Here is a 95,241-nt window from a genome sequence, read left to right on the forward strand (position 1 = left end):
GGCTGCTTTTCCCGCCAGTAGCAGCCGAGCATGGGCTCGGCTCTACAGAAGCCGGCTATCGGCCGGCTGACTGCCGGGCGTTGTCGCGCTGGGCAAGATCCTTGCCCAGGTAATAGCCGCCGCAGAACAGCACGAAGGCGGCGCTGAGGCTCCACAGGATGATCCTGAGGGTGCTTTGTGATGTCGGCTTGCTGTCCTGCATGCGGGTTCTCCCAGGGCGGCCCGATACCGCTTGGTCAGCATGCGCCGCGGTCAGTGGGTACGCAAGCCGGCGGTGCGCACACGCCGCTGCGCGGCGCCGGATTGATCCTGCTCAAGGCGCAGCCTGCACATCCGGTGTGTAATGGTGTCGTTCCCATCTGGCAGATCGCCACGGAGCCCCACCATGTACAAGCGCATCCTGATTGCCACCGACGGGTCCGAGCTGGCCGACAAGGGCCTGGCCAAGGGCCTGGAGCTGGCCAAGGACCTCAATGCCGAGGTCGATATCGTGACTGTGTCCGAGCCGTGGGCCGTCGGCATGTACGACGCCATGGGCTGGAGCGTGGGCTACATGAACAGCCCGGAGTACAAGGCCGACCGCGAGGAAGGCGCGCAGAAGGTGCTGCAGCCGGCGCTGGCCAAGGCCGCCGAGCAGGGCATTACCGCCAACCCGGTGCATGTGCTGGACCGCTACGCGGCCGACGGCATCATCGAGACGGCGGGCGAGCGCAACAGTGATTTGATCGTGATGACCTCGCATGGCCGCCGGGGCGTGACCCGGGTACTTCTGGGCAGCCAGACTGCCGAGGTGCTGGCGCGCAGCACGCTGCCGGTGCTGGTCATCCGCTGATTCAAGCGTTCCCGGGGAGGGGACCCGACGCCGGCCGCAGGATGCGCGCCGGCGTTGTTTTTTGTGGGGGCCGGGGGTGAATCACGCATGGCGTGGATCTACTGGATCGCAGGGATCCGTCCCCGGTCAGATCACCAGCTGTACAGCTTCCAGTACACCGGCGACACGCCATCCTTGTCGTTGTCGAAACGGCCGTCGCCGTTCTTGTCGTACATGTAGAACGGGGCACCGCGCGACGGGGTCACCTTGACCATGCGCAGCTGGCCGGACACGCGGTATTCCTCGATGACATCGCCGTTGTCCATGGTGCGCTTGGATACATCCGCGCCCTTGACGTCCACCGGGGGAGCGCCCGCACCACCCATGCTGGCGCAGCCAGCGAGCAGGAGCAGGGAAGCCAGCATCAGGGTCTTCATCGGCGGGGGCCTTTGCCTGGAAAGAGCCTTGATTATGCCCCATCGCCGGGCGCCTGCCGTGTCGCCGCGATGCAGGCACGGGCGCGTAGAATCGACCCATGAGCAGATTAGTCCTGATCGACGGGTCCAGTTACCTGTACCGCGCGTTCCACGCGCTGCCGCCCCTGTCCAATGCACAGGGTGAACCCACCGGCGCGCTGTTCGGCGTGGTCAACATGCTGCGCTCGACGCTGAAGGAACGCCCGGCCTACGTGGCGTTCGTGGTCGATGCGCCCGGCAAGACCTTCCGCGATGACCTCTACGACCAGTACAAGGCCAACCGCCCGCCGATGCCCGATGAGCTGCGCAGCCAGGTCGAGCCGATGTGCCGCATCGTCGAAGCGCTGGGCATCAGCATCCTGCGCATTCCCGGCGTGGAAGCCGACGATGTGATCGGCACGCTGGCCCTGCAGGGCGTGGCGCAGGACCTGAAGGTGACCATCTCCACCGGCGACAAGGACTTTGCCCAGCTGGTGCGCCCGGGCATCGAGCTGGTCAACACCATGACCGGCAGCCGCATGGATTCGGACGCGGCGGTGATGGAGAAGTTCGGCGTGCGCGCCGACCAGATCATCGACCTGCTGGCGCTGATGGGCGATACCGTCGACAACGTGCCGGGCGTAGAGAAGTGCGGGCCGAAGACCGCCGCCAAGTGGCTGGCCGAGTATCAGCACCTGGATGGGGTGATGGCGGCCGCGCCGACCATGAAGGGCAAGATCGGCGAGAACCTGCGCGCCGCGCTGGAGCGGCTGCCGCTGAACCGCGAGCTGGTGACCATCCGCACCGACGTGGAGCTGGACGCCAGCCCGACCATGCTGGCCCTGCGCGAGCAGGACGTGCCGGAGTTGACCGAGCTGTATGCGCGCTACGGCTTCACCCAGGCGCTGAAGGAGCTGGGTGCACCGCTGCCGGCGCCGACGGCCGCCAGCGAAGCAACGCCAAGCCTGCGCGGTACGGCAGCAGGCTTTGCCCGCGGCAGCGCCGAGGCACCGGCAGCGGGCACGCTGGATCCGGCGCTGGCCGCGCCAGGTGAATACGAGACCGTGCTGACCGCCGAGCAGCTGCAGGCCTGGGCCGAGCGCCTGCAGCAGGCGGACCTGATCAGCTTCGATACCGAAACCGATGCGCTGGACGCGATGCGTGCGCGCCTGGTCGGCGTCAGTCTGGCGGTCGAGCCGGGCAAGGCCGCCTACATTCCGGTCGGCCACGATTACCCGGGGGCGCCGGCCCAGCTGCCGATGCAGCAGGTGCTGGATGCGCTGCGCCCGATGCTGCAGGACCCGGCGAAGAAGAAGCTGGGCCAGCACGGCAAGTACGACCTGCACGTGCTGCGCCGTCACGGCGTGGACGTGCAGGGCTACCACGACGACACCATGCTCGAGAGCTTCGTGCTCAATTCCACCGCCACCCGCCACGACATGGATTCGCTGGCCCTGCGCTATCTGGGCTACAACACCATCAAGTTCGAGGACGTGGCCGGCAAGGGCGCCAAGCAGATTCCGTTCTCGCAGGTGGGCATCGACGAAGCCAGCCGCTATGCGGCCGAGGACGCCGACATCACCTTGCGCCTGCACCGCGCGCTGCAGCCGCAGCTGCTGGCCGAACCGGCACTGGACAGCGTGTACCGCGATATCGAGATGCCGCTGGTGCCGGTGCTGACCAGCATCGAAGCCAACGGCGTGCGGGTCGACACCGACGAACTGCGCCGGCAGAGCCAGGACCTGTCCTCGCGCATGCTGGCGGCGCAGCAGAAGGCCACCGAACTGGCTGGACGCAGCTTCAACCTGGATTCGCCCAAGCAGCTGCAGGCGGTGCTGTTCGACGAGCTGAAGCTGCCGGCGGTGGTGAAGACCCCGAAGGGCCAGCCCAGCACCAATGAAGAGGCACTGGAGGCGATTGCCGACCAGCACGAGCTGCCACGCGTGATCCTGGAGTACCGCGGGCTGGCCAAGCTGCGCAGCACCTACACCGACAAGCTGCCGGAGATGGTCAACCCGGACACCGGCCGCGTGCATACCAGCTACCACCAGTCCGGCGCCGCCACCGGCCGCCTGTCCTCGTCGGACCCCAACCTGCAGAACATCCCGATCCGCACCGAAGATGGCCGCCGCATCCGCCGCGCGTTCATCGCCCCGGAGGGCTTCCAGCTGCTGGCCGCCGACTACTCGCAGATCGAGCTGCGGATCATGGCCCACCTGTCCGAGGACCCGGGTCTGGTGCGTGCCTTCGAGCAGGGCGCCGACGTGCACCGTGCCACCGCCGCCGAGGTGTTCGGGCGTACGCTGGAAGAGGTGACCCCGAACGAGCGCCGCGCTGCCAAGGCGATCAACTTCGGCTTGATGTACGGCATGAGCGCCTTCGGCCTGGCCCGCAACCTGGGCATCGACCGCGGCCAGGCGCAGGACTACGTGGCGCTGTACTTCAGCCGCTACCCGGGCGTGCGTGACTTCATGGAGCGGATGCGCCAGCAGGCCCGCGACCAGGGCTATGTGGAGACCCTGTTCGGCCGCCGCCTGTACCTGAACGACATTCATGCACGTAACCAGGGCCTGCGCGCCGGTGCCGAGCGTGCTGCGATCAACGCGCCGATGCAGGGCACCGCCGCCGACATCATCAAGCGCGCGATGGTGGACGTGGACCGGTGGCTGCGCGACAGCGGGGCACCGGCACGGATGATCCTGCAGGTGCACGATGAACTGGTCTTCGAAACCGAAAGTAGTTTCGTTGAAGACTTGCGTTTGCAGGTGGTGGAGCGCATGTCGCAAGCGGCCAAACTGCGCGTGCCGCTGGTGGTCGATACCGGCATCGGCGGCAACTGGGACGAAGCGCACTGAGGGTGTTTCAGGCCGAAAACGACGTGAATTCGTTCATTCGTCAGAGGTTTCTGACTCGATCATGAATGTTGCCCTGATCGAGGTTCATTAAATTGGGCCCCTTCACGAACCGTTAGTGTTCGGAGTGCTTCTATAACTCTCGACAGGCGCAACGCCTGTTGTGGATCTCTCCCATCCCCTGGAGCAGATCTCGGAACGGGGACTCCTCCCCAAGTGCCCGTTCCCCGGCCCCGTTGACCTCCCCCTGGTCAGCGGGGCTTTTTATTTGTGCCGTTGCCAGACGCCATGGCCTGCGCCACGCTGGGCCACCGCTCCGCAGGGGAAGACCATGCCCGACCTGTTCGCACTGGCAATGCCGTGGTGGGAGTTCATCCTGCGCGCGGTGGTGGTCTATGTCGTGGTGCTGGGCATGGTCCGGCTTGGCGGCAAGCGGGCTCTAGGGCAGATCACGCCGTTCGACGTGCTGTTGATCGTGCTGCTGGGCAATGCGGTGCAGAACGCGCTGCTGGGCACCGATACCTCGCTGGGCGGTGGCCTGCTGCTGGCCGCAACCCTGATCCTGCTCAACTATGGGGTAGGCTGGGTGAGTACCCGCAGCCGGCGGATCGAGCGCCTGGTTGAAGGAGAACCCGTGGTGATCGCGCGTGATGGGCGCCTGTTCGACGCCGTTCTGCGTCGCGAGCAGGTCACGTGTGCCGATTTCGAGGCCGCCATGCGCCAGCAGGGCTGCCTGGGCGTGGAGGATGTGGAGCTGGCCCTGCTGGAGATCAACGGGCACATCACCATCATTCCGAGGAAGAGCACCTGACCTTGTAGAGCCGAGCCCATGCTCGGCTGCCTTGCGTCCGGAGCCGAGCGTGGGCTCGGCTCTACAGGTGCATGAGCCTCAGGGCGCGGCTTCGGCCTTCAGTGCCGGCCAGTTGCGGGTGGCGTCCACATCACAGGCCACGTGCGTGCCTTTGCCATCCTTCGCGCAGATCGCAGCCATGGCTTGCGGGATCTTCGGGTCTGCGGTGTGCGAATACACCGCTGCCAATGCCAGGCACCCTTCGCGCACACCCGCGCCGCACAGCGTCTCGAAGTAGGGCAGCGACGCGGCCCATTTTTCGGACTCGAACAGCGCTTCGCCGGCAACCTTGCAGCCCAGCAGCTTGCCATCGGTACAGCAGGCCTTGGCGCCGTCCTTGCGTGCCAGGGTCGGGCAATCCAGCGGCAGCGGGATCTCCACGAAGGCCACCGGCGGCGTGCAGGTGGCATTGCCTGTGGCGGGCTTGCGCTCGTAATAGGCGAAGCGGTTGCCGCCGTCGACGCTGGCCAGGTTTCCGTTCTTCAGCGGCTGCAGTACGAAGTCGCTGCCGACATCGCGACGGATGAGAATGCGGCCGTCATGCAGGCGCGCGCGCATGCGCTGGTCGCGACCCTCGGCCTCAACCAGGCCGCCATCGAGGAAGCGCAGCTGCGAGAGCACGCCGTATTCGGCTTCAAAGCTGCCACAGGGCAGTGCGGTGGCCGGCACCGGGGCCAGTGCAGCGGCTGGTGCGGTGGCCAGGCTGGCAAGTGCCTTGGCGCGGCCGCAGGCCACGCCGTCCGCGCGCTGCGCGCACGACAGCTGCAGTGCTTCGTGGGCCTGTGAAAGGCGTCCACCGCTCCACAGCACCTCGGCAACGTCGGCGCAGAAGGTCTCGCCGTGCTGCTGCCGGCACAGTGCGGCCAGCTCATCGAGCTGCGCCGACGGCAACGCAGGGTCGACCGCATGCTGTAGCCCGAGCAGGGACTTGCCGATCATCTCCAGCCCGATCACCTCGGCGATCGCCCGGCAGCCCTCGGCGTTGAAGGATGCGGAATCCTCCTTGCAGATCTCCGGTTTCGGCGGCTCGGCTCGTGCAGGCGCGGGGGCTGCGTCCTTGGCCCGCTGCTGGTAGGTCTCCAGCAACCGCATGCAGGCTGCGCCCACGCCCTCGGCACACCAGGCGTGCAGTTTCACGGGTGCGGCCTCCGGCAGCGCCTCCAGGCACTCGGAGGTGTTCATCACGCAACCGTCTTCGATGGGCTCCGGCATCGTCTTGCAGGCGGCGGCGTGCTCACGGGTGAACTCGCGATAGGGCGTGCTGATCGTGCGGTCGTTGTCCGAGAAGTACCAATTTTCCAGCTGGCCCGTGGACAGGTTGCCGGTACCCAGCACGTCCTCCTGGCGGGCGATGCGCAGCTCCTCTGTCGCCTGGTAGGGGCCGGACAGGAAGCCGTGGCCTTCGCTCTCGAGGGTCAGCGTGGTGTTGCCGCTGCTGTCCTTGTATGTGCCGCAGGCCATCGACTGCGCGGCGGCCGGCAGGCTGGCCGAGGCCAATGCAAGCAACAGCAGGGAGCGCCAGCCCGCAGCGCGGGGGCGAAGGGAAACAGCAGCAGGCATGGGGTCATCCTTGAAAGAAGTGGGGCAGGGCCTGTCCGGTGCGGGGCGCACCGCAGGCGGGGAAGGCGCCACGCGTCAGGCGTGGCGCCGGAAGATCAGAGCCAGTCGCGCGGCACCAGGTAGTCGGCCAGGCGCGCCTCGGCGCTGCCGGCCTCCGGGCTGAAACCGTACTCCCAACGCACCCGCGGCGGCAGGCTCATCAGGATGCTTTCGCTGCGGCCACCGCTCTGCAGCCCGAACAGGGTGCCGCGATCGTAGACCAGGTTGAATTCCACGTAGCGGCCACGGCGGTACAGCTGGAACTCGCGTTCGCGCTCGCCATGGGCGGTGTCCTTGCGCTGCTGCACGATCGGCAGGTAGGCGTCGAGGAAGCCATCGCCGACCGCGCGCAGGTAATCGAAATCGCGCTCGAAGTCGCCGTGCAGGTCGTCGAAGAACAGGCCGCCAACGCCACGCGTTTCATTGCGGTGGCGCAGGAAGAAATACTCGTCGCACCAGCGCTTGTGCGCGGCATAGCGTTCCTCGCCGAACGGCGCACACAGGTCGCGTGCGACCCGGTGCCAGTGCTGCACGTCTTCGTCGAACGGATAGAACGGCGTCAGGTCGAAGCCGCCACCGAACCAGCTGGCCACCACTTCACCGTCGCGCTGCGCCTGGAAGAAGCGCACATTCGCGTGGGTGGTCGGCACGTAGGGGTTGAGCGGGTGGAATACTAGCGACACGCCGGTGGCGCGCCAGGAGGCGCCGGCCAGTTCCGGGCGGTTGGCCGAGGCCGACGGCGGCAGGCGGCTGCCGGCCACGTCGGAGAAGCCGATGCCGGCCTGCTCGAACACCGCACCGTCGCGCAGCACGCGGGTGCGCCCGCCACCGCCCTCGGCCCGCTGCCACAGGTCTTCCTGGAAGCGGGCCTGGCCATCGACGGCCTCGATCGCCGCACAGATGCGGTCCTGCAGGTCGGTGAGGTAGGCGCGCACGCGCTCGAATTCGTTCATGGCGCGTACTTTACCGCAGGGCCCGCCCGAAGCTGCGGACAGGCCCTGGCCGGCTCAGCGCTTGCGGTTGGGGTTGCGCGGTACCGGAAGGTCGTCCACCGCCGCCTCGTCACCCGCCTTCTGCAGGGCACCGCCCAGCGTGATCAGCTCCCAGTTCTGGGTTTCGAGCACGTCGCAGGCCACATGCAGGCCGCTGCGGTCGGCCTTGCACAGCTGTTCCAGGATTCGACGCGCGTCCACCTCCGCACCGTTGCCTTGTGCGGTGACCAGATTCTCGCAACCCTCGCGGACACCGGCACGGCAGACCGTTGTGTAGTGCTCGACGGCCTGCAGCCAGTGCCCGGACAGCGCAAGACGGTTGCCGAGAATGTTGCAGCCCTGCAGCTTGCCCTGCGCGCAGCAGGCGTCGGCACCGTCCTCGTTGGTCAGTGCCAGCGGGCAATCCTGTGGCAGTGGCAGCACCCTGAACTGCTTCGGCGCACTGCACCGGGTCGGGCCCTCCCCGGTGGGGACGAACACCTGGAAGCGGGTCCAGTTATCCAGGCCCAGCAGCTGCCCGCCGGGCAGCGGGCGCAGCACGAAGTCGCCGTCCCGGTCGTGGCGGATGCGGATGTCGCCCGCTTCGACGCGCGCGCGAAGATGGCTGCTCCAGCCAACGCCGACCAGGCCGTTGTCACCGAAGTCCAGCGTGTCCATCAGGCCGCCGTCGGCCCGGTAGTTGCCACAGGGCAGGGCCGTTGCCGGCTGCGGTCGCAACGATGCACCCACCGCCTGCAGCGCAGGCAGGCGTTCGCAGCTGGCGGTGTCGTTGCCGGGTGTGCAGGCCGCAGCCAGGGCCTGCACCGCCTGCAAGTGGTCTCCTGCCTCCCAGGACAGTTCAGCCACGCGGGTGCAGAAGCCGCCATGGGATACCTCGCGGCACAGCCGCAACAACTGTTGCCGCCGCTCGGCCGGAATGATCACCGGCACGGTCGGCGCCGTCATCGTCACCATGGCTTCGGTCATGGTTGCCGTCATCGCCGCCTTGACCAGCTGCTCCTGCACTACGGAGTCGGCCTCGAGTGCGGCGGCACACGCCGGGGTTCCCTGTTCGAAGCCACCGTCGTCACAGGCGGCGGGGAGTTTGATGCCGGACAGGGCGGCGTCGAGCGCTGCCTTTGCCAGGGCAGGATCGGCCGCGACCGTGGGTTTGGCGTCCTCGTGCCAACGATCAGCCAGTTGCAGGCACATGCCGGGCACGCCTTCCCGGCACCCTGCCTCCAGCGCGGTCGGGCTCGCTTCACGGCGGTTGTCCAGGCACGCCGCCGCATCGGCCAGGCAGCTGCCTTCAGCCGGCGCGGCGGCTGCGGCGCACTGTGCAGGGGCCTGCAGGATGTAGACCGTGCCATCCACCTCGACCGTCCGGCCACGATCGCGCACCTGCAGCGCGCTGGGCAGGCCGTACTCCAGGTTCACCAGTTGCAGCTTTCCGTCGATCTGCTGGAACGCGACCGGAGAGGGCGCACTGCCGAAGTGTTTCTGCTCGCCGCGGTTTGGCGAGCTGATGCGCAGCGTACCGCTGCCTTCGTCGGCCTTGAACATGCCGCATTGCGGTGACTGTGCGGCGGCCATCGGCGCGGCCAGCAGCAGCGCCCAGGCCAGCCAGCGGCGGCGCGGTGCGGGTGAATGCATGTCGTCTCCTTGACGATCGAACGGAAAACTCCAGGCGCTACGGCGAACCACGGCCCTCGCGCGGGGGCGTGCATTGTGCCGTGCCGGGCACCGGCTGGTAACGCTGATATCCCGTCTGCGCATCCATGCCAAGCAGGTCGCCATTGCCGAGCTGACGCAGCACAAGGTTTTCGCCGTTCTGCTGCAGGTGGATCGCGCCGTCATGCAGACGGCCACGCGCGCCATCGCCGAAGTCGAGCCTGTCGATCACGCCACCGTCGGCCTGATAGCGGCCGCACGGCACCCGCTGGGCCGGGACGAGGCGCAGGTCCGCGCCGAGATCGCGCAGCGGTGCGATGCGTTCGCAGGCACTGATGCGGCCTGCATCGCAGACCACCTGCAGGGCCTGCACAGCCAACGCGGGTTCCAGCGCGATCAACTGCTGTTCGGCCACTTCGACGCAGAAGCGACCACTGCGGTGCTGCAGGCACAGCTGCTGCAGACGATCGCGTGCAGCGGCCGGAAGCGGTGAATCCAGTGCGTCTTCGTCTTCCTGTTGCAGGCGTTCACCCACCCGCTGCATCGCGGTGGCCAGCGCATCACCGGTCAGCGCCTCGCAGGCCTGCGGGTCATGCTCGGGCGTGTGTTCGCGGCAGGCGGACGGGCGTTCGAAGAGGGTGGCGCCGGTGTCACCAGCGGCTGCGGCGTTGCCATCTCGCAGTTGTCGCAACAGCGCCGAGCAGCCCGCGCCAACGCCCTCGCGGCACGCGCGCTGGGCCTGGCCGGGAGAGGCGGCGGGCAGCTGCGCAATGCAGTGGCTGCCGGCGGCGCGGCAGCTGCCGTCCGTCGCGCTGGGCTCGGTGGCGCAGGTGCGGGGCTGGCGCGGGGTATAGACCACGACGCCCTCGTCCTCGATGCGCTGGCCATCGGCACTGATCCGGATCGGCTCCGCCACGCCATCGTCGAGCATGACCAGGCGTGTCTGCGCCGCACTGCGATCAACCCACAGCGGCTGCGGCTCGCTGCCGTCATCGTGGTGGTAGCCGCTGCTGGGGGTGGTGAACACCAGCGCCATGCCGCCATCGGCGCTGCGGTATTCGCCACACTGCAACGCGTCGGCGCCGGCTGGCAGCGCGGCGAACAGCAGCAGTGCGGGGAGAAGAGCCTGCAAGCGCATGCGACGGTCCTTGTCGTGCGGAAAAGGGGGGCTCAGTGGAAACGTGAGCGGATGTCCGGCCGCAGCAGGCGCCAGGCCAGCCAGCCCTGCAGGCCGAGGAGCACAAATGACATGGCCACCACGGTCAGCGTGATCAACCAGCGTTTCAGATGGAGTTCCTGCTGCAGGAGGGCGTCGTCGGAGAGAAACGTGATGACGTCACGCATGAACACGTCCAACCAGCCGGCGATCGCAAAATTGGTCAATGCGCTCAGCAGCAGGATCACCACAAAGCTCCACAGGCCCCAGCTGCGCTCGCGCAGCAGGCCCCAGCTGGCCAGGGTCGAGGCCAGGCACAGCAGCGCGACGATCAACGACGCGGCCACCGGATGCGCCAAAAGCCAGATCAGGCTGTGCAGGTGCTGGTCTTGCACTTCCCTCTCAACCAGATGCCAGATCGGAAGGTTGTGCAGCGGCCACAGCAGCAGTCCCTGCATCACGAAGTAGAACGTGAGCAGCAGTGACAGCCAGAACGAGGCCTGTGCGATCGGGCGCACCCAAGCGTGATAGGCCGGCTGGACCAGCGAAGGAATCGGCGGGATCGACATTGACATCCGGTGTCCTTGCAATCGGTGCCCGCGCGGTCAGCGGGCCGTCACCCGGGTGGCGACCGCCGGCAGGATATGGTGTTCGCTCAAGGGTGCCAAGGGCAGGCCATGCGGTGGTTGCAGCGGCACCCAGGCCAGTTCGGCGATCTCGGCGCGCGCCTGCGGCGTGCCGTGCACCTGCACCCACCAGGCCTGTGCCTGTACGCGCTGGCCAGGCTCATTCACCGCCCAGTCCTCGAACGTGCCCAGCGCAACCGCTGAAGCCGTACGCAACTGCACGCCCAGCTCCTCGTCCAGTTCGCGGGCCAGTGCCTGCAGTGGCGTCTCGCCGGGTTCGGGCTTGCCGCCCGGCTGGATGAAGCGGCTGGCGCCCTGCTTGCGCACCACCAGCGCCTGGCCGCGGTCATCCAGGATGACCGCGGCCACGATGTGGATCGTGGCCGCGGCGTTGCTCACTTCAGGTTCTGCTCGAACAGCTTGAGGATGCGCTTGTACTGGTCCAGCCAGGAATCGGCACGGGTGTAGCCGTGGCGTTCCAGCGGGTACGGTGCGATCGACCAGTTGTCCTTGTGCAGTTCGATCAGGCGCTGGGTCAGGTTCACCGAGTCCTGGAAGAACACGTTGTCATCCATCATGCCGTGGGCGATCAGCAGGTTGTCCTGCAGGTTCTGCGCGTACTCGATCGGCGAGGACACGCGGTACGCCTCCGGATCGATGTCCGGGGTGTTGAGGATGTTGCTGGTGTAGCCGTGGTTGTACTGGTGCCAGTCCACCACCGGGCGCAGCGCGGCGCCGGCCTTGAAGGTGCCCGGCGAGCGGAACAGCGCCATGAAGGTCATGAAGCCGCCATAGGAACCACCGTAGATGCCGGCGTGGTCGCGGTCACCCTGCTGGGTGTCGACCAGCCAGTCCAGGCCGTCCTTGTAGTCTTCCAGTTCCGGGTGGCCCATGTTGCGGTAGATCGCCGTGCGCCAGTGGCGGCCGTAGCCCTCGCTGCCGCGGTAATCCATGTCCAGCACGATGTAGCCCTTCTGCACCAGCAGGTTGTGGAACATCTGCTCGCGGAAGTAGGCCGGGTAGCGCTGGTGCACGTTCTGCAGGTAGCCGGCGCCGTGCACGAACATCACGATCGGGTACTTCTTCCCCGGTTCCTTGTTTTCCGGTTCGTAGTACTTGGCCCAGACCACGCCGGCACCATGCTTGGACGGCACTGCCACCAGCTTCGGCTGGATCCACTGGCGCGCCTTGTAGTCGGCGGTGCGGGTGTCGGTCAGCACGCGTGTCTGGCCACCGGCACTGGGCAGCACGGCCAGCTGCGGCGGCAGGTAGGCGCCGGAGTAGCGCACCAGCAGCTGCTGGCCGTCCGGCGACAGCGAGAAGTCTTCCACGCCGTTGAGGCTGGTCAGCTCGCGCACCTGGCGGCTGCTGGTGTCGACCGCGCAGACTTCGTAGTCATGTGGCGCCTGCTGGTTGCACAGGAAGTAGAAGCCCTTGCCATCGGCCGACGGCACCGGCGCCGAGGTTTCCCACTTGCCGCTGGTCAGCGCCTGCGGCTTTGCGGTACCGGCCTGGGTGTACAGGTGCGAGAAGCCCGATTCCTCCGACAGCAGCCACAGCGTGCGGCCATCGGCCATCCAGCCGAAATCGTTGAAGCCCCAGTTGATCCAGGCGTTGTCGGTCAGGCGGTGGCGGTTCTGCACGCGGCCGTCGGCAGCGTTGACGCTGATGATCCAGCGGTCCTTGTTGTCGTTGGCACGCAGCATCACCGCAGCTTGCTGGCCGTCGGCGCTCCAGCGGATGCCACCGCCCATGAAGTCGCTCATCACCTGCAGGCTGCGCTCGCCCTTCAGCGCGTCCTTGCCGGCCTTGCGGCGCAGCTCGGCCAGCGGATCGGTGCCGATGCCCGGCAGGCCAGCCAGCGAAACCTTCTCGGCCTTGCCGGTGCGCACGTCCACGTACCACAGGGTATGCGGTTCGAAGCCGTTGCGGCCGACGCGAGTGCGGGTGTCTTCGGTTTCCTCGTAGCCCGATTCGGTCACGTATAGCGGCATCTTGCCGCCACGGCCGTCATCGAAGTCCTTCGGCTTGGTCACCACGATCAGGTGGGTCAGGTCCGGCGACAGCACGCTGTCGGCGATCTCCACGTCGGCGCCCAGGTACACCGGGCCCGGCGCGCGGGTCGGGTCGGCCTGGCGCCAGCGCTGGTCCTGGTCCTTCAGTGCTTCGCGCTGGTCACGGTCGCGGCGCAGGGTTTCCAGCGTGCGCAGCTGCTGGTCGCGCAGCACGTCGGCCTTCGGTGCCGTACGCGGATCCTTCTCGGCCTTCAGGCTGGCCACCTGCTGCACGCCGCTGGCGGCGGTCCAGTGGAACCAGTTCTGGCCGACGCGCCAGATCACGCCGTTGTCGGCGGCGAAGTTCACGTTGCCCGCGCGCTCGTTACTGCGGGTCAGCTGGGTCAGCGCGCCGCTGCGCAGGTCGCGCACGAACACGTCGCCATTGCGCACGAAGGCGCTGCGGCTGCGGCTGCGGTCGTAGACCGGCTCGGCCACGTCCAGGGTGCCGCGCTGGTCATCGGCCACCTGCGCGGCCACGCCACCGGCCAGCGGCTGGCGGAAGGTATCGCGCACCGGGCTGCCGTTGCGCTTGAGCTGGTACTCCACCTGCTGGCTGTTCCACGACCACCAGGCCTTCTCGACCGGCGGACCGATCCAGTCCGGGTCGGCCATGGCCTGTTCGATGGTGATCGGCGTCGGCGCGGCATGCGCAGCCGGTGCGGCCAGCACGGCCGACAGCAGGAGGGACAGGGGCAGCACTCGGGACATGGGCGGACGGCACCAGAAGAGGAAACCGGCCAAGGGTACCAGCCGCCCCGGCCCAGGGCAGGGGCCACAGGTCATGGCAGCGGGATTGGCAAAGTGGTGCAACCGGTTGCCGTGGTCGCGCATCCATTCTCCTGAACCCGCATCATCCACCGAACAGGAGCCCGACCATGCAGGAACTGATCCCGATCACCCTCTTCATCTGCATCGCCTACGCGATCCATGCCATTGCCGATGCCCGCGCCCGCAGCAAGCTGGTGGCTCCGCACGTGCCGGAGGAAGTGATCCGCTCGCTGGCGGTACTGGAAGAAGAACGCCGCCGCCAGGGCGCGCTGCGCTGGGGCATCAGCCTGGTCAGCCTGGCCGTGGCAATGGGCCTGCTGGAGGCGATCGGTGCACGCGAACTGACCTTCGGCGCCGCCGCCGCGATGGTCGGCAGTGCCGGCCTCGGCCAGCTGCTGGCCTGGCACTTCACCCGTCCTGCCGCACGCAAGGGCTGAGCCGGCCCATGCCATGGGCACAGGGGGCGCTCCATAGATGAGCCTGCTCGGCGAAGCATTGTCGGCACTGCGGGGCCATCGCCGCCACGATACGGCGGCGACGGCGGCACCCATCGAACCGCTGGATGCGGACCAAGCCTTGGTGCGGGCCATCATCGACGGCTCGCAGGCGGCCTTCGCGAAGCTGGTGGAGACCCACCAGCGCACCTGCGCGCATGTGATCGGGCGCATGGTGGGCGACCGTGATCAGGTGGCCGACCTGCTGCAGGAAACCTTCCTGGCCGTGTTCCGCCAGCTGCACCGGTTCCACTTTGAATCCTCGCTGCGCACCTGGGTTTCACGGGTGGCTTACACCACGGCGTTGCAGCACCTGCGCCGGCGACGGCTGGAGGCGCAATGGATGGTGGCGGTGGAAGTACCCGAGGAACTGGGTATCGGCGATGAAGGGCCGGGGCCGGCTGAACTGAGCGAGGCGCTGCAGGCTGGTCGCCATCTTGGAGCGGCGTTGGAACGGCTGAGTGCACCGCAGCGGCTGATCGTCGGCCTGCATTACCTGGAGGATTTCGATCTGGCCGAGATCGAGCAGGTGACTGGACTGGCCCGCGGTACCATCAAGAGCCACCTTCACCGTGCGCGCCAGGTCCTGAAGCAGGAACTGACGCGGCATGCGACCGCCGGAGAACTGCTGTGAACCCACCGACCGACCCTCGCGATGCGGAAAAGCGCGCGCTGGCGCAGGCGTTGCGTGAGCAGGCGAAGCAGGAACAGACACCGGATGTGAGCGAGGCGCTGCAGAAGCGCATCGCCGCTGAGTCGCGTGACAGTGGCGTGGGCTATGTGGTGGTGCAGGTGGTGTTGCTGGGCGCGTTGGTGGCTGCGGCGGTCTGGTACTTCTGGAATTAATCGATTGTCAGTCGTATCCGGCGTGAATTTTCCTCCGTCATTCCCAATGTCGCTGATTCGGAGAATCCCCCGCATCCGACGGATTGCGCCATCTCCAGACGCTACGAAGAGATCCCCGCACTGAGGATAGTTGCAAAGGAATCTGCTGCTATTGATGTCGATGACTCTGCTGGAAAAGTCTAGATCGTCAGCAATCGCTGACGCTGGCCAGGAGCCGCGCAAGCTCACGGCCATATCCAGCAGTATCTACTTCAAAGGAGCTGAATAATGTCGAAGATCTGCAAGTCCGTGCTTCTTCCTCCGGCGCTCATTGCAATGCTTGGTCTATCCGGAGTCGCATCTGCGTCGCAGGGAAGTGCGTCCAATGATCTCACGCAGATCCAGAACGCCTCCGTGCTGGACATCACTCTCGCCAGTGTGGAGGAGTTGCAAGAAGGAACCGGCGACAACGAGATCGCGGGTGTTCAATGTACCAACTACTCAAGCGGTGGTACTCACTGCGGTCACTACTCGTCAGGTGAAGAGCTCCAGCTTGCGCACGTAGTTCCTGACGCCCAGAAGTTCAACGTCTAAGAACGCGGACGGTCGCCCATGGGGGTGGCCGTCCGTCACCAAGGAGAGGGTGATGAGAACTTCCATAGAGGATCTCAGGAGAGCAATTGAAGATCCATGCAGAACGGTTGATGTTTGCTCGGTGCTGCTGGATGCATGGTTCGAAGTAGCTCCGCGTCGTCTGGGGGAGGCTCTTTCAAGATTCAGAGATGAGCGGCTTGAGAATCAAGAGCGTGTTGAGAATTTTGAAAGAACATTCAAGCAGCTGGATGCTGCGGCGAGAAGAAGATTGCTTGGCTCCCCGTGGGTTTCCGGATTCATGGATCATCCAGATGGAGTCTCCCATGAAGATACAGACGGAATGCCTGTCACAACCATCGAGGCGCTTCATCTCGCCGCAATGGCGGAGTGTCCAGTTGCTCCCATCCATGACGAAATGGGCAAATTTCACCAAGGGAGAGGGGTCGAAAGCCCCCTTGGGGAGTGGGTGATCAGGCGGCATGAATCCGGATTTGAGAAGGTCGAGCGCGCAAAGGTGGGTGGTGTGATCACTCTGGACGTGGACAGCGGGCTGGCGCGTCGGAACGAGCCAGAGAGCGGAACGTTCTGCAATCCATACCTGAGCATCTCATCAGAAGAGCTCGCCGTAATCAAAGAAAAGCTGGAAGCGGCCATAAGGCTTGTGGATGAAGTCACTCCACATCTGGGTCTCCTGATTCGAACATTCACAAGGCGTGTGCTCGTGAGGAAGTCGATCGAGTCGGGTGATCAGGCTTCACCTCTGAATCTTGGGTCCGAGTATCGACCGATTCATGCAGGTTGTATCCGAATCCTCAACGTTCACAGGCCGGAAATGACCGTAGATATCTGCGCAGAGGCAATTCTGCATGAGTCCGTCCACTCGTACCTCTCCGCCTATGAAGAGGTGCATGGGAAGTTCATGTCAGGTGCAATCAGAGTTCGCCCGGTTTCACCATGGTCAGGCAACTTCATTCCCAACCATTCACTGGCTCATGCGGTTTTTGTTTACTACGCCATCCACCAGCTTCTCGGGAGGTTGGTTGGTATCGGTGCTGGGATTGGAGAGGAATCCGGGAGGAGAATGAAGCGACGACTGATGCACGTAGCAGGCGGATTCTTCATCGAACGGAAGATATCGACGCTATTCGTACTGGAGTCACCCGCCTCGTTGCAGCTGATGGCGGTCGTGGATGAAATTCAGGAGGAGATCAGGGCCGGGTACAGCCAAAGAGTGCCAGGGGAAATGCTGGAGAGCGCGGCATGAAGATTCCAACCATTGTTATCCACTCCGATCCGGAAGACGTCGTCGCAGCCGTGCTCGGGGATGTTCGGGGTGTGAGTGTGATCCATCTGGACGAGCTGACTCGAAATTGGCGCGTTCAGGAGGCTGAGATCATTGAACCCGTACTGGAGAAATCGGTTCCGAGCGTGTGTTCTGCCTACATCATCAACAGAGTATTCGATCTCTCCTGCACCGAGATTGGCAAGCGTCTTCGTACATTCCGTCTGCATGAGAACTGGGCATACACGGCTTTGGGTTCGGTTCTGTCGCGAGCGCACGCACTGGCACACGGAATTGGTCCTCGCGGAGTGAGTAGATCGCTCCTCCCCTTGAATGTGCAGTGGAAGCTTCTTTCCGAGCGTATCCCAGACATCAAAACGCCACGGTTCGCTTTTGGGTTCGGTCATCGAATGCCTGATATGTCGCATCTGGAAAACTTCGTACAGAAGTCAGTCTGGTCCTACTTCCGGTGGAATGGTGACTCTGATGTCGCAGAAGGGGAGCAGCAGTGGCATCCATTTTTCGTCGAACAGCCGCAAGGCATCCCAATCATATGCAGTTATCACGGAGAAGCGTTCGCACTGAGTTTCCCAAGGGGGCGGCCCAAAGCGGATCTTGGGGATTTTCCAGCCCTTGTTCATGCATGCCGGGAGCTGTTCGACAGCAGGATGGGCGAGATCCTGGTGTACCAAGAGGACGAAAGCCTGACCTTCTGCGCCTGCAGTCCATACATGGCTGGAATAGGTGAGCTGAAAGAAGGAGAGCAACTTCTTTTACGGGGAGTTCCGTCGAGTTGAAGTTGAGGGCTCTGCAAAAGCCAAGGAGGGTACGTGCACGGTTATTACATCAGGATGTCGTTGATCCGTTTCAAGCAACGAATCGGCACTCATCTGGCAATTGCTCTCATGCTGGGTGCGGGGGTAGGGATCACCACCGTGATGCTCTCCATTGTTCTCCAGGCATCGTCGGATCCCGCACCAGGCCGGAGCTCCGCATTGTTCCGCCCGTACCTTGACGCGCGTCCAGATGCCCTGCGCAGTGGTTCCCCGGATCCTGGACAGGCACTGACCTGGCCAGATGCGAAGGCGCTTCTGGGCCAAGGCGGGACGTGGAAACAGGCAGCAATGGCAGGGGGGGCGGTGACGCTCTCCCGGCCGGGAGAGTCCAGCGCAAGGCTGCGTGCGAGGTTCGCTACGTCGGAAGTCTTCAGTGTGCTTGGCATTGCCGTTGTTCAAGGACGGGCATGGACCGCCGAGGAGGGGCATGCTGCGAGTCGAATCGTGGTGCTTTCGCGTGCGCTCGCCTCGCGTGAGTGTGCACAGGACTGTGTTGGTCATCGGTTGGAACTGGGCAGGCGCAGCTATACCGTTGTGGGTGTCGCGGAGGACTGGCATCCGGTGCCGATGTTTCAGGGAGATCTCACACGCCGGTCGTTTGTGGAACCTGACGAGATCTACCTGCCGGTTGAGACCGCAATCGCAGACAGGCTGACTGTTGTGGACGGGACGGCGATCTGGGGGGGGGACCAGGACACGGATCCTGCAGGGGCCAACGTGTCATGGCTTCAACTGTGGGCGTGGCTGCCTACCGCAGATGATGTCGCCGCCTACCGCGCGGGTCTGAACGCCTATGCGCAGGCAAAGGGCCTTCAGACCGCGCCAGGTACCCAACAGGTGGCACTCTGGCCGTTGATGGGGTGGCTGGACAGGCTGGGACTGGTTCCGGAGCGGGCCAGGATGCAGCTTCGGCTGTCACTGATCCTTCTCGGTGTGTGCGTCGTCAATGCGGCGGCACTGCTGAGCTTCAGTCTGGGGCGCCGTAGGCGGGAGCTCGCGATACGACGTGCACTGGGAGCGCGACGCCGGGACGTGTTCATCCAGCTCATGTGGGAATCCATCGCGGCGGGAGTCGCAAGCAGTGCACTCGCTGTCGGCACCTATGCACTGGGAATCCGGGTGGTTGCTGCGGGAGACGTTCTGCCCAGCGCGATCACAGCGATGCATGCTGGGGCAATGCTGATGGCGGCTGCCCTGGGAGTCGTCACGACGTTGCTCTGCTCATTGGTCCCATCGTTTGAAATCTGCAGGGTCAGCTCACTGTCGAGTGCCTTCGCGAAGGGAGCTGCCTGAAATGTTCGAATCGATGAGGGAGACCCGACGACACCTGGGAAGCGCCGCACTGCTTGCAGTGCAGGCAGCGCTTGCAAGCCTGGCATGTGCGTTCGCACTGCAATCTACGCTGGACAGCTTCGCCAGATTGAACACCGGGAGCATCCGGGAGGCAGCATCGATTGGTGTGGTCAGAGTCTCGGATGTCGAAGAAGGCGCGGATGAAGCAGTGCTGCGGGCAGACCTGTCCGCGATCCGGCTACCGGGTGTTCAGGGCGCGGCTGTGAGCGACTCCGTTCCGTTCGGGGGAAGAGCTCATCGATACGGCGTGTGCACCAGCGAGTCGGCCATGGCGCACTCGATGAGCTCCGGCACGACAGACATTGCTGGATGTGATCGCATTCCCGTGGTAACTGCCAGCGCTGGCTTGCTGGCGATGCTGGGCGCGGGAATCGTCCTGGGGCGGGATGCCGCAGAGGACGACATGCTTGAAGGCGCTCCGGTGGTGCTGATAAGTGAAACGCTGGCTGCACATTTGTTCGGAACGGAGAGTGCTGTTGGCCGCCACCTGTACTTCGGCCCCGGCAGCAGCCGGGTCGTCGTGGGCGTATTTGCGTCTGTTGCTGGGCCGGCGCCAGGAGGCAATGAGCGAGACTCGCAGTGGGCGTTGCTTCCGGGCCTTCCCATGGGCGCGAGTCGCTATTATCTGGCGAAGTGGAGGTCTATGGTCGATCGTTCATCGCTTGATCGCATTGTCGATGCGCTGCAACGGCCTTATCGGATCGTGAATCCGACCGGTGTCGAGACGCTGGCGGGATATCGCGACGCCTACGTCAAAGCTGATCGCTTCGCTACGACCGTGCTCGCGGTCATGACGGCCGTTGTTCTCGGTGTGCTGATGGCCGGAATTTCCGGAGTTGTAGGTGCATGGCTTGATCGACGCCGGCACTCCATCGCAATCCGACGCACTTTGGGTGCGCGCGGATCTGTGATCTTTGCCGAAATCATGTTCGAGGTTTCACTGTTCACCACGTTGGGCGCCCTGCTCGGTGCGTTGTCGTTGCAGTGGGTAGGGTCTCCGCAGGACGGCATCACAGGTTCACCGTGGTTCTCGATATCGAGCGCTGTCGTGCTGGTGATGGCGGCCTGCTTGACTGCACTGATACCCCGGGCCCTGCGAATCGCCAAGGAGCCGCCCTTGACCTTGCTGAAGCCTCTGTAGCCCATTCATCCTGTGATTCGGGTCCCCCTGCGACAAAGTGAAGCAGCGCGTCACCCGGTCGCATCCCACCTTAACGAAATCCTCCTAAAGTGGTCCGGTATCCCACCGGTCTCAGGCAGGAGGCGTCCCTTGGACGCGTTGTTGTTGTCCCGGATCCAGTTCGGATTCGTCATCAGTTTCCACGTGCTGTTCCCCGCCTTCACCATCGGTACGGCCAGCTGGCTGGCCTTCATCGAATGGCGTTGGCTGCGCACGAAGCTGCCCGTGTGGCGCGAGCTGTATTTCTTCTGGCAGAAGATCTTCGCGGTGTCGTTCGGCATGGGCGTGGTCAGCGGCATCGTCATGGCCTTCCAGTTCGGCACCAACTGGCCGCGGCTGAGCGAGGTGGCCGGTACCGTCATCGGACCGCTGCTGACCTATGAGGTGCTGACCGCGTTCTTCCTGGAAGCCAGCTTCCTCGGCGTGATGATGTTCGGCTGGGGCCGGGTCTCGCCGCGCCTGCATTTCCTGTCCACCTGCATGGTCGCGCTGGGCACGCTGTTCTCCACGTTCTGGATCCTGTCGTCCAACAGCTGGCTGCATACACCGGCCGGCTACGAGATGGTCAACGGCATCGTGCATCCAGTCGATTGGTGGCAAGTGGTGTTCAACCCCTCGTTCCCCTATCGCCTGGCGCACATGGCGCTGGGCTCGTTCATCACCACCTGTTTCGTGATCGGTGGCGTGGGTGCGTGGTACCTGCGAAAGGGAACGCACGTGGAAGCGGGCCGACGCATGCTGATCGCGGCGGTGGGGTTCGCAGCACTGACCGTGCCGGTGCAGATCTTCGTCGGCGACATGCATGGCCTGAACACGCTCAAGCATCAGCCGATGAAGATCGCGGCGATGGAAGCGCACTGGCATGAAACCAAGGAAGGCGAGGGCGTGCCGCTGGTGGTCTTCGCGTTGCCAAACGAGAAGGAAGAGCGCAACGATTTCGAAGTTGCCATCCCGAAGCTGGGCAGCGTGATCCTCACCCACAGCCTGGACGGTACCTTCGATCCTCTCACCTCGGTACCCGCCAGCGAGCGGCCGCCGGTGACGCCGGTGTTCTTCGCCTTCCGCATCATGGTCGGGCTGGGCACGCTGATGCTGTTGCTGGCCTGGGTATCGGCCTTCCAGTTGTGGCGGAAGAAGCTGCTGGATTCGCCGTGGCTGCTGCGCGGCTGGAACTGGATGCTGCCCAGTGGCTTCATCGCGCTGCTGTCGGGTTGGTTCGTTACCGAGATGGGGCGCCAGCCGTGGGTGGTGTATGGCGTGCTGCGCACCGCTGATGCAGTGGGCCCGCAGAGCGCGTGGATGACCGCGCTGTCGCTGGGCGTCTACGTTGTTGGCTATGCCTTCGTGTTTGGCTGGGGCATCTGGTACCTGGTGAAGATCCTGCGCCATGGGCCGCAGCCGTACGCCGAGGGGCCGTCGCTGGACCACGGCAGCCATACCCCGGCACGCCCGCTGTCGGCCGCCGACGAACCGCTGGAGGAACGCTGACATGGACCTGATGACCTGGCTGCCGGTGGCATGGTTCGCGGTGATCGGCTTCGGCGTGCTGATGTACGTGGTGCTGGACGGCTTCGTGCTCGGCATCGGCATCCTCGCCCCGTTCGCCGAGGACGAGGAACAGCTGGACCTGATGATGAACACCGCCGCGCCGATCTGGGACGGCAACGAGACCTGGTTGGTGCTCGGTGGCGCCGGCCTGCTGGCGGCGTTCCCGAAGGCGTATGCGGTGCTGCTGTCGGCGCTGTACCTGCCGGTGCTGCTGCTGGTGGTGGCGCTGGTGTTCCGCGGCGTGGCGTTCGAGTTCCGCTTCAAGGCGCATCGTTCGCGCAGGCTGTGGAGCGTGGCGTTCGGCCTCGGTTCGCTGCTGGCGACCTTCGCCCAGGGCGTGATCCTCGGCACCCTGGTGCAGGGCATCCCGCTGGTGGACGGTGTCTATCAGGGCGGGCCGTTCGCCTGGTTCAGCCCGCTCGCGATGCTGACCGGCGCTGCGCTGGTCGCCGGCTACGCGCTGCTGGGCAGCACCTGGCTGATCCTGAAGACCGAAGGGCGCGTGCAGGCGCTGGCGCGGCAGATGACCCGGCCGCTGGTGGTGGCGGTGATCGCGGCGATGGGCCTGGTCAGCAGCTGGCTGCCGTTCCTCGATTCGCGGTTGATGGATCGCTGGTTCAGCGACGGCAACTTCTGGTGGCTGTCGCCGGTGCCGCTGCTGACCCTGGCGGTAGCCGCCGCGCTGTGGCGCAGTGCCACCCACCCGCGCCGTGACCTGCCGCCGTTCCTGCTCAGCCTGGCCCTGTTCGTGCTCGGCTTCCTCGGCCTGGTGCTGGGCATGTGGCCTTATCTGCTGCCACCGTCGATGACCCTGTGGCAGGCCGCCGCGCCGGCGTCGTCGCTGGGCTTCACGCTGGTCGGACTGGTCATATTGCTGCCGGTCATCCTCGGCTATACGGCGTGGTCCTACCGGGTATTCCGCGGCAAGGTGCACGCCGACACCGGTTACCACTGATCGATTGAAGACGGGGCCTGCGCTTGCCGGGCCCCGTGTTGGGGAATGTGAAACCTGCACACCCCGCGCGGGACGTGCTAGCGTGCGCTCCTTTCCGGCGGCCAGGGGGGCAGCCGGCGACGTCCTGGACGGACGCACGGCTGCAGGAACGGGGGGCCGCCGCGCGTCGCCGTAATGGCTCGTGCCTATCGTTCTCCCGTTGAAGCACCATCGCCAAATGATCGAATTTTCCATCGTCGACTGGGCCGCCTGGGCGCCCGGCCTGAGTGAGCGCAGCCAGTGGCTGGGCTGGGCCGATACGCCGTACCTGCCGCATGGCGGGGACACGCCGGCGCTGGCCGAAGTGCCGGCGATGCAGCGCCGTCGCATCGAGCGGCTGGGTCGTATGGCGATCCAGGCCGCGTGCTGGTGCGAGGACGGGCAGGGCGCCGACAGTGACGTCCCGCTGGTGTTCGCCAGCCGCCACGGCGACGTGGCCCGTTCGATGGACCTGCTGGGCGCGCTGGTCGGCGACCAGCCGTTGTCGCCGACCGGATTCGGCCTGTCCGTGCACAACGCGATCGCCGCGCTGTATTCGATCGCCCGCGGTCACCGCGGCAACTACCTGGCGCTGGCGGCGGGCCAGGCCACGGTGGAGACGGCGTGCCTGGAGGCCGTCGGCCTGCTGGCCGATGGCGCCCGCGAGGTACGGGTAGTGGTCTACGAGTCGCCACTTCCTGAAATTTACGCGACGTTCGCCGACGAACCCGATCCGTTCTTTGCATGGTGCTGGCGTTTGACCGCTCCGGCAGAGGGCCGGCCGACGCTGTCGCTGCAGTGGCAGCCGGCCGACGGCCAGGCCAGCACTGCGCCCGGCCCGCTGCCGCATGCGCTGGACCTGCACCGGTTCCTGTTGTCCGGCGCGCCGGCACTGGAACACGTGGCCCACGGCCAGCGCTGGTGCTGGAGCCGCCGTGGCTGAGCTGCTGCGCCGCCTCGACCATGCCTGGCGTGTGTTTGGCACCGGCCTCAGCTTCGTCGCGTTTGGCCTGGGCGGGCTGCTGCTCGGCGTTCTGGTGATGCCGGTACTGCTGCTGATGCGTGACCCGGTGGCGCGCCGCCGCCGCGCCCGGCGCGTGGTCCAGGTCGCGTTCGCCAGCCACCTGCGGCTGATGCGCGGGCTGGGGGTGATGACCTACGAGATCGAGGGCGGTGAGCGCCTGCAGCGCGACGGCCTGCTGGTGCTGGCCAACCACCCGACCCTGATCGACGTGGTCTGCCTGATCTCGCTGCTTCCCAACGCCGACTGCGTGGTCAAGCGGGCCGTGGCCTGCAACCCGTTCATGCGCGGTCCGGTACGGGCCGCCGGCTACATCGCCAATGACGATGGTGCCGGCCTGGTCGATGACTGTGTGGCCGCAGTGCGCGCTGGAGGCACCCTGGTCATCTTCCCGGAGGGCACCCGCAGCGTGCCCGGACAGCCGCCGCGGCTGCAGCGGGGCGCGGCCAACATCGCTGTGCGCGGCCGCCTGGACATCACCCCGGTGCGGATCACCTGCAGCCCGCCAACGCTGACCAAGGGGCAGAAGTGGTATCGTGTCCCCTCACGTCGCTTTCACGTTCGGCTGCAGATCGGCGAAGATATCCCGATCGCGCCATTTCTGGCCGACTCGCCAAGGGGGGATGCCTTGGCAGCCCGTCGCGTCACCGAGCACCTTTCTCGTTATTTCGACCTGTCTGGAGATCCGAACCGTGCAAGCACTTGAGCACGAGATCAAGGAATTGATCATTTCCTCCCTTTCGCTGGAGGACATCACGCCGGAGGACATCGATCCGACCGCGCCGCTGTTCGTCGAGGGCCTTGGCCTGGATTCGATCGACGCGCTGGAGCTGGGCCTGGCGCTGCAGAAGAAGTACGGTGTGAGCCTCTCGGCCGATTCGGAAGAAACCCGTCGCCATTTCTCCAGCGTGCGCGCGCTCGGCGAGTTCGTCGCCGCCCGCCAGTCGTAACGGTGCCAGGACCTGCCATGACCAAGAATGAACTGTTCGAACGCATCGTCAGCATCCTGACCGACAGCTTCGAGATCGAAACCGCCCGGATCACGCCCGAGGCCCGCCTGTACGACGACCTGGACATCGACAGCATCGATGCGGTGGACCTGATCGTGCAGCTCAAGCCGCTGCTCGGCCGCAATCTGCAGCCGGAAGCATTCAAGGCCGTGCGTACCGTGCAGGACATCGTTGATGTGGTGCACAGGCTGCTGCCGGACCAGGCAGCCGCCTGACCGCAGCGCCGGCGGCTCCACCATGGCACGCGCACGCACGGTCGTGGTGGCTGCGATCTCGCTGGCCTACCCGGTACTGGTGTACCTGGCGATGGGCCGTTTCGAGCCACGCTGGCTGTCGCTGCTGCTGTTCACCCTGGCCCTGCTGCGCGCGCTGAGTACGCGCCAGCCGCTGTGGTGGGCCGCGGCCGCGGGCACCGGCCTGCTGGCGGTGCTGGCCACGGTACTCAACCAGGCCCTGCCGCTGAAGCTGTACCCGGCGCTGGTCAATGCAGTGATGCTGGCGGTGTTTGGCACCAGCCTGCGTTTCGGCCCGCCGCTGGTGGAACGCCTGGCACGGCTGCAGGAACCGGACCTGCCAGCGTTCGCAGTGGCCTATACCCGCCGCGTCACCCAGGTGTGGTGTGGCTTCTTCGTTCTCAACGGCAGCCTGGCCCTGCTGACCGCGCTGTACGCGTCGGACCGGGTCTGGATGCTCTACAACGGATTGTTGGCGTACGTGATGATGGGCGTGTTGTTCGCAGGTGAGTGGCTGGTGCGGCGGCGGGTGAAGGCGGCGCACGCGCATGGCTGAGTGGATTGCCCTGGACCGGCTGCTGCTGGAGGCGCGGCCGCAGCGCAATGTTGGCGTCTGCGATGGCGAGGTGATCGACCACGCTCGCTTCCGCCAGCGCGTGCTGGCCTGGCGCGCGGCCTTTGCGGCCGCCGAAGGCCGTGACTGGGCCCTGTATTTCGACGATGCCGTGGCCTTTGCTGCGGCGCTGTTCGGCGCCTGGCATGCCGGCAAGCGGGTGTTCCTGGCCGCCGACAACCTGCCGGCCACGCTGCAGGCGCTGCAGCCGCAGGTGAGCGGTTTCGCAGGCGACGTGTCCGTCGATTACCGCCCGCTGGCGGCGCTGGACGCCGCGCTGGACGACGAACTGCAGGCGCTGGACGAGCGCGCCTGCGAACTGTGCGTGTTCACCTCCGGCAGCACCGGCCAGCCGAGCGCGATCAGCAAGCGCATGGACCAGCTGGCGCGCGAGGTGGATGCGCTGCAGGCCGCGTTCGGCGCGCAGCTGGAAGGCGTGCAGGTACATGGCACGGTGTCCCACCAGCACATCTACGGCCTGCTGTTCCGCGTGCTGTGGCCACTGGCCGCCGGCCGCCTGATCCATCCACGCCGGTTCTTCCATGAAGACCTGGTGGGCGCGCTGGCCGGTACCGACACGGTGCTGGTGGCGACCCCGGCTCACCTCAAGCGCCTGCCCGAGCAGCTCGACTGGGCCAGCCTGCATGGCCGCCTGCGTGCGGTGTTCTCCTCCGGTGGCCCACTGCCGGAAGAAGCTGCACGCCAGGTACGGCAGTGGCTGGGCGTGGCACCGACCGAGGTCTATGGCAGCAGCGAGACCGGTGGTATCGCCTGGCGCCGCTGGGACGCCGACCTGCCGCCGTGGCAGCCGCTGCCGGGCGTGCAGTGGTGCATCGAGGATGGCTGCCTGGCCGTCGCCTCGGCGCATCTGGAAACCCTCGACTGGTGGCGCACCCAGGACCGCGTGGAAGCCTTGGCCGACGGCCGCTTCCGCCTGCTGGGCCGTGCCGACCGCATCGTCAAGATCGAAGAGCGCCGCGTTTCGCTGGATGCGCTCGAACGCGCGCTGCGCGAAGACGCCGAAGTGGACGACGTGCGCGTGCTGGTCCTGCCCGGCCAGCGCGAGCAGCTGGCGGCCGTGGTGGTGCCGGCCGACCTGGCGCTGCTGGAGGGCGGTGACGCCGCGCGCCGCGCGCTGGGCCAGCGCCTGGGCGCGCGCCTGGCACAGGCACATGACGCGGTCACCCGGCCGCGCCGCTGGCGGCTGGTGCCGACGCTGCCGATCAACGCACAGGGCAAGGTCACCCAGGCGGCGCTGGCAGCGCTGTTCCAGCCACTGATGCCGGTGCCGGTCTGGGACCGCCGCGACGCCGCCAGCGCCACCCTGCGCATGACCCTCGACCCGGCGCTGCGGCCGTTCCAGGGCCACTTCCCGCAGGCGGCGATCCTGCCCGGCGTGGCGCAGCTGGACTGGGCAGTGCGTTTTGGCCGCCAGATGTTCGCGATGCCGGCAGCGTTCCTGCGCATGGATGCGGTGAAGTTCCAGCATGTGGCCCGCCCGGGCGATGAGCTGACCCTGCAGCTGGACTGGGATGCCGCACGCAACGTGCTGGCCTTCCGCTACACCTCCAGCCACGGTGTGCATGCCAGCGGCAAGGTGGTCTTCGCCGATGCGGACTGATCCGGCCGTTGCCAGTGCCGCGTTCGCGCCACTGGTGGTGATCCCCGTCTACGACCACGAGCACGCCATCGCGGCGGTGGTCGACGGCGTGCAGGCCGCCGGCCTGCCGTGCCTGCTGGTCGATGATGGCTCGCATGAGGCGTGCGCGAATGCACTGCGCTCGCTGGCACAGCGCCAGGGCGTCGACCTGCTGCGCCTGGACATCAACCAGGGCAAGGGCGGGGCAATGCTGGCCGGTTTCGCCGAAGCCGGTGCACGTGGCTACAGCCACGTGCTGCAGATCGACGCCGATGGCCAGCACGACACCGCTGACCTGCCACGCTTCATCGAAGCGGCGCGCGCCCATCCCGAGGCGGTGATCTGCGGCATTCCGGCCTACGACGCCAGTGTTCCGAAGGCGCGCCTGTACGGGCGCTACGCGACCCACATCTGGGTCTGGATCAACACGCTTTCGCTGCACCTGCGCGACACCATGTGCGGCTTCCGCGTGTATCCGCTGCCGGCGGTGCTGCGCCTGATCGATGAAGAGACCATCGGCCGCCGCATGGATTTCGATACCGAGGTGATGGTGCGCCTGTACTGGCGGCAGCTGCCGGTCGAGCACCTGGCCACGCGCGTGACCTATCCCGCCGATGGCGTGTCGCACTTCGATGTGTGGCGCGACAACGTGCGCATCAGCCGCATGCATACCCGCCTGTTCTTCGGCATGCTCTGGCGCGCACCACGCCTGCTGTGGCGCCGCCTGCGGGGGCAGCACTGAGATGGCGACCGCGCAGGGTGCCCCGCACTGGGCCGACATCGGCGAATCGACGTCGGTGGCCGGCGTGCTGTTCCTGTGCTGGGTGCACCGCTGGTTCGGGCGCTGGCCGTTCCGCCTGTGCGTGTGGCCAGTGGTGGCCTGCCATTGGCTGGGCAACCGTGTAGGGCGCCAGGCCTCGATGCAGTACCTGCAGCGGCTGCAGGCGCACAGCGGCGTGCTCGGCCGCACGCCAACGCGGCGTGACAGCCTGCGCCATTTCTTCGCCTTCGCCGACACGATGCTGGACAAGATCCTCGGCCTGGGCGGGCGCTATCCGGCCGAACGCATCCACCTGCATCGTGACCTGGTGCTGGAGAAGATCGCGCGCCGCGAAGGTGGGCTGATCCTTACCGCGCACATCGGCTGCCTGGAACTGTGCCAGGTGCTGGCCGAACAGGTGCCGGGGTTCCGCATCACCGTGCTGGTGCACACCGCGCATGCGCAGCGCTTCAACCGCCTGCTGCAGCGCTTGGACCCGCTGGCGGCGGTGGAACTGGTGCAGGTCACCGAGATGGGCCCGGCCACGGCGGTGATGCTGGCCGAGCGCGTGGCCGCCGGTGGCTTTGTCGCCATCGTCGGCGACCGCACGCCGGTGCAGGGCGGTCGCAGCGTCACCGCCGATTTTCTCGGCCACCGGGCGCCGTTCCCGATCGGCGCCTACGTGCTCGCCGCCGCGCTGGGCTGCCCGGTCTACACCATGGCCTGCCTGCACGAAGGCGACGGCTATCGGGTGGCATTCGAACAGTTCGCCGAACGCATCGTGCTGCCGCGTGGCTCGCGCGACGCCGCGCTGGCCGAACAGGCACAGCGCTTCGCGCGCTGGCTGGAACTCCAGCTCATCCAGTCCCCGTTGGACTGGTTCAATTTCTTCCCCTTCTGGGATCAGGCTCCGCATGACGACTGACGCCGTACCCGTGTGCCGCTTTGGCGATGCACCGTTGACCATCGAAGACGTGGTTGCCCTGGCCCAGCGCCAGTGCGAGGCCGCACTGAGCGACGCGCCGGCATTCCGTGCGCACATCCAGCGTGGTGCCGACTTCCTCGACCGCCTGCTGCGCGAGGACGGCGTGATCTACGGTGTGACCACCGGCTATGGCGACTCGTGCACGGTGAACATCCCGCCGGCGCTGGTGGCCGAGCTGCCGCACCACCTCTACACCTACCATGGTTGTGGCCTGGGTCGTTACCTGGACCCGGTCGAGACCCGTGCGGTGTTGGCTGCGCGCCTGGCGTCGCTGGTGCGCGGCATGTCCGGTGTCAGCGTGCCGCTGCTGGAAGGCCTGGCCACGCTGCTGCAGCACGACGTGCTGCCGATGATTCCGGCCGAAGGCTCGGTCGGTGCCAGTGGCGACCTGACCCCGCTGTCGTACGTGGCGGCAGTGCTGTGCGGCGAACGCGAGGTGCTGCACGAGCGCCGCGTGCAGCCGGCGGCCGAGGTGCTGGCGAAGATCGGCATGACCCCGCTGAAACTGCGGCCGAAGGAAGGCCTGGCGATCATGAACGGCACAGCGGTGATGACCGGCCTGGCCTGCCTGGCCTGGCAGCGCGCCGATTACCTGGCCCGCATGGCCACGCGCCTGACCGCGTTCAACGTGCTGGCCAGCGACGGCAACGCGCACCACTTCGACGAAACCCTGTTCGCGGCCAAGCCGCACCCGGGCCAGGGCCGCATCGCCGCGCGCCTGCGCAGCGACCTGCACAGCGAACGCCCGCCGCGCAATGAACAGCGCCTGCAGGACCGTTACTCATTGCGCTGCGCGCCGCACGTCATCGGCGTGCTGGAAGACAGCCTGCCGTTCCTGCGCCAGCTGATCGAAACCGAGCTGAACAGCGCCAACGACAACCCGCTGATCGATGCCGATGGCGAGCGGATCCTGCACGGCGGCCACTTCTACGGCGGCCACATCGCGCTGGCGATGGACACCCTGAAGAACACCGTGGCCAACGTTGCCGATCTGCTCGACCGGCAGCTGGCGCTGGTGGTCGATGCCCGCTACAACCATGGCCTTCCGGCCAACCTGTCGGCGGCCACCGGCCCGCGCGCGGCCATCAACCATGGCCTGAAGGCGCTGCAGATCAGCGTGTCGGCCTGGACCGCCGAAGCGCTGAAGCAGACCATGCCGGCCAGCGTGTTCTCGCGCTCCACCGAGTGCCACAACCAGGACAAGGTCAGCATGGGCACCATTGCCGCGCGCGACTGCCTGCGGGTGATCGAGCTGACCGAGCAGGTGGTGGCCGCGATGCTGATCGCTGCCCGCCAGGGCCTGGCGCTGCGCGAACGGGTTGGCCTGAATGCGCAGCTGCATGGCAGTCTGGCCGACATGTACGCCGACCTGGGGCAGCGCATCGCCCTGGTCGAAGAAGACCGCGCGCTGGATCGCGAACTGCGGGAACTGCTGGTGGAGATCCGCGCGCAACGTTGGGAGCTGTACGCCGGTGAATGAGGCCATCGAACGGGTTGGCGAAATCGCGTTGACCCCTGCCTTCCATGACTGCGATCCGATGAACGTGGTCTGGCATGGCAACTACTTCAAGTACTTCGAGATCGCGCGCTGCGCGCTGCTCGGGCGCTACGGCTACGACTATCCACAGATGCTCGAATCGGGCTACCTGTGGCCGGTGGTCGATGCGCGGGTGAAGTACGTGCGGCCGCTGCTGTTCAACCAGGCCCTGCGCGTGGTCGCGCGCATCGTGGAATGGGAGAACCGGCTGAAGATCGAGTATGAAATCCTCGATGCGGAAAGCGGCCAGGTGCTGACCCGCGCGATGACCATCCAGGTCGCGGTGGACGCGGCCAGCAAGGAAATGCTGTACCAGTGCCCGCCGGTACTGTGGGAACGCCTGGGAGTGCCTGCACCGTGAACACCCTTGTCCGTCTTTCCAGCGCGCTGCTGTGCGCGCTGATCTTCGTTGCCGCACCGCAGGTGCAGGCGGCCGACCCCGCCATTGATGCGATCACCCAGGCGGTGGCGCGGCCGGACGTGCTGCGTGGCCAGTTCAGCCAGGAAAAGCAGGTCAGCGGCTTCAGGAACCCGCTGCGCTCGCAGGGCCAGTTCGTGGTCGCGCGCCAGCATGGCGTGATCTGGACCACGCTCAAGCCGTTCCCCTCCGAAGTGGTGGTCACCGCCGACCGCATCCTCAGCCGCCAGCGCGATGGCAGCACCCGTGTCGAGCTCGATGCACGGCAGCAGCCGGCGATGCGTTCGGTGAACGCGATCATGTTCGCGCTGATGAGTGGCGACGTGCAGGCGCTGTCCGGCCAGTTCAACGTGGCGGCCAGCCGTGAAGGGCAGGGCTGGCGGCTGCGGCTGACGCCGAAGTCGGCGATGCTGGCCAAGGCCTTCGAGTCGCTGACCCTGCAGGGCGACCGCTACGTGCGCCAGGTCGAGATCGTCGAGGCCAACAAGGACCGCACGCAGATCCAGTTCAGCGCGTTGAGCGAGGCCCCGGCTACGCTCAGCGCCGACGAGGCCCGCCGTTTTGAGTGAGGCCGTGGCATCGAACGCACCGGACCGCCTGCGGCGCTGGTGGCACTGGCTGGGCATCGCCTGGCTGGTGTTGCTGCTGGCGCTGGGCGCACAGCAGTGGCAGCTGTGGAGCCAGCAATCGCGGATCGACACCGACATCCTCGCCCTGCTGCCGCAGGATGCACATGACCGCCTGTTGAGCGATGTCACCCGGCGCATCGCCGATGGCAGTTCGCGGCAGGTGGTGGTGCTGCTCGGCAGCCAGGATGGCACCGCCGCCAAGCGCGCGCAGGCGGCGTTCGCCGCGGCGATGGCTGCCGATGCCGACAGCGCGTTGCTGGTGCCCAGCGGGTCCATCGAGGGCTGGTTCGATGAAGCGCGCGCGTTCTACGCGCCGTACCGCGATCGCCTGCTGACTCCCAGCCAGCGCAACCAGCTGCAGAACAGCGAAACCGGGGTACTGGCCGAGCAGGCGCTGGCTGCACTGTACGGCCCGATGGGCGCGCCGCGCCTGACCGACTGGCGACAGGACCCGCTGTCGCTGTGGCCGCAGTGGTGGCAGCAGCAGGCGCAGGGTTCGGGCCTGCGGTTGGGCGATGATGGCCTGCTGGAAGCAGAAGGCAAGCATTGGGCGGCGCTGCAGTTCGATACGCCGGGTTCGGCGTTCCAGCTCGATGGCGAGCGCCATCTTGATGGCCTGCTGGAGCGGGCCGGAAAGGCGGCCAAGACCGCAGCGCCGGAGCTGGAAATCCTGCATGCCGGCGTGCCGCTGCATGCCGAGGCCGCCGCAGTGCAGGCCAACCAGGAGATCAACACCATCGGGTGGGGTTCGCTGGCGGCGGTGCTGCTGCTGGTGTGGCTGGCATTCCGCTCGCTGCGGCCGATCCTGCTGGTCGCCGCCTCGCTGCTGATCGGTTGTGGCGTGGCGCTGGCGGTGACCGTGCTGGTGTTCGGCAAGGTACACGTGCTGACCCTGGTATTTGGTGCGTCGCTGGTGGGTGTGGCCGAGGATTACGGCATTCACTGGTTCGCCTCGCGCCAGGCCGAACCGGCCGATCGCCGCTGGAAGCTGCTGCGCCACCTGCTGCCGGGCCTGTGGCTGGCCCTGCTGACCAGTGCGCTGGCCTACCTCGCGTTGGGCCTGGCGCCGTTCCCGGGCCTGCGCCAGATGGCGCTGTTCTCGGTGGTGGGCCTGGCCGCTGCGTTCCTCACGGTGATCTTCTGGTTCCCGTGGCTGGATGGTGGCGAGATCCGCCAGACCCGCTTCTCGCAGTGGCTGGGCAACACGCTGGAGCGCTTCCCGCGCCTGCATGGCCGTCGCGCGGTGACGATGTTCGTGGTGATCACGCTGGCACTGTCTGCAATCGGCATCGCACGCCTGCAGAGCAACGACGACCTGCGCAGCCTGCAGTCATCACCGCCAGCGTTGATGGCGCAGCAGATCCGCCTGAGCCAGCTGCTGGGCATGCCCAGCCCGGCGCAGTTCTACCTGGTGCAGGGCGCGGATGCCGCGCAGCTGCTGCAGCGCGAGGAAGCACTGACCGAGCGCCTGCGTGTACTGGCCAACGACAAGCGCATTGGTGGCTATCGCGCGATCAGCGATTGGCTGCCGTCGCCGGCGCGCCAGCAAGCCGATGCCGCGCTGACCGCGAAGGTGGAACCCGGCGTGCTGTCGGCCGTGTCCGAGGCCGTGGGTGAACCGCTGCAGCGACCGCAGTTCGCGGCTGCACCGCTTACCGCCGAGGCCTTCCTCGCTTCGCCGGCGTCGCAGCCGTTCCGCCATCTTTGGGTGGGTGCGGTGGGTGGGCAGATGATCAGCGTGGTGATGGTCGATGACCTGTCACGCGCCGATGCACTGACGACCCTGCGTGGCGCGGCCGAGGGCCTGCCGGGCGTGCGCTGGGTCGACCGCACCGCCGATTTCTCGCAGCTGCTCGGCCACTATCGCAAGCTGATGGGTGGGCTGCTGCTGGTCGGCATTGCACTGGTGTTCGGTGCGCTGTGGCTGCGCTACCGCCGCCAGGCCTGGCGCGTGTTCGCCCCGACCCTGATCGCCGGCGCGCTGACCCTGGGCCTGCTGGGCCTGTTCGGCCAGCCGCTGCAGCTGTTCAACGTGCTGGCGTTGATGCTGCTGCTGGGCATGGGCATCGACTACGGCATCTTCCTGATCGAGCACCGTGGCGATGCCAGCGCCTGGCTGGCGGTGTGCGTGGGTGCGGCCAGTACCTGGCTGTCGTTCGGTCTGCTGGGCCTGTCGCAGACCCCGGCGCTGCGCGCGTTCGGCCTGACCCTGCTGTTCGGCATCGGCCTGGTCTGGTTGATCTCGCCGTTGTTCCGGCCGCCGCCGCATGAGCTGCCGCCAGCCTGAACCTGTCTTCCGACTTCCTTCTTTCCACCTGATCGAGCAACAAGGACGCACCGATGAATACTGCTGTGGATGCTGTCGAACGTACTGAGATCCTGATCATCGGTGCCGGCCCGGCCGGCTCCGTGGCTGCGGCGATGCTGCGCCAGCAGGGCCGCCAGGTGCTGATGCTGGAGCGTCAGCAGTTCCCGCGCTTCTCCATCGGCGAAAGCCTGCTGCCCCAGAGCATGGAATACATTGAAGCCGCCGGGCTGCTGCAGGATGTGGTCGAGGCCGGCTTCCAGTACAAGAACGGCGCCGCTTTCGTGCACGGCGAAGCGCGTACCGCCTTCGACTTCCGGAAGAAGTTCTCGCCAGGCTGGGGCACCACCTACCAGGTGCAGCGCGCCGACTTCGACAACGTGCTGGCACGCGGTGCCGAGCGCATGGGCACCACGCTGCGTTTCGGTGATGAAGTGCTGTCGGTCGAACCCGGTGAACAGCCCACGGTGAACGTGCGCCGCCCGGATGGCAGCGAATACCGCATCGAAGCCGACTTCATCCTCGATGCCTCCGGCTTCGCACGCCTGCTGCCGCGCCTGCTGCAGCTGGAATCGCCATCCAACTTCCCGGTGCGCGGCGCGATCTTCTGCCACGTGCGCGACAACATTCCGGCCGAAGCGGACTTCGATCGCAACAAGATCCTGATCACCACCCACCCCGAGCACGTCGACGTCTGGTACTGGACGATCCCGTTTTCCAACGGCTGCTGCTCGCTGGGCGTGGTCGCCGAGCCGTCGTTCTTCGAGCGCTACGAGGGTGACGACCTGCAGAAGCTGCAGGCCATCGTCGGCGAGGACCCCAACCTGACCCGCCTGCTGGCCAACGCCGAATGGGCGGTGCTGCCGGTTCGCCGCATCACCGGCTACTCGGCCAACGTCAGTTCGCTGTGGGGGCCCGGCTATGCCCTGCTGGGCAACGCCGGCGAGTTCCTCGACCCGGTGTTCTCGTCCGGTGTGACCATTGCCTTCAAGTCCGCGCAGCTGGCCAGCGAATGCCTGGCGCGCCGCTATGCCGGTGAAACCGTCGACTGGGAAGCTGAATTCTCGATCCCGCTGCGCGCCGGCGTGAAGACCTTCCGCCGCTTCGTCGAAAGCTGGTACGAAGGCGGCTTCCAGAAGATCATCTACCACCCGCAGCAGCAGCCCGAAGTGCGCGACATGATCAGCTCCATCCTGGCCGGCTACGCCTGGGACACCAACAACCCGTATGTGGCCGACGAAAGCGGCCGTCGCATGCGCGTGCTGGAGGAATTGTGCAGCGCCTGATCTTCCGTACTGCGGCCCTGCTGCTGTGCCTGCTGCTGGCCGCCTGTGCCGGGCGCATGCCCAAGCCACAGGTGGAACTGCCGCCGCTGCGCCTGTCGCCGGCCAGCCTGCCGGCGCCGCTGGCGCTGCAGCAGCAGCTGCATTTCCGCTTCGGCAGCCATGAGCGCGACCTCGACGCGCTGCTGGAGGCCGACGCGCAGCGGGTGCAGCTGGCGGTGCAGGCGATGGGCCAGACCGGCGTGCGCCTGCAGTGGGACGGCCAGCAGCTGACCCAGCAGCGCGCGCCGTGGCTGCCGCCGCAGGTACGTGCCGAGCGTGTGCTGGATGACCTGCAGTTCGCGCTGTGGCCGACCGCGGCCATCGCCGCCGCGCTGCCGGCCGACTGGCAGGTCAGCGACGACGGCCAGCAGCGCAGCCTGTCGCGCGATGGCACGGTGTGGCTGCTGCTGCAGCGCCTGGACGATGGCAGCGTGCAGCTGGACAACCGTGCCGAAGGCTATGCGCTGCGCATCGAATCGATCGATATGGCCGGACAGGACCGATGAGTGCACCGATCTACCTGAACGACCTGGGCGTGGTCTGCGCGCTCGGCGATGGCCGCACTGCGGTCGCGTCGGCGATGTTCGCCGATGTGCCGGGCGGGCTCAGCGACAACGACAGCCTGCTGCCGGGGCGCACCCTGGCGCTGGGAGAGGTCCGCACGCCGCTGCCGGCGCTGGAAGACCTGCCGGTGGCCCTGCGCGGGCGCAACAACGCCCTGCTGGACGTGGCGCTGGCGCAGATCGCACCGGCGGTGGCCGCGGCGATTGCCCGCCATGGTGCCGAGCGCGTGGCGGTGGTGCTGGGCACCAGCACCTCGGGCATCGGTGAATCCGAGCAGGCCCTGCGCAGCCACGCCGAACAGGGCCAGTGGCCGCAGGGCTTCGATTACGCCCAGCAGGAAATGGGCACCGCTGCGCAGTTCGTCCGCCAGCGCAGCGGCGCACAGGGACCGGCGTGGACCCTGTCCACGGCGTGTTCGTCCAGTGCCAAGGCACTGATGTCAGCCGCGCGCATGCTGCGCGCCGGCATCGTCGATGCGGTGATCGCCGGTGGCGCCGATTCGCTGTGCCGCTTCACCGTGGCTGGCTTCAGCGCGCTGGAATCGGTGTCGGCGGCACGCTGCAACCCGTTCTCGCAGCACCGCGCCGGCATCAACATCGGCGAAGGCGCCGCGCTGTTCCTGCTCACCCGCGAGCCCGGCCCGGTGTGCCTGGCGGGGTGGGGCGAATCGGCCGACGCGCACCACATGTCCGCTCCCGACCCGCAGGGGCTGGGTGCCATCGACGCGCTGCAGCAGGCACTGCTGCGCGCAGGCTGGGGCGCCGACGAAGTGGATTACGTGAACCTGCATGGCACCGCCACCGGCCACAACGATGCGATGGAAAGCCTGGCGGTCTCGCAGGTGCTGGGCAACAGCGTGCCAGCCAGTTCGACCAAGCCGCTGACCGGGCACACGCTGGGTGCCTCGGGCGCGATCGAGGCCGCGCTGTGCTGGATCCTGCTGGCCGAGAACCCGCAGCAGCAGCTGCCGCCGCACTGGTGGGACGGCGTGGCCGACCCAGCGCTGCCGGTGTTGCCGCTGGTCGCACCGGCCACCCGCCTGGCGCAGCCGCCGCGACGGGTGCTGAGCAATTCGTTCGCTTTCGGCGGCAGCAACGCCGTGCTGGCACTGGAGCGTCGATGAACACGCTGTATGCAATCGAAGAGGTGGTGCCGCACCGCCAGGACATGTGCCTGCTGCAGCGCATCACGCATTGGGACCAGGACACCCTCGAGGCCGAACTGGTGGTGCCCGAGGCCGGCCTGTTCGTGGAGAACGGCGAAGTGCCGGCGTGGGTCGGCATCGAATACATGGCGCAGGCCATCGCGGCCTGGGCCGGCTGCCGCGCGCGGGCGGCCGGCAAGCCGCCGCAGCTGGGCTTCCTGCTCGGCAGCCGCCGCTACAGCAGCGCGCGCAGCAGCTTCCCCGCCGGTTCGCGGCTGCGCGTACAGGCGCGCTGCGAGCTGTTGGGTGACAATGGATTGGGGATGTTCGCCTGCCGCATCCTGGCAGGTGAGGACGAATGGGCGACAGCCAACGTGTCGGTGTTCGAACCGGCCGACGCGATGGCCTATCTGGAGAGTGGACAGGCATGACAGGGAATCGAAGCGTGCTGGTGACCGGCGCCAGCCGGGGCATCGGCCGGGCCATCGCGCTGCGCATCGCGCGTGATGGCTTCGACGTGGTGGTGCATTGCCGCAGCCGCCTGGAAGAGGCACAGGCCGTGGTGGCCGAGATCCATGCACTGGGCCAGCAGGCCCGCGTGCTGGCGTTCGACGTGGCTGACCGCGAGGCCGCACGCGCCGCGCTGGAGGCCGATGTCGAGGCGCATGGCGCGTACTACGGCGTGGTCTGCAACGCCGGCATCGCCCGTGATGGTGCTTTCCCGGCACTGTCGGCCGAGGATTGGGACCAGGTCATCCACACCAACCTGGATGGCTTCTACAACGTGCTGCATCCGCTGATCATGCCGATGGTGCGGCGGCGCAAGCCCGGCCGCATCGTCACCCTGTCGTCGGTGTCCGGACTGGCCGGCAACCGCGGCCAGGTCAACTACAGTGCCGCCAAGGCCGGCATCATCGGTGCCACCAAGGCCCTGGCGCTCGAACTGGCCAGCCGCCAGATCACCGTCAACTGCGTGGCTCCGGGCCTGATCGAGACCGAAATGCTCAACGATGAAGTGATCGAACACGCGCTCAAGCTGATTCCCGCTGGCCGTGTCGGCCGCCCCGACGAAGTGGCGGCGACGGTGTCGTTCCTGCTGTCCGAGCCGGCCGGCTACATCACCCGCCAGGTGATCTCGGTGAACGGGGGCATGCTCTGATGGGCGCCGATCGTCGCGTGGTGGTTACCGGTGCTGCGGCCATCAGTCCGCTTGGCCACGACTGGCCCACCATAGAAGCGCATCTGCGCAGCTGCCGCAATGCCGTGCGCACGATGCCCGAATGGGATGTCTATGCCGGCCTGAACACCAAGCTGGCCGCGCCGGCGCAGGACTTCGAGCTGCCGCCGAACTACAACCGCAAGACCACCCGCTCGATGGGCAAGGTCGCGGTCATGTCGGTGCGCGCCACCGAGGTGGCGCTGCGCGAAGCCGGCCTGCACGAGCATCCGGTACTGCGCAGCGGCCGTACCGGCGTGGCCTACGGCTCGTCCTCGGGCAGCCATGAGGCCACCGGCGAATTCGGGCGCATGCTCAACGAATTCACCACCGAAGGCATCAGTGCCACCACCTACCTGAAGATGATGAGCCACACCGCGCCGGTCAACATCGGCGTGTTCTTCGGTTTGTCCGGGCGCGTCTACACCACCTCCAGCGCCTGCACCTCGGGCAGCCAGGGCGTGGGCGCGGCCTATGAAGCGATCCGCAGCGGCAAGCAGACGGTGATGGTGGCCGGCGGTGCCGAGCAGCTCGATGCCACCGCTGCGGCGGTATTCGACACCCTGTTCGCCACCAGCGTGCGCAACGATGCGCCGCAGACCACGCCGCGCCCGTTCGATGCTGGCCGTGATGGCCTGGTGCTGGGCGAGGGTGCCTGTACGCTGATCCTGGAAGACCTGGAGCACGCGCAGGCGCGCGGTGCCACCATTCTTGCCGAGGTGGTCGGCTACGGCACCAACAGCGACGGCCAGCACGTCACCCAGCCCAGCGCCGACACCATGGCCCAGGCCATGCGCCTGGCGCTGGAGGATGCGGGCCTGGAGCCGGCGCAGATCGACTACGTCAACGCCCACGGCACCGCCACCGATCACGGCGACATCGCCGAGACCCAGGCCACCGCGCAGGTGTTCGGCAGCCGCATGCCGATCAGCTCGCTGAAGAGCTATGTCGGCCACATGCTCGGCGCCTGTGGTGCGTTCGAGGCCTGGATGAGCATCGAGATGATGCGTGCTGGCTGGTTCGCGCCGACCCTGAACCTGGCCGAGGTCGACCCGCGCTGTGGCCAGCTCGACTTCATCACCGGTCAAGGCCGCGAACTGCAGGCCGAGTACGTGATGAGCAACAACTTCGCCTTCGGCGGCATCAACACCTCGCTGGTGTTCCGCCGCTGGCGCGAGTGATCCACCGCCCCACCGCCGTTGTTCCCGCAACCTACCCGCACCCTCGACAAGGAGATGTTCCGATGCGCCGCACCCTGATGATCGCCACGGCCACCGCACTGCTGGCCCTGGCCTCCACCGCTTCTGCCCGCGATACCCGCGTGGAGCAGTCCCTGCAGGAACTGGTCAGTTCGCAGGCTGCCAAGGACGCCGGCATCGACGGCAGCGTCCGCTTCTACCTGGCCGGCCAGCCGGTCAGCGTGCAGCAGCGCCTGGGCGAAGACGTGACCAACAAGAAGACCAACGCCGCCAACAAGAGCGATGCCGAAGCCTGCCGCTGGGTCGCACTGTCGGCGCTGCGCGCGCTGCAGGACGGCGCCAAGTCGCGCGGCGCCAACGCCGTGGTCGACATCGTCAGCTACTACAAGAAGAACGAGTTCAAGAGCAGCACCAACTACGAATGCTACGCCGGTGCGATCCTCGCCGGCGTCGCGCTGAAGGGTACCTACGCCAAGGTCAAGTAAGCGCCTGCGTGGTGCCGGCCGTGGCTGAACGCCGCCGCTACATTGCTGAACCCCGCCGGGGAAACGCCGTCGATCACGCCGTCATCGTCGGCTGACGGCTTTCCCCGGTGTCGGCTTTCCGACACAATCATGGCTCTTCCCGGGTTATCGTCCCGCGGACATGCACGCCTACGTCTATAAAAGCCAACTCAAGCCGGACACCTACGTCTACGTTCCCCGTCGCGATGATTTCAGCGCGCTGCCTGCGCCGCTGCTCACCTCGCTGGGGACGCTCGCCTTCGTCCTGGACGTGGCCCTGGATGCCCAGCGCCGCCTGGCCCAGGCCGATCCGGAAAAGGTCCGCAGCGAAATGAGCGAGCGCGGGTTCTACCTGCAGGTGCCGCCGTCGGTGGCCAGCCTGATGCCGCGCCACTATGACTGACACGTCCCGTCCGCGCGCCCTGTCGATCGCCTTCGCTGTGGGCGCCGTGCTGGCGCTGGGCGCCGCCGTGGGCGGCGTTCCAGGCGCCATCCTTGCTGCACTGGCGCAGCCGGCGTTCGCGCTGGGTGTGTCGTGGTGGCGGCGCAGCCGCGCGCTGCTTCCGCTGAAGGTGGTCGCGCGCCAGGACCTGCCGGCGCTGCTGGCGTTGTGGACGGCAGCGCCGTTGTTGCTGGCGCTGCTGCTGGCCTGGCCGTTGGCCGCACTGCGTGACAGCGGCAGCCTTGCGGCGGTGCTGGGCCTGAGCGTGCTGGTCAGTGCCGGCCTGCTGGCGGCCTGGCGCACCTGGCCGCTGTGGAACGATGTCGAACGCCTCGATGGCAGCCTGGCCCAGCACTGGCAGGCGCTGGCCGGGCGCGACCTGACCGCCTGGCGTGGCCTCGGCGTGGCCGCGCTGGTGATCGCGCTGGCCGCGCTGGTGGTGCTGCCGGCCTGGCCGGGCCTGCTGCCGGAAAGCGCACGCTGGCCTGCCGCACTGGCGGTGATGCTGTTGTCTCCAGTGCTGCACCTGCTGCTGCAGCGGGTCGCGCCGGCACCGCTGGTGTCGCTGCGCGCGAGCCCGTTGGCCACCGCCAGCAACGAGCACGAACCGATGTTCGCCACCGCGGCCGAAACCGCGCCGCTGGAGGCGATGGCACCGCAGGAGCTGACCCCGGCGCTGTATGAAGCCGCCCGCCAAGGCCGCATCGAACGGGGCCTGCAACTGCTGCAGGCCGGTGCCGATCCGTATGCGCTGCCGGACCCGAACTGGCGCGACCAGCGCAGCCTGGCGGTGCTGGCAGCGGTGCTGCCGGACCTGCGCCTGCTGCGCGAGCTGATCGCCCGCGGCGTCGATGTGAACGCACCGCACCGGGGCATGACCCCGCTGCTGGCCGCCACCCGTGACAGCTGGCATGGCCGCCCCGAGGCGGTGATGACCCTGCTCGCCAACGGTGCCGACTCGCGTGCCACCGACAGCGATGGCAACACGCCGCTGCACCATGCCGCGCGCAGTTCCGACCCGGGTGTGGCGGCGCTGCTGCGCGATGCCGCCGCCGAAGTCGATGCGTTGAACAACGAGGGCTGGTCGCCGCTGGCCGTGGCCTGCCAGGTCGGCAACTGGCGCCTGGCCCGTTTCCTGCTCGAACGCGGTGCACGCTGCGAACCGGCCGATGGCACCCCGGTGCTGCTGGCCGCCGCCGCCACCGAAGATGACGATCCGGCCGGGGTGCAGCTGCTGCTCAAGCACAAGGCGCGCGCCGACGCCCGCGATCGCCAGCGCCGCAGTGCATTGCATGAGGCGGCGCTGGCCGGCCACGTGGAGATCATCGGCGTGCTGCTCGGCGCCGGTGCCAATCTGGAAGCGCGCGATGCGCTGGGCCGTACGCCATGGCTGGAAGCGGCCCGTGCCGGTCGTGCCGCCGTGGTCGAGCATCTGCTGCCGCACAAGCCGGACCTGGTCGCGGTGGACGGCGAAGGCCGCAACGCGGTGCAGCTGGCGGCGATGGCCGAGGATGTCTCACCGCTGCTGATCAAGCGCCTGGTCGAACTGGGCATCGCCGCCGATGCCGCCGATCCGCTCGGTCGCCGTGCGGTGGACTACGCTGCCGAAGCCGGCCGCTGGGCGATCGTGGCCCTGCTGGACCCGTCCTATCCGTTGCCGGCCGCGGTCAGTGATGGCCTGGCCGAGCGCGGCGAAGCCGCCAGTGCCAGTGGCCTGCTGCCGGACCGTCCGCCGTTGACCCTGCTGCGTGAAGCGCTGGGCTTCGGCAACACCGAAGGCATGGCCGCGCTGGCCAAGCTGTGCCAGCCGGAAGAACTGGGTGGCCTGCTGCTCGATCCGGAACTGGCGCTGGAGCCGCGTGCGGTCGATTGGCTGCTGGCCCACGGTGCCGATCCCTACGTGCGTGACGCCTGTTCCGACACGCCGATGTTCGCGCTGTTGTCGCGCGGCATCGACGCGGTGCCGGCGCTGCAGGTCATGCTGCAGCGTGGCCTGTCGCCGGCCGGACGCGGTGGCCTGGCGCGCTTCCTCGCCGCCTGCGCGCAGCACGACCAGGCCGCCCGTGGCCTGGAACAGCTGGCACTGGAACTGCTGGAACGTGGCGCCGATCCGTTCGCCGCTTCGCCGGCCGGTGATCCGCCGTTGTCGCTCGCGGTGCGCCTGGGCTGGCTGCGCCTGCAGCAGGCCCTGCTCAAGGCCGGTGTCGATCGCGAAGCGCGCGACAGCCATGGCATGACCGCATTGCACCTGGCCACCGCATTGGCCCGCGAAGGTGCGCTGAAGCTGCTGGTGCAGCACGGTGCATCGCCGGAAGCACGTGCCGCCGACGGCCAGACGCCACTGGGCGTGGCGCTGTCGATCGGTCGCCGCGATCTGGCTGACTGGCTGGACTGGCGGGTGTGGCCGTTGCCGCGCCGTACCCTGCGCGAGGCCGATCTGCCGGCCGCCGCGATGGCCGGTGATGTGGACGCCGTGCGCCGCCTGATCGACCTGGGCTTCGCCGTTGATGCGGTCGACGCACAGGGCTGCACCGCGCTGCTGCGCGCCGCCGGTGGTGGCCATCTGGCGGTGACTGACCTGCTGCTGGCGCGTGGCGCCGATCCGCAGCACGCTGCGGCCAGTGGGGCTACGCCGCTGTCGGCGGCGGTCAGCATGCGTCAGGTGGATATCGTTTCGGCCCTGCTCGACGCCGGCGCCAAGCTGGAACACCGCCTGCCGGGCGGCGTGACCGTGCTGATGCTGGCCTCGGCGCTGGGCCTGCCGGACATCGTCGCGCGCCTGCTCACCGCCGGCGCCGACGTGCATGCCGGTGACGCGCAGCAGCTGGGCCCGCTGCACTGTGCCGCGTTGTACGGTTTCAGTGCCCGCGACCGCTCGCGCCTGCTGGCCCTGCTCGACACCCTGCTGCTGGCCGGTGCCGAACCGGACCAGGCCGCCGCCGGTTCAGTCACGCCGCTGCTGCTGCTGCTGGGTGCGCGTGCCGAGCCGGGTACTGCCTGCGACGAGCAGGTGGTGATGGCGGCGGTGGAGCGCCTGCTGGATGAGGATGTCAGCCTGGACGTGCGCGATCCGCGCGGCTTCGGTCCGCTGCACCTGGCCGCGCTGCATGGCCTGCCGTTGCTGGTGCAGCGCCTGCTGCGTGCCGGTGCCGATCCGGAAGTGCGCGACAGCCTCAACCGCAGCCCGCGCGAGATCGCGGTGATGCGCGGCTTCATAGACGTGGCCGGTGAGTTCGAACCGCGCGTGCCGGGCGTTTCGTCGATGGCGCGGTTCCTGCGCGACAACGGCTGATTCCTGGAAAAGGGTCGTGCCGGCCGCTGGCCGGCAACCGCAATCTGTGGTGGGTGCCGACCGTTGGTCGGCCCCCTACTTGCCGTCGCTTTCCGCGTCGGCCTCGAACAGATGCATCAGGTCGTTGCGTGCATCGCGCGAGGTCTGGATCACCGCCGCCTCGTCGTCGTACACCAGATACTGGTCGCGCAGCAGCTGTTCGTCGTGCTCGCGGAAGCGCTGCACATGGCGTTCGGCAACGTCCGGTGCCACGCCCAGCGCGGTCAGCACGCGGCCGCTCATCTCCAGGCTGGTGCCGAACACTTCGCGGAACGGCTCGGCCGACATGTCCATCAGGCGCCACGCATGCTGGCGGTTGCGTGCACGCGCCAGCACCGTCGCGTCCGGGTACAGCCGGCGCACCATACGCACCGCGCGCAGGTTGGTCTCCGGGTCGTCCACGGTGATCACGAACACATCGATGTGTTCGCCGCCCGCCGCACGCAGCATCTCCGGCCGGGTCGGGTCGCCGTAGTACAGCTGGTTGCCGAAGCGGCGCAGGTCGGCCACGGTGTCCGGGTTCGCTTCCAGCGCCACGAACGGCACCTTCTGCGCGGTCAGCAGGCGCGCGATCACCTGGCCGAAACGGCCCATGCCAGCGATCAGCACCTTGGGCCGATTGTCCGGCGCCACCTTGTCGGCCTCGGCGGCCTGGCGCGGTGCGGCCTTCTCCTGGCCGAGCAACTTGAGCAGCGCAATCATCAGCAGTGGCGTGATCGCCATCGACAGGCCGACGATGGCCACCAGCCGGTCATGGTTGGCGTTGCCCAGCAGGTGCGCGCGCTGCGCTTCGTTGAACACCACGAAGGCGAACTCGCCGCCCAGCCACAGCACGCTGCCCAGCAGCAGCGACTGTCGCGAACTGAGTTTGGCGATACGCCCGATCACGTAGAGCAGGCTGAACTTGACCACCAGCAGGATCGCCACGCCGGCAGCGATCAGCCACGGCTCGGCGGCGATGCGGTCGAGGTCGATGCCCATGCCCACCGCGATGAAGAACAGGCCCAGCAGCAGCCCCTTGAACGGCTCGATCTGCGCTTCCAGTTCGTGCCGGAACTCCGAATCGGACAGCAGTACGCCGGCCAGGAACGCGCCCAGGCTGGGGCTGAGGCCGGCCTCCTGCATGAACCAGGCGGTGCCGAGCACCACCAGCAAGGCGGTGGCGGTGAACACTTCCGGGCTGCGGGTGCGCGCGATGATGCTGAACACCTTGCGCAGCACCGGTCGCCCGCACAGGATCACCACGGCCAGCGCACCGAGGGCCACGGCGGCGTCTTCCCAGCGCAGGGTCTCGTTCTTCACCCCGCCCAGCAGCGGGATGGCCGCCAGCAGCGGAATCGCGATCAGGTCCTGGAACAGCAGGATGGCGAACCCGAGCCGGCCATGGTCGCTGTTGATCGCCTTGTGCTCGGACAGCAGCTGCAGGCCGACCGCCGTGGACGACAGCGCCAGTGCCACGCCCACCACCAGCGCGCTTTTCCACTGGAAATGGTCAAGCAGCAGCAGGCCGCCCAGCACCAGCCCGGACAGCGCCACCTGCGCCGCACCTGCGCCGAACACCGAGCGCCGCATCACCTTCAGGCGTGCCGGCGACAGCTCCAGGCCGATCACGAACAGCAGCATCACCACGCCGATCTCGGCGGCGCCAAGGATGCGGTCGGCATCCTGCACGAACCCCAGCCCGTCCGGGCCCAGCACCACACCGGCCGCCAGGTAGCCCAGCACCGCACCGAAGCCGAATTTCTTGAACACCGGCACGGCGATGACCGCCGCCAGCAGCAGCACCAGGGCCAGTTCCAGACCACCGCTATGCATGGGAATACCTGGTCATCGGGGAAGCCCGCAGTGCGTCCATTCGGGTGGGGGAAGGGGTGGCGAGTACCACCGCGTCATTATGCGCGCCGGCCTGTGTATGCACGAGAACAACCTGCCGGGCAGGCGCCCTGCGCACAGCGGCCGGGTTGACCTGCATGGCCCACGGGTCCAGACTGCCCGCCGCTGGCGGCGCGTCCGCCGGCACACGCATCCCGGAGTTCCCAACCCATGTCCAGCGACAGTAGAAGTCGACCTCGTTCGACGCCAGCGATGGCCACCGCCTGACATCGGGACGGTTTGCCTGCGTTGGCGTTGCGCGAGGTCGCACCCCCACAAGGCAAACCCGATGAACCAGAAGCAATTGCTGCGCCCGGTGGCCGATGCCGCCGCACTGGCCGCGCCATTGGCGAACTACAACACCGCCGATGCGGTGGAATTCCTCAACACGCTGGAACTCGTGCGCGCTGCGGAAACGCTGGCCGCGCTGCCGTTGCCGCGTGCGGTGAAGATGCTGGAGGCGCCGGAACTGCACCGCAGCGGCGAACTGGTAGCCGTGCTGCCGCCGGCCCGCGCCGCCGCCCTGCTTGGGCTGATGGCCGATGACCGTGCCACCGACATCGTCCACGAGCTGGACGAGGAAGAACGCGCGCGGCTGATCCCGCTGCTGGGCACCGACGCCCGCCAGGCCATCCAGAAGCTGCTCAGCTACCCGCCCAACACCGCCGGCGCGCTGATGACCACCGAGTACGTGGCGGTACCCGCCAGCTGGACCGTGGCGCAGACCCTGCAGCACATCCGCCAGGTCGAGCGCACCCGCGAGACGGTGTACGCGATCTACGTGCTCGACCCGGCCAGCCAGCAGCTGCAGCAGGTGGTGACCATGCGCCGGCTGATCACCGGCCTGCCGGAGGAGTCGATCCTGGACGTGGCCCAGGTCAATCCGCCGGTGACGGTGGATGCGCTGATGGACCAGGAAGAAGTGGCGCGGCTGATCCGCCGCCACGACCTGCTGGCGATTCCGGTGGTCGATGCGCAGCTGCAGATGCTCGGCATCGTCACCGTCGACGACGTGCTCGATGCACTGATCGAGGAATCCACCGAAGACGCGCACAAGTTCGGTGGCATGGAAGCGCTGGACAAGCCGTACATGCAGATCGGCTTCTTCGAGATGCTGCGCAAGCGCGCCGGATGGCTGAGCGTGCTGTTCCTGGGCGAGATGCTGACCGCCAGCGCGATGCAGCACTACGAGGACGAACTGGCGCGCGCGGTGGTGCTGACCCTGTTCATCCCACTGATCATGAGTTCGGGCGGCAATTCCGGTTCGCAGGCCACCTCGCTGCTGATCCGCAGCCTGGCGCTGCGTGAACTGCGCCTGCGCGACTGGTGGAAGGTGGCCATCCGCGAGATCCCGACCGGCATGGTGCTGGGTGCCATCCTCGGCTGCCTGGCGATCGTGCGCATCGTGATCTGGCAGCTGGGCGGCCTGCATGACTACGGCGAGCACTGGATCCTGCTGGCGATCACCATCGGTGCCGCCCTGGTCGGCATCGTCACCTTCGGCTCGCTGTCCGGCTCGATGCTGCCCTTCATCCTCAAGCGGCTCGGCTTCGACCCGGCCAGCGCCTCGGCGCCGTTCGTGGCCACCCTGGTGGATGTCACCGGCCTGGTGATCTATTTCAGCATCGCCGCGATGATCCTGCACGGCACGCTGCTGTAACAAAAAAGGGGACGGAGGGGATTAAGTCGTTTGTGCACAAACGACTTAATCCCCTCCGTCCCCTTTTTTGGGTACCGTAGGCGCATGAGTACCTACCACCTGCAGTCTGTGTTCCGTCCGCAGTCGGTCGCGGTGATCGGCGGCAGTCCGCGTGAGCGTTCAGCCGGCCGTGCGGTGATGCGCAATCTGCGCGGCACCGGCTTCCCCGGCAAGGTGGCGTGGATCAACCCGCGGCATGCCGAGATCGATGGCATCCGCACGATCAAGCGGCTGAAGGACCTGGACTGGGTGCCCGACCTGGTGGTGATCACCGCACCGGCGGCGATCGTGCCGCAGGTGGTGCGTACCGCTGCCGAGCGTGGCGTGCAGGCGGCGATCATCCTCACTGCGCACCTGGGCGAAGGCCCGGGTTCGTTGTCCGCACAGGTAGAGGCGGTGGCGCGCAAGCATGGCCTGCGCATCCTCGGGCCGCATTGCCTGGGCGTGATCGCGCCGCACGCACGGCTCAATGCCAGCATCGCCGCGCACTTCCCGCAGGCCGGTGATCTTGCGTTGATCTCCGAATCCTCGGCCATCGCCGCCGCACTGGTGGAGTGGGGCGTGGCGCGCTCGGTCGGGTTCTCTGCCGTGGTCTCGCTGGGCGACACGCTGGACGTCGACTTCGGTGACCTGCTCGACTACTTCGCCACCGATTACCGTACGCGCGCCATCCTGCTCTACGTTGAGCAGATCAAGGACGCGCGCAAGTTCATGTCGGCTGCGCGTGCCGCCGCCCGCGCCAAGCCGGTGGTGGTGGTGAAGTCGGGGCGCGCCGAGCGCGTGCAGCCGGGCAGCCGCGATACCCATGTGCAGGCCCTGGCCCGTGCCGATGATGTGTACGGTGCCGCCTTCAACCGCGCCGGCCTGCTGCGCGTGGGCGCGCTGGACGAACTGTTCACGGCCGCCGAATCGCTGGGCCGGTTGGGGACCTTCCCCGGTCGTCGCCTGGCCATTCTCAGCAATGGTGGCGGCGTCGGTCGCCTTGCCGTGGACCAGCTGATCGCGCTGCGTGGCACGCTGGCCACCCTGTCCGACAGCACGGTGCAGAAGCTCGATGCGGTATTGCCACAGGGCTGGTCGCGCAGCAACCCGGTCGACATCGTGGTCGACGCCGATGGTGATCGCTATGCCGCCGCCATCGAGGCGCTGCTGGCCGACAACGAGAATGATGCGGTGATGGTGGTCAACGTGCCGACCGCATTCACTTCATCCGCAGACGCCGCACAGGCGCTTACCCGCACGCTCGGACTGCGCCCGCGCCATCACCGCGACAAGCCGGTGTTCGCGGTGTGGCTGGGCAACGATGACCAGGCCACCGCCACGCTCAACGCGGCGCGGGTGCCGACCTATCCGACCGAGGCCGAAGCCGTACGTGGCTTCCAGCATCTGGTGCGCTACCGCGAAGCGCAGAACGCGTTGATGGAAACGCCGCCCAGCCTGCCGCAGGACTTCAGCGTCGACACGGCCGCCGCGCGCGCACTGGTCGATGCCGCGCTGGCCAACGGCCAGCAGTGGCTGGACCCGCTGGCTACGCATGAACTGCTCAAGGCCTACGGCATTCCCTCCGCGCCGGTGATGCATGCGCGTGACGCGCACGAGGCGATGGATCTGGCACAGCCGCTGCTGGAACGCGGTGCCACGGTCGCGCTGAAGATTCTCTCGCCGGATATTCCGCACAAGTCGGAAGTGGACGGCGTGCGCCTGAACCTGTCCACCCTGCCGGCGGTGCAGAGCGCGGCCAACGCGATCCTGTCGCGCGCACGCCAGCTGCGGCCGGATGCCCGCATCGATGGCCTGCTGGTACAGCCGACCATCGTCCGCCCGAAGGCACGCGAGATCATTGTCGGTATTGCCGATGACGCGACGTTCGGCCCGGTGATCGTGGTCGGCCGCGGCGGCACCGCGGTCGAAGTGATCAACGACAAGGCGCTGGCGCTGCCTCCGCTGGATCTACGCCTGGCCCACGAGCTGATTGGCCAGACCCGTGCCTCGCGCATCCTCAAGGCCTATGGCGATGTGCCCGCCGCCGACGAGCGCGCACTGGCGCTGGCGCTGGTCAAGCTGGCACAACTGGCCGCAGACATTCCCGAAGTGCGCACGCTGGACATCAACCCGCTGCTGGTCGACAGCAAGGGCATTCTTGCCCTCGACGCACGCGTGGCGGTGGCGCCGTCGCGCATTCTGCACAAGGGCCGCGGTCATCCGCGCTTCTCGGTGTTCCCGTACCCGAAGGAGTGGGAGCGCACCATCGAACTGTCCGATGGCGGCCGCGCCTTCGTGCGTCCGGTGCGTCCGGAAGACGATGCGCTGTTCCGCGCATTCTTCGCCCGTGTCAGCGACGAGGACCTGCGCCTGCGCTTCTTCCAGTCGGTGAAGCATTTCAGCCACGAGTTCATCGCGCGCCTGACCCAGCTGGACTATGCGCGCTCGATCGCACTGGTGGCGATCGAGCCACGCAGCGGCGAAATGCTTGGCGCGGTGCGCCTGCACGCCGATGCCGATTACCACCGTGGCGAATACGGCATCCTGATCCGCTCGGACCTGAAGGGCCACGGCATCGGCTGGCGGCTGATGGCGATCATGATCGAGTACGCCAAGTGGCTGGGCCTGGACGTGGTGGAAGGCCAGGTGCTGCGCGAGAACAGCACCATGCTGGCGATGTGCCAGAGCCTGGGCTTCAAGACCAAACTCGATCCGGACGACCCGACGGTGATGGTGGTGACCCTGCCGGTGCAGCAGGTTGAGGTGCCCGAAACCCCGTTGTAGAGCCGAGCCCACGCTCGGCTGCCTTGCATCGCACGGGCGCGCCTGAGCCGAGCATGGACTCGGCTCTACAGTATCAAAGCACCGGCTCCACCACCACTGCCGTGCCATAGCACAGCACCTCGGTCAGCCCGGTCATCACATCGGTGGCGTCGTAGCGCATGCCGATGATCGCGTTGGCGCCCAGCTGCCGCGCGTGCTTGACCATGTCGCGGTAGGTTTCCTCGCGGGCCTGTTCGCACAGTTCGGTGTAGATGGTGATGTTGCCGCCGAACAGGGTCTGGATGCCGCCGAGGAAATTGCCGACGATCGAGCGCGAGCGCACGGTGATGCCGCGTACCACGCCGAGGTTGCGCACCACGCGATGGCCGGGCAGCTCGAAGGCGGTGGTGACCAGCGCATCGTCGAAACGCAGCGCGGGCGGGGACGTGGGGCTGCTGTTGTAGGGGTCTGCCATGGTCGCGTCCGTGTCGTAGAGTCGAGCTTGCTCGACTCTACAGTGCAATCACCCGTTGCGGCATGGTGCCGTCACCCCGCCGGCGCGACAATATCCCCATGACCGACCGTATCCCCCTGTTGCTGCTGCCCGGCCTGCTCAACGATGCCGAGCTGTGGCGCGCGCAGTTGGCCGACCTGGCCGACATTGCCGATTGCACCGTAGGCGACCAGACCCGCGGCGAGACCCTGCAGGCGGTGGCCGAGGACGTGCTCGCACAGGCACCGGAGCGCTTTGCGCTGGCTGGTTTCTCACTGGGCGGCTTCGTTGCCCAGCAGATCCTGCGCATTGCGCCGGAGCGCGTGCTGCAGCTGGCGCTGATCGATACCTCGATCCACGCCGATTCACCGGAACGTGCCGAACAACGCCGCAGCCAGCGCGCCAGCGTGCGCCTGCCGGGCAGGTTCCACGGCTTCGGCGATGCGCTGATGCGCAGCTACATCGACGCCTCGCGGCTGGACGACTACGTGCTGGTGCAGCGCGTGCGCGACATGACCGCCCGCCTGGGGGCGGAGGTATTCCTGCGCCAGAGTGCGCTGGAGCGGCGCGACGGCCATGACGTGCTGGCGGGTTACCGCGATCCGCTGTTGATCGTCTGCGGGGCCAACGACCGCATCACGCCGCTGGCGGTGAGCGAGGAAATGCATGCGTTGGTGCCGCATTCGCAGCTGGTGGTGGTGCCCGATTGCGGTCACCTGGCCCCGATGGAAAAGCCGGACGAGGTCAGTGCGGCGATGCGTGGGTGGCTGTCTGTGGATTGAAGGGGATCGGTGGCATCGGCGGTTCGTTCCACCCCAGTCTGTTGTAGGCGTGGTAACGAAGCACGCCGATGCGTTCGTGCAACATCACCTCGGCCAGCAGCAGGTTGAAGGTCGAGGGAAGCCATCCGGGCGTAGCGCGTAGCCGGTCGCTGGGCAGGCCTTCGGCAATCACGCCGAAATGCTGGAAATAGAGCAGGCTTCGCCTGAGGTGAAGACCCGAGGTCACGATTACCACGCGCGATGGATCGTGGCGGAGCATCGCGCTGCTGTTCCGGGCGTTCTCCCAGGTGTTGGCGCTGGCATCCTCCTGCTCGATGCGATCCATCGGCACACCCAGACGGGCCAGCTCGCGCGCGTAGACGTTGGCCTCGCTGGTCTTACGGTTTCGTGAGGCACCTCCGCTCACGATCACCCTGCAGGTCTCGTGCTTCTGCTGGCAGAGCAGATAGCGCTGCGCCGTAACCAGCAATCGGCTGTACCCCACCAGACCCGGGCTGGAGCCCTCGGCATGGTGCTCGATGCCACCGCCCAGCAGCACGATCGTTGTCTTCGGCCGATCTGCAGGTGTCGTGAATGCAGCGCTGGCCTGGGCCCGGTCGAGCATCCATTGCGTTATCGGGCCCGTTGCGCTGGACAAGGCCATCAGGGGCAGCACCGACAGGAGTGCCGCGGTGCGGAATCGGCGTGTGGCGATCAGTGCAGCACATGCCAGCAGAAGAAGAAGGGTAAACGCCAGCACAGTGCACCTCAGGAAAGTTTGAATGAATTCCGATGGCGCGGGGCCTTCGTTGTGTGGATGCTGGATGCCATGGATCTGAAGCGACTGTCACCCTCCGCAAGAGCGGGCGTCATTCTCGGCGGCGTATGGCTTGGATTAGGGCTGGGATACTTTTTTTCCGAGCGGTTTCCGGGTTTGTTCGCTCTCATTCATGAGCGGATGCAGTAGCGAATCGGGAAGATGCGTTGTCGCGAATGGCCCTGCACGAAATCGTATTTGGCCGGGAGCGACATGCACGAACAGGTCGCATGCGACATATGGCGGAGACGGATGCACGCAATCGATCGACGTGGCATGGCGGGAACGCAGGCGGCAGGCGCCGATCGCCCTGAGCTTGGCGAGCATTCAATGCTGAAGGTGATTGCCGCGGTGTCACCATGCGAGCTGCCGTCCTTTGTTGCTGCGTTGGACGAAGCGATAGCACGGTGGAGGGCGGAGTCTGCGAGTACGCCCAGCAGCGATCTGGATGCAGAACTGGCGCGCCTGCACGCGCTCAAGAGCATCACGTCGGCGCTGGGCAGCAGGCTGATCGCCAGCGCGTGCGACGACCTGGGTGAGTGCCTTCGATCGGGCGCGGCGACAGACCACATACGAAGCCGCTCCCAAGCCGTGGCGGTAGCTGCGCAGCGCCTCCTGCAACGTTCCATCGTTTCTCACAGGTGAAGGAATCCGGCCATGCCCCATGCACCCTCTGGTCTGCTCGATGCTGGCCCCGATGCACTGCTTCAGGCGGCCCGCTCACTGGAAATGAAACGACTTGCGCTGTTGCTGTCCTGGCTGCAGGAACCACGTGCCAGCCTGTCCAGGGTGGTATTGCAGGCACTGACCGTGCTGTGGTGCTGGCTCTGGATGGATGGACCACAACCCGTGCTGGCCAACGAGGCGGCGAAGGTGCTGCCTGCGTCGATTGCGCTGCTTGTTGCGTCCGTGGCATGGGCCGCATGGGTGAACCTCCATAAGGATCGCGGTGTGGCATGGCGCGACGCGGTGGGCCTGCTCCTCAGCCTGGTGATGGTGACGGTGCAGGTCGATGCAGCCTTCATTCTTCTGATGACGCTCAATGCAACGCTGCCCTTCCTGGTGATCGCCGCGACGGCTGCCTACGGGCGGAGGGCGATCGCACCGACCATCGCCGCAACGGCGCTGGGCCTGCTGTGGGCCGCGCCGGAGGGCTATTGGATCTCGCGACCTGCCTACCTGGCCTATGCCCTGGCGCTGACGATCCTGCTGCCGGCCGTGGTTGCCTCCATGGTTGCGGCCATGCGCGATATTGCGCTCCGTGCCGTCGCGTCGCGCGAGGCCCAGGGGCGGTTCATCGGAACGATGAGCCATGAGCTGAGGACGCCGTTGAACGCCATCATCAATGGCATCCAGTTGCTGGACATGGACGCCGCGACGCCGGCGCAGCGCAGTTCGTTTGCGATGGTGGCCCGGCAGGCAAGAGCGCTGCGGCATCGCATTGATGATGTCCTCGATGTGGCCAGCATCGAGGGTGGAACGCTGCGGCTTCGTCCTCAACCCTGTTCATTGGCGTCCGCGCTCGATGCGATGCAGGAAAGCTGCGCACCGGCTGCTGCGGAGAAAGGTGTACTGCTGACGGTGGAGGACTGCGATCCCGCAGTGTGGATGCTGGTTGACGCAGGCCGGGTCGAACAGGTGATCAGCAATCTTGTCTGCAACGGGATCAAGTTCAGCCCGGTGGGGGGCGAGACCCGCGTGTCCATTCACGCCTCCCGCATCGGTGAGCAATGGCAGGTGCGGGTGACCGTTTCCGACTCCGGGTGCGGTATCGACGAGAGCGACCAGGAGGCGATCTTCTCCCCCTTCGTCCAGGTGAGCGAGGGCGATGCCCGTTGCGAGCAGGGGGTTGGGCTTGGGCTCTACATCGTGCGACTGATTTCCGATGCCATGGGCGCGACGATCGAGGTGGGCCGCAGCACGTGGGGTGGCGCCTCGTTCCAGTGGTGCTTCACCGCTCCTGCCGTGATCGGCGAGGCAGCATCACCTTCGCTTGAGGCGGTGTTCAAGGCACATGCGGCGTCGGTACGATCCCTGCATTGCCTGCTGTTCGAGGATGTGGAAACCAACCGGCAGGTGGTCGAGCGGCTGATGGAATGTGCAGGTCATCGACTGAGTTGCCGGCACGACGGGCGCGATGCGCAGGCTGCGGTGGCGTCGCTTGCGCCAGACGTGGTGCTGCTGGACCTTCATATGCCGGGTTGCAGCGGTTGGGACGTACTTGAAGCGGTCGGCTCCAGAACGGACGGTCCGCCCATCCTGGTGATGAGCGCGGACACGCGTCTGCAGGTCATCGAGAGGGCGCGTTCAATGGGCGCCGCCGGCTTCCTGTGCAAACCGTTGGATGTGCACGAGGTGCTGCGGATGCTGCACGAGGTGGCGCCCCGGGGATCCAGTCTGTAGAGCCGAGCCATGCTCGGCTCCAGGGAGACGGCAGCCGAGCGTGGGCTCGGCTCTACAACAACGGGGCCTCAATCCCAGGCCGGCGCAATGCCTTCCGGGTTGGCCAGGCGGTGCCCACGATCCAGCTTGGCGATCTGCGCCATGTCTTCGTCGGTGAGGCGGATTGCTGCCGCTTCCAGGTTGCCCGACAGGTTCTCGCGCTTGGTCGAAGACGGAATGACCGAGTAACCCTGCTGCAGTGCCCAGGCCAGTGCGATCTGCGCGGGCGTGGCCTGGTGACGGCCGGCAATGGCCTGGATCACCGGGTCCTTGATCACCTCGCCATAGGCCAGGCTCATGTAGGCGGTAATGTGGATGCCGTTGTCCTGCAGGAACGTCACCAGCAGGCGGTTCTGCAGGTACGGATGGATCTCGATCTGGTTGGTGGCGATGGCGTCGGCACCGAGGATCTCGATCGCCTTGCGGGTCTGTGCGATGGTGAAGTTGGAGATGCCGATCTCCTTCGTCAGGCCCTGTGCCTTGGCCTCGGCCAGTGCGGTCAGGTACTCCTCCATCGGCACGTCGACCTTGTCGTTCGGCGAGGGCCAATGGATCAGCGCCAGATCGACGCGGTCGGTGCGCAGCTTTTCCAGGCTGGTACGCAGGCTGGCCAGCAGCGCATCATGCTTGAACTCGGAGATCCACACCTTGGTGGTGAGGTACAGGTCATCACGCGGCACGCCGGACTCGGCGATGGCCTGGCCGACTTCGGCTTCGTTGCCATAGATCTGCGCGGTATCAACGGCGCGGTAGCCGACGTCCAGTGCATTGCGCACCGAGTCGATCACGGTCTGGTCCTTCAGGCGGAAGGTACCAAGGCCAAAAGCGGGAACGGTCATGGGAAGCTCCAAGGGGGAGGGAGTCGCAAAGGAAAGAGGGTAGGACAGGTGCCGTATGCATGCCGGCAACGCTGCATTGCATGAATCAATGCGCGGCCATGGCGATGCCATCGGCGCGATCATCGATGCCATCACGACGGTCCAGGCGGCCGCTGAGCACGGTCAGCGCATACGCGCCCACCACCACCAGCGCGCCCAGCCACGGCGTGTGCATCAGGCCGATGTTCTCCACCACCAGGCCGCCGAGCGAGGCGCCCAGCGCGATGCCGATGTTGAAGGCGGCGATGTTCAGCCCCGAGGCCACGTCAGTGGCCTGCGGCGCATAGCGCTGCGCCTGCTTCACCACGTACACCTGCAGGCCCGGTACGTTGCCGAATGCCACCGCGCCCAGCGCCAGCACCGTCAGCAGCATCAGCCAGATGTTGTAGGCGGTGAAGGTGAGCACGAACAGTACGACCGCCAGCAGGGCGAAGATGCGCTTCAGCGCGGGCACCGGGCCCATGCGGTCGGCCATGCGGCCGCCCCACAGGTTGCCGATCGCCACCGACACGCCGTACACCAGCAGCACCAGGCTGACCGCGTTGGCCGAGAAACCGGTGACGTCCTGCAGGATCGGCGCCAGGTAGGTGAAGGCCAGGAAGGTGCCGCCATAACCCAGCGTGGTCATCGCATAGACGAGCAGCAGGCGCGGCTGGGCCAGCACCGCCATCTGCTGGCGGAAGCTGGACGGGGCGCTCTGCGGTACGCTGCGCGGCACGAACAGCAGCGCGCCCAGCAGTGCGATCACGCCGAGCCCGGCCACCGCCAGGAAGGTGGCGCGCCAGCCCAGGTGCTGGCCGATGAAGGTGCCCAGCGGCACGCCGGTCACCAGTGCCACGGTCAGGCCGGTGAACATGATGGCGATGGCACTGGCGGCCTTCTCCTTCGGCACCACCGCGGTGGCGATGATCGAACCGATCGAGAAGAACACGCCGTGGGCCAGGCCGGTGAGGATGCGCGCGGCGATCAGCGACGTGTAGCCCGGCGCCAGGAAGGCGATGACGTTGCCAAGCGTGAACAGCACCATCAGCGCCACCAGCAGGGTCTTGCGCGGCACGCGGCCGGTCAGCGCGGTCAGCACCGGCGCACCGATGGCCACCCCGAGGGCATACAGCGAGACCAGCAGGCCTGCGGAGGGCAGGCTGACCTGCAGATCGGCGGCAATGGTGGGAATCAGGCCGACGATGACGAACTCGGTGGTGCCGATGGCGAAGGCACCGAGGGTCAACGCCAGCAGGGCGAGGGGAATGCCACGGATCATGGCCGGCTCCGGAGGGAAGGAAGGCGCGCAGTGTGCGCGGTGCACCTTTGCCGAAAAACCAGTCTTCACGCCAATCACTATTGCCGCTCAGTCAATAATGGCGGGATGAAGACCACTCTCGATGAAATGCAGGCCTTCCTCGCGGTGATCGACAGCGGGTCGATCAGTGCCGCTGCCGAGCAGCTGGGGCAGACGCCCTCGGGCGTGAGCCGTGCGCTGGGGCGGCTGGAGGACAAGCTGGGGATCACCCTGCTGACCCGCACCACCCGCCGCCTGCACCTGACTGCCGAGGGCGAGGCGTTCCTGCGCCATGCCCGGGCGATCATCGATGCGGTGGAATCGGCCGAAGAACAGATGGCGGCACGCCGCGAGCGCCCGGCAGGGCGCCTGCGCGTGGATGCGGCGATGCCGTTCGTGCTGCACGTGATCGCGCCGCTGGTGAGCGGCTATCGTGCGCGCTACCCGGAAGTGCAGCTGGAGTTGAACAGCTCCGACCGCTACATCGACCTGCTGGAGCGGCGCACCGATCTGGCGATCCGGATCGGGCCACTGGCCGACTCCACGTTGCATGCGCGGCCGCTGGGGCGGTGCCAGCTGCGGCTGGTGGCAAGCCCGGCCTACCTGGCTGCACACGGCGAACCGGCCAGCGTCGCCGCACTGGGCCAGCACACGCTGCTCAGCTTCAACGAGCCGGAGTCACTCAACCGCTGGCCGTTGCCCGGAGAGTCGGATGGGCTGCTGCTGGTGCGGCCGGACATCGCCGTGTCCAGTGGCGAGACACTGCGCCGTCTGGCGGTGGAAGGTGTCGGCATCACCTGCCTGTCCGACTTCGTCACCGATAGCGACCGCGCTGCTGGCACCCTGGTGCCGGTGCTGGCGGCGCAGACGCTGGATGTGTACCAGCCGATCCACGCGGTGTATTACCGCAACACGGCGGTATCGGCGCGGATCAGCTCGTTCCTGGATTACCTGGGTGAAGCAATGGCGCAGAGCGGTTACCTGCGCTGATCGGATTCGGGTGGGTGCGGACCGTTGGTTCGCACTGCACCTGCCATCGCCCGACCAACGGTCGGGCGCTACCCATCTGACGCTGGCCGGCAACCGGACCAATCAGGCCGCGCGCGCCAACCCGCCCTTCGCATCCGCCGTGGTCGACAGGTCGAACACATCCACCGCCTCGATCAACCGGTTCGCCTGCTGTTCCAGGCTGCGTGCCGCGACGCTGGCTTCCTCCACCAGCGCAGCGTTCTGCTGGGTGGTGCCGTCCATCTGGATCACGGTCTGGCTGACCTGTTCGATGCCCGCGCTCTGTTCCTGCGAGGCGGCGGAAATCTCGGCCATGATGTCGGTCACGCGCTGCACCGAGGCCACGATCTCGGCCATGGTGTCACCGGCCTCACGCACGCGCTGTGCACCGTGCCCCACCTGTTCCACCGAGGCTTCGATCAGCGACTTGATCTCCTTCGCCGCCGCCGCCGAACGCTGCGCCAGCGTGCGGACCTCGCTGGCAACCACCGCGAAGCCACGGCCCTGCTCGCCGGCACGCGCGGCTTCCACCGCAGCGTTCAATGCCAGGATGTTGGTCTGGAAGGCGATGCCATCGATCACGCTGATGATCTCGGCGATCTGCCGTGACGAGGTTTCGATCGCGCCCATCGTCGCCACCACCTGGCCGACCACGCTGCCGCCCTGCGAGGCGACCGCGTGCGCGCCGATCGCGAGCTGGTTGGCCTGGCGCGCGTGTTCGGCGTTCTGGCGCACGGTGGAGGTCAGTTCCTCCATCGATGCTGCCGTCTCTTCCAGGTTGGCGGCCTGCTGTTCGGTGCGGCGCGACAGATCATTGTTGCCGGCGGCGATCTCCGCGGCGGCGGTGTGGATGTTGCCGGAGGCGTGCTTGATGTCGGTGACGATGGTCGCCAGCTGCGCGGCGGTGGTATTGGCGTCGCCGGCGATGCGCGCGAACACGCCCTGGAAATCACCGTGCATGCGCGCGCCGAGACGGCCATCGGCAATCGCGCGCAGCATGCTGGAAACCTCGCTCAGGTTCAGTTCGGTGGTCTGCATCAGGCGGTTCAGGCCGTCGACCATCGCGCGGAAATCATGTTCGAAGCGTGCGCTGTCGCCGCGCTGGCTGAAGTCACCGGCGGCAGCGGCTTCGGCCAGGCGGCGGATCTCGCCGTTGATCACGCCGAGATTGGCCTTGGCCGTATCCAATGCATTGGTGATCACGGCCTTTTCGCCGGGCAGGCGTTCCATGTCCTGGCTGAGGTCACCGACGGCGTAACGCCCCATGATCGCGATCGCGCGCATCTTCACCTGGATGTGCGCATCCACCAGCGTGTTGCTGTCGGCCACCATGGTGCCGAACGCGCCGGGGAAGGCGCTGGCGTCCATGCGGTGGCTGATGGTGCCGGCCTCATGCGCCTGCGCCATCGCGGCCTGTGCATCCAGCACGCCGCGCAGTGTCGACTGCACCGCCTGCATGGCCTGCGCGAGGCGACCGATCTCGTCGCGGCTGCGCACCTGCACCACATGCTGCAGGTCACCGGCGGCCACCGCACGTGCGGCGGCTTCCACGGCCAGTACCGGCTGCACCACGGCACGCCGCAGCCACCACGCCAGGCCCATCAGCAACAGCACGGCGGCCAGCACGGTCAACGCCGCGCACACCAACAACGTCTGCCGCGCCTGCTGGGAACGCGCGGCCACCGCCGCTTCTGCCACCTGTGTGGCGTGCGCGCTCAACGTATCCAGTGCGCTCGCCACCGGGCGATCCTTGCCGTGCACGAGGTTGTCGCCGGCAGCGGGATCGTAGCCGGCCTCCGCAAATGCCTGCAGGGCGGCGTGATAGTCCTTCTGCAGCTGCGCATGCAGGCCGATGAAGGCCTGTGCCAGATCACGCGTGCGCGCGTCCGGGCTGGTCACCAGGCCCTTGGCCAGCTGCTCGACCAGTCGGCCCTCGCTGTCGAAGGCATCCAGATGGCGCTGGCGCAGCGCATCGTCGCGGCCGCGCAGCAATACGTTCTTCCATTCCTGCACCTGGCCGCGGAACTCGCGTTGCAGGCGTTCTGCATCGCGGCTGTGCGCGACTTCGGGTGGAACTTCGGTGGACAGCTTCAACCAAGCGGAGGCCAGGCCCGCCAGTGCGCACAGCAGGACCACGGCCAGACCAACAGAAACCGCGCCGAGCAGCTTGGACTGCAGGCGCGGAGCACGGACAGACGCTTTCATGGAAGGGACTCTCGGGAAGGGGCAATGCGGTATCGACCCGTGCCCTGCACGTCTGAAGTGCGACAACGATCACATTCGCGTTCCGTTTAGCGATGTGAAGGAGATGTTTCATAGGACAAATGTGTCCATATGGAACGAATACGGACTCTCGACAGACGGTTTAAATGTAACTATTGTTGTTACATGAAATCAGCAAGCCCGCTTTCCGACGCCCTGCACGTGATGGCACATCTGGTGGGCCACGCTGCCCCGCGTACGTCCGAGCAGCTGGCGTCGTGCCTGCCGACGCATCCGGTGGTGATCCGTCGCCTGCTGGCACAGCTGCACAAGGCCGGCCTGGTGCGCAGCACCCGTGGCCACGGCGGTGGCAGCCTGCTGGCACGCGATCCCGCAACGATCACCCTGCATGACATCTATCTGGCCGTGGGCGCACCACCGCTGGTGCAGGTCGGCGCCCGCGATTCCGGCGGCGGCTGCCCTATCCAGCAGCTGGTCAACAGCGCCCTGCTCGAAGGGGCGCGCGAAGCACAGCGCCTTCTCGAACAGCGGCTGCAGGCGACCACGCTGGACCAGCTCGGCGCCGACTTCGCCCGCCATCTCGCCCATCACCGTTCCCTGGAAGGTCATCATGAATCCTGATGTGCTCATCGTTGGCGGCAGCTATGCCGGCATTGCCGCCGGCCTGATCCTCGCCCGCGCCCGCCGCCCGGTCACGGTCATCGACGCCGGATTCCCGCGCAACCGCTTCGCCAGCCATTCGCATGGCGTGCTGGGGCTGGATGGCACCAGTGGCGCCGAGCTGCTGAAGACCGCGCGCCAGCAACTGCTGGACTACCCCAGCGTACGCTGGCTGCACGCCGAGGCCGTGCAGGCATCCGCCACCGCCGCGGGCGTCGAAGTGCACACCGCTGATGGCCAGGTGCTGGCTGCTCGCAAGCTGCTGCTGGCCAGTGGTATCACCGACCAGCTACCGGAACTGCCGGGGCTGGCCGAGCGCTGGGGCAGCACCGTGCTGCATTGTCCCTACTGCCATGGCTACGAAGTGGGTGGTGGCGCAATCGGTCTGCTTGGTGGGCACCCGATGTCCGCCAGCAAGGCGCCGCTGTTCGCCGATTGGGGAAATGTCACCTTCTTCAGCCAGGGCCTGCCGATCACCGATGAGGAGCGGGCCGCCATGCAGCAGCGCGGCGTGCAGATCGAGACCGCGCCGGTGGTGGGCGTGCAGGGCGACCAGCCGACCTGGCTGGAAGTGGAGTTGGCTGATGGCCGCCGCATCGCGCAACGCGCGCTGTTCGTGCCGGCCACGCAGACGATGGCGACGCCGCTGGTGCAGCAGCTGGGCTGCACCCTGGTGGAAAGCCCGCTGGGCGTGCTGATCGAGGTCGATGCGATGAAGCAGACCTCGGTGCCGAACGTGTATGCCGCAGGCGATGCGACGACGGTCGGCAACATCACCCTGGCCATGGCCGAAGGCGTGCGCGCGGGCATCGGCGTGCACCACGCGCTGGTGGCCGAAGACAGCATCGCGCGCTGAACGTTGCACAGGTAGAGGCCGACCTTGGTCGGCGCTGTTCCATCCACGCATGGCGTGGATCTACTGCAATCGGGTGCGGTGGGTGCCGGCCTTGGCCGGCACCGTTCCATTACCCTTTCACGCACAGCACCTGCCGCAGTGTGTGCACCACGTCCACCAGGTCCAGCTGGGCGGCCATGACATCATCGATCGACTTGTACGCCGCCGGTGACTCGTCCAGCACGCCGCTGTCCTTGCGGCACTCAACGTGTGCGGTGGCCTCGCGGTGCTGGGCCAGCGTGATCTGCTGGCGCGCTGTGCCACGGCTCATCGCCCGGCCGGCACCGTGGCTGCAGCTGTGGAAGCTGTCCGCGCTGCCCTTGCCGCGCACGATGTAGCTGCGCGTGCCCATGCTGCCGGGAATGATGCCCAGTTCGCCCTCGCGCGCGCTGACGGCGCCCTTGCGTGTCACCAGCAGCTCCTGGCCGTGATGCGTTTCCTTCTGCACGTAGTTGTGGTGGCAGTTCACCGCCATCGCCGCCAGCTGGAACTTCGGCAAGCGGTGGCGCATCTCGGCCAGCACGCGCGACATCATCGCCTCGCGGTTCTGCCGCGCGTAGTCCTGCGCCCACGACACCGCTTCAACGTAGTCATCGAACAGCGGCTCGCCTTCCATGAAGAACGCCAGGTCCTTGTCCGGCAGGTGGAAGCCCAGCACGCGCCGTGCCAGCTCCTCGCGCGCCTTCTCGATGAAGTAGGTGCCGATCAGGTTGCCGGTGCCGCGCGAGCCGCTGTGCAGCATCACCCACACCGTATCCGTCTCGTCCAGGCACAGTTCGATGAAGTGGTTGCCGCCGCCCAGCGTACCCAGCTGGCGGTCCAGCTTATCGGTGCGGATCCTGCGGTGCTTGTCCTTGATCTTCTCCAGGCCGTCGGCCAGCCCGGACTGCACCAACCGGGTGTGGATGCTGTCGGGCATGCGGTGATGCTCGCCGCCGCGCCCGTTGCCGACTGGGATGCTGCGCTCGATGCTGTTGCGCAGTTGCCGCAGGTCATCGGGCAGGTCGTTGGCGCGCAGCGTGGTACGCACCGCCGCCATGCCGCAGCCGATGTCGACGCCGACCGCGGCCGGAATGATCGCGCCACGGGTCGGAATCACCGAGCCCACGGTCGCGCCCTTGCCCAGGTGCACGTCCGGCATCACCGCCACCCACGGCCCGACGAACGGGATCGCGGCGATGTTGCGCAGCTGCTCGTGGGCCTGTGCCTCCAGCGGCACACCGTTGACCCAGCCCTTGATCGGCGTGGTGCCCTCGGCGTGCAGCCATTGATAGTTCTGTTGCGTGTCCATTGTCTTGTTGAATGTCCTTGATGGGCCGGCGGCGCGTCCCTGCGCCGCCGCGACCCCCTACCTGATCGTCACCAGCTGCTTCAGCACGCCCTCCAGGCCGCCGAACACGGTGAGCGTGTCGATCTTCTCGGTGACCTTCTCCAGCGCCTCCAGCTCCTTCAAGCGCATCAGCACCGGGTTGTCCTCGATCAGCTTTGCGGTGTTGAGCTGCGAACGCGTGGCGTTGGCCTCCTCGCGGCGGCGGATCACGCTGGCCTGGGCCTGCTTCTCGGCAAGCACCACGCCGTTGAGGATCTCCTTCATCTCGCCCGGCAGGATCACGTCCTTGATGCCCACACCGAGCAGCCGCACGCCATGGCCCTCGATCCCCGCCTGCACATGGGCAGCGATCTCGCCGTCCAGTGCCGCCTTGTCGCCCAGCAGCTCGTCCAGGCTGCGTGCGGCGATCGCCTGGCGCAGGCCGAACTGCAGCTGCCGATAGATGAACTCATCGGCATTGCTCAGCGTGCGGTGTGCACGCACCGGGTCGACTACCTGCACGGTCGCGGCCAGGTTCACCCGCAGGGTCACCTTGTCGCGGCTGAGCAGTTCCTGGCCGGACACGTCCAGCGAACGCGCACGCAGCTCCACGCGCTCCACCGACACGTTGCCGTTGAAGTTCCAGAACGCGTGCAGGCCGGCGTCCAGCGTCTGGCGCAGCGTGCCATCGATGAACAGCAGGCCGACCGACTCGCTCGGCACGGTGCTGATCACCGCCACACGCGGCAGCACGCCCAGCTGGCCCAGCCGCTGCTGCACGTCTGCCGGGACGCGCGGCTCGTCACCCAGTGCCATCACGCGCACCTGGGTGTCGACCGAACCGCGCCAGTACAGACGGCGGCTGCCCGGCGGCAGCACCTCGTCGATGCGGCCGTTGCGCAGCAACAGGCCGACCTCGCCGGCGCCGACGTTGGCCAGCACGAAGTGCGTGTCCAGCTGTGCGCCCAGCGCTTCGATCAGGCTGTCCTGGTCGCTGCCGGTGTAGGCCGCGCCCTTCGATGCGTTGTGGAGGTCCACGTGCGGGCGGCCGCCGAACGGCGACAGGCGGTGCACGCCCGGCAGCAGGATCTGCTGGAAACGACGGTTGCGATACACCAGGCCGCGCTCGCCGTCGCCGATCACGACCTTGATGGTCCAGAACATGGGAGTCTCTCCTTGTATGGCTCTGGTGGTTCGACCCGATGCGGATGAATCACCATGACCCGGGTCGATCAGGTCGTGGCGAGGCCGCCTGCACACCACGTGCAGGCGGCGGAAGAGGGCGGCCATCGGCGGACGGTCCGCGCGCGGAGCCTTCGGTGCACCGGCAGTGCTGCCATCGTCGTTCCCGGCAGGCAGCACCGGTGCGGAACGTGGCTGGCAGTGGCGGCGGGCCGGGGCCCGGCGTGCGGTCCGTTGCCTTCCACGTTCCTGCCCGAAGGCGATGTCCGTGGATGGCGACGATGGCCGCTGGGGCTTGCGCCCCGGGTGTTGCTTCAAGTCATGACGTGACAGGTCATGTGGTTTGGAGTGGGAATCGAACCCACGACAGACGGATTACGGATCCGTTGCTCTGACCAAGCTGAGCTATCCAGTTGGGGACCGCGCGGAATCGAACCGCGTACCGGCGAACCGGCGCCTGCCTCCAGCAGGCGATCTAGGCGATGGCATGTCCGCGACCTCCGGCATACGCCACGGCAACGCCGCGCGCACCAGCCCGTGGTTGAAACGGGACCGTTGGTAGTCGAGGGTGCAGGCCACCGGCATTATCGGCGAGCGATAATGTTTGGGTGCGATGCAGATAATGTCCAGGCGTTGCCATGCACGCGGAGAAACTCCTCCGGTGGGGCAGGAAAAACCTGGGTCAGTGAGCGGCGGGTTGCCGCGCGGGGTGCAGTTCTGGCATCGCGGGTCCTTGTGCCGACGCAAACGAAAACGCCCCCGGGACTTGCGTTCCGAGGGCGTCGTCAGGCCTCGGAGATCGGGGTGGCCGATCTCCGCAGGGCGGGTATCAGGCCGTTGTCAGCTGGTCTTCCTTGCCGAACGCGCGCGCCAGCACGTCCATGCGCAGGCATGGCAGTAGTTTGGCGGTGGCGACGGAATGCGCGTTCAAGGGAGTTTTCCAGTGGTCGTTGAAACGAGGTGCGCACGATAAACCACGATTTAGTCGCGCGCAACTATTTTGTTCAATTATTTTCTTCGCTGTTGTGCAATGCCGGCCAGCGGCCGGCACTACAACTCAGGCTTCCGCGCTGGCGGCATCCAGCTGCGCGACGTCCTGCACGCTCAACGACAGGTTGGCCGCTGCCAGCAGATCGTGCAGCTGTTCGACGCTGGTGGCGCTGACGATCGGCGCAGTGATCGACGGCCGCGCGATCTGCCACGCCAGCGCGATCTGTGCGGCGCTGGCGCCGTGCTTGCTGGCCACGTCATCCAGCGCCTGCAGGATGCGCAGGCCGCGCGGGTTCAGATAGCGCTTCACTACGTTCTCGCCACGCGCCGGGCTCTTGGCTGCATCGGCCGGCGTGCGGTACTTGCCGCTGAGGAAGCCACTGGCCAGCGCGTAGTAGCCGATCACGCCGATCTGCTCGCGCTGCACCAGCGGTTCCAGTTCCTTTTCGTAGCCGGCGCGGTCATACAGGTTGTACTCCGGCTGCAGGGTTTCGTAACGCGGCAGCTTGTAGTCGGTGGACACCTTCAGCGCATCGGCCAGGCGCGTGGCGCTGTAGTTGGAGGCACCGATCGCACGTACCTTGCCGGCTTCGATCAGGCGGCCGAACGCAGCCAGCGTGGCTTCCAGCGGCGTCGACTCGTCATCCTCGTGGGCCTGGTACAGATCGATCACGTCGGTCTGCAGGCGGCGCAGCGAATCCTCGACCGCCGCAGTGATGTTGTCCGGGGTCAGGCCGGGGCGTTCAGCCCACTTGGCCACCTTGGTCGCCAGCACCACCTTGTCACGCTTGCCGCTGCGCGCGAACCACTTGCCGATCAGTGTTTCCGATTCGCCGCCGGCGTTGCCCGGCACCCAGGCCGAGTACACATCGGCGGTGTCGACCAGATTGAAACCGGCGTCGACGAAGGCATCGAGCAGGGCGAAGCTGGCCTTCTCATCGGCGCTCCAGCCGAACACGTTGCCACCGAAGGCGAGCGGACGTACATGCAGGCCGGAACGGCCCAGTTCGCGGGTTGCCGTCATGGGCACGGACTCCTTGGGGGAAGTGCTCCAGAATAGAACGCGATGTGTGACCGTGCTGCGGCGACGACCACAAAACAGTGTTCCGCGGCGCGCACGCAGCTAACGTTTTGTGAACACCTGGGACGCTGTGACTGCTAGTCTCGCCGCATCTTCCGCTGGAGTCGTCTCGATGATGCCTGCTTCGTCCTTGCGTGGTTGCCGACTGCTGCTTGCTTCGGCCCTGCTTGCTGCTGTTCCCGCGTTCGCCGCACCGGCCACGGTCGCGCCGGCAAAGATCGAGGTCTCGCCGGCCATCGACGCGGCGGTGAAGGCGCCCACCCGCGATGCCAACAACGTCAAGCGCGATGGCTTCCGTCATCCGGCGCAGACGCTGTCGTTCTTCAGGGTGGCTCCGGAAAAGACCGTCATCGAGATCACCCCCGGCAACGGCTGGTACTCGGAGATCCTGGCGCCGCTGCTGCATGACAGGGGTCATTACGTCGCCGCCGTGGTCGACCCGATGGCCGTGCCCGAAGGCCGCGGCCGTGACTACCAGCAGCGCAGCCGCGACAGCCTGGAAAAGAAGTACGCCGGCGCACCGGCGCAGTTCGGCAAGACTGCCGTGGTCGCCTACGATCCGGCCAAGCCGGTGTTCGGCCCGGCCAATTCAGCCGACGTGGTGCTGACCTTCCGCAACGTGCACAACTGGCGCAAGGCCGGCCAGGCGCAGGGCATGTTCCAGGGCTTCTTCAACGTGCTCAAGCCGGGCGGGGTGCTGGGCGTGGTCGAGCATCGCGCCAAGACCGATGTGGCCGACGACGATGACACCGGCTATGTCGGCCAGCAGCAGGTGATCGCGATGGCCGAAGCCGCCGGCTTCAAGCTGGATGCGCGCAGCGAGGTCAATGCCAACCCGCGCGACACCAAGGACCACCCGAACGGCGTGTGGACGCTGCCGCCGACCAACCAGCACGACAAGGCCGACGACGCGAAGTACCAGGCGATCGGCGAGAGCGATCGCATGACCCTGCGCTTCATCAAGCCGTAAATCGGCAGGGCCGGGCCACGCCCGGCGAGCGCAGCGGCGTGGCAATCGACGTAATGTGTATCCGCCGGGCATGGCCCGGCGCTACCACCAATGGAGTGGACTGTTGAAGAAGGTGCTGTACTTCGCCTTCGCATTGATGGCGCTGCCGCGGCTGTACGACTTCGTGTTCCATGCGGGTCACGTGCATGACCTGGTGGCGGCGGCAGGTTTTGCGGCGCTGCTCGTTGGTGGCCTCTGGGGCGAACGAGCGCGCAGGGCCTGCCCACCGGTAGCGCGGCTGCGGTACCTTGCCAACGCGGCCGCCACGTGCGGCGTGGTGCTGGTGCTCGTCGCGCTGTTGATGGAAAGGAAGGTCTTCGGCTGAGTAGCCGGTGATCGCGGCGACGATGCGGGGATGGGACAATGCCTTACCCGCCGCCCGCCGTGCCCGCAATGCTGATTGCCTTCAACAAGCCCTTCAACGTGCTCTGCCAGTTCACCGACCGCAGCGTGCCGCCGCGGCCGACCCTGGCCGGGTTTGGCCTGCCGCCGCGCGTGTATGCCGCCGGCCGCCTGGACCATGACAGCGAGGGCCTGCTGCTGCTGACCGACAACGGTACGCTGGCGCACAAGCTGACCGACCCGAAGCACAAGGCCGACAAGACGTACTGGGTGCAGGTGGAAGGCACCCCCAGCGACGAGCAGCTGCAGCGGCTGCGCGACGGCGTTGAGCTGAACGACGGGCCGACCCTGCCGGCGAAGATCGAGCGCCTCGATCCGGCGCCGTCGCTGTGGACACGGGATCCGCCGGTACGTTTCCGCAAGACCGTGCCTGACAGCTGGTTGGCGATCACGATCCGCGAGGGCCGCAACCGCCAGGTGCGGCGGATGACCGCGGCGGTGAACCTGCCGACGCTGCGGCTGGTCCGCGTGTCGATGGGACCCTACCGGCTGGACGACCTGCAGCCGGGCCAGTGGCGGCAGATCGGTTGAAATGAAAAGGCCGGAGCCCTTCCTGCGGAAGGACCCCGGCCCTGGCAGCGGCCGACGATCTCAGGCGTCGCTGCCGATGTCGCTGTGCTCATCCACCACGGTGTCATTGCGGCGGTCACGTGCATTGATGCGCTGCGCCTGCCCATTCACCACGTGGCCATTGGCGGCCTTCTTCTTCTGCTGCTTGCGGTACAGCGCATAGCCGAGCAGGCCCACACCGACCGCAGCTGCGGCCACGGCCACTGCCGGATTGCGGCGCACGAACTTGGTCGCGGCCTTGCCGCCGGTCTTCACTGCGCCGATGGCGGCGCCGGTCTTGATCCAGTCCGCATTGCGCAGGCTGCCACCGGCGCTCTTCAGGCCATCGCCGGCGGTGTGGGCCAGCTCCAGGGCGCGCTCCAGAGCGCGGTCGGTGATTACGGTCAGCTTGCTCATGCGGGGGGTCCTTTGCCTCGGGTCGAAGTCCAGTGTCGCGTGTTGCCCGTAAACGGTATGTCAGTCGAGGCCGCACGTGGCGTGACTTTACCGCAGCCATTCAGGATCAGGCAGGGTCCGCAACCGGTGGTGCCGGCAGGGCCGGTCAGGTCCCGCGTGGCTTGGCCCGGTGCGTGGCCGTGGCCGTCCACGGGTCATCCGGCCACGGATGGCGCGGGTAGCGGCCCTTCATCTCCTTTTTCACTTCGGCGTAGGTGTTTTCCCAGAAGTTGCGCAGGTCCTGGGTGACCTGCAGCGGCCGGCCACCGGGCGACAGCAGGTGCAGGGTCAGCGGCACGCGCCCATCGGCGATGCGCGGCGTATCAGCCAGGCCGAACAGTTCCTGCAGCTTCACCGCCAGCACCGGCGGCAACGGCTCGCCACTTTCGCTGTCCAACGCGTAGGTGATCGGCCGTTCCAAGCCTGAAGGTACGGTGATGCGGGTCGGCGCATGGCGCTCGACCAGCTGCCGCTGCGACCACTCCAGCGGCGACTTCAGCGCCTCGCCGAAGCTGGACTCGTCCAGCGCATCCAGACGGCTCTTGCCGGCGAACGCGGGCTGCAGCCACTGCGCACGGTTGGCCAGCAGGGCCGCGTCGCTGCAGTCGGGCAGATCCAACTCCGGCATCCAGCGCCGCAGTGATTCCACCCGTGCCTGCCACTGGCGCAGGCCTTCGGTCCATGGCAGCGCCTGCAGGCCGAGCTCGGCCACCGCGTCAGTCAGCGCCTGCGCGGCGTGCTGCGGATCGACCCGGCCGGCCGAGCGGCTGTCCAGCACGATGCGGTCGAAACGGGTCTCGCGCAGGGCCACCAGGGCGCGGCGCTCGCTGTCCCAGCGGACCACATCTTCGGTGACGAAGCGCTCCGGCCACGCCTTGCGCAGCTGGCCTTCGTCCACCGGTGCGGCACGCAGCAGCAGCGCATCGCGTGCCTCGAAGCGAAGCTCGCTGGCCACCAGCCACGGTTCGCCACGCAGGTCGCTCAGTTCGTGCAGGCGCGCGCTGCGACCATTGGCCAGCAGGTAGCGCAATGGATCGCTGGGATGCTGGAAACCGATCCGGTCGGGGAAGGCATGTGCGAGCAGGTCACCCAGTTCGTGGGCCTCGATGCTGGCGGGCGGCGCGGCATCACAGCGCAGGCGACGTCGCCACTGCTTGGCGGCCGCATCGATGGCGGCCAGACCGCTGCGGTTGGCGTCACCCGGTGCGCGGCCATTGCGGAACGCGGCCAGTGCGCGCCAGCGTGCCGCCAGCGCGTCACCGCCCTGGCGCAATGGGTCGCGCGCCTCCAGCAGGGCGGCCAGATCAGCGGCCAGCGCCTGCGCACGTGCATCGGGCGCCGCCAGCAGCATCGCCGCCATCCGCGGATGCGTGCCCAACGCCAGCACGCGCCGGCCAAGTGCGGTGATCGCACCGCTGCTGGACAGGGCGCCGAGCCGTTGCAGCAGTTCGCGTGCCGCGCCCATCGGACCGGCCGGCGGCGGGTCGAGGAAGCGCAGGTCGCTGCTGCCCCAGGCCGCCAGTTCCAGTGCCAGTCCTGCCAGTTCCACCTGGTCGATCTCGGCGCGACGCTGTGGCTCCAACCGCTGCGACTGCGGCCACAACCGCCAGGCCACGCCCTCGGCCACGCGTCCGGCGCGGCCGGCGCGCTGGTCGGCCGACGCCTGCGCGATGGCCACCACGTCCAGCCGGGTAAAACCGCTGTTGGGGTCGTAGCGCGGTTCGCGTGCCTGGCCACTGTCGATCACCACGCGCACGCCGGGCAGGGTCACCGAGGATTCGGCGACATTGGTGGCCAGCACCACGCGGCGGCGACCATCGCTGGCCACCTGCAGCACGCGCGCCTGCTGCTCCACCGGCAGTTCACCGTGCAGGGCCAGCACTTCGACGTTGCCGTCCAGCGATTCCTGCAGCCCGGCCTGCACGCGCGCGATTTCGCGCTGGCCGGGCAGGAACACCAGCAGGTCACCGGGGTGTTCGGCCAAGGCCTGCTGCACCGCGCGGCGCACCTGCAGTTCCAGCGCCTCATCGCGGCGCGCCGGGAAATGGCTGATCGCGACCGGGTAGCTGCGGCCCTCGCTGCTCAGCCGCGGCGCGTCGAGGAAGCGTGCCAGGCGCTCGCCATCCAGTGTTGCCGACATCACCACCAGACGCAGGTCGTCACGCAGCTGTGCCTGCACGTCGAGCGCCAGTGCCAGGCCGAGATCACCGTTGAGATGGCGCTCGTGGAACTCATCGAACAGGATCGCACCGACCTCTTCCAGCATCGGGTCGTCCTGCAGCATGCGGGTCAGGATGCCTTCGGTGACGACTTCAATGCGGGTGCGCGCCGAGACCTTGTTCTCGAAGCGGATGCGGTAGCCGACGGTGCCGCCCACCTCTTCACCGAGCTGCCGCGCCATGAACAGCGCCGCGCTGCGTGCGGCCACCCGGCGCGGCTCCAGCAGGATGATCTTCCGGCCCTGCAGCCACGGTGCATCCAGCAGTGCCAGCGGTACCTGGGTGGTCTTGCCGGCGCCGGGCGGGGCTTCCAGCACCAGTCGCGGCTGCGCGGCCAGGTGCTGCTGGATCTGTGGCAGCAGCGGGGAAATCGGGAAGAGCGGGGCGTTCATGTGCAAAGGATAAGGGGCCACGGCGGGCGCAGGTACAATGCGCGGGCACTTTTCCCCCGCGATGACCATGCACCTGATCGATATCGGCGCCAACCTGACCCACGATTCCTTCGACCGCGACCGTGACGCCGTGCTGGACCGCGCGCGCCAGGCCGGCGTGGTGCAGATGGTCATCACCGGCGCCAGCCGCGAGCACTCGCCGTTGGCCCTGCAGTTGGCCCAGCAGCATTCCGGCTTCCTGTACGCCACCGCCGGCGTGCACCCGCACCACGCGGTGGAATACACCGAGGAATGCGATGCCGAAATGCGCGCGCTGCATGCCCACGCGGAAGTAGTGGCGGTGGGGGAGTGCGGGCTGGACTACTTCCGTGATTTCTCGCCGCGCCCGGCTCAGCACCGCGCCTTCGAGCGACAGCTGCAGCTGGCCGCTGAGAATGGAAAGCCGCTGTTCCTGCACCAGCGCGATGCGCATGCCGATTTCATGGCACAGATGAAGAACTTCGAAGGCCGCATCGGCCCGGCGGTGGTGCATTGCTTCACCGGCGAACGCGACGAACTGTTCGACTACCTGGACCAGGACTGGTACATCGGCATCACCGGCTGGCTGTGTGACGAGCGCCGTGGCGCGCACCTGCGCGAACTGGTGAAGAACATCCCGGCCAACCGCCTGATGATCGAGACCGACGCACCGTACCTGCTGCCGCGCACGCTGAAGCCGATGCCGAAGGATCGCCGCAACGAGCCGATGTTCCTCTCGCACATCGTGGAAGAGCTGGCGCGCGACCGTGGCGAGGACGTGGCGGTGACGGCGGCCAATGCCACGGCGGCCACGCGCACTTTCTTCCGGCTGCCCGACGCGGGTTGATCCGTAGAGCCGAGCCCATGCTCGGCTTATCGCGCGCAGCGCGAAAGACGCAAAGAGCAGCCGAGCATGGGCTCGGCTCTACAAAGCGCTGTCCGGTAGCGAAGGGGCATGCCCGGCGAGCGAAGCGGCCAGCGCCTGCAGTCCTTCCCGATACGTCGGAAACCGCGGTGCCCACCCCAGCGCCACACGCGTGCCACGACTGTCGATGCGCTTGTTGCTCTGGTAGAAGCGCTGCAGCGTCGGGCTCAGCGCTGGATCGTCCCAGGCCACGGCCGGCGGCATCGCAAGCCCGGCCAGCTGCGCGGCGAAGGCCAGCACATCCTGTGGTGGTGCCGGTTCGTCGTCGCTGGGCAGGTACAGGCCCTGGTGGGTCGGTCGCTGCATCGCCGCGATGATCACTGCCGCAAGATCCTCTACGTGCAGGCGATTGAACACCAGGCCCGGCCGAATCACATGGCGGGCACGGCCTTCGGCCAATTGCAGCAGTGCGTTGCGTCCGGGACCGTACAGGCCAGGCAGGCGGAACACCGCAGAGGCAATGCCACGTTCTTCTGCAAGCGCACGCCATTGCGCTTCGGCACGCAGGCGCTGCACGCCGGCTGCTTCAGTGGCATCGGCTGCGCTGCGCTCGTCAACCCAGCCGCCGGCCCGGTCGGCATACACCGACGTGGATGACAGATAGCCCACCCAGCGCAGTGCCGGGCTGTCCTGCAGTGCCGGCAGCAGCAGACGCAGTGCCGGGTCGCCCTCGGCATCTGGCGGTACGCTGCACAGCACGAACTCCGCCTGTGCAATCTCATCGAGCAGGGCTGACGAAGGTGGCGCGTCGGCGCGCAGCTGATGCCGCAGCAGGCCATCGTCCGGCGCCGACGAGGGGTCACGCACCGTGCCGACGACGTGCACTCCCCGTGCCTGCAGCTGCGTGGCCAGCACGCATCCGCTCCAGCCCATACCGAGGATCAGCACCCGCGTAGGCAGCGCACTGGCCGGCAACGGGATGCTCACGCGCCGCGCAGTGCCTGGTAGGCCTGCAGGCTGCTGTAGGCGACCTGCAGCAACAGGGCTTCCTGATCGGCCTTGCGTGCACGCGCCAGCATGTCGCCGACGATCTGTTCGGCCTCGACCTGCTGGCCAGCCTCCAGGTCCCGCAGCATCGATGCCTTCAATGCAGAGCCGGCCTGGGTGAGGGTGCCGCGCGCGGTGTCCTGCGCGGCATCGGGAATCGGCTCACCGGCAGCTTCGGCCACGGCCAGGCACTCGTCGTACAGGCCACGCACGATCGCCTCGCCATCATCGGTGGCGACGATGGTGCCGATATCCGCACGCAGCAGGCAGGTCGCGGCGGCCAGCGCGGTCAGGAAGGTGTACTTGATCCACTGTTCCTGGCCGATGTGTTCGCTGGCCAGGTGATCAAGATTGGCCTGCGCGCAGGCGGCGGCGAAGGCACGTACGCGTGCGGACGCCGCGCCGCCATCGCGCTCGCCGAAGGTGAGCTTGGCCGGCTTACCCAGATGCAGCACGGCGCCATCGGGTGCCTTGGTGGCGCTGATGAAGCACAGGCCGCCCAGCACCGCCTCGCGGCCGAAGCGCAGGTCCAGCGCATTGTAGTGATGCAGGCCATTGAGGATGGGCAGCACGGTGGTGTTCGCGCCCACGGCTGGAGCAATGGCGTCGATCGAGCTGTCCAGGTCGTAGGCCTTGCAGCTGAGAATGACCAGATCGAAAGGCTTCTGCGCGGCCAATGTGGGCAGCGCATCGGCGGTCACGTGCTGCACCGGGAAGCGGGCATCGCCGATCGGGCTGCGGATGACCAGGCCATCGCGGTCCAGCTGTGCGGCGCGCGCGGGGCGTACGAGGAAGGTCACGTCCACGCCGGCCTGGGCCAGGCGACCACCGAAGTAACCGCCGGTACCGCCGGCGCCAAGGATCAGGATGCGCATTGCAGGTTCACCGTGTTCTGGGGGAATCATGAGTCCGATTGTGCCGGAGAATGCGGCCAACGGCGGTGCCCCCGTGGTGGTTCGCGGAAAGCACTGTTCATCGGGGGTGGCCGGGCGCGGCCACCACGGGAAGCAGATCAAGAGCGGAAGCGGGTCGTTCGCTGCGCTCGCTCGTGTAGAGCGGTGCTCAGGGCAGCTGTTCGCTGAAGTCCTCGGTGTATCCCAATAGAAGCGTGGTGCGGCTGGCCAGCGTGGCAGCCAGTTGTGACCAGATGTCGTGCGTTCCGGCAGCGTAGACACGCTGCAGGTCAGCAACCAACGCGTTTGCCTCTGCTGGCGATGGCGCGCTGTCGCGCTGGAAGCCCAGCCACGATGCGCCGAGTCCGAACAGGCGGTAGTCGTAGCGCTCCTGCAGGTGCCGTATCAGGGCGTGATTCTGGAAGATGTCCCAGTCCGCGCTGAAGTAGCCGTTGGGCAGGGCGGCGATCAGCAGGTCATCGCGGTCCACCGGCACCTGCTGTACGCAGACCGCTTCGTCGACGATGAGGTCGGGTGCGGCATTGGCCGTGACCAGCGTCTCGATGTGTGCGTCATTGCACAGCAAGGTACCCGGCAGGGTGGTCCATTCCAGCCGATGAGAGGAATGTTCGAGCTGCGCGACGACATGCGCCAGCAACCGCTGGCGTGCCGCCAACGCATCTTCGGGGGTTGCCGGGTCTTCGTCCTCGTACAGTGCGATGCGCGCGTCGTCGGACGCGTGCATGCTGGTGTAACGGCACTGACCGACATCGTCGAGCGTGCACAGATAGCGATGGCGGGGATTGGCCACGTGCAGCGACGCCAGGCAATCCAGTACCTCATCCAGCGTGGACGAATCGCCCAGCAACACATGGCTGAAGGCATCGATGGGGCCGTCCGACACGGCCTTGTCCAATGGAATGGAAGTGATCTTCATCGCCACAGCCTAGCCGCAATCCCAGACGAAAAGCGCCGAGCATCGGCTTGGAACGCTTCATCCACGCATGGCGTGGATCCATCGTGTCGACCAAGGTCGACACCCACCCACAGCAGCGGCAATCTGTCGAAGGCGGGGTGGGTCCGATTGCGGGGGTGTCCGCGGCATGGATGCCGCGGCCAAGCCCCCAGGGATGGGTTTACGGCGTCCCCCGCAACCGGACCCACCCCGCCAACCCACGGAATGCCAGCTTTTGATGTTGCCGTAGAAGTTGACGTTGATTCGGCGGGTGCAGGGCCGCAGGCCCTGCACGCAAAACTCAGCTGCGCATGCCCACGCCACGGCGCAGCAGCCACAGCGCCAGCGCCGTCAGCACCACCACGAAACCGATCATCAGGCCGTAGGCCACCGGCAGCGGCACATCGCTGCTGCCCAGCAGGCCATAGCGGAACGCATTGACCATGTAGAAGATCGGGTTCGCATGCGTGGCTGCTTCGGCCCAGCCCGGCAGCAGCTTCACCGAATAGAACACGCCACCCAGGTAGGTCAGCGGGGTCAAGATGAAGGTCGGCACGATCGCCACGTCGTCGAACTTCTTCGCATACACCGCATTGATGAAACCGGCCAGCGAGAAGATCGTCGCGCCCAGGATCACCGTGGTCAGCATCACCAGCGGGTGCGGGATGCGCACCGGGGTGAAGAACATCGCGATGATCAGCACGATCACGCCCACCATCAGGCCGCGCAGCACGGCGCCGGCCACGTAGCCCCACAGGATCACCCAGTTCGGCATCGGGCTGACCAGCAGTTCTTCCACGTGGCGACCGAACTTGGCGCCGAAGAACGAGGAGCTGATGTTGCCGTAGCTGTTCTGGATCACGCTCATCATCACCAGGCCCGGCACGATGAACTGCATATAGGTGTAGCCACCCATGTCACCCACGCGCGACCCGATCAGGTTGCCGAAGATCAGGAAGTACAGGGTCATGGTGATCGCCGGCGGCACCAGGGTCTGGCCCCAGATGCGCATGATGCGGGCGACTTCGCGGCGCACGATGGTCAGCAGCGCGACGCGGTTGCGCTGGCCGTCGGTCAGCTCGGTGGTGCTCATGCGGAAGTCTCCAGGTTGCCAGTGAGGCGCACGAACAGCTCCTCCAGGCGGTTGCTCTTGGTACGCATCGAACGCACGCGGATGCCGGCCTCGTTGAGCGTGGCGAACACGCGGTTGAGGTCCATTGCGCGTGGCATGTCGATGTCCAGCGTGTGCGGGTCCGGCGCGGTCAGCGTCGCGCCTTCGATCACCGGCAGCTGCGCCGGCAGCTCACCGTCGATGTCCAGCAGGAAGCCTTCCACGTCCAGCTTGGCCAGCAGGGCGCGCATCGGCCCCTGCTCGACGATCTGCCCATGGTTGATGATCGCCAGGTGGCGGCACAGGTACTCGGCTTCTTCCAGGTAATGGGTGGTGAGGATGATCGTGGTGCCGGCCGCATTGATCTCCTTCAGCACCCGCCACATGTCGCGACGGATCTCGATGTCCACGCCGGCGGTTGGCTCGTCCAGGATCAGCAGGCGCGGGCGGGTCATCATCGCGCGGGCGATCATCAGCCGGCGCTTCATGCCGCCGGACAGCGTGCGGCTCATCACCTGGGCCTTTTCCCACAGGTGCGCGCGCTTCAGCTCCTCTTCGGCGCGCTGTTCCGCTTCCTCGCGCGGCACGCCATAGAAGCCGGCGTAGTTCACCAGGATGTCGAAGGGCTTCTCGAACAGGTTGAAGTTGATTTCCTGCGGCACCAGCCCGATCAGGCGCATGGTGGCGCTGCGGTTGCGCACCAGGTCGCTGCCGAACACTTCCACCTGGCCCTCGCTGAGGTTGACCAGGGAGCTGATGATGCCGATCAGGGTCGACTTGCCGGCGCCGTTGGGGCCGAGCAGGGCGAAGAAGTCGCCCGGGGCCACTTCCAGGGAAACCCCCTTCAGGGCCTGGGTGCCGTTGTCATAGGTCTTGCGCAGGTCGCGCACGCGCAGGGCGGGCGCCGTATCGTTCTGGGATGCCAAGCTCGAAGCCTTCGCGCCCATGGGCTGGCGCTGGAGAGGGGCGGGGAGGGGCTATTATAGAAGACCCCGAGGGCTTGCCCCGGCTACACACTGTCCCGAAAAGTCGTGCCTGTTCAATTCCCCCTCAAGCTGGTCGGCTGCCGCATGCTGGCCCCGACCGTCGGCCACTACCAGTTCGTGCGTGACGATGGGCAGCCGCTGGATTTCCAGCCCGGGCAGTTCATCCAGGTCCATTTCAGCTACGCCGACGGCACTGAAACCAAGCGCAGCTACTCGCTGGCGACCATCCACGACCATGCGCTGGGCCCGGGCGAGGCGGTGGATATCGCGGTCAGTTTCGTGCCCGGTGGCGCCGCCACGGCCCTGTTCGAGGCGCTGGAGCCGGGCGGCCAGATCAGTGCGTCCGGCCCCTATGGCCGGTTCTGCCTGAATCCTGGCGACCACAATGCCCGTTACCTGCTGATCGCCACCGGCACCGGCGTCACCCCGTACCGCTCGATGCTGCCGCTGCTGGAAACGGCGATGGCCGAACGGGGCGTGCAGATCGTGCTGCTGCAGGGCGCGCGCAGCCCGGGTGAGCTGCTGTACAGCGAAGATTTCTACAGCTTCGCCGAAAAGCACGCGAACTTCCGTTATGTTCCGTGCCTGTCGCGCGAACTGCCGGCTGATCCTCACCCGGACGTGCAGCACGGCTACGTGCAGCAGGCGCTGGCCGGCTTCACGCCGGACCCGGCCACCGACATCGCCTACCTGTGCGGCAACCCGGACATGGTCGATGCCTGCGCCGAGCTGCTGAAGGCCGCCGGCCTGGGCAACCCGCAGATCCGCCGCGAGAAGTACGTCAGCAGCAAATAGGCCCGGGTAGTGCCGGCCGCTGGCCGGCATTCCCTGAACCGGAGGCGGCATCACGCCGCCCCCGGTGCCCTGCTTCAGTACGCGATCCACGCATCGCGCCAGGCCGCACCCACGCCCGGCCGGTACGCCTCGGCATTGACGTTGCACCACGCACCTTCCGGGAACGGGCGGCAGGCGTAGAGCCTGCCGTCGGTGCCCTTGACCACGGTTTCGCCCGGCTTGTAGCTGCCGATACCGGCCGGATACACGAAGTCGTAGTCGTCGCCCGGCGGCGGATCGATCGGGCCCGGCACACGGGTATCGATCTGGAACAGGTTGCCCGGCTTCAGGTAGACGCGGTTCTCGGTGGCCGAGGCGACCGGTGTGATCACGCCGTTCTTCATCACGCCTACGCGCGCCTGCTGCGCACTGGCGTTGACCTTGCGGGCCAGCGCCAGCGGCCACTGGTTCGCAGCGGTCTGACCTGCGGCCAGGGTGATCTCCGGGCGCTCAAGATCGTTGCCCTGAGCGTTGAACACGCGCAGGGTCACGGTGGTCCCCACGTCCAGCGCACCGCGGGCGGTGACCGGGCCGGCATCCTGCCACTGCGGCGGCGGGGTCACACCACCGCCCCCCTCAAAGCGCACGTCCGCGCAGGTATAGAACGCTTCACCGGAATCCGAGCGCTGCCAGGTGTTGTAGATGATGTGCTGGCCGCTGCGCTTGGGCAGCGGGCAATCCAGCTTGTAGACGTCGCCGGAGACCGGCACGTTGCCCACCGTGCAGAATTCCTGCAGGTCGGCCCAGCGCAATGGGCTGCCCGGCTGCCAGCCGCCGCGGGTGACGTAGAACTTCCACTCGCGGGTGGCATGCGGGGCCGGGGCCTTGAACTCGAAGGTGTAACGCCCGCGCGAATCGGCGTGGATCGGTGAGGTCGGCCAGTCACTGCGGTTCAGATCGAGGCCGCGGTACTTGCTGTTGCCGCCGCTGCACAACTCGCCATCTGGAACCACCGCTTGATGGTTGCCATTGGCGTTGGCCTGATTGACGCCTGCCCAGTCGTAGAACGGCTGGGCGCCACCGATGGCCTTGGCGGCAGCGCAGGCCGGGTTGGTCGGATTTTCGGGATTGCCCTGGTAACAGGAATAGACGCGGCTGGAGGGTTTGGACATGGTGCCGTGGGCGAAAGCGCTGCCAGAGGTGGCAATGCCTGCGATCACAGACAGCGCGATGACAGTCCGATATGACAGATGCATGGAGATCTCCTGTGGGTGGTGAAACCCCGCGAAGTCTCGGCATCCCACCCGCCCGCATCCATCGGATTACTTTGAAAAAAGCACCGCGTGGTTCCGTATGGGAACGGCTTCACACTCACGCGCTGGCGCGTCTCACGCTATGCAGGGAACGGCGCTCTGCCACCGTTCCCTGTACCCGGTCTCAGTACGCGATCCACGCATCGCGCCAGGCCGCACCCACACCCGGCCGGTACGCCTCGGCATTGACGTTGCACCACGCACCTTCCGGGAACGGGCGGCAGGCATACAGCTTGCCGTCGCTGCTCTTCACCACGGTCTGGCCCGGTACATAGCTGCCGATGCCCGCCGGGTACACGTGGTCGAAATCACCGCCCGGCGACGGCGTACCCGGGTCCGGCACCCTGGTATCGAGCTGGAAGCGGTTGCCGTCCTTCAGGTACACGCGATTGTCGGTGGCCGACGCCGACGGCGTGATCACGCCATTGGCAAGCACGCCCACGCGCGCATGTTGTGCACTGCCATTGACCTTGCGCGCCAGCGCCAAGGGCCACTGCGAGGCAGACGTCTGGCCGCTGGCCAAGGTCGTTTCCACACGTTCGACATCGTTGCCGCTGGCGTTGAACACCCGCAGTGCCAGCGTGGTACCCACCGGCAACTCACCGCGTGCGGTCACCGGGCCAGCATCCTGCCATTGCGGTGCCGGCGTCGTACCTCCGCCGCCGCCTTCAAAGCGCACGTCCATGCAGGTGTAGAACGCTTCGGTCGAATCCGAGCGCTGCCAGGTGTTGTAGATCACATGCTGGCCGGTGCGCTGCGGCAGCGTGCACTGCAGCTTGTAGGTGCCATCGGCCGACAGCGGCGTATTGCCCAGGGTGCAGAACTCCTGCAGATCGGCCCAGCCCAGCGGGCTGCCCGGCTGCCAGCCTTCGCGGGTGACGTAGAAGCGCCAGTCACGCGTGGCATGTGGCGCGGTCGCCTTGAACACGAAGGTGAACTTGCCATTGGCATCGGCGTGGATGGGCGTGGTCTGCCAGTCGCTGCGGTTCACGTCCAGGCCGCGGAAGGTGGGATTGTTGCCGCTGCACAGCTTGCCGTCGGGCACCACGGCCTGGTGGTTGCCGTTGGCGTTGGCCTGGTTGATGCCGTTCCAGTCGTAGAACGCCTGCGATCCACCAACCGCCTTGGCGGCGGCACAGGCGGGGTTGGTCGGATTCTCGGGATTGCCCTGGAAACAGGCATAGACGCGGCTGATCGGCGTGGTCATGGTGCCGTGGGCGGATGCATTCCCGGCCAGGCATAGGCCCGCAGCCGCGAACGAGGTGGCCATCAGCAACGGTATGGATCGGAATGACATGGCGCTTCCTTGTGGTCGTCGAATGAGAGCGGTGACCGCAGGAGCTGCGCTGCACGGCGGACTTTCGGCGGCACCACGGCGAGTATCGAGTCGCAGCGCAGGGTGCGGAACCATGGAAATGCCGATCCGTGACTGTGGGTGTGAAGCCCTTCCCGCAGGCTTCACGCGGGACTGAACGGATGCGCTGACGATCACGTCTTTGGCGTGGCAACGATCACGTCGTGGAGATCCTGCTACGTCGGCGCCATACCCATGCGATCCGCCTGGCATGAGAAGCAGCCGTGCGCCGCGTTGTGCAGCTGCACGAAGGCCACGGCAGGATCGGCAAACAGCGCGTCCAGCCGAGCGGAGACGTCCGTGCCCGCGCTGATCTCTGCGGCCAGCATCCATGCAGCCTGGTCATAGGCGCGCAACGAGATCATCCGGCGCTGTACGTACGGCGGTACTTCACCTGGCGGCAGCACGCATCGGGTCACGCCACGCTGCACGAAGATCGGGCCCGAGGCGTGATAGGGCGAATGCAGGGGCAGGTGCACATGGGACAACAGCAGCAGCTCGCTGCCACCGGGTGGATCGCTCAGGCTGATCCGGCAGGGGTGTCCTCCTGCTTCACCGGCCCAGCGACGCTGGATGCCCAGCGCAGCCAACGCGATGTCGCTCTTCTCGAACAGGTGCAGGAATGGGCGGTGGTCGATGCCACCGAGGTACCACGCATGCATGGGCGTCTCCTTGGTTTTCCGCGGATTCTGCGCATGCGCCGGCCGCCATGCTCGCCGTTTTCAGACCCCGCATCGCCATCGGGGCGGGAAGCGCCGGAGGGATCGCACCACAAGGCGCTAAGATGCGCGCGCCCCCCGGCCGATGAGCGCCGCATGTCCCTGGATTTCCCGACCATTACCGTGCTTGGCTTCCTGCTCTGCATCGGCATTGCCGTGGGGTTCTCATTGCTGCTGGTGGTGCTGCGCGGGCAACCGGTGCTGCGCCTGTGGACCGCCAGCCTGTGGCTGCTGACCCTGGGTGTGACCCTGCTGGCGCTGCGACCCTACCTGCCGTTGGCGCCGGCCATACTGGCCGGGAATGGGGCGATGGCCGGCTGCGCGGTGCTGATGCTGCGCGGCGTGGCGCTGCATCTGGAACAGCCGCTGCCGCTGTGGCGTCCATTGTTGATGGCGGCCGCCTTCATGGCCTGCATCTTCGCCTTCCTGGTGCTGTGGCCGGACCTGGGCGTGCGCCTGCAGGTGTTCAGTATGTTCACGCTGCTGGTCGATGGCTGGATCGCGTGGCTGCTGCTGCGGCATGCCCCCGTGCAGCAGCGCACCAGCTGCCGTCTGGCGGCGGCGGTGTTCCTGGCCGAGGCGGCCCTGTACGCGGTGCGCCTGTTCCTGCCGGTGGCACCCGATGCCGGCGAGGACATCATGCGCACCGGTACACCGATGTTCGTCACCTACCTTGCCGGCGTGATGCTGGAACTGGCGCGGTGCTTTGCGATGGTGCTGCTGCTGGTCGAGCGTATGCTGGTCGATCTGCGGCGTGCGGCGCGCACCGATGGGCTGACCGGGCTGCTCAACCGCAGCGCGGTGCTGGCCGATGGACAGGCACAGTTGCAGCGGATGCGTCGGCAGGGCCGGCCACTGGCCCTGTTGCTGGTCGACGTCGATCACTTCAAGCAGATCAACGACCGCTGGGGTCATCTGGCCGGAGACCAGGTACTGTGCCACTTCGCTGCGCTGCTGCAGCACGGTTTGCAGGGCCACGACACGCTGCTGGGCCGCTACGGTGGCGAGGAGTTCGTGCTGGTGCTGGCCGGCAGCACGCAGGGTGAAGCGATGGCGGGGGCTGCGGCGATGCGTACCGCTCTGCAGCAGAAGCCGGCGAGGCTGACCACCGGGCCGGTGACGGTCACCGCCAGCATCGGCCTGGCCATGGACGACGGCCACGGCGACCTGTCCACGCTGCTGGCAGCGGCAGACGCGGCGCTGTACCGGGCCAAGGCCGCCGGCCGCGATCGCCTGGCCTGCGCCACGCCGGCGGAGATTTCGCGTCTGCCCATCGCCGACGACGCCGTGCCCGTGTAAGTTGAGTCACATCTTCCGCGGCAGCCCGTCGTGGTTGCCAGGAACGTCCTCCAGGGGAAACGAGCACGATGCAAAGACACCACCTCGCGCTGGCCGCAGCGTTGGCCAGCCTGATGCTTGCCGGTTGCAGCCAGTCACCGTCACCCGGCGCCGAAGGCGCCAGCGATGCACCCAGCCGCCGCTTCGGCAGCATCGATTTCCAGCCCTGCACGCTGTCCACCGAAGGCGCCAGCGCCAACGTGGAAGCGCAGTGCGCCACCCTGCAGGTGCCTGAGGACCGGGCCCGGCCCGATGGTCGACGCGTCGGCCTGCGCATCGCCTGGCTGGAATCGGGCGATGGCGGCAGCAGCCAGCCCGATCCGGTGTTCTTCCTGGCCGGTGGTCCTGGCCAGGCAGCCAGCGAGGTGGCCGTCATTGTCGATACCGCCCTGCGCCAGGTGCGCAAGCAGCGCGACATCTTCCTCGTCGACCAGCGCGGTACCGGCGGCTCCAACCCGCTCAACTGCCGTGGCGCGGATGGCAAGGAACTGGCCATGGACGAGGATGCCGCACCCACTGAAGCGTCGCTGCGCGATTACGCCGAGCGCTGCGCCGCTTCGCTGCGGGGGCGGGCCGATGCGCGCTTCTACACCACCACCGAGGCCATTGCTGATCTGGATGCGGTGCGTCAGGCGCTGGGCGTCGAGCGTATCAACCTGGTCGGCGGCTCCTACGGTACGCGCGTGGCCCAGCGCTATGCAGGTGCCTATCCACAGCACACGCGCAGCATCGTCATCGATGGCGTAGTGCCGAATGAGCTGGTGGTGGGCGGTGATTTCGCCACGACGTTCGAGGATGCGATCGCCCTGCAATCGGCGCAGTGCCGCAAGGATGCCGCCTGCAGCAAGCGCTTCCCGACCGACACCCGCGCGCAGCTGCGCAGCGTGGTCGAGACCCTGCGCCGTGCGCCGGTCTCGGTGGAGTATCGCGACCCCGGCACCAACCAGACCCGGCAGGATGTACTGAGTCCGGACAGCGTGATCGGCCTGGCGTTCGCCTTCTCCTATGTGCCGCAGTATTCCTCGCTGCTGCCGCTGGTTCTCGATGAAGCCGCGCATGGCCGCTATGCACCGCTGGCGTCGCTGGCACGTGGTGCGAACCGCAGCATGGATTTCCAGATCAATCGTGGCATGCAGTGGTCGGTGATCTGCAGCGAAGATGCGCCGCGCTACCACGCACCGGCCGAAGATCCCGAGCGCCTGTTCGGCAACGACGTGGCCAGTGCCTTCTTCGCCGCCTGCCCGGCATGGCCGCACCGGCCGGCACCGGCAGGCAATGCCGTGCCGCTGCGCAGTGACGTACCGGCGCTGCTGCTGTCCGGTGAGCTGGACCCGGTGACGCCGCCGCGCTATGCCGAGCAGGTGCTCAAGGGCCTGCCCAATGGCCGCGCGCTGGTCGCCCGCGGCCAGGGCCACGGCACCCTGACCGCCGGCTGCATGCCGCGCCTGCTCGGCCAGTTCATCGACAAGACCGATGCCAAGGCGCTGGATGCCGGCTGCCTGGACACGCTGAGCTACGTGCCGGCGTTCACCTCGTTCAACGGATGGGAACCATGATCGTCGCCGACAACCTGCACAAGGCTTTCGACACCCGCACGGGCCGCATCCAGGCGGTCTCCAACGTCGGCTTCCGCGCCGAGGATGGCCGCATCACCGGCCTGCTTGGCCCCAATGGTGCCGGCAAGACCACCACCATGCGCATGCTGTACACGCTGATGACCCCCGACCAGGGCAGCATCAGCGTCGATGGTGTCGATGCTGCGCGCAATCCGGTGGACGTACGCCGCCACCTTGGCGTGCTGCCCGACGCGCGCGGTGTCTACAAGCGCCTGACCGCGCGCGAGAACATCGCCTACTTCGGCGAACTGCATGGTCTCTCGGCCGAGCGCATCCGCGAGCGCATCGAGGTGCTGTCACATGCACTCGACATGGGCGATATCCTCGACCGCCAGACCGATGGCTTCTCGCAGGGCCAGCGCACCAAGACCGCGATTGCCCGCGCGCTGGTGCACGACCCACGCAACGTCATTCTCGATGAGCCGACCAATGGCCTGGACGTGATGACCACGCGCGCACTGCGCCGCTTCCTGCTGGGTCTGCGCGAAGAGGGCCGCTGCGTGATCCTGTCCAGCCACATCATGCAGGAGGTGGCCGCGCTGTGCGATCACATCGTGATCATTGCCAAGGGCACGGTGATGGCTGCCGGCAGCGCCGATGAACTGCGTGCGCAGGCCGGCGAATCCAACCTGGAAGATGCGTTCGTGAAACTGATCGGCAGCGAAGAGGGCCTGCACGCATGAGCATGATGTCGACCCTGATGACGGTGATGCGCAAGGAACTGCGCGACCTTTCCCGTGATCGCCGCACGCTGCTGCTGACCCTGCTGTTCGGGCCGCTGCTGTACCCGGTGCTGCTGCTGGGCATGGGCAAGCTGGCCGAGAGCCGGGTGCGCACCCAGATTGAACAACCGCTGCAGATTCCGACCATCGGTGCGGACAACGCCCCCAATCTGGTGCGTTTCCTCGCCGCGCAGGGGCTGAACGCCGCGCCGGCACCGAAGGACCTGGCCGAGGCCATCCGCAGCCAGCAGATCGACGTGGCACTGCGCATCAGCGATGACTTCGGCAAGGACTGGGCCGATGGCAAGCCGGCGCTGGTGGAGGTGATCAAGGACAGTACCCGTCGCGCCGCAGAAGTGCCCAGCGCACGCCTGGAGGCGGCACTGGCGACCTACAATGGCCAGATCGGTGCGCTGCGCCTGATGGCGCGTGGCATCGACGCACAGGTCGCGCGGCCGCTGGACGTGGCGCGCCAGGACCTGGCCAGTGCCGAAGCCAAGCGCGGCATGATCCTGTCGATGCTGCTGCCGGTGTTGCTGACGCTGACCTCGTTCATCGGTGGCGCCTACCTGGTGATGGACGCCACCGCCGGCGAGCGCGAACGGCAGTCGCTGGAACCACTGCTGGCCACGCCGGGCTCGCGCAGCGCGATCGTCAGCGGCAAGATCGCCGCCGCCTGCGTGGTCGGCTTCGTGTCGCTGCTGCTGACTCTGGTCGCGTTCAAGGTGAGCGCGCAGATCGCGCCCGGCAACATCGGCCGCCAGTTCAACATGAATGTCGGTTCGATGCTGCAGATGCTGCTGGTGATGTTGCCGATGCTGATGATCGGCACCTCGCTGCTGACCTTCCTGTCGGCCGCAGCCAAGAGCATGAAGGAGGCGCAGAGCCACATGACCTGGCTGATGCTGCTGCCGATGATGCCCGGTTACGCGCTGGTGGCCTATCCGTTGAAGAGCGAGCTGTGGCAGTACGCCGTGCCGTTCCTGTCGCAGAACCAGATGCTGCTGAAGGTGATCCGCCACGAGCCGATCACGCCGGCAGTCTGGGCCATCTACCTGGGCGCCAGCCTCGGCCTGGCCGCACTGCTGTGGTTCGCCGCGGTGCGGCGCTACCACAATGAGCGTCTGGCGATCTCCGGCTAAGTGCGGGTGGTAGCGCCGGGCCATGCCCGGCGGATCTGAAACGAGGCCCGGTCATTCCGGGCCTCGTTGATTTCAGGACTGCGTTGCCTGCCAAATGGCGAAACGCTGGGCAATCACCGGTGCCAGTCGATCGAAGTTCTCCCAGGTATCGGCGACGTGGTACAAATCCGGGACATTGGCGCCCAGCTGTCCCTCATAGTCGTCCAGGTACTGGCCATTCTCGAGGTCGTAGTACGCAGCGGTGAACGTGTTGGCTTCATCACTGATCAGATCGTCGACGAATTTGCCGTCGCTGCACTCCAGCAGGAACAGGCCTGGCGTCGTTCTGCGTTCCAGCAGCGCCTGCAGGTCTTCTTCTGCGTCCTCGGCGAGCTCTTCGCTTGCCATGCCCTGTAGCAGCAGCCATGCCAGGTACATACCGATGTGAGTGGCACCGGCCTCTGCAGGAAGATCCGAAGGGAAGTCACCCCCGGAATGCCAGCTGGCGTCGTCGTACTTCATCTGTTGCGCTCCTGAAATCAGCAAGCAGCTTAGGTCGCAAGGAAGGCTAGAGGGAGTGCTGGATACGTCAGTCCTCCCCGTACCGCGCAGGCGTCACTCCCATCTCGCGCTTGAACACGGCGATGAACGCACTGGGCGTGTCGTAGCCCATCGACAGCGCGACGCTGATCACCGGTTCGCCCGCCAGCAGGCGTGGCAGCGACAGCAGCACGCGCAGGCGCTGCCGCCACTGGCTCAAGGTCATGCCTGTTTCGGCCTGCCAACGGCGGGCAAGGCTGCGGCCGGACAGGCCGCTGCTGGCGGCCCAGTCCTCGATGCTGCGGCCGTCTTCGGGTGCGCGCGCCAGTGCGGCGGCGATCTTCTGCAGTCGCCGGTCACGCGGTTGTGCCAGGGCAAGCGGCAGAGGCGTGCTGGCGGCGATCTCATCGGCGATCACACCGACCAGTCGTGCCTGCGCAGCATCCAGTGGCTGGTGGGGCCATCGCAGCGCACGTGTTGTCGCCGCCCGCAGCAGTGCATTGGGCTGGAAAATGCGCGGTGTGGCGGGCAGGCCCAGGCAGGCCTCGGCGTTGAAGTACAGGCTCCAGCCATCGAACCCGTCTGCGCTCAGCAGCGCGTGGGGCAGCAAGGGCGGTATCCAGGCGACGTGACCTGCGGGCAGCAGCCAGTGCAGGTCGTCGGCGGCGATCCGCAGCAGCCCCTGGTGTGCACCCAGCAGCTGCCCACGGGCATGCCGGTGGCGCGCTGTGCGACGCATACCGCGTTGGCGCAGCCCGGCCGCCAGCACCACCGGTCCGTCGGCGGTATCGGCCAACGTGGGGTCGAGTAATCCGGTGGTTGTCTGATCTGCCATATCAATTGGCAGTTATACGGCAGAAACGTCGCGTCCGCGTCCCGACACTGGAGCCTACTTCAACGGAGCGCTTCCCCATGCAGCCACAGGACATTCTTCCCGACCATCAGAACGACGTGCAGGTGAACGGCGTCACCGTGCGCAAGGGCAGCGTAGGTGCTTTCCTGGCCAGCGTTCGTGACTGGCAGGATCCGTCCAGCGATCCCGCCTTCCGCGCCACTGCCGAAGCTGACCTGCGTGCGTTGCTGCCGGGCCTGCATGCGCTGGGCCTGTTCCAGGTGCTGGTCGCGCGCGATCCTGCCCTGCAGCACCTGATTGATGGCGCGGCCTGAAACGGACAAGGCCCGGACGGACCGGGCCTTGGCGTCATGGAGGCGGCAGAAACGACTTGATCCCCTCCGTCCCCTTTTCTGCGGTCAGCCGCCCGGCGCGAACACCAGGGTGCGGCGGGTGGTGACCGGCGCGTTGACCGGCTCGAAGCGCCAGCGCTTGACCGCGTTCAGGGCTTCGCGGTCGAAGGTCCGTCCGGACGTTGCGCGCAGCACGCGGGCGCTGACCACTGAGCCGTCGGTGCCCACGGTGATCTCCACCAGTACTTCCCCCGACGTTCCCGAACGCAGGGCTTCGGCCGGATAGCGCGGCGCTGGCGTACTGACCGGGCGCAGGGTGGGAGCTGCGGCGGCGGCTGCCTGGCGCGCGGCGCTGGCCTGCTGGGCGGCGGCCTGCTGCTGCTTCTGTTCGGCATCGCGACGGGCCGCGGCCTGGCGCTCGGCCTCCTGGCGCTCGTTGTCGCGGCGTGCGGCATCCTGCTGCGCGGCGATCTGCTTGGCCGCGTCGGCTTCCTTGGTGCGCTGTTCGGCCAGGCGCTGCTGTTCGATCTGCTGCTTGCTGCGGTCCTCGGCGTCCTTCTTTGCCTTCTCGGCTTCGGTCTCGGTGCGCTTGGCGGCGTTTTCCACGCCCTTGGCCAGGCCTTCCTTCAGGCGCGGAAGTGCGGGGGCGGAGGCATCCACCTTCTCGATCAGTGCCACCAGGCGCTGCGCCTCGGTGTAGTCCTCGCGGCCCAGGTGCTGCTCGGCGGCGATCAGGGTGTAGGGCAGCAGATCGGTCAGCGCGCTCTTCACCGAGGCGTCGTCCGGCGTCTTGTCACGCAGGGCGAGGTAGTACTCGATGGCGTTGTCGCCGGCCGGTGCATACATGCGGTTCTCGCGCAACGCCTGGCTGGCCGACTCACGCAGCTGCTCGGTACCCATCGACTGCACCTTGGCAGCGACCACCGGTGCGGCGGGTGCAGCAGCGGCAGGCGCCGTGGCGGCAGCAGGCGCTGCGGATTCTTCCTTGCCCGAGCAGGCGGCCAGTGCCAGTGCCAGGGCAACCGGCAGCCACCGGCGCGCGGCGGTGATCGTTGAGACGTGCGACATCCTGCTCCCCTCTAGAAGACGACGTGACGTAAATCATTGATACGCATGGCCGGGACCTGGGGTCCGGGCGCGGCAGGGTGACGTTTCCCGACGCCACCGCCGGCAACGGCGAGGGTGCAATCTAGCATCCCGGCCACCGCCGCGTACAAGGGGTGGTGGCCGGGACGGGCAACGGCGTCATGCCGCTGCTGGCAACGACCTCAGTGGTCGTGCGACTTGTCGTGGGACTTGCTGTGGCTGTTGGACATCAGCTTGTCGGTCCAGGCGATGCCGATCGCCGACAGGATGAACACGCAGTGGATGATGGTCTGCCACAGCACGCCTTCCTGGGTCATGGTCGTGCAGGTATCGACGCCAGCGTTGTAGAAGCTGGTCGAAGCCGACGACACTGCAGCGGCCCATTGTTCCGGTTTGCACAGCGGCAGTCCCTTCAGCGCGCTGGTGGCGATGAAGGTCTTCAGCAGGTGGATCGAGGAGATGCCGATGATCGCCATCGCCAGCTTCACTTTCAGCACGCTGGCGTTGACGTGGCTCAGCCATTCCGGCTGGTCCGGGTGGCCTTCCAGGCGCAGGCGCGAGACGAAGGTCTCGTAGCCGCCGACGATCACCATCACCAGCAGGTTGGAGATCATCACCACGTCGATCAGGCCCAGCACGATCAGCATGATTTGCTGTTCGCCCATCGAGACCGAGTGGGACAGCAGGTGCCAGAGTTCCTTGCCGAACAGGAACACGTAGACGCACTGGGCAAGGATCAGGCCCAGGTACAGCGGCAGCTGCAGCCAGCGCGAGGCGAAGATCAGCGAGGACAACGGGGACAGGGGGCGAGGACTGTGGCTCATGCAGGACAGTGCGTTTCGGGGGAGCCGCGAGGTTACCGGCCCGCCATGACGGTGCCAACCCAACTCACGCACTAGACTTCAGGTTCCTTTCCGCACCCCGAGCCGCCGCCATGATCGACCTGTATTACTGGCCCACCCCGAACGGCCACAAAGTGACCCTGCTGCTGGAAGAAGCCGGCCTGGAGTACCGCATCCACCCGGTCAACATCGGCTCGGGCGACCAGTTCAAGCCGGAATTCCTCGCGATCTCGCCGAACAACAAGATGCCGGCGATTGTCGACCACGCCCCGGCCGATGGCGGCGCCCCGCTGAGCGTGTTCGAGTCCGGCGCGATCCTGCTGTACCTGGCCGAAAAGACCGGCCAGTTCCTGCCCAGCGACCCGCGCGGCCGCGTCACCACCCTGGAATGGCTGTTCTGGCAGATGGCCGGCCTGGGCCCGATGAGCGGCCAGATGGGCCACTTCAACGTGTATGCGCCGGACAAGATCCCGTATGCCATCGAGCGCTACGACAACGAGGTGCGCCGACTGCACGGGGTGATGGACAAGCGCCTGGCCCAGCACGCCTTCCTTGCCGGCGACGCGTACAGCATCGCCGACATGGCCAGCTATCCGTGGATCGGCGCCTACGACAAGCTGCCGGTGGATTTCGCCGCGTTCCCGAACCTCAAGCGCTGGCACGACGCCATCGCCGCACGCCCGGCCACCCAGCGCGCCTATGCCCTGCGCCAGCAGGTGAACCCCAACGCCGGCAAGCCGCTCAGCGACGAAGAGCGCAAGCACCTGTTCGGCCAGCGTTGACCCAGGACGGTGGGTGCCGGCCGTTGGTCGGCACTCGTCAGCATTCCTTATGGGCAAAAGGTCATGCTGCCTTCCTGCACGGGCTTGGTTAGGATGGGGAACGACCGCCCCGTGCTCCGAGCCGGGGTGGACCTGCCGTTTGCCGGGATCCTCCATGCGCCACCTGTTCGCTTCGCTCGCCCTCATGCTCGCCACCACAACCGCCGCCCACGCTGAAAAGCTGACCCTGGAAGCCATCACCGGCCCGTTGCCGTTGTCCGGCCCGACCCTGATGAAGCCGAAGGTGGCGCCGGACGGTTCGCAGGTCAGTTTCCTGCGCGGCAAGGACAGCGACCGCAACCAGCTGGACCTGTGGACCTACGACATCAGCAGCGGCCAGACCCGGCTGCTGGTCGATTCCAAGGTGGTGCTGCCCGGCACCGAAACCCTCAGCGATGAGGAAAAGGCACGCCGCGAACGCCAGCGCATCGCCGCGATGACCGGCATCGTCGATTACCAGTGGTCGCCGGACGCGCAGCGCCTGCTGTTCCCGTTGGGCGGCGAGCTGTACCTGTACGACCTCAAGCAGCAGGGCCAGGCCGCGGTACGCCAGCTGACCCACGGTGAAGGCTTCGCCACCGACGCCAAGCTGTCGCCCAAGGGCGGCTTCGTCAGCTTCATCCGCGGCCGCAACCTGTGGGTGATCGACCTGGCCAGTGGCAAGCAGCTGCAGCTGACCCGTGATGGCAGCACCACCATCGGCAACGGCGTGGCCGAGTTCGTCGCCGATGAGGAGATGGACCGCCACACGGGTTACTGGTGGGCGCCGGATGATTCGGCCATTGCCTTTGCCCGCATCGACGAGGCACCGGTGCCGGTGCAGAAGCGCTACGAGGTCTACGCCGACCGCACCGACGTGATCGAGCAGCGTTATCCGGCCGCCGGCGATGCCAACGTGCGCGTGCAGCTGGGCGTGATCGCACCGGCCGCCGACGCGCAGCCGCGCTGGGTCGACCTCGGCAAGGAACAGGACATCTACCTGGCCCGCGTCGATTGGCGCGATGCGCAGCACCTGAGCTTCCAGCGCCAGTCGCGTGACCAGAGGCAGCTGGACCTGGTGGAAGTGGCGCTCGATTCCAACCGCCAGCGCGTGCTCGCCCACGAGACCAGCCCGACCTGGGTGCCGCTGCACAACAGCCTGCGCTTCCTGGAAGACGGCAGCGTGCTGTGGTCGTCCGAGCGCAGTGGTTTCCAGCACCTGTACCGCATCGACGGCAAGGGCAAGGCCACCGCGCTGACCCACGGCAACTGGCCGGTGGACGAACTGCTGGCGGTCGATGAAAAGGCCGGCAAGGCCTACTTCCGTGCCGGCATCGAGACCTCGCGCGAAAGCCAGATCTACGCGGTGTCGCTGCAGGGCGGCGAGCCGCAGCGCCTGTCGAAGGCACCGGGCATGCACAGCGCCACGTTCGCCCGCAATGCCAGCGTCTACGTTGACAGCTGGTCCAACAGCACTACGCCGCCGCAGATTGAACTGTTCCGCGCCAACGGCGAGAAGATCGCTACGCTGGTGGAGAACGACCTGGCCGATCCCAAGCACCCGTATGCGCGCTACCGCGATGCGCAGCGCCCGGTCGAGTTCGGCACGTTGACCGCGGCCGATGGCAAGACCCCGCTGAACTACAGCCTGATCAAGCCGGCCGGCTTCGATCCGTCCAAGCGCTACCCGGTGGCGGTGTACGTCTACGGCGGCCCGGCCAGCCAGACCGTCACCGACAGCTGGCCCGGCCGTGGCGACCACCTGTTCAACCAGTATCTGGCCCAGCAGGGCTACGTGGTGTTCTCGCTGGACAACCGTGGCACCCCGCGACGTGGCCGTGACTTCGGTGGTGCGCTGTATGGCAAGCAGGGCACGGTGGAAGTGACCGACCAGCTGCGCGGCGTGACCTGGCTGAAGCAGCAACCGTGGGTGGACCCGGCGCGCATCGGCGTGCAGGGCTGGTCCAACGGTGGCTACATGACCCTGATGCTGCTGGCCAAGGCCTCGAACCAGTACGCCTGTGGCGTGGCCGGTGCGCCGGTGACCGACTGGGGCCTGTATGACAGCCATTACACCGAACGCTACATGGATCTGCCGGCGCGCAATGAAGCGGGTTACCGCGAAGCGCGCGTGCTGACCCATATCGACGGCCTGCGCTCGCCGCTGCTGCTGATCCACGGCATGGCCGACGACAACGTGCTGTTCACCAATTCGACCAGCCTGATGAGCGCGTTGCAGAAGCGTGCACAGCCGTTCGAGCTGATGACCTACCCGGGTGCCAAGCATGGCCTGTCCGGCGCCGATGCCCTGCATCGCTACCGCGTGGCCGAAGCCTTCCTGGGACGTTGCCTGAAGCCCTGATCCGCAGCCGGGAAGGAGCCCGCCGATGACCCTGCCACCACCGATTCCCGCCCATCGACAGACGTCCGCCGGTTGGTGGTGCCGCCATTGGCGCTGGGCAATGCCGCTGACGGTGGTGCTGGTGCTGGGCGGCGCAGGTGGCGTGGTGACCTGGAGCGTGCTGCGCTGGAGCGAGGCGGCACGCGAGAGCCCGCCGATGCGCGAAGCGCTGCGTCGCGCGGGCTGCAGCATCGAACTGGTGGAAGCCTTCGGCGAGCCGCTGCATATCGAATCGATGCCGCTGGGCAGCATGCAGACCGCGATCAACGGCCAGCGCGATGTCGGCCTGACCGTTGCGCTGGAAGGACCGCATGCGCACGGGCGGTTGTTCGTGCAGGGCAGCCGTCGCGATGAAGTCTGGGATTACCCGGTGATGTATGTACTGGCCGAAGACAAGCAGACCTTCGATCTGACCGCGCTGGATGACGACGAGGCTGCGGGAGAGTGCGAGTTGCAGGCCTGCCGTGATCGCGGCGAATGCCCGCTGACCGCGGCGTTGTGACCTCCGGCCGATTGTCGCCACCGCGCTGAGCGCGTAGGGTGCGGGCAACCCTGTCCTGGAGTGCACCATGAAGCCGATTGCGTTCGCCGTTGCCCTGGCCCTGACTGCCGCACCGCTGCTGTCCGCACCGCCGGCCCTGGCCGCGCCGGCTGCCAAGGCCACTACTCCGGCCAGCCCGGCCTGGGTTGCCCGCAGCAATGCACTGGCGCAGATCCTGCTTGATGCACAAGGCCCGTTCCAGCCGGAGGAAACCGGCTTCTTCGGCGTTCCCGGCTACGACGACAAGGTCGCAGACCTTGGCCCGGACAACGGCAAGCGCTATCGCGCCGCGATGGCCAAAGCCCGCGATGAACTCAAGGCAAAGCTGGCCACCGAGAAGGATCCCAACGTCCGCCAGGACCTGGAGATCATGATCCACGCCGCCAGCCAGAACATCGAAGGCAGCGAGCTCAACGAGAAATACCTGCTGCCGTGGAGTGATGCGCCGCAGACCGTGTTCAGCGGCCTCAACCTGCTGCTGTCCGACCAGGTGCCGGCCGAGCGCCGGGCCAAGGCGCTTGACCGCCTCAAGGCCTATGCCGGCCTGCAGCCGGGCGGCACCGCGTTCACCACGCTGGCCCGCCAGCGCTACGAAGAACGCCTGAAGGACAGCAGCCTGCTGCAGCCGACCAAGATCGAAGTGCAGCAGTCGCTGGACAACGTCGAGACCTACATCACCGGCATCGAGTCGCTGCTGAAGAAGTACCAGATTGCCGGCGCCGATGAAGCGATGAAGGCGCTGGCCGGGCAGATGAAGGACTACGCCGCCTGGACCCGCAAGGAGGTGCTGCCGAAGGCGCGTACCGACGCGCGCCTGCCGGCACCGTTGTACGCCTACCAGCTCAAGCAGGTCGGTATCGATATCGACCCGAAGCTGCTGATGCAGCGCGCGCAGCTGGAGTTCATGGAAACCCGCTCGGCGATGCAGCAGCTGGCGCCGCTGGTGGTGAAGGACAAGGGCCTGAAGGTGGCCGACCCGAGCGATCCGGTAGCGGTGATCCGCGCACTGAAGGCCGACAAGATCGCCGACGATCACTTGGAAGGCCACTACCGCAAGGTGATCGATGCGATCGATCCGCTGATCCGCGAACACGCCATCGTCGACGTGCCCCAGCGCGCCATGCAGATGCGCCTGGGCTCGGCCGCCGAGAGCGCGGCCAGCCCGGCGCCGCACTTCCTGCCGGCACCGCTGGTCAACAACACCGGGCAGCAGGGCACCTTCGTGCTGCCGCTGGGCAACCCGGCAGCGGGCCCGGGCGCGCAGTACGACGACTTCAACTTCGGTGCGGCGGCATGGACGCTGAGCGCGCATGAAGGCCGCCCCGGTCACGAGCTGCAGTTCACCGCGATGGTCGAGCGTGGCGTGTCGCTGGCACGCACCATGTTCGCGTTCAATTCGGTGAACGTGGAAGGCTGGGCACTGTATGCCGAGGCCGAGATGGTGCCCTACGAACCGCTGGACGGTCAGATGATCGCCCTGCAGTTCCGCCTGCTGCGTGCCGCGCGCGCGATGCTGGACCCGATGCTCAACCTCGGCCTGACCGATCGCGCCAACGGCGAGCGCGTGCTGATGGAGCAGGTCGGCCTGTCCAAGGCGATGGCCACCCAGGAGCTGGACCGCTACATGGTGCGCATGCCGGGCCAGGCCGGCAGCTACTTCTACGGCTACACCCGCATCCTGGAGCTGCGCATGCAGACCGAGCTGGCACTGGGCGCGAAGTTTGACCGCCTGGCGTTCAACAACTTCCTGCTCGACCAAGGCCTGCTGCCGCCGGACCAGCTGGCCGACGCGGTGAACAAGGTGTTCGTGCCGAAGTACCGGCAGAAATAATCGGTAGCGGGGGGGGGGGGGGGGGGGGGGGGGGGGGGGGGGGAGAA

The 95,241-nt window shown here is 67.0% G+C and carries 88 protein-coding genes and 1 tRNA gene; 56 read left to right on the forward strand and 33 right to left on the reverse strand.

The features are described from left to right. Nucleotides 1–55: 55 nt before the first annotated feature. The gene (locus ACTJJM_RS11175; protein WP_021203516.1) at nt 56–202 is read right to left on the reverse strand and encodes a hypothetical protein; all 147 of its coding nucleotides are present in this window, start codon (nt 200–202) and stop codon (nt 56–58) included. 183 nt (nt 203–385) lie between these two features. Between ACTJJM_RS11175 and ACTJJM_RS11180 the strand changes: the two genes are divergently transcribed. Next, on the forward strand, nt 386–832 hold the full coding sequence (locus tag ACTJJM_RS11180) for a universal stress protein (RefSeq protein WP_005411629.1): 447 nt from the start codon (nt 386–388) through the stop codon (nt 830–832). Nucleotides 833–963: 131 nt separating this feature from the next. On the opposite strand, the gene ACTJJM_RS11185 is transcribed toward ACTJJM_RS11180, so the two are convergent. After that, complete coding sequence (locus ACTJJM_RS11185) at nt 964–1,248, reverse strand: DUF2782 domain-containing protein (RefSeq protein WP_005411628.1); 285 nt, start codon at nt 1,246–1,248, stop codon at nt 964–966. 98 nt (nt 1,249–1,346) lie between these two features. Here ACTJJM_RS11185 and polA point away from each other — a divergent pair, with 98 nt between their 5' ends. Both polA and ACTJJM_RS11195 read left to right on the forward strand, forming a co-directional pair. Next, the gene (polA, locus tag ACTJJM_RS11190; RefSeq protein ID WP_440865494.1) at nt 1,347–4,121 is read left to right on the forward strand and encodes a DNA polymerase I; all 2,775 of its coding nucleotides are present in this window, start codon (nt 1,347–1,349) and stop codon (nt 4,119–4,121) included. 328 nt (nt 4,122–4,449) lie between these two features. Next, complete coding sequence (locus ACTJJM_RS11195) at nt 4,450–4,929, forward strand: YetF domain-containing protein (RefSeq protein ID WP_241888684.1); 480 nt, start codon at nt 4,450–4,452, stop codon at nt 4,927–4,929. A 78-nt stretch (nt 4,930–5,007) separates the two neighbouring features. On the opposite strand, the gene ACTJJM_RS11200 is transcribed toward ACTJJM_RS11195, so the two are convergent. From ACTJJM_RS11200 to ACTJJM_RS11230, 7 genes are all read right to left on the reverse strand, one after another. Next, nucleotides 5,008–6,528, reverse strand: a complete 1,521-nt coding sequence (locus ACTJJM_RS11200) for a hypothetical protein (RefSeq protein WP_440865496.1) — start codon at nt 6,526–6,528, stop codon at nt 5,008–5,010. Nucleotides 6,529–6,623: 95 nt separating this feature from the next. Beyond that, complete coding sequence (hemF, locus tag ACTJJM_RS11205) at nt 6,624–7,520, reverse strand: oxygen-dependent coproporphyrinogen oxidase (protein ID WP_241874128.1); 897 nt, start codon at nt 7,518–7,520, stop codon at nt 6,624–6,626. Between the two features lie 54 nt (nt 7,521–7,574). Then, entirely contained in the window at nt 7,575–9,191 is a 1,617-nt protein-coding gene (locus ACTJJM_RS11210) for a hypothetical protein (protein WP_440865499.1), read from the reverse strand. A gap of 37 nt (nt 9,192–9,228) precedes the next feature. After that, nucleotides 9,229–10,347: a hypothetical protein gene (locus tag ACTJJM_RS11215; protein ID WP_043399588.1), complete on the reverse strand. Its 1,119-nt coding sequence runs from the start codon at nt 10,345–10,347 to the stop codon at nt 9,229–9,231. Nucleotides 10,348–10,379: 32 nt separating this feature from the next. Continuing rightward, nucleotides 10,380–10,940: a hypothetical protein gene (locus ACTJJM_RS11220; RefSeq protein WP_440865501.1), complete on the reverse strand. Its 561-nt coding sequence runs from the start codon at nt 10,938–10,940 to the stop codon at nt 10,380–10,382. 30 nt (nt 10,941–10,970) lie between these two features. Beyond that, a complete protein-coding gene (locus tag ACTJJM_RS11225) occupies nt 10,971–11,390 on the reverse strand; it encodes an NUDIX hydrolase (RefSeq protein WP_440865503.1) in 420 nt (139 codons plus the stop codon). Then, nucleotides 11,387–13,756, reverse strand: coding sequence for a S9 family peptidase (locus ACTJJM_RS11230; RefSeq protein WP_440865505.1), 2,370 nt, complete (start codon nt 13,754–13,756; stop codon nt 11,387–11,389). The genes ACTJJM_RS11225 and ACTJJM_RS11230 overlap by 4 nt, the downstream gene beginning before the upstream one ends. Nucleotides 13,757–13,923: 167 nt before the next feature. Here ACTJJM_RS11230 and ACTJJM_RS11235 point away from each other — a divergent pair, with 167 nt between their 5' ends. The 31 genes from ACTJJM_RS11235 to ACTJJM_RS11385 all read left to right on the forward strand — a co-directional run bounded on the left by ACTJJM_RS11235 (nt 13,924) and on the right by ACTJJM_RS11385 (nt 43,736). Further along, on the forward strand, nt 13,924–14,253 hold the full coding sequence (locus tag ACTJJM_RS11235) for a hypothetical protein (protein ID WP_010482336.1): 330 nt from the start codon (nt 13,924–13,926) through the stop codon (nt 14,251–14,253). Between the two features lie 37 nt (nt 14,254–14,290). Next, on the forward strand, nt 14,291–14,944 hold the full coding sequence (locus tag ACTJJM_RS11240) for an RNA polymerase sigma factor (protein WP_440865507.1): 654 nt from the start codon (nt 14,291–14,293) through the stop codon (nt 14,942–14,944). Continuing rightward, nucleotides 14,941–15,156, forward strand: a complete 216-nt coding sequence (locus ACTJJM_RS11245; protein WP_440865509.1) for a hypothetical protein — start codon at nt 14,941–14,943, stop codon at nt 15,154–15,156. The genes ACTJJM_RS11240 and ACTJJM_RS11245 overlap by 4 nt, the downstream gene beginning before the upstream one ends. Before the next feature lie 267 nt (nt 15,157–15,423). Beyond that, nucleotides 15,424–15,729, forward strand: a complete 306-nt coding sequence (locus ACTJJM_RS11250; protein ID WP_049443755.1) for a hypothetical protein — start codon at nt 15,424–15,426, stop codon at nt 15,727–15,729. A gap of 52 nt (nt 15,730–15,781) precedes the next feature. Beyond that, the gene (locus ACTJJM_RS11255; RefSeq protein ID WP_440865511.1) at nt 15,782–16,993 is read left to right on the forward strand and encodes a hypothetical protein; all 1,212 of its coding nucleotides are present in this window, start codon (nt 15,782–15,784) and stop codon (nt 16,991–16,993) included. Next, nucleotides 16,990–17,808 carry a hypothetical protein gene (locus ACTJJM_RS11260; protein WP_049435997.1) on the forward strand — a complete coding sequence of 273 codons (819 nt, stop codon included), beginning with the start codon at nt 16,990–16,992 and terminating at the stop codon, nt 17,806–17,808. The genes ACTJJM_RS11255 and ACTJJM_RS11260 overlap by 4 nt, the downstream gene beginning before the upstream one ends. A 33-nt stretch (nt 17,809–17,841) precedes the next feature. Continuing rightward, nucleotides 17,842–19,140, forward strand: coding sequence for an ABC transporter permease (locus ACTJJM_RS11265; RefSeq protein WP_440865513.1), 1,299 nt, complete (start codon nt 17,842–17,844; stop codon nt 19,138–19,140). Nucleotide 19,141: 1 nt separating this feature from the next. Beyond that, nucleotides 19,142–20,341: an ABC transporter permease gene (locus ACTJJM_RS11270; RefSeq protein ID WP_329841004.1), complete on the forward strand. Its 1,200-nt coding sequence runs from the start codon at nt 19,142–19,144 to the stop codon at nt 20,339–20,341. A 129-nt stretch (nt 20,342–20,470) separates the two neighbouring features. Further along, entirely contained in the window at nt 20,471–21,868 is a 1,398-nt protein-coding gene (locus ACTJJM_RS11275) for a cytochrome ubiquinol oxidase subunit I (protein ID WP_049413148.1), read from the forward strand. A 1-nt stretch (nt 21,869) separates the two neighbouring features. Further along, nucleotides 21,870–22,883 (forward strand): cytochrome d ubiquinol oxidase subunit II, encoded by a 1,014-nt coding sequence (gene cydB, locus ACTJJM_RS11280; protein ID WP_159360738.1) that lies wholly within the window; start codon nt 21,870–21,872, stop codon nt 22,881–22,883. 217 nt (nt 22,884–23,100) lie between these two features. After that, entirely contained in the window at nt 23,101–23,844 is a 744-nt protein-coding gene (locus ACTJJM_RS11285; protein WP_171954853.1) for a beta-ketoacyl synthase chain length factor, read from the forward strand. Beyond that, entirely contained in the window at nt 23,837–24,628 is a 792-nt protein-coding gene (locus ACTJJM_RS11290; protein WP_440865516.1) for a lysophospholipid acyltransferase family protein, read from the forward strand. The genes ACTJJM_RS11285 and ACTJJM_RS11290 overlap by 8 nt, the downstream gene beginning before the upstream one ends. Beyond that, nucleotides 24,615–24,872: a phosphopantetheine-binding protein gene (locus ACTJJM_RS11295; protein ID WP_005411610.1), complete on the forward strand. Its 258-nt coding sequence runs from the start codon at nt 24,615–24,617 to the stop codon at nt 24,870–24,872. Before ACTJJM_RS11290 ends, ACTJJM_RS11295 begins: the two co-directional genes overlap by 14 nt. Nucleotides 24,873–24,889: 17 nt before the next feature. Beyond that, nucleotides 24,890–25,147 carry an acyl carrier protein gene (locus tag ACTJJM_RS11300; RefSeq protein ID WP_006402206.1) on the forward strand — a complete coding sequence of 86 codons (258 nt, stop codon included), beginning with the start codon at nt 24,890–24,892 and terminating at the stop codon, nt 25,145–25,147. A 22-nt stretch (nt 25,148–25,169) separates the two neighbouring features. Next, nucleotides 25,170–25,721 carry a membrane protein gene (locus tag ACTJJM_RS11305; protein WP_010482325.1) on the forward strand — a complete coding sequence of 184 codons (552 nt, stop codon included), beginning with the start codon at nt 25,170–25,172 and terminating at the stop codon, nt 25,719–25,721. Continuing rightward, complete coding sequence (locus tag ACTJJM_RS11310) at nt 25,714–27,399, forward strand: AMP-binding protein (protein ID WP_440865518.1); 1,686 nt, start codon at nt 25,714–25,716, stop codon at nt 27,397–27,399. The genes ACTJJM_RS11305 and ACTJJM_RS11310 overlap by 8 nt, the downstream gene beginning before the upstream one ends. Next, nucleotides 27,389–28,159 carry a glycosyltransferase family 2 protein gene (locus ACTJJM_RS11315; RefSeq protein WP_043399560.1) on the forward strand — a complete coding sequence of 257 codons (771 nt, stop codon included), beginning with the start codon at nt 27,389–27,391 and terminating at the stop codon, nt 28,157–28,159. Before ACTJJM_RS11310 ends, ACTJJM_RS11315 begins: the two co-directional genes overlap by 11 nt. A gap of 1 nt (nt 28,160) precedes the next feature. After that, nucleotides 28,161–29,102 (forward strand): LpxL/LpxP family acyltransferase, encoded by a 942-nt coding sequence (locus ACTJJM_RS11320; RefSeq protein ID WP_419965405.1) that lies wholly within the window; start codon nt 28,161–28,163, stop codon nt 29,100–29,102. Further along, a complete protein-coding gene (locus tag ACTJJM_RS11325) occupies nt 29,092–30,642 on the forward strand; it encodes an HAL/PAL/TAL family ammonia-lyase (protein WP_440865520.1) in 1,551 nt (516 codons plus the stop codon). The genes ACTJJM_RS11320 and ACTJJM_RS11325 overlap by 11 nt, the downstream gene beginning before the upstream one ends. Continuing rightward, on the forward strand, nt 30,635–31,060 hold the full coding sequence (locus ACTJJM_RS11330; RefSeq protein WP_026347222.1) for an acyl-CoA thioesterase: 426 nt from the start codon (nt 30,635–30,637) through the stop codon (nt 31,058–31,060). The genes ACTJJM_RS11325 and ACTJJM_RS11330 overlap by 8 nt, the downstream gene beginning before the upstream one ends. Further along, nucleotides 31,057–31,686: a LolA family protein gene (locus tag ACTJJM_RS11335; protein ID WP_019661709.1), complete on the forward strand. Its 630-nt coding sequence runs from the start codon at nt 31,057–31,059 to the stop codon at nt 31,684–31,686. Before ACTJJM_RS11330 ends, ACTJJM_RS11335 begins: the two co-directional genes overlap by 4 nt. Then, nucleotides 31,679–34,033 carry an MMPL family transporter gene (locus tag ACTJJM_RS11340; protein WP_423161915.1) on the forward strand — a complete coding sequence of 785 codons (2,355 nt, stop codon included), beginning with the start codon at nt 31,679–31,681 and terminating at the stop codon, nt 34,031–34,033. Before ACTJJM_RS11335 ends, ACTJJM_RS11340 begins: the two co-directional genes overlap by 8 nt. A gap of 53 nt (nt 34,034–34,086) precedes the next feature. Next, complete coding sequence (locus ACTJJM_RS11345; protein ID WP_019336780.1) at nt 34,087–35,337, forward strand: NAD(P)/FAD-dependent oxidoreductase; 1,251 nt, start codon at nt 34,087–34,089, stop codon at nt 35,335–35,337. Then, on the forward strand, nt 35,325–35,882 hold the full coding sequence (locus tag ACTJJM_RS11350; protein WP_312662968.1) for a DUF3261 domain-containing protein: 558 nt from the start codon (nt 35,325–35,327) through the stop codon (nt 35,880–35,882). The genes ACTJJM_RS11345 and ACTJJM_RS11350 overlap by 13 nt, the downstream gene beginning before the upstream one ends. Then, entirely contained in the window at nt 35,879–37,063 is a 1,185-nt protein-coding gene (locus ACTJJM_RS11355; protein ID WP_019336778.1) for a beta-ketoacyl-[acyl-carrier-protein] synthase family protein, read from the forward strand. The genes ACTJJM_RS11350 and ACTJJM_RS11355 overlap by 4 nt, the downstream gene beginning before the upstream one ends. Next, nucleotides 37,060–37,515, forward strand: a complete 456-nt coding sequence (locus tag ACTJJM_RS11360) for an ApeP family dehydratase (protein WP_010482310.1) — start codon at nt 37,060–37,062, stop codon at nt 37,513–37,515. Before ACTJJM_RS11355 ends, ACTJJM_RS11360 begins: the two co-directional genes overlap by 4 nt. Further along, nucleotides 37,512–38,243, forward strand: coding sequence for a 3-ketoacyl-ACP reductase FabG2 (locus ACTJJM_RS11365; protein WP_029379816.1), 732 nt, complete (start codon nt 37,512–37,514; stop codon nt 38,241–38,243). The genes ACTJJM_RS11360 and ACTJJM_RS11365 overlap by 4 nt, the downstream gene beginning before the upstream one ends. Continuing rightward, complete coding sequence (locus ACTJJM_RS11370) at nt 38,243–39,481, forward strand: beta-ketoacyl-ACP synthase (RefSeq protein WP_049413131.1); 1,239 nt, start codon at nt 38,243–38,245, stop codon at nt 39,479–39,481. Before ACTJJM_RS11365 ends, ACTJJM_RS11370 begins: the two co-directional genes overlap by 1 nt. A gap of 62 nt (nt 39,482–39,543) precedes the next feature. After that, entirely contained in the window at nt 39,544–39,984 is a 441-nt protein-coding gene (locus tag ACTJJM_RS11375; RefSeq protein WP_010482305.1) for a hypothetical protein, read from the forward strand. A gap of 160 nt (nt 39,985–40,144) precedes the next feature. Beyond that, complete coding sequence (locus ACTJJM_RS11380) at nt 40,145–40,405, forward strand: YcgL domain-containing protein (RefSeq protein ID WP_010482302.1); 261 nt, start codon at nt 40,145–40,147, stop codon at nt 40,403–40,405. Continuing rightward, nucleotides 40,398–43,736, forward strand: a complete 3,339-nt coding sequence (locus tag ACTJJM_RS11385; protein ID WP_440865526.1) for an ankyrin repeat domain-containing protein — start codon at nt 40,398–40,400, stop codon at nt 43,734–43,736. Before ACTJJM_RS11380 ends, ACTJJM_RS11385 begins: the two co-directional genes overlap by 8 nt. Nucleotides 43,737–43,811: 75 nt before the next feature. Here the strand turns inward: ACTJJM_RS11385 and ACTJJM_RS11390 are convergent, their stop codons facing one another. Next, the gene (locus ACTJJM_RS11390) at nt 43,812–45,590 is read right to left on the reverse strand and encodes a monovalent cation:proton antiporter-2 (CPA2) family protein (RefSeq protein ID WP_010482289.1); all 1,779 of its coding nucleotides are present in this window, start codon (nt 45,588–45,590) and stop codon (nt 43,812–43,814) included. 346 nt (nt 45,591–45,936) lie between these two features. Here ACTJJM_RS11390 and mgtE point away from each other — a divergent pair, with 346 nt between their 5' ends. Together mgtE and ACTJJM_RS11400 are read left to right on the forward strand one after the other, a co-directional pair. Then, the gene (gene mgtE / locus ACTJJM_RS11395) at nt 45,937–47,307 is read left to right on the forward strand and encodes a magnesium transporter (protein WP_440865528.1); all 1,371 of its coding nucleotides are present in this window, start codon (nt 45,937–45,939) and stop codon (nt 47,305–47,307) included. 84 nt (nt 47,308–47,391) lie between these two features. Continuing rightward, a complete protein-coding gene (locus tag ACTJJM_RS11400; RefSeq protein ID WP_440865530.1) occupies nt 47,392–50,112 on the forward strand; it encodes a bifunctional acetate--CoA ligase family protein/GNAT family N-acetyltransferase in 2,721 nt (906 codons plus the stop codon). A 73-nt stretch (nt 50,113–50,185) separates the two neighbouring features. Here ACTJJM_RS11400 and ACTJJM_RS11405 read toward each other — a convergent pair whose 3' ends face one another. Further along, nucleotides 50,186–50,566 carry a YbjQ family protein gene (locus ACTJJM_RS11405; protein ID WP_053443712.1) on the reverse strand — a complete coding sequence of 127 codons (381 nt, stop codon included), beginning with the start codon at nt 50,564–50,566 and terminating at the stop codon, nt 50,186–50,188. Between the two features lie 98 nt (nt 50,567–50,664). Between ACTJJM_RS11405 and ACTJJM_RS11410 the strand changes: the two genes are divergently transcribed. Further along, on the forward strand, nt 50,665–51,366 hold the full coding sequence (locus ACTJJM_RS11410; protein ID WP_053443711.1) for an alpha/beta fold hydrolase: 702 nt from the start codon (nt 50,665–50,667) through the stop codon (nt 51,364–51,366). On the opposite strand, the gene ACTJJM_RS11415 is transcribed toward ACTJJM_RS11410, so the two are convergent. Then, complete coding sequence (locus ACTJJM_RS11415) at nt 51,329–52,105, reverse strand: YdcF family protein (protein ID WP_100447059.1); 777 nt, start codon at nt 52,103–52,105, stop codon at nt 51,329–51,331. The genes ACTJJM_RS11410 and ACTJJM_RS11415 overlap by 38 nt on opposite strands. A 270-nt stretch (nt 52,106–52,375) precedes the next feature. On the opposite strand from ACTJJM_RS11415, the gene ACTJJM_RS11420 reads away from it, so the two are divergent. Continuing rightward, the gene (locus tag ACTJJM_RS11420) at nt 52,376–52,807 is read left to right on the forward strand and encodes a hypothetical protein (RefSeq protein ID WP_238582425.1); all 432 of its coding nucleotides are present in this window, start codon (nt 52,376–52,378) and stop codon (nt 52,805–52,807) included. A gap of 12 nt (nt 52,808–52,819) precedes the next feature. Then, nucleotides 52,820–54,565, forward strand: coding sequence for an ATP-binding response regulator (locus ACTJJM_RS11425; protein ID WP_100447057.1), 1,746 nt, complete (start codon nt 52,820–52,822; stop codon nt 54,563–54,565). 68 nt (nt 54,566–54,633) lie between these two features. On the opposite strand, the gene dkgB is transcribed toward ACTJJM_RS11425, so the two are convergent. Next, complete coding sequence (gene dkgB, locus ACTJJM_RS11430) at nt 54,634–55,443, reverse strand: 2,5-didehydrogluconate reductase DkgB (protein ID WP_262088853.1); 810 nt, start codon at nt 55,441–55,443, stop codon at nt 54,634–54,636. Nucleotides 55,444–55,528: 85 nt separating this feature from the next. Further along, entirely contained in the window at nt 55,529–56,743 is a 1,215-nt protein-coding gene (locus ACTJJM_RS11435; protein ID WP_143994911.1) for an MFS transporter, read from the reverse strand. A 105-nt stretch (nt 56,744–56,848) separates the two neighbouring features. On the opposite strand from ACTJJM_RS11435, the gene ACTJJM_RS11440 reads away from it, so the two are divergent. Then, nucleotides 56,849–57,751: a LysR family transcriptional regulator gene (locus ACTJJM_RS11440; protein ID WP_049454144.1), complete on the forward strand. Its 903-nt coding sequence runs from the start codon at nt 56,849–56,851 to the stop codon at nt 57,749–57,751. A 102-nt stretch (nt 57,752–57,853) separates the two neighbouring features. On the opposite strand, the gene ACTJJM_RS11445 is transcribed toward ACTJJM_RS11440, so the two are convergent. Beyond that, nucleotides 57,854–59,974, reverse strand: coding sequence for a methyl-accepting chemotaxis protein (locus ACTJJM_RS11445; RefSeq protein WP_440865535.1), 2,121 nt, complete (start codon nt 59,972–59,974; stop codon nt 57,854–57,856). A gap of 183 nt (nt 59,975–60,157) precedes the next feature. On the opposite strand from ACTJJM_RS11445, the gene ACTJJM_RS11450 reads away from it, so the two are divergent. Together ACTJJM_RS11450 and ACTJJM_RS11455 are read left to right on the forward strand one after the other, a co-directional pair. Then, entirely contained in the window at nt 60,158–60,613 is a 456-nt protein-coding gene (locus ACTJJM_RS11450) for an Rrf2 family transcriptional regulator (RefSeq protein WP_019336768.1), read from the forward strand. Then, a complete protein-coding gene (locus tag ACTJJM_RS11455; protein WP_099559819.1) occupies nt 60,603–61,508 on the forward strand; it encodes an NAD(P)/FAD-dependent oxidoreductase in 906 nt (301 codons plus the stop codon). The genes ACTJJM_RS11450 and ACTJJM_RS11455 overlap by 11 nt, the downstream gene beginning before the upstream one ends. Before the next feature lie 109 nt (nt 61,509–61,617). On the opposite strand, the gene ACTJJM_RS11460 is transcribed toward ACTJJM_RS11455, so the two are convergent. The 4 genes from ACTJJM_RS11460 to ACTJJM_RS11475 all read right to left on the reverse strand — a co-directional run bounded on the left by ACTJJM_RS11460 (nt 61,618) and on the right by ACTJJM_RS11475 (nt 66,052). Continuing rightward, a complete protein-coding gene (locus tag ACTJJM_RS11460; protein WP_049480102.1) occupies nt 61,618–62,838 on the reverse strand; it encodes an RtcB family protein in 1,221 nt (406 codons plus the stop codon). Between the two features lie 57 nt (nt 62,839–62,895). Continuing rightward, nucleotides 62,896–64,020 carry a slipin family protein gene (locus ACTJJM_RS11465; protein WP_440865538.1) on the reverse strand — a complete coding sequence of 375 codons (1,125 nt, stop codon included), beginning with the start codon at nt 64,018–64,020 and terminating at the stop codon, nt 62,896–62,898. A 357-nt stretch (nt 64,021–64,377) separates the two neighbouring features. Beyond that, nucleotides 64,378–64,451, reverse strand: a tRNA-Thr gene (locus tag ACTJJM_RS11470). A gap of 644 nt (nt 64,452–65,095) precedes the next feature. Beyond that, nucleotides 65,096–66,052, reverse strand: coding sequence for an aldo/keto reductase (locus ACTJJM_RS11475; protein ID WP_159360727.1), 957 nt, complete (start codon nt 66,050–66,052; stop codon nt 65,096–65,098). A gap of 169 nt (nt 66,053–66,221) precedes the next feature. Between ACTJJM_RS11475 and ACTJJM_RS11480 the strand changes: the two genes are divergently transcribed. The 3 genes from ACTJJM_RS11480 (at nt 66,222) to ACTJJM_RS11490 (ending at nt 68,051) form a co-directional block, all read left to right on the forward strand. Further along, the gene (locus tag ACTJJM_RS11480) at nt 66,222–67,079 is read left to right on the forward strand and encodes a class I SAM-dependent methyltransferase (RefSeq protein ID WP_100447044.1); all 858 of its coding nucleotides are present in this window, start codon (nt 66,222–66,224) and stop codon (nt 67,077–67,079) included. 112 nt (nt 67,080–67,191) lie between these two features. After that, nucleotides 67,192–67,443 carry a hypothetical protein gene (locus ACTJJM_RS11485; RefSeq protein ID WP_440865567.1) on the forward strand — a complete coding sequence of 84 codons (252 nt, stop codon included), beginning with the start codon at nt 67,192–67,194 and terminating at the stop codon, nt 67,441–67,443. A 68-nt stretch (nt 67,444–67,511) separates the two neighbouring features. Next, entirely contained in the window at nt 67,512–68,051 is a 540-nt protein-coding gene (locus ACTJJM_RS11490; protein ID WP_043399505.1) for a pseudouridine synthase, read from the forward strand. A 60-nt stretch (nt 68,052–68,111) separates the two neighbouring features. On the opposite strand, the gene ACTJJM_RS11495 is transcribed toward ACTJJM_RS11490, so the two are convergent. Both ACTJJM_RS11495 and hrpB read right to left on the reverse strand, forming a co-directional pair. Next, nucleotides 68,112–68,486, reverse strand: a complete 375-nt coding sequence (locus ACTJJM_RS11495) for a hypothetical protein (RefSeq protein WP_019336760.1) — start codon at nt 68,484–68,486, stop codon at nt 68,112–68,114. A 145-nt stretch (nt 68,487–68,631) separates the two neighbouring features. Then, on the reverse strand, nt 68,632–71,136 hold the full coding sequence (hrpB, locus tag ACTJJM_RS11500) for an ATP-dependent helicase HrpB (RefSeq protein WP_440865541.1): 2,505 nt from the start codon (nt 71,134–71,136) through the stop codon (nt 68,632–68,634). Between the two features lie 67 nt (nt 71,137–71,203). On the opposite strand from hrpB, the gene ACTJJM_RS11505 reads away from it, so the two are divergent. Continuing rightward, nucleotides 71,204–72,001 carry a TatD family hydrolase gene (locus ACTJJM_RS11505; protein WP_248854132.1) on the forward strand — a complete coding sequence of 266 codons (798 nt, stop codon included), beginning with the start codon at nt 71,204–71,206 and terminating at the stop codon, nt 71,999–72,001. A 78-nt stretch (nt 72,002–72,079) separates the two neighbouring features. Here the strand turns inward: ACTJJM_RS11505 and ACTJJM_RS11510 are convergent, their stop codons facing one another. The 5 genes from ACTJJM_RS11510 to ACTJJM_RS11530 all read right to left on the reverse strand — a co-directional run bounded on the left by ACTJJM_RS11510 (nt 72,080) and on the right by ACTJJM_RS11530 (nt 76,972). Continuing rightward, the gene (locus tag ACTJJM_RS11510; protein ID WP_440865543.1) at nt 72,080–73,006 is read right to left on the reverse strand and encodes an epimerase; all 927 of its coding nucleotides are present in this window, start codon (nt 73,004–73,006) and stop codon (nt 72,080–72,082) included. Next, a complete protein-coding gene (gene panE / locus ACTJJM_RS11515; protein WP_071305567.1) occupies nt 73,003–73,941 on the reverse strand; it encodes a 2-dehydropantoate 2-reductase in 939 nt (312 codons plus the stop codon). Before panE ends, ACTJJM_RS11510 begins: the two co-directional genes overlap by 4 nt. 187 nt (nt 73,942–74,128) lie before the next feature. Next, complete coding sequence (locus tag ACTJJM_RS11520) at nt 74,129–74,896, reverse strand: hypothetical protein (protein WP_440865545.1); 768 nt, start codon at nt 74,894–74,896, stop codon at nt 74,129–74,131. Nucleotides 74,897–75,215: 319 nt separating this feature from the next. After that, nucleotides 75,216–76,007 (reverse strand): ABC transporter permease, encoded by a 792-nt coding sequence (locus ACTJJM_RS11525; RefSeq protein ID WP_019336752.1) that lies wholly within the window; start codon nt 76,005–76,007, stop codon nt 75,216–75,218. Beyond that, complete coding sequence (locus ACTJJM_RS11530) at nt 76,004–76,972, reverse strand: ABC transporter ATP-binding protein (protein WP_181389982.1); 969 nt, start codon at nt 76,970–76,972, stop codon at nt 76,004–76,006. The genes ACTJJM_RS11525 and ACTJJM_RS11530 overlap by 4 nt, the downstream gene beginning before the upstream one ends. Nucleotides 76,973–77,056: 84 nt before the next feature. On the opposite strand from ACTJJM_RS11530, the gene ACTJJM_RS11535 reads away from it, so the two are divergent. After that, nucleotides 77,057–77,806, forward strand: a complete 750-nt coding sequence (locus tag ACTJJM_RS11535; RefSeq protein WP_440865548.1) for a ferredoxin--NADP reductase — start codon at nt 77,057–77,059, stop codon at nt 77,804–77,806. A gap of 74 nt (nt 77,807–77,880) precedes the next feature. On the opposite strand, the gene ACTJJM_RS11540 is transcribed toward ACTJJM_RS11535, so the two are convergent. The 3 genes from ACTJJM_RS11540 to ACTJJM_RS11550 all read right to left on the reverse strand — a co-directional run bounded on the left by ACTJJM_RS11540 (nt 77,881) and on the right by ACTJJM_RS11550 (nt 81,114). After that, on the reverse strand, nt 77,881–79,041 hold the full coding sequence (locus ACTJJM_RS11540; RefSeq protein WP_197597587.1) for a lytic polysaccharide monooxygenase: 1,161 nt from the start codon (nt 79,039–79,041) through the stop codon (nt 77,881–77,883). A gap of 181 nt (nt 79,042–79,222) precedes the next feature. Then, on the reverse strand, nt 79,223–80,395 hold the full coding sequence (locus tag ACTJJM_RS11545; protein ID WP_164191666.1) for a lytic polysaccharide monooxygenase: 1,173 nt from the start codon (nt 80,393–80,395) through the stop codon (nt 79,223–79,225). A gap of 233 nt (nt 80,396–80,628) precedes the next feature. Beyond that, nucleotides 80,629–81,114 (reverse strand): DUF1203 domain-containing protein, encoded by a 486-nt coding sequence (locus ACTJJM_RS11550; protein WP_440865551.1) that lies wholly within the window; start codon nt 81,112–81,114, stop codon nt 80,629–80,631. 153 nt (nt 81,115–81,267) lie between these two features. Between ACTJJM_RS11550 and ACTJJM_RS11555 the strand changes: the two genes are divergently transcribed. The 4 genes from ACTJJM_RS11555 to ACTJJM_RS11570 all read left to right on the forward strand — a co-directional run bounded on the left by ACTJJM_RS11555 (nt 81,268) and on the right by ACTJJM_RS11570 (nt 85,989). Next, the gene (locus ACTJJM_RS11555) at nt 81,268–82,470 is read left to right on the forward strand and encodes a GGDEF domain-containing protein (RefSeq protein ID WP_440865553.1); all 1,203 of its coding nucleotides are present in this window, start codon (nt 81,268–81,270) and stop codon (nt 82,468–82,470) included. 68 nt (nt 82,471–82,538) lie between these two features. Further along, on the forward strand, nt 82,539–84,065 hold the full coding sequence (locus tag ACTJJM_RS11560) for an alpha/beta hydrolase (protein WP_440865555.1): 1,527 nt from the start codon (nt 82,539–82,541) through the stop codon (nt 84,063–84,065). Beyond that, entirely contained in the window at nt 84,062–84,808 is a 747-nt protein-coding gene (locus ACTJJM_RS11565) for an ABC transporter ATP-binding protein (RefSeq protein ID WP_057504146.1), read from the forward strand. Before ACTJJM_RS11560 ends, ACTJJM_RS11565 begins: the two co-directional genes overlap by 4 nt. Continuing rightward, nucleotides 84,805–85,989, forward strand: coding sequence for an ABC transporter permease (locus tag ACTJJM_RS11570; RefSeq protein ID WP_019336744.1), 1,185 nt, complete (start codon nt 84,805–84,807; stop codon nt 85,987–85,989). The genes ACTJJM_RS11565 and ACTJJM_RS11570 overlap by 4 nt, the downstream gene beginning before the upstream one ends. A gap of 72 nt (nt 85,990–86,061) precedes the next feature. Here ACTJJM_RS11570 and ACTJJM_RS11575 read toward each other — a convergent pair whose 3' ends face one another. Both ACTJJM_RS11575 and ACTJJM_RS11580 read right to left on the reverse strand, forming a co-directional pair. Further along, the gene (locus tag ACTJJM_RS11575) at nt 86,062–86,490 is read right to left on the reverse strand and encodes a DUF7832 domain-containing protein (protein ID WP_019336743.1); all 429 of its coding nucleotides are present in this window, start codon (nt 86,488–86,490) and stop codon (nt 86,062–86,064) included. Between the two features lie 67 nt (nt 86,491–86,557). After that, entirely contained in the window at nt 86,558–87,343 is a 786-nt protein-coding gene (locus tag ACTJJM_RS11580) for an AraC family transcriptional regulator (protein ID WP_125438241.1), read from the reverse strand. A 77-nt stretch (nt 87,344–87,420) separates the two neighbouring features. On the opposite strand from ACTJJM_RS11580, the gene ACTJJM_RS11585 reads away from it, so the two are divergent. Next, a complete protein-coding gene (locus tag ACTJJM_RS11585) occupies nt 87,421–87,675 on the forward strand; it encodes a hypothetical protein (RefSeq protein WP_010482232.1) in 255 nt (84 codons plus the stop codon). An 84-nt stretch (nt 87,676–87,759) separates the two neighbouring features. Here the strand turns inward: ACTJJM_RS11585 and ACTJJM_RS11590 are convergent, their stop codons facing one another. Beyond that, the gene (locus ACTJJM_RS11590) at nt 87,760–88,761 is read right to left on the reverse strand and encodes an energy transducer TonB (RefSeq protein WP_043399467.1); all 1,002 of its coding nucleotides are present in this window, start codon (nt 88,759–88,761) and stop codon (nt 87,760–87,762) included. 200 nt (nt 88,762–88,961) lie between these two features. Beyond that, nucleotides 88,962–89,603 (reverse strand): TIGR00645 family protein, encoded by a 642-nt coding sequence (locus tag ACTJJM_RS11595; protein WP_029379810.1) that lies wholly within the window; start codon nt 89,601–89,603, stop codon nt 88,962–88,964. Between the two features lie 110 nt (nt 89,604–89,713). Here ACTJJM_RS11595 and ACTJJM_RS11600 point away from each other — a divergent pair, with 110 nt between their 5' ends. The 4 genes from ACTJJM_RS11600 (at nt 89,714) to ACTJJM_RS11615 (ending at nt 95,194) form a co-directional block, all read left to right on the forward strand. Continuing rightward, nucleotides 89,714–90,403: a glutathione binding-like protein gene (locus ACTJJM_RS11600; protein WP_010482229.1), complete on the forward strand. Its 690-nt coding sequence runs from the start codon at nt 89,714–89,716 to the stop codon at nt 90,401–90,403. 154 nt (nt 90,404–90,557) lie between these two features. Continuing rightward, nucleotides 90,558–92,783: a S9 family peptidase gene (locus ACTJJM_RS11605; RefSeq protein WP_071305560.1), complete on the forward strand. Its 2,226-nt coding sequence runs from the start codon at nt 90,558–90,560 to the stop codon at nt 92,781–92,783. 25 nt (nt 92,784–92,808) lie between these two features. Next, nucleotides 92,809–93,324, forward strand: a complete 516-nt coding sequence (locus ACTJJM_RS11610) for a cytochrome c oxidase assembly factor Coa1 family protein (RefSeq protein WP_029379809.1) — start codon at nt 92,809–92,811, stop codon at nt 93,322–93,324. Nucleotides 93,325–93,391: 67 nt separating this feature from the next. Continuing rightward, nucleotides 93,392–95,194, forward strand: a complete 1,803-nt coding sequence (locus ACTJJM_RS11615) for a DUF885 domain-containing protein (RefSeq protein ID WP_049454109.1) — start codon at nt 93,392–93,394, stop codon at nt 95,192–95,194. The last annotated feature ends 47 nt before the right edge of the window (nt 95,195–95,241 follow it).

This window comes from Stenotrophomonas sp. 22692, assembly GCF_052045015.1.
Taxonomy (GTDB): Bacteria; Pseudomonadota; Gammaproteobacteria; order Xanthomonadales; family Xanthomonadaceae; genus Stenotrophomonas; species Stenotrophomonas geniculata.

Coding starts and splice junctions, on each gene's coding strand:
- ACTJJM_RS11175 (WP_021203516.1), bottom strand. CDS start 202: ATGCAGGACAGCAAGCCGACATCACAAAGCACCCTCAGGATCATCCTG.
- ACTJJM_RS11180 (WP_005411629.1), top strand. CDS start 386: ATGTACAAGCGCATCCTGATTGCCACCGACGGGTCCGAGCTGGCCGAC.
- ACTJJM_RS11185 (WP_005411628.1), bottom strand. CDS start 1,248: ATGAAGACCCTGATGCTGGCTTCCCTGCTCCTGCTCGCTGGCTGCGCC.
- polA (WP_440865494.1), top strand. CDS start 1,347: ATGAGCAGATTAGTCCTGATCGACGGGTCCAGTTACCTGTACCGCGCG.
- ACTJJM_RS11195 (WP_241888684.1), top strand. CDS start 4,450: ATGCCCGACCTGTTCGCACTGGCAATGCCGTGGTGGGAGTTCATCCTG.
- ACTJJM_RS11200 (WP_440865496.1), bottom strand. CDS start 6,528: ATGCCTGCTGCTGTTTCCCTTCGCCCCCGCGCTGCGGGCTGGCGCTCC.
- hemF (WP_241874128.1), bottom strand. CDS start 7,520: ATGAACGAATTCGAGCGCGTGCGCGCCTACCTCACCGACCTGCAGGAC.
- ACTJJM_RS11210 (WP_440865499.1), bottom strand. CDS start 9,191: ATGCATTCACCCGCACCGCGCCGCCGCTGGCTGGCCTGGGCGCTGCTG.
- ACTJJM_RS11215 (WP_043399588.1), bottom strand. CDS start 10,347: ATGCGCTTGCAGGCTCTTCTCCCCGCACTGCTGCTGTTCGCCGCGCTG.
- ACTJJM_RS11220 (WP_440865501.1), bottom strand. CDS start 10,940: ATGTCAATGTCGATCCCGCCGATTCCTTCGCTGGTCCAGCCGGCCTAT.
- ACTJJM_RS11230 (WP_440865505.1), bottom strand. CDS start 13,756: ATGTCCCGAGTGCTGCCCCTGTCCCTCCTGCTGTCGGCCGTGCTGGCC.
- ACTJJM_RS11235 (WP_010482336.1), top strand. CDS start 13,924: ATGCAGGAACTGATCCCGATCACCCTCTTCATCTGCATCGCCTACGCG.
- ACTJJM_RS11240 (WP_440865507.1), top strand. CDS start 14,291: ATGAGCCTGCTCGGCGAAGCATTGTCGGCACTGCGGGGCCATCGCCGC.
- ACTJJM_RS11250 (WP_049443755.1), top strand. CDS start 15,424: ATGTCGAAGATCTGCAAGTCCGTGCTTCTTCCTCCGGCGCTCATTGCA.
- ACTJJM_RS11255 (WP_440865511.1), top strand. CDS start 15,782: ATGAGAACTTCCATAGAGGATCTCAGGAGAGCAATTGAAGATCCATGC.
- ACTJJM_RS11260 (WP_049435997.1), top strand. CDS start 16,990: ATGAAGATTCCAACCATTGTTATCCACTCCGATCCGGAAGACGTCGTC.
- ACTJJM_RS11270 (WP_329841004.1), top strand. CDS start 19,142: ATGTTCGAATCGATGAGGGAGACCCGACGACACCTGGGAAGCGCCGCA.
- cydB (WP_159360738.1), top strand. CDS start 21,870: ATGGACCTGATGACCTGGCTGCCGGTGGCATGGTTCGCGGTGATCGGC.
- ACTJJM_RS11285 (WP_171954853.1), top strand. CDS start 23,101: ATGATCGAATTTTCCATCGTCGACTGGGCCGCCTGGGCGCCCGGCCTG.
- ACTJJM_RS11300 (WP_006402206.1), top strand. CDS start 24,890: ATGACCAAGAATGAACTGTTCGAACGCATCGTCAGCATCCTGACCGAC.
- ACTJJM_RS11305 (WP_010482325.1), top strand. CDS start 25,170: ATGGCACGCGCACGCACGGTCGTGGTGGCTGCGATCTCGCTGGCCTAC.
- ACTJJM_RS11310 (WP_440865518.1), top strand. CDS start 25,714: ATGGCTGAGTGGATTGCCCTGGACCGGCTGCTGCTGGAGGCGCGGCCG.
- ACTJJM_RS11315 (WP_043399560.1), top strand. CDS start 27,389: ATGCGGACTGATCCGGCCGTTGCCAGTGCCGCGTTCGCGCCACTGGTG.
- ACTJJM_RS11320 (WP_419965405.1), top strand. CDS start 28,161: ATGGCGACCGCGCAGGGTGCCCCGCACTGGGCCGACATCGGCGAATCG.
- ACTJJM_RS11325 (WP_440865520.1), top strand. CDS start 29,092: ATGACGACTGACGCCGTACCCGTGTGCCGCTTTGGCGATGCACCGTTG.
- ACTJJM_RS11345 (WP_019336780.1), top strand. CDS start 34,087: ATGAATACTGCTGTGGATGCTGTCGAACGTACTGAGATCCTGATCATC.
- ACTJJM_RS11355 (WP_019336778.1), top strand. CDS start 35,879: ATGAGTGCACCGATCTACCTGAACGACCTGGGCGTGGTCTGCGCGCTC.
- ACTJJM_RS11360 (WP_010482310.1), top strand. CDS start 37,060: ATGAACACGCTGTATGCAATCGAAGAGGTGGTGCCGCACCGCCAGGAC.
- ACTJJM_RS11365 (WP_029379816.1), top strand. CDS start 37,512: ATGACAGGGAATCGAAGCGTGCTGGTGACCGGCGCCAGCCGGGGCATC.
- ACTJJM_RS11370 (WP_049413131.1), top strand. CDS start 38,243: ATGGGCGCCGATCGTCGCGTGGTGGTTACCGGTGCTGCGGCCATCAGT.
- ACTJJM_RS11375 (WP_010482305.1), top strand. CDS start 39,544: ATGCGCCGCACCCTGATGATCGCCACGGCCACCGCACTGCTGGCCCTG.
- ACTJJM_RS11380 (WP_010482302.1), top strand. CDS start 40,145: ATGCACGCCTACGTCTATAAAAGCCAACTCAAGCCGGACACCTACGTC.
- ACTJJM_RS11385 (WP_440865526.1), top strand. CDS start 40,398: ATGACTGACACGTCCCGTCCGCGCGCCCTGTCGATCGCCTTCGCTGTG.
- ACTJJM_RS11390 (WP_010482289.1), bottom strand. CDS start 45,590: ATGCATAGCGGTGGTCTGGAACTGGCCCTGGTGCTGCTGCTGGCGGCG.
- mgtE (WP_440865528.1), top strand. CDS start 45,937: ATGAACCAGAAGCAATTGCTGCGCCCGGTGGCCGATGCCGCCGCACTG.
- ACTJJM_RS11400 (WP_440865530.1), top strand. CDS start 47,392: ATGAGTACCTACCACCTGCAGTCTGTGTTCCGTCCGCAGTCGGTCGCG.
- ACTJJM_RS11405 (WP_053443712.1), bottom strand. CDS start 50,566: ATGGCAGACCCCTACAACAGCAGCCCCACGTCCCCGCCCGCGCTGCGT.
- ACTJJM_RS11410 (WP_053443711.1), top strand. CDS start 50,665: ATGACCGACCGTATCCCCCTGTTGCTGCTGCCCGGCCTGCTCAACGAT.
- ACTJJM_RS11420 (WP_238582425.1), top strand. CDS start 52,376: ATGCACGAACAGGTCGCATGCGACATATGGCGGAGACGGATGCACGCA.
- ACTJJM_RS11425 (WP_100447057.1), top strand. CDS start 52,820: ATGCCCCATGCACCCTCTGGTCTGCTCGATGCTGGCCCCGATGCACTG.
- dkgB (WP_262088853.1), bottom strand. CDS start 55,443: ATGACCGTTCCCGCTTTTGGCCTTGGTACCTTCCGCCTGAAGGACCAG.
- ACTJJM_RS11435 (WP_143994911.1), bottom strand. CDS start 56,743: ATGATCCGTGGCATTCCCCTCGCCCTGCTGGCGTTGACCCTCGGTGCC.
- ACTJJM_RS11440 (WP_049454144.1), top strand. CDS start 56,849: ATGAAGACCACTCTCGATGAAATGCAGGCCTTCCTCGCGGTGATCGAC.
- ACTJJM_RS11445 (WP_440865535.1), bottom strand. CDS start 59,974: ATGAAAGCGTCTGTCCGTGCTCCGCGCCTGCAGTCCAAGCTGCTCGGC.
- ACTJJM_RS11450 (WP_019336768.1), top strand. CDS start 60,158: ATGAAATCAGCAAGCCCGCTTTCCGACGCCCTGCACGTGATGGCACAT.
- ACTJJM_RS11455 (WP_099559819.1), top strand. CDS start 60,603: ATGAATCCTGATGTGCTCATCGTTGGCGGCAGCTATGCCGGCATTGCC.
- ACTJJM_RS11460 (WP_049480102.1), bottom strand. CDS start 62,838: ATGGACACGCAACAGAACTATCAATGGCTGCACGCCGAGGGCACCACG.
- ACTJJM_RS11465 (WP_440865538.1), bottom strand. CDS start 64,020: ATGTTCTGGACCATCAAGGTCGTGATCGGCGACGGCGAGCGCGGCCTG.
- ACTJJM_RS11475 (WP_159360727.1), bottom strand. CDS start 66,052: ATGACGGCAACCCGCGAACTGGGCCGTTCCGGCCTGCATGTACGTCCG.
- ACTJJM_RS11480 (WP_100447044.1), top strand. CDS start 66,222: ATGATGCCTGCTTCGTCCTTGCGTGGTTGCCGACTGCTGCTTGCTTCG.
- ACTJJM_RS11490 (WP_043399505.1), top strand. CDS start 67,512: ATGCTGATTGCCTTCAACAAGCCCTTCAACGTGCTCTGCCAGTTCACC.
- ACTJJM_RS11495 (WP_019336760.1), bottom strand. CDS start 68,486: ATGAGCAAGCTGACCGTAATCACCGACCGCGCTCTGGAGCGCGCCCTG.
- hrpB (WP_440865541.1), bottom strand. CDS start 71,136: ATGAACGCCCCGCTCTTCCCGATTTCCCCGCTGCTGCCACAGATCCAG.
- ACTJJM_RS11505 (WP_248854132.1), top strand. CDS start 71,204: ATGCACCTGATCGATATCGGCGCCAACCTGACCCACGATTCCTTCGAC.
- panE (WP_071305567.1), bottom strand. CDS start 73,941: ATGCGCATCCTGATCCTTGGCGCCGGCGGTACCGGCGGTTACTTCGGT.
- ACTJJM_RS11520 (WP_440865545.1), bottom strand. CDS start 74,896: ATGAAGATCACTTCCATTCCATTGGACAAGGCCGTGTCGGACGGCCCC.
- ACTJJM_RS11525 (WP_019336752.1), bottom strand. CDS start 76,007: ATGAGCACCACCGAGCTGACCGACGGCCAGCGCAACCGCGTCGCGCTG.
- ACTJJM_RS11530 (WP_181389982.1), bottom strand. CDS start 76,972: ATGGGCGCGAAGGCTTCGAGCTTGGCATCCCAGAACGATACGGCGCCC.
- ACTJJM_RS11540 (WP_197597587.1), bottom strand. CDS start 79,041: ATGCATCTGTCATATCGGACTGTCATCGCGCTGTCTGTGATCGCAGGC.
- ACTJJM_RS11545 (WP_164191666.1), bottom strand. CDS start 80,395: ATGTCATTCCGATCCATACCGTTGCTGATGGCCACCTCGTTCGCGGCT.
- ACTJJM_RS11550 (WP_440865551.1), bottom strand. CDS start 81,114: ATGCATGCGTGGTACCTCGGTGGCATCGACCACCGCCCATTCCTGCAC.
- ACTJJM_RS11555 (WP_440865553.1), top strand. CDS start 81,268: ATGTCCCTGGATTTCCCGACCATTACCGTGCTTGGCTTCCTGCTCTGC.
- ACTJJM_RS11560 (WP_440865555.1), top strand. CDS start 82,539: ATGCAAAGACACCACCTCGCGCTGGCCGCAGCGTTGGCCAGCCTGATG.
- ACTJJM_RS11565 (WP_057504146.1), top strand. CDS start 84,062: ATGATCGTCGCCGACAACCTGCACAAGGCTTTCGACACCCGCACGGGC.
- ACTJJM_RS11570 (WP_019336744.1), top strand. CDS start 84,805: ATGAGCATGATGTCGACCCTGATGACGGTGATGCGCAAGGAACTGCGC.
- ACTJJM_RS11575 (WP_019336743.1), bottom strand. CDS start 86,490: ATGAAGTACGACGACGCCAGCTGGCATTCCGGGGGTGACTTCCCTTCG.
- ACTJJM_RS11580 (WP_125438241.1), bottom strand. CDS start 87,343: ATGGCAGATCAGACAACCACCGGATTACTCGACCCCACGTTGGCCGAT.
- ACTJJM_RS11585 (WP_010482232.1), top strand. CDS start 87,421: ATGCAGCCACAGGACATTCTTCCCGACCATCAGAACGACGTGCAGGTG.
- ACTJJM_RS11590 (WP_043399467.1), bottom strand. CDS start 88,761: ATGTCGCACGTCTCAACGATCACCGCCGCGCGCCGGTGGCTGCCGGTT.
- ACTJJM_RS11595 (WP_029379810.1), bottom strand. CDS start 89,603: ATGAGCCACAGTCCTCGCCCCCTGTCCCCGTTGTCCTCGCTGATCTTC.
- ACTJJM_RS11600 (WP_010482229.1), top strand. CDS start 89,714: ATGATCGACCTGTATTACTGGCCCACCCCGAACGGCCACAAAGTGACC.
- ACTJJM_RS11605 (WP_071305560.1), top strand. CDS start 90,558: ATGCGCCACCTGTTCGCTTCGCTCGCCCTCATGCTCGCCACCACAACC.
- ACTJJM_RS11610 (WP_029379809.1), top strand. CDS start 92,809: ATGACCCTGCCACCACCGATTCCCGCCCATCGACAGACGTCCGCCGGT.
- ACTJJM_RS11615 (WP_049454109.1), top strand. CDS start 93,392: ATGAAGCCGATTGCGTTCGCCGTTGCCCTGGCCCTGACTGCCGCACCG.